111 protein-coding genes and 1 pseudogene (1 of these 112 cut by a window edge) are annotated in these 111,973 nt (G+C 63.4%); 41 read left to right on the forward strand and 71 right to left on the reverse strand.

Features of this window, described 5'->3' with window-relative positions; translation table 11 throughout:
• Positions 1-241 precede the first annotated feature (241 nt).
• From AC0L3I_RS02425 to tesB, 6 genes and pseudogenes are all read right to left on the reverse strand, one after another.
• Entirely contained in the window at positions 242-925 is a 684-nt protein-coding gene (locus tag AC0L3I_RS02425) for an outer membrane lipoprotein carrier protein LolA (protein WP_352951844.1), read from the reverse strand.
• 168 nt (positions 926-1,093) lie between these two features.
• Positions 1,094-3,748: an FtsK/SpoIIIE family DNA translocase gene (locus tag AC0L3I_RS02430; protein WP_473525846.1), complete on the reverse strand. Its 2,655-nt coding sequence runs from the start codon at positions 3,746-3,748 to the stop codon at positions 1,094-1,096.
• Between the two features lie 315 nt (positions 3,749-4,063).
• Positions 4,064-4,339 carry a hypothetical protein gene (locus AC0L3I_RS02435; RefSeq protein WP_473485914.1) on the reverse strand — a complete coding sequence of 92 codons (276 nt, stop codon included), beginning with the start codon at positions 4,337-4,339 and terminating at the stop codon, positions 4,064-4,066.
• Positions 4,340-4,604: 265 nt separating this feature from the next.
• Positions 4,605-6,023 carry an ammonium transporter gene (locus AC0L3I_RS02440; RefSeq protein WP_473485915.1) on the reverse strand — a complete coding sequence of 473 codons (1,419 nt, stop codon included), beginning with the start codon at positions 6,021-6,023 and terminating at the stop codon, positions 4,605-4,607.
• A 31-nt stretch (positions 6,024-6,054) separates the two neighbouring features.
• Positions 6,055-6,393, reverse strand: coding sequence for a P-II family nitrogen regulator (locus AC0L3I_RS02445; RefSeq protein WP_023800571.1), 339 nt, complete (start codon positions 6,391-6,393; stop codon positions 6,055-6,057).
• Between the two features lie 219 nt (positions 6,394-6,612).
• Positions 6,613-7,486: pseudogene (gene tesB, locus AC0L3I_RS02450) on the reverse strand (acyl-CoA thioesterase II).
• A gap of 94 nt (positions 7,487-7,580) precedes the next feature.
• Between tesB and AC0L3I_RS02455 the strand changes: the two are divergent.
• On the forward strand, positions 7,581-8,843 hold the full coding sequence (locus tag AC0L3I_RS02455) for a ubiquinone biosynthesis hydroxylase (RefSeq protein WP_473525847.1): 1,263 nt from the start codon (positions 7,581-7,583) through the stop codon (positions 8,841-8,843).
• 45 nt (positions 8,844-8,888) lie between these two features.
• Here AC0L3I_RS02455 and AC0L3I_RS02460 read toward each other — a convergent pair whose 3' ends face one another.
• The 3 genes from AC0L3I_RS02460 to AC0L3I_RS02470 all read right to left on the reverse strand — a co-directional run bounded on the left by AC0L3I_RS02460 (position 8,889) and on the right by AC0L3I_RS02470 (position 10,103).
• Positions 8,889-9,416 (reverse strand): hypothetical protein, encoded by a 528-nt coding sequence (locus AC0L3I_RS02460; RefSeq protein ID WP_473525848.1) that lies wholly within the window; start codon positions 9,414-9,416, stop codon positions 8,889-8,891.
• A gap of 114 nt (positions 9,417-9,530) precedes the next feature.
• On the reverse strand, positions 9,531-9,887 hold the full coding sequence (locus AC0L3I_RS02465) for a YciI family protein (RefSeq protein WP_095495584.1): 357 nt from the start codon (positions 9,885-9,887) through the stop codon (positions 9,531-9,533).
• Positions 9,888-9,890: 3 nt separating this feature from the next.
• Positions 9,891-10,103: a hypothetical protein gene (locus AC0L3I_RS02470; RefSeq protein WP_473525849.1), complete on the reverse strand. Its 213-nt coding sequence runs from the start codon at positions 10,101-10,103 to the stop codon at positions 9,891-9,893.
• A gap of 194 nt (positions 10,104-10,297) precedes the next feature.
• Here AC0L3I_RS02470 and AC0L3I_RS02475 point away from each other — a divergent pair, with 194 nt between their 5' ends.
• Positions 10,298-10,723 carry an OsmC family protein gene (locus tag AC0L3I_RS02475; RefSeq protein WP_123148821.1) on the forward strand — a complete coding sequence of 142 codons (426 nt, stop codon included), beginning with the start codon at positions 10,298-10,300 and terminating at the stop codon, positions 10,721-10,723.
• Positions 10,724-10,855: 132 nt separating this feature from the next.
• Here AC0L3I_RS02475 and AC0L3I_RS02480 read toward each other — a convergent pair whose 3' ends face one another.
• The 6 genes from AC0L3I_RS02480 to AC0L3I_RS02505 all read right to left on the reverse strand — a co-directional run bounded on the left by AC0L3I_RS02480 (position 10,856) and on the right by AC0L3I_RS02505 (position 15,946).
• Positions 10,856-11,497, reverse strand: coding sequence for a YceH family protein (locus tag AC0L3I_RS02480; RefSeq protein ID WP_473525850.1), 642 nt, complete (start codon positions 11,495-11,497; stop codon positions 10,856-10,858).
• A 212-nt stretch (positions 11,498-11,709) separates the two neighbouring features.
• A complete protein-coding gene (locus AC0L3I_RS02485) occupies positions 11,710-12,489 on the reverse strand; it encodes a succinate dehydrogenase iron-sulfur subunit (protein WP_473525851.1) in 780 nt (259 codons plus the stop codon).
• Between the two features lie 64 nt (positions 12,490-12,553).
• Positions 12,554-14,392 (reverse strand): succinate dehydrogenase flavoprotein subunit, encoded by a 1,839-nt coding sequence (gene sdhA / locus AC0L3I_RS02490; RefSeq protein WP_473525852.1) that lies wholly within the window; start codon positions 14,390-14,392, stop codon positions 12,554-12,556.
• A gap of 3 nt (positions 14,393-14,395) precedes the next feature.
• On the reverse strand, positions 14,396-14,770 hold the full coding sequence (gene sdhD, locus AC0L3I_RS02495; protein WP_473486012.1) for a succinate dehydrogenase, hydrophobic membrane anchor protein: 375 nt from the start codon (positions 14,768-14,770) through the stop codon (positions 14,396-14,398).
• A 23-nt stretch (positions 14,771-14,793) separates the two neighbouring features.
• Positions 14,794-15,213 carry a succinate dehydrogenase, cytochrome b556 subunit gene (gene sdhC / locus AC0L3I_RS02500; RefSeq protein ID WP_473525853.1) on the reverse strand — a complete coding sequence of 140 codons (420 nt, stop codon included), beginning with the start codon at positions 15,211-15,213 and terminating at the stop codon, positions 14,794-14,796.
• A gap of 388 nt (positions 15,214-15,601) precedes the next feature.
• Positions 15,602-15,946: a hypothetical protein gene (locus AC0L3I_RS02505; protein ID WP_473525854.1), complete on the reverse strand. Its 345-nt coding sequence runs from the start codon at positions 15,944-15,946 to the stop codon at positions 15,602-15,604.
• A 227-nt stretch (positions 15,947-16,173) separates the two neighbouring features.
• Between AC0L3I_RS02505 and AC0L3I_RS02510 the strand changes: the two genes are divergently transcribed.
• Positions 16,174-16,527, forward strand: a complete 354-nt coding sequence (locus AC0L3I_RS02510) for a hypothetical protein (RefSeq protein WP_123148944.1) — start codon at positions 16,174-16,176, stop codon at positions 16,525-16,527.
• Here the strand turns inward: AC0L3I_RS02510 and AC0L3I_RS02515 are convergent.
• Both AC0L3I_RS02515 and AC0L3I_RS02520 read right to left on the reverse strand, forming a co-directional pair.
• Positions 16,511-17,734, reverse strand: coding sequence for a GGDEF domain-containing protein (locus AC0L3I_RS02515; RefSeq protein WP_473525855.1), 1,224 nt, complete (start codon positions 17,732-17,734; stop codon positions 16,511-16,513). The two genes, AC0L3I_RS02510 and AC0L3I_RS02515, sit on opposite strands and share 17 nt — an antisense overlap.
• Before the next feature lie 79 nt (positions 17,735-17,813).
• Positions 17,814-19,025 carry a GGDEF domain-containing protein gene (locus AC0L3I_RS02520; protein ID WP_473525856.1) on the reverse strand — a complete coding sequence of 404 codons (1,212 nt, stop codon included), beginning with the start codon at positions 19,023-19,025 and terminating at the stop codon, positions 17,814-17,816.
• A gap of 161 nt (positions 19,026-19,186) precedes the next feature.
• On the opposite strand from AC0L3I_RS02520, the gene AC0L3I_RS02525 reads away from it, so the two are divergent.
• Positions 19,187-19,498, forward strand: a complete 312-nt coding sequence (locus AC0L3I_RS02525; protein WP_095495597.1) for a hypothetical protein — start codon at positions 19,187-19,189, stop codon at positions 19,496-19,498.
• 70 nt (positions 19,499-19,568) lie between these two features.
• On the opposite strand, the gene leuC is transcribed toward AC0L3I_RS02525, so the two are convergent.
• From leuC to rplS, 6 genes are all read right to left on the reverse strand, one after another.
• Complete coding sequence (leuC, locus tag AC0L3I_RS02530) at positions 19,569-20,978, reverse strand: 3-isopropylmalate dehydratase large subunit (RefSeq protein WP_473525857.1); 1,410 nt, start codon at positions 20,976-20,978, stop codon at positions 19,569-19,571.
• 64 nt (positions 20,979-21,042) lie between these two features.
• A complete protein-coding gene (locus AC0L3I_RS02535; protein ID WP_473526002.1) occupies positions 21,043-21,309 on the reverse strand; it encodes a hypothetical protein in 267 nt (88 codons plus the stop codon).
• 101 nt (positions 21,310-21,410) lie between these two features.
• A complete protein-coding gene (locus AC0L3I_RS02540; RefSeq protein ID WP_473525858.1) occupies positions 21,411-22,046 on the reverse strand; it encodes a class I SAM-dependent DNA methyltransferase in 636 nt (211 codons plus the stop codon).
• Positions 22,047-22,104: 58 nt separating this feature from the next.
• Positions 22,105-22,920, reverse strand: coding sequence for an amino acid ABC transporter permease (locus AC0L3I_RS02545; RefSeq protein ID WP_473525859.1), 816 nt, complete (start codon positions 22,918-22,920; stop codon positions 22,105-22,107).
• Between the two features lie 257 nt (positions 22,921-23,177).
• Entirely contained in the window at positions 23,178-23,975 is a 798-nt protein-coding gene (locus tag AC0L3I_RS02550) for a transporter substrate-binding domain-containing protein (protein WP_029349350.1), read from the reverse strand.
• 263 nt (positions 23,976-24,238) lie between these two features.
• Complete coding sequence (rplS, locus tag AC0L3I_RS02555; RefSeq protein WP_473525860.1) at positions 24,239-24,778, reverse strand: 50S ribosomal protein L19; 540 nt, start codon at positions 24,776-24,778, stop codon at positions 24,239-24,241.
• 334 nt (positions 24,779-25,112) lie between these two features.
• On the opposite strand from rplS, the gene AC0L3I_RS02560 reads away from it, so the two are divergent.
• The gene (locus AC0L3I_RS02560; RefSeq protein ID WP_473525861.1) at positions 25,113-25,865 is read left to right on the forward strand and encodes a sulfite exporter TauE/SafE family protein; all 753 of its coding nucleotides are present in this window, start codon (positions 25,113-25,115) and stop codon (positions 25,863-25,865) included.
• Here the strand turns inward: AC0L3I_RS02560 and trmD are convergent.
• Positions 25,847-26,545 (reverse strand): tRNA (guanosine(37)-N1)-methyltransferase TrmD, encoded by a 699-nt coding sequence (gene trmD, locus AC0L3I_RS02565; protein ID WP_473525862.1) that lies wholly within the window; start codon positions 26,543-26,545, stop codon positions 25,847-25,849. The genes AC0L3I_RS02560 and trmD overlap by 19 nt on opposite strands.
• Complete coding sequence (rimM, locus tag AC0L3I_RS02570) at positions 26,542-27,141, reverse strand: ribosome maturation factor RimM (protein ID WP_473525863.1); 600 nt, start codon at positions 27,139-27,141, stop codon at positions 26,542-26,544. The genes trmD and rimM overlap by 4 nt, the downstream gene beginning before the upstream one ends.
• A 132-nt stretch (positions 27,142-27,273) precedes the next feature.
• Here rimM and AC0L3I_RS02575 point away from each other — a divergent pair, with 132 nt between their 5' ends.
• Together AC0L3I_RS02575 and AC0L3I_RS02580 are read left to right on the forward strand one after the other, a co-directional pair.
• Positions 27,274-28,212 (forward strand): tyrosine recombinase XerC, encoded by a 939-nt coding sequence (locus AC0L3I_RS02575; protein WP_473525864.1) that lies wholly within the window; start codon positions 27,274-27,276, stop codon positions 28,210-28,212.
• A gap of 114 nt (positions 28,213-28,326) precedes the next feature.
• Positions 28,327-29,394, forward strand: coding sequence for a TraB/GumN family protein (locus AC0L3I_RS02580; RefSeq protein WP_473525865.1), 1,068 nt, complete (start codon positions 28,327-28,329; stop codon positions 29,392-29,394).
• 693 nt (positions 29,395-30,087) lie between these two features.
• Here AC0L3I_RS02580 and lpdA read toward each other — a convergent pair.
• From lpdA to mdh, 10 genes are all read right to left on the reverse strand, one after another.
• Entirely contained in the window at positions 30,088-31,494 is a 1,407-nt protein-coding gene (gene lpdA, locus AC0L3I_RS02585; protein ID WP_473525866.1) for a dihydrolipoyl dehydrogenase, read from the reverse strand.
• A gap of 38 nt (positions 31,495-31,532) precedes the next feature.
• Positions 31,533-32,288, reverse strand: a complete 756-nt coding sequence (locus AC0L3I_RS02590) for an SDR family oxidoreductase (protein WP_473525867.1) — start codon at positions 32,286-32,288, stop codon at positions 31,533-31,535.
• On the reverse strand, positions 32,285-32,803 hold the full coding sequence (locus AC0L3I_RS02595) for a hypothetical protein (protein WP_473525868.1): 519 nt from the start codon (positions 32,801-32,803) through the stop codon (positions 32,285-32,287). The genes AC0L3I_RS02590 and AC0L3I_RS02595 overlap by 4 nt, the downstream gene beginning before the upstream one ends.
• 45 nt (positions 32,804-32,848) lie before the next feature.
• On the reverse strand, positions 32,849-34,150 hold the full coding sequence (odhB, locus tag AC0L3I_RS02600; RefSeq protein WP_473525869.1) for a 2-oxoglutarate dehydrogenase complex dihydrolipoyllysine-residue succinyltransferase: 1,302 nt from the start codon (positions 34,148-34,150) through the stop codon (positions 32,849-32,851).
• Between the two features lie 49 nt (positions 34,151-34,199).
• Entirely contained in the window at positions 34,200-37,184 is a 2,985-nt protein-coding gene (locus AC0L3I_RS02605; RefSeq protein WP_473525870.1) for a 2-oxoglutarate dehydrogenase E1 component, read from the reverse strand.
• A gap of 36 nt (positions 37,185-37,220) precedes the next feature.
• Positions 37,221-37,967: a hypothetical protein gene (locus AC0L3I_RS02610; protein ID WP_473525871.1), complete on the reverse strand. Its 747-nt coding sequence runs from the start codon at positions 37,965-37,967 to the stop codon at positions 37,221-37,223.
• A 41-nt stretch (positions 37,968-38,008) separates the two neighbouring features.
• On the reverse strand, positions 38,009-38,911 hold the full coding sequence (sucD, locus tag AC0L3I_RS02615) for a succinate--CoA ligase subunit alpha (protein WP_473525872.1): 903 nt from the start codon (positions 38,909-38,911) through the stop codon (positions 38,009-38,011).
• Positions 38,912-38,975: 64 nt separating this feature from the next.
• Positions 38,976-39,347: a cupin domain-containing protein gene (locus AC0L3I_RS02620; protein ID WP_473525873.1), complete on the reverse strand. Its 372-nt coding sequence runs from the start codon at positions 39,345-39,347 to the stop codon at positions 38,976-38,978.
• A 261-nt stretch (positions 39,348-39,608) separates the two neighbouring features.
• Complete coding sequence (sucC, locus tag AC0L3I_RS02625; protein WP_095495615.1) at positions 39,609-40,802, reverse strand: ADP-forming succinate--CoA ligase subunit beta; 1,194 nt, start codon at positions 40,800-40,802, stop codon at positions 39,609-39,611.
• 16 nt (positions 40,803-40,818) lie between these two features.
• Entirely contained in the window at positions 40,819-41,787 is a 969-nt protein-coding gene (mdh, locus tag AC0L3I_RS02630) for a malate dehydrogenase (RefSeq protein ID WP_123148793.1), read from the reverse strand.
• Positions 41,788-42,005: 218 nt separating this feature from the next.
• Between mdh and AC0L3I_RS02635 the strand changes: the two genes are divergently transcribed.
• Positions 42,006-42,434: a GNAT family N-acetyltransferase gene (locus AC0L3I_RS02635; RefSeq protein ID WP_473525874.1), complete on the forward strand. Its 429-nt coding sequence runs from the start codon at positions 42,006-42,008 to the stop codon at positions 42,432-42,434.
• Between the two features lie 210 nt (positions 42,435-42,644).
• Here AC0L3I_RS02635 and zapE read toward each other — a convergent pair whose 3' ends face one another.
• Together zapE and AC0L3I_RS02645 are read right to left on the reverse strand one after the other, a co-directional pair.
• Positions 42,645-43,841: a cell division protein ZapE gene (zapE, locus tag AC0L3I_RS02640; RefSeq protein WP_473525875.1), complete on the reverse strand. Its 1,197-nt coding sequence runs from the start codon at positions 43,839-43,841 to the stop codon at positions 42,645-42,647.
• Between the two features lie 82 nt (positions 43,842-43,923).
• Positions 43,924-44,463: an AprI/Inh family metalloprotease inhibitor gene (locus tag AC0L3I_RS02645; RefSeq protein WP_123148790.1), complete on the reverse strand. Its 540-nt coding sequence runs from the start codon at positions 44,461-44,463 to the stop codon at positions 43,924-43,926.
• Positions 44,464-44,725: 262 nt separating this feature from the next.
• Here AC0L3I_RS02645 and AC0L3I_RS02650 point away from each other — a divergent pair, with 262 nt between their 5' ends.
• The gene (locus tag AC0L3I_RS02650) at positions 44,726-45,766 is read left to right on the forward strand and encodes an MBL fold metallo-hydrolase (RefSeq protein WP_473525876.1); all 1,041 of its coding nucleotides are present in this window, start codon (positions 44,726-44,728) and stop codon (positions 45,764-45,766) included.
• On the opposite strand, the gene AC0L3I_RS02655 is transcribed toward AC0L3I_RS02650, so the two are convergent.
• Positions 45,763-47,022 (reverse strand): flavin-containing monooxygenase, encoded by a 1,260-nt coding sequence (locus AC0L3I_RS02655; RefSeq protein ID WP_473525877.1) that lies wholly within the window; start codon positions 47,020-47,022, stop codon positions 45,763-45,765. The two genes, AC0L3I_RS02650 and AC0L3I_RS02655, sit on opposite strands and share 4 nt — an antisense overlap.
• 198 nt (positions 47,023-47,220) lie before the next feature.
• Here AC0L3I_RS02655 and AC0L3I_RS02660 point away from each other — a divergent pair, with 198 nt between their 5' ends.
• The 7 genes from AC0L3I_RS02660 to AC0L3I_RS02690 all read left to right on the forward strand — a co-directional run bounded on the left by AC0L3I_RS02660 (position 47,221) and on the right by AC0L3I_RS02690 (position 53,448).
• Entirely contained in the window at positions 47,221-47,382 is a 162-nt protein-coding gene (locus AC0L3I_RS02660; RefSeq protein WP_473486015.1) for a DUF1328 domain-containing protein, read from the forward strand.
• Between the two features lie 175 nt (positions 47,383-47,557).
• A complete protein-coding gene (gene dapF, locus AC0L3I_RS02665; RefSeq protein ID WP_473525878.1) occupies positions 47,558-48,442 on the forward strand; it encodes a diaminopimelate epimerase in 885 nt (294 codons plus the stop codon).
• Entirely contained in the window at positions 48,442-49,779 is a 1,338-nt protein-coding gene (gene mtaB / locus AC0L3I_RS02670; RefSeq protein ID WP_473525879.1) for a tRNA (N(6)-L-threonylcarbamoyladenosine(37)-C(2))-methylthiotransferase MtaB, read from the forward strand. The genes dapF and mtaB overlap by 1 nt, the downstream gene beginning before the upstream one ends.
• Before the next feature lie 11 nt (positions 49,780-49,790).
• The gene (gene ftsY / locus AC0L3I_RS02675) at positions 49,791-51,500 is read left to right on the forward strand and encodes a signal recognition particle-docking protein FtsY (protein ID WP_473525880.1); all 1,710 of its coding nucleotides are present in this window, start codon (positions 49,791-49,793) and stop codon (positions 51,498-51,500) included.
• Between the two features lie 62 nt (positions 51,501-51,562).
• The gene (locus AC0L3I_RS02680) at positions 51,563-52,237 is read left to right on the forward strand and encodes a septation protein A (protein ID WP_473525881.1); all 675 of its coding nucleotides are present in this window, start codon (positions 51,563-51,565) and stop codon (positions 52,235-52,237) included.
• 16 nt (positions 52,238-52,253) lie between these two features.
• A complete protein-coding gene (locus AC0L3I_RS02685) occupies positions 52,254-52,874 on the forward strand; it encodes a pyridoxamine 5'-phosphate oxidase family protein (protein WP_473525882.1) in 621 nt (206 codons plus the stop codon).
• Between the two features lie 40 nt (positions 52,875-52,914).
• Positions 52,915-53,448 carry an NADPH-dependent FMN reductase gene (locus AC0L3I_RS02690; RefSeq protein ID WP_473525993.1) on the forward strand — a complete coding sequence of 178 codons (534 nt, stop codon included), beginning with the start codon at positions 52,915-52,917 and terminating at the stop codon, positions 53,446-53,448.
• A 299-nt stretch (positions 53,449-53,747) separates the two neighbouring features.
• On the opposite strand, the gene AC0L3I_RS02695 is transcribed toward AC0L3I_RS02690, so the two are convergent.
• Both AC0L3I_RS02695 and AC0L3I_RS02700 read right to left on the reverse strand, forming a co-directional pair.
• Entirely contained in the window at positions 53,748-53,957 is a 210-nt protein-coding gene (locus AC0L3I_RS02695; RefSeq protein WP_473485951.1) for a tautomerase family protein, read from the reverse strand.
• A gap of 32 nt (positions 53,958-53,989) precedes the next feature.
• On the reverse strand, positions 53,990-54,907 hold the full coding sequence (locus AC0L3I_RS02700) for an SMP-30/gluconolactonase/LRE family protein (RefSeq protein WP_473525883.1): 918 nt from the start codon (positions 54,905-54,907) through the stop codon (positions 53,990-53,992).
• A gap of 309 nt (positions 54,908-55,216) precedes the next feature.
• Here AC0L3I_RS02700 and AC0L3I_RS02705 point away from each other — a divergent pair, with 309 nt between their 5' ends.
• Complete coding sequence (locus tag AC0L3I_RS02705; RefSeq protein WP_084646772.1) at positions 55,217-55,384, forward strand: hypothetical protein; 168 nt, start codon at positions 55,217-55,219, stop codon at positions 55,382-55,384.
• 73 nt (positions 55,385-55,457) lie between these two features.
• On the opposite strand, the gene AC0L3I_RS02710 is transcribed toward AC0L3I_RS02705, so the two are convergent.
• The 5 genes from AC0L3I_RS02710 to ccmA all read right to left on the reverse strand — a co-directional run bounded on the left by AC0L3I_RS02710 (position 55,458) and on the right by ccmA (position 58,876).
• Positions 55,458-56,501 (reverse strand): DUF2332 domain-containing protein, encoded by a 1,044-nt coding sequence (locus AC0L3I_RS02710; protein WP_473525884.1) that lies wholly within the window; start codon positions 56,499-56,501, stop codon positions 55,458-55,460.
• Between the two features lie 15 nt (positions 56,502-56,516).
• A complete protein-coding gene (locus AC0L3I_RS02715) occupies positions 56,517-57,095 on the reverse strand; it encodes a DsbE family thiol:disulfide interchange protein (protein ID WP_473485954.1) in 579 nt (192 codons plus the stop codon).
• A complete protein-coding gene (ccmD, locus tag AC0L3I_RS02720) occupies positions 57,092-57,259 on the reverse strand; it encodes a heme exporter protein CcmD (RefSeq protein ID WP_029349414.1) in 168 nt (55 codons plus the stop codon). The genes AC0L3I_RS02715 and ccmD overlap by 4 nt, the downstream gene beginning before the upstream one ends.
• 137 nt (positions 57,260-57,396) lie before the next feature.
• Positions 57,397-58,062 (reverse strand): heme exporter protein CcmB, encoded by a 666-nt coding sequence (ccmB, locus tag AC0L3I_RS02725; protein ID WP_473485955.1) that lies wholly within the window; start codon positions 58,060-58,062, stop codon positions 57,397-57,399.
• A gap of 211 nt (positions 58,063-58,273) precedes the next feature.
• Positions 58,274-58,876 carry a heme ABC exporter ATP-binding protein CcmA gene (gene ccmA / locus AC0L3I_RS02730; RefSeq protein ID WP_473485956.1) on the reverse strand — a complete coding sequence of 201 codons (603 nt, stop codon included), beginning with the start codon at positions 58,874-58,876 and terminating at the stop codon, positions 58,274-58,276.
• Positions 58,877-59,162: 286 nt separating this feature from the next.
• Between ccmA and acnA the strand changes: the two genes are divergently transcribed.
• Positions 59,163-61,853, forward strand: coding sequence for an aconitate hydratase AcnA (gene acnA / locus AC0L3I_RS02735; protein WP_473525885.1), 2,691 nt, complete (start codon positions 59,163-59,165; stop codon positions 61,851-61,853).
• Between the two features lie 83 nt (positions 61,854-61,936).
• On the opposite strand, the gene AC0L3I_RS02740 is transcribed toward acnA, so the two are convergent.
• Positions 61,937-62,623: a ceramidase domain-containing protein gene (locus tag AC0L3I_RS02740; protein WP_473525886.1), complete on the reverse strand. Its 687-nt coding sequence runs from the start codon at positions 62,621-62,623 to the stop codon at positions 61,937-61,939.
• Between the two features lie 177 nt (positions 62,624-62,800).
• Here AC0L3I_RS02740 and AC0L3I_RS02745 point away from each other — a divergent pair, with 177 nt between their 5' ends.
• Together AC0L3I_RS02745 and AC0L3I_RS02750 are read left to right on the forward strand one after the other, a co-directional pair.
• Positions 62,801-63,595: a DUF1223 domain-containing protein gene (locus AC0L3I_RS02745; protein ID WP_473525887.1), complete on the forward strand. Its 795-nt coding sequence runs from the start codon at positions 62,801-62,803 to the stop codon at positions 63,593-63,595.
• A gap of 647 nt (positions 63,596-64,242) precedes the next feature.
• On the forward strand, positions 64,243-64,629 hold the full coding sequence (locus AC0L3I_RS02750) for a DUF2794 domain-containing protein (protein ID WP_123148775.1): 387 nt from the start codon (positions 64,243-64,245) through the stop codon (positions 64,627-64,629).
• Positions 64,630-64,633: 4 nt separating this feature from the next.
• Here AC0L3I_RS02750 and AC0L3I_RS02755 read toward each other — a convergent pair whose 3' ends face one another.
• The 4 genes from AC0L3I_RS02755 to AC0L3I_RS02770 form a co-directional block, all read right to left on the reverse strand.
• The gene (locus tag AC0L3I_RS02755) at positions 64,634-65,203 is read right to left on the reverse strand and encodes a GNAT family N-acetyltransferase (protein ID WP_473525888.1); all 570 of its coding nucleotides are present in this window, start codon (positions 65,201-65,203) and stop codon (positions 64,634-64,636) included.
• A gap of 209 nt (positions 65,204-65,412) precedes the next feature.
• Positions 65,413-66,192, reverse strand: coding sequence for a Bax inhibitor-1/YccA family protein (locus AC0L3I_RS02760; protein WP_095495795.1), 780 nt, complete (start codon positions 66,190-66,192; stop codon positions 65,413-65,415).
• A 241-nt stretch (positions 66,193-66,433) separates the two neighbouring features.
• The gene (locus AC0L3I_RS02765) at positions 66,434-68,932 is read right to left on the reverse strand and encodes an ABC transporter permease (RefSeq protein WP_473525994.1); all 2,499 of its coding nucleotides are present in this window, start codon (positions 68,930-68,932) and stop codon (positions 66,434-66,436) included.
• A gap of 223 nt (positions 68,933-69,155) precedes the next feature.
• Entirely contained in the window at positions 69,156-69,851 is a 696-nt protein-coding gene (locus AC0L3I_RS02770; RefSeq protein ID WP_473525889.1) for an ABC transporter ATP-binding protein, read from the reverse strand.
• Between the two features lie 84 nt (positions 69,852-69,935).
• Between AC0L3I_RS02770 and AC0L3I_RS02775 the strand changes: the two genes are divergently transcribed.
• Together AC0L3I_RS02775 and thpR are read left to right on the forward strand one after the other, a co-directional pair.
• Positions 69,936-70,577: an arylesterase gene (locus AC0L3I_RS02775; protein ID WP_473525890.1), complete on the forward strand. Its 642-nt coding sequence runs from the start codon at positions 69,936-69,938 to the stop codon at positions 70,575-70,577.
• Between the two features lie 136 nt (positions 70,578-70,713).
• Entirely contained in the window at positions 70,714-71,310 is a 597-nt protein-coding gene (thpR, locus tag AC0L3I_RS02780; RefSeq protein ID WP_473525891.1) for an RNA 2',3'-cyclic phosphodiesterase, read from the forward strand.
• Here thpR and AC0L3I_RS02785 read toward each other — a convergent pair.
• Complete coding sequence (locus AC0L3I_RS02785; RefSeq protein ID WP_473525892.1) at positions 71,214-71,732, reverse strand: low molecular weight protein-tyrosine-phosphatase; 519 nt, start codon at positions 71,730-71,732, stop codon at positions 71,214-71,216. The two genes, thpR and AC0L3I_RS02785, sit on opposite strands and share 97 nt — an antisense overlap.
• A gap of 52 nt (positions 71,733-71,784) precedes the next feature.
• On the opposite strand from AC0L3I_RS02785, the gene AC0L3I_RS02790 reads away from it, so the two are divergent.
• The 5 genes from AC0L3I_RS02790 (at position 71,785) to AC0L3I_RS02810 (ending at position 75,326) form a co-directional block, all read left to right on the forward strand.
• Positions 71,785-72,078 (forward strand): 4a-hydroxytetrahydrobiopterin dehydratase, encoded by a 294-nt coding sequence (locus AC0L3I_RS02790; protein WP_473525893.1) that lies wholly within the window; start codon positions 71,785-71,787, stop codon positions 72,076-72,078.
• Between the two features lie 236 nt (positions 72,079-72,314).
• Positions 72,315-72,677 carry a YkvA family protein gene (locus tag AC0L3I_RS02795; RefSeq protein WP_473525894.1) on the forward strand — a complete coding sequence of 121 codons (363 nt, stop codon included), beginning with the start codon at positions 72,315-72,317 and terminating at the stop codon, positions 72,675-72,677.
• 235 nt (positions 72,678-72,912) lie between these two features.
• The gene (locus AC0L3I_RS02800; RefSeq protein ID WP_023803328.1) at positions 72,913-73,416 is read left to right on the forward strand and encodes an invasion associated locus B family protein; all 504 of its coding nucleotides are present in this window, start codon (positions 72,913-72,915) and stop codon (positions 73,414-73,416) included.
• 198 nt (positions 73,417-73,614) lie between these two features.
• Positions 73,615-74,850, forward strand: a complete 1,236-nt coding sequence (gene rlmN, locus AC0L3I_RS02805; RefSeq protein ID WP_473525895.1) for a dual-specificity RNA methyltransferase RlmN — start codon at positions 73,615-73,617, stop codon at positions 74,848-74,850.
• Complete coding sequence (locus AC0L3I_RS02810) at positions 74,847-75,326, forward strand: hypothetical protein (RefSeq protein WP_473525896.1); 480 nt, start codon at positions 74,847-74,849, stop codon at positions 75,324-75,326. Before rlmN ends, AC0L3I_RS02810 begins: the two co-directional genes overlap by 4 nt.
• Here the strand turns inward: AC0L3I_RS02810 and AC0L3I_RS02815 are convergent.
• Positions 75,298-75,939 carry a LysE family translocator gene (locus AC0L3I_RS02815; protein ID WP_473525897.1) on the reverse strand — a complete coding sequence of 214 codons (642 nt, stop codon included), beginning with the start codon at positions 75,937-75,939 and terminating at the stop codon, positions 75,298-75,300. The genes AC0L3I_RS02810 and AC0L3I_RS02815 overlap by 29 nt on opposite strands.
• A gap of 281 nt (positions 75,940-76,220) precedes the next feature.
• Here AC0L3I_RS02815 and AC0L3I_RS02820 point away from each other — a divergent pair, with 281 nt between their 5' ends.
• The 3 genes from AC0L3I_RS02820 to leuB all read left to right on the forward strand — a co-directional run bounded on the left by AC0L3I_RS02820 (position 76,221) and on the right by leuB (position 79,892).
• Positions 76,221-77,444: an argininosuccinate synthase gene (locus AC0L3I_RS02820; RefSeq protein WP_473525995.1), complete on the forward strand. Its 1,224-nt coding sequence runs from the start codon at positions 76,221-76,223 to the stop codon at positions 77,442-77,444.
• Between the two features lie 712 nt (positions 77,445-78,156).
• Positions 78,157-78,540, forward strand: coding sequence for a RidA family protein (locus AC0L3I_RS02825; protein ID WP_473525898.1), 384 nt, complete (start codon positions 78,157-78,159; stop codon positions 78,538-78,540).
• A 248-nt stretch (positions 78,541-78,788) separates the two neighbouring features.
• On the forward strand, positions 78,789-79,892 hold the full coding sequence (gene leuB / locus AC0L3I_RS02830; protein ID WP_473525899.1) for a 3-isopropylmalate dehydrogenase: 1,104 nt from the start codon (positions 78,789-78,791) through the stop codon (positions 79,890-79,892).
• A 59-nt stretch (positions 79,893-79,951) separates the two neighbouring features.
• On the opposite strand, the gene AC0L3I_RS02835 is transcribed toward leuB, so the two are convergent.
• The gene (locus AC0L3I_RS02835; protein ID WP_473525900.1) at positions 79,952-80,641 is read right to left on the reverse strand and encodes a DUF805 domain-containing protein; all 690 of its coding nucleotides are present in this window, start codon (positions 80,639-80,641) and stop codon (positions 79,952-79,954) included.
• 200 nt (positions 80,642-80,841) lie between these two features.
• Positions 80,842-82,698, reverse strand: coding sequence for a DEAD/DEAH box helicase (locus tag AC0L3I_RS02840; protein ID WP_473525901.1), 1,857 nt, complete (start codon positions 82,696-82,698; stop codon positions 80,842-80,844).
• A 435-nt stretch (positions 82,699-83,133) separates the two neighbouring features.
• On the opposite strand from AC0L3I_RS02840, the gene AC0L3I_RS02845 reads away from it, so the two are divergent.
• Positions 83,134-84,168: an aspartate-semialdehyde dehydrogenase gene (locus AC0L3I_RS02845; protein ID WP_473525902.1), complete on the forward strand. Its 1,035-nt coding sequence runs from the start codon at positions 83,134-83,136 to the stop codon at positions 84,166-84,168.
• A 186-nt stretch (positions 84,169-84,354) separates the two neighbouring features.
• Here AC0L3I_RS02845 and AC0L3I_RS02850 read toward each other — a convergent pair whose 3' ends face one another.
• Positions 84,355-84,762 carry an ACT domain-containing protein gene (locus tag AC0L3I_RS02850; RefSeq protein WP_473525903.1) on the reverse strand — a complete coding sequence of 136 codons (408 nt, stop codon included), beginning with the start codon at positions 84,760-84,762 and terminating at the stop codon, positions 84,355-84,357.
• A gap of 157 nt (positions 84,763-84,919) precedes the next feature.
• Here AC0L3I_RS02850 and AC0L3I_RS02855 point away from each other — a divergent pair, with 157 nt between their 5' ends.
• The 3 genes from AC0L3I_RS02855 (at position 84,920) to AC0L3I_RS02865 (ending at position 86,777) form a co-directional block, all read left to right on the forward strand.
• On the forward strand, positions 84,920-85,825 hold the full coding sequence (locus AC0L3I_RS02855) for a bestrophin family protein (RefSeq protein WP_473525904.1): 906 nt from the start codon (positions 84,920-84,922) through the stop codon (positions 85,823-85,825).
• 124 nt (positions 85,826-85,949) lie between these two features.
• Positions 85,950-86,360, forward strand: a complete 411-nt coding sequence (locus AC0L3I_RS02860) for a DoxX family protein (protein WP_123148756.1) — start codon at positions 85,950-85,952, stop codon at positions 86,358-86,360.
• A 153-nt stretch (positions 86,361-86,513) separates the two neighbouring features.
• On the forward strand, positions 86,514-86,777 hold the full coding sequence (locus AC0L3I_RS02865) for a YMGG-like glycine zipper-containing protein (RefSeq protein ID WP_473485976.1): 264 nt from the start codon (positions 86,514-86,516) through the stop codon (positions 86,775-86,777).
• Positions 86,778-86,861: 84 nt separating this feature from the next.
• Here the strand turns inward: AC0L3I_RS02865 and rpsP are convergent, their stop codons facing one another.
• From rpsP to AC0L3I_RS02900, 7 genes are all read right to left on the reverse strand, one after another.
• Positions 86,862-87,263: a 30S ribosomal protein S16 gene (gene rpsP, locus AC0L3I_RS02870; protein ID WP_473485977.1), complete on the reverse strand. Its 402-nt coding sequence runs from the start codon at positions 87,261-87,263 to the stop codon at positions 86,862-86,864.
• A gap of 110 nt (positions 87,264-87,373) precedes the next feature.
• A complete protein-coding gene (locus tag AC0L3I_RS02875; RefSeq protein WP_095495656.1) occupies positions 87,374-87,700 on the reverse strand; it encodes a chorismate mutase in 327 nt (108 codons plus the stop codon).
• 7 nt (positions 87,701-87,707) lie between these two features.
• Entirely contained in the window at positions 87,708-89,330 is a 1,623-nt protein-coding gene (gene ffh / locus AC0L3I_RS02880; protein WP_473525905.1) for a signal recognition particle protein, read from the reverse strand.
• 359 nt (positions 89,331-89,689) lie between these two features.
• A complete protein-coding gene (locus tag AC0L3I_RS02885; protein ID WP_473525906.1) occupies positions 89,690-90,655 on the reverse strand; it encodes a lysostaphin resistance A-like protein in 966 nt (321 codons plus the stop codon).
• A gap of 203 nt (positions 90,656-90,858) precedes the next feature.
• Positions 90,859-91,458 carry a DUF1236 domain-containing protein gene (locus AC0L3I_RS02890; protein ID WP_123148752.1) on the reverse strand — a complete coding sequence of 200 codons (600 nt, stop codon included), beginning with the start codon at positions 91,456-91,458 and terminating at the stop codon, positions 90,859-90,861.
• A gap of 63 nt (positions 91,459-91,521) precedes the next feature.
• Positions 91,522-92,616 (reverse strand): zinc-binding metallopeptidase family protein, encoded by a 1,095-nt coding sequence (locus AC0L3I_RS02895; protein WP_473485980.1) that lies wholly within the window; start codon positions 92,614-92,616, stop codon positions 91,522-91,524.
• Positions 92,617-92,715: 99 nt separating this feature from the next.
• Positions 92,716-93,963, reverse strand: a complete 1,248-nt coding sequence (locus AC0L3I_RS02900; RefSeq protein ID WP_473485981.1) for a flavin monoamine oxidase family protein — start codon at positions 93,961-93,963, stop codon at positions 92,716-92,718.
• Positions 93,964-94,228: 265 nt separating this feature from the next.
• Here AC0L3I_RS02900 and AC0L3I_RS02905 point away from each other — a divergent pair, with 265 nt between their 5' ends.
• Entirely contained in the window at positions 94,229-95,023 is a 795-nt protein-coding gene (locus tag AC0L3I_RS02905) for a lytic murein transglycosylase (protein ID WP_473525907.1), read from the forward strand.
• Positions 95,024-95,245: 222 nt separating this feature from the next.
• On the opposite strand, the gene AC0L3I_RS02910 is transcribed toward AC0L3I_RS02905, so the two are convergent.
• Together AC0L3I_RS02910 and leuD are read right to left on the reverse strand one after the other, a co-directional pair.
• Entirely contained in the window at positions 95,246-96,175 is a 930-nt protein-coding gene (locus AC0L3I_RS02910; protein ID WP_473525908.1) for a hypothetical protein, read from the reverse strand.
• 60 nt (positions 96,176-96,235) lie between these two features.
• Complete coding sequence (leuD, locus tag AC0L3I_RS02915; protein WP_123148747.1) at positions 96,236-96,841, reverse strand: 3-isopropylmalate dehydratase small subunit; 606 nt, start codon at positions 96,839-96,841, stop codon at positions 96,236-96,238.
• Between the two features lie 153 nt (positions 96,842-96,994).
• Between leuD and AC0L3I_RS02920 the strand changes: the two genes are divergently transcribed.
• A complete protein-coding gene (locus tag AC0L3I_RS02920; RefSeq protein WP_473485984.1) occupies positions 96,995-97,420 on the forward strand; it encodes a GNAT family N-acetyltransferase in 426 nt (141 codons plus the stop codon).
• Positions 97,421-97,525: 105 nt separating this feature from the next.
• Here AC0L3I_RS02920 and AC0L3I_RS02925 read toward each other — a convergent pair whose 3' ends face one another.
• From AC0L3I_RS02925 to AC0L3I_RS02940, 4 genes are all read right to left on the reverse strand, one after another.
• Positions 97,526-98,692 (reverse strand): NAD(P)/FAD-dependent oxidoreductase, encoded by a 1,167-nt coding sequence (locus tag AC0L3I_RS02925; protein ID WP_473525909.1) that lies wholly within the window; start codon positions 98,690-98,692, stop codon positions 97,526-97,528.
• Between the two features lie 68 nt (positions 98,693-98,760).
• Positions 98,761-100,257: an ATP-binding protein gene (locus AC0L3I_RS02930; protein WP_473525996.1), complete on the reverse strand. Its 1,497-nt coding sequence runs from the start codon at positions 100,255-100,257 to the stop codon at positions 98,761-98,763.
• Positions 100,258-100,316: 59 nt separating this feature from the next.
• Positions 100,317-101,012, reverse strand: a complete 696-nt coding sequence (locus AC0L3I_RS02935) for a response regulator (protein ID WP_473525910.1) — start codon at positions 101,010-101,012, stop codon at positions 100,317-100,319.
• A 3-nt stretch (positions 101,013-101,015) separates the two neighbouring features.
• Positions 101,016-102,548 (reverse strand): DUF4153 domain-containing protein, encoded by a 1,533-nt coding sequence (locus AC0L3I_RS02940; protein ID WP_473525911.1) that lies wholly within the window; start codon positions 102,546-102,548, stop codon positions 101,016-101,018.
• A 581-nt stretch (positions 102,549-103,129) separates the two neighbouring features.
• On the opposite strand from AC0L3I_RS02940, the gene AC0L3I_RS02945 reads away from it, so the two are divergent.
• Positions 103,130-104,008: an HpcH/HpaI aldolase/citrate lyase family protein gene (locus tag AC0L3I_RS02945; protein WP_473525912.1), complete on the forward strand. Its 879-nt coding sequence runs from the start codon at positions 103,130-103,132 to the stop codon at positions 104,006-104,008.
• Between the two features lie 26 nt (positions 104,009-104,034).
• Entirely contained in the window at positions 104,035-104,241 is a 207-nt protein-coding gene (locus AC0L3I_RS02950) for a DUF1737 domain-containing protein (protein ID WP_473525913.1), read from the forward strand.
• 191 nt (positions 104,242-104,432) lie between these two features.
• On the opposite strand, the gene AC0L3I_RS02955 is transcribed toward AC0L3I_RS02950, so the two are convergent.
• Positions 104,433-104,855, reverse strand: a complete 423-nt coding sequence (locus AC0L3I_RS02955; protein WP_095495668.1) for a metallopeptidase family protein — start codon at positions 104,853-104,855, stop codon at positions 104,433-104,435.
• Between the two features lie 186 nt (positions 104,856-105,041).
• On the opposite strand from AC0L3I_RS02955, the gene AC0L3I_RS02960 reads away from it, so the two are divergent.
• From AC0L3I_RS02960 to AC0L3I_RS02970, 3 genes are read left to right on the forward strand one after another with little or no spacing between them, the layout of a single operon-like run.
• A complete protein-coding gene (locus AC0L3I_RS02960; RefSeq protein WP_473525914.1) occupies positions 105,042-106,073 on the forward strand; it encodes an ImuA family protein in 1,032 nt (343 codons plus the stop codon).
• Entirely contained in the window at positions 106,015-107,490 is a 1,476-nt protein-coding gene (locus tag AC0L3I_RS02965) for a DUF6504 family protein (protein WP_473525915.1), read from the forward strand. Before AC0L3I_RS02960 ends, AC0L3I_RS02965 begins: the two co-directional genes overlap by 59 nt.
• A complete protein-coding gene (locus AC0L3I_RS02970) occupies positions 107,487-110,852 on the forward strand; it encodes an error-prone DNA polymerase (RefSeq protein WP_473525916.1) in 3,366 nt (1,121 codons plus the stop codon). The genes AC0L3I_RS02965 and AC0L3I_RS02970 overlap by 4 nt, the downstream gene beginning before the upstream one ends.
• Positions 110,853-110,864: 12 nt before the next feature.
• On the opposite strand, the gene AC0L3I_RS02975 is transcribed toward AC0L3I_RS02970, so the two are convergent.
• Together AC0L3I_RS02975 and AC0L3I_RS02980 are read right to left on the reverse strand one after the other, a co-directional pair.
• Positions 110,865-111,104: a Trm112 family protein gene (locus AC0L3I_RS02975; protein WP_473485992.1), complete on the reverse strand. Its 240-nt coding sequence runs from the start codon at positions 111,102-111,104 to the stop codon at positions 110,865-110,867.
• Between the two features lie 228 nt (positions 111,105-111,332).
• Positions 111,333-111,973, reverse strand: the 3' portion of a protein-coding gene (locus AC0L3I_RS02980; RefSeq protein WP_095495673.1) for an LON peptidase substrate-binding domain-containing protein. 31 nt of this gene lie beyond the right edge of the window; the window shows 641 of its 672 coding nt (coding positions 32-672); the start codon falls outside the window, past its right edge; the stop codon is at positions 111,333-111,335.

Below are 111,973 nucleotides of genomic sequence, written 5' to 3' on the forward strand. Positions count from 1 at the left end.
CCTTTGGCCCCCCATAAACCAAAACCCCCTAAACAACCCCCCCCCCCCCCCCCAAAAAACCCCCCCGCCGGCGCCCCCCGGGGGCCCCGGGCTGGCACCAGGGTTCGCTGAGATTCAGGTCAGGCCGAGTCGAGAATGGTGGGTTCCGAGAACCGGAGCGGAGCGTACTTAAAGTACGTGAGCACCGGAAGCGCAGGAACCCGCCATTCGCAGGCCGGCCTCACCTGAATAACAGCGGATCCTACCGCGACTTGGTGTTCAGCTCGCGGTTCGCCGTATAGTCGATGGCAAAAGTGTCGGGGGCGAAGCTTACGCCTTCCCTGACGTTGAAGATCATCACCGTCGTGTCCTTGCCTTGCGCATCGGTGATCGTCCACTGGCGCAATTCGTAGGTTTTCGGATCGAACATCATGGTGATCTTCGAACTGCCGAACACCGATTTGTCGGCGAGTTGAATGGTGGTGACGTCGTTCTCTTCCTTGACGCTTTTGACGCGGCCGCCGGAGAGGTCGATCTTGGTGTCGAGCAGCAGCTTGAGCGGCGTCTTCGATAGCGGGTAGAGATCGGACGTTTTCAGCCGCTTGTTGAGGATGACCACCGACTTGCCGTCGGAGATCACCCGGAAATTCGACGTCCCGTCATAGTTGAAGCGGATCTTGCCCGGCCGTTCCAGAAAGAACTTGCCGCCGGTCTGTTCGCCCTTGGGTCCGAACTGCACGAATTCGCCGGCCATCGATTTGACCGAGGAAAAATGGTCGGCGATCTTCTGCGCGGTGGGTGGCACCGCCGCTTGCGCCGACGCCAGCAACTGGACCCCGGGCACGACGTTGATGGCCGCAGCACCTGCCAGGACCAGGCCGAGGCCAAGCAGCTGGCGGCGGGTCGGGGCAAAGTCGCTGATCGTGGCAAAAGAAGAGTTTTTCATGCCGGTCACTCTCGTCTGGTTTATCTGTTGTCGCAGTGTTTGGCCCCCCAGTTGGGCTTAAGTTTGACGGCCGAACAGCGCTTGGTCGTTGCAAACGCGCCAGAAGGTTCAAAGTTGCCGCCGTCAGGTTGCAGCCGCGAAAATCCTATCGGTTGGTGCCGGGGCGGATCAGAACTTGTCGTCCTCCGTCGGCACCAGAATCTCGCGTTTTCCGGCATGGTTGGCCGGGCCGACAATACCTTCCTTCTCCATCTTCTCGATGATCGAGGCGGCGCGGTTGTAGCCGATGCCGAGCCGGCGCTGGATGTAGCTGGTCGAGGCCTTGCCGTCGCGCAGCACCACGGCAACCGCCTGGTCGTAGGGATCGTCGGAATCCTCGAAATTGCCGCCGCCACCGCCCGAACCACCCTTGCCCGACGGCTCGTCGTCGTCCTCATCGTCATCCTCGGTAATGGCGTCGAGATATTCCGGCACGCCCTGCAGCTTCAGATGAGCGACGATCTTCTCGACCTCGTCATCGGAAACAAAGGGGCCGTGTACGCGCTGGATGCGGCCGCCGCCGGCCATGTAGAGCATGTCGCCCATGCCAAGCAGCTGTTCGGCGCCCTGCTCGCCCAGGATGGTGCGGCTGTCGATCTTCGACGTCACCTGGAAGGAGATGCGGGTCGGGAAGTTGGCCTTGATCGTGCCGGTGATGACGTCGACCGACGGCCGCTGCGTCGCCATGATGACGTGGATGCCGGCGGCGCGCGCCATCTGCGCCAGGCGCTGCACCGCGCCTTCGATGTCCTTGCCGGCGACCATCATCAAATCGGCCATCTCGTCGATAATGACGACGATGTAGGGCATCGGCTCGAGATCGAGGTTTTCGGTCTCGTAGACCGCTTCGCCGGTCTGGCGGTCGAAGCCGGTCTGCACGGTGCGCGAGATTTTCTCGCCTTTCTTCTCCGCCTGCTGCACCCGCGCGTTGAAACCGTCGATGTTGCGTACGCCGACCTTGGACATCTTGCGGTAGCGGTCCTCCATCTCGCGCACGGTCCATTTCAGCGCCACTACCGCCTTCTTCGGGTCGGTGACGACAGGCGTCAGAAGATGCGGGATGCCGTCATAGACCGAGAGCTCCAGCATTTTCGGGTCGATCATGATCAGTCGGCAGTCCTGCGGCGTCAGCCGGTAAAGCAGCGACAGGATCATGGTGTTGATGGCGACAGACTTGCCCGAACCGGTGGTGCCGGCGACCAGCACGTGCGGCATCTTGGCGATGTCGACGATGACCGCCTCGCCATTGATGGTTTTGCCGAGCGCCAGCGCCAGCTTGGCCTTGGTGGTCTCGAAATCGCGGCTGGCCATGATTTCCCTGAGATAGACGGTCTCGCGCTTGGCGTTCGGCAGCTCGATGCCGATGGCGTTGCGGCCGGGCACCACCGCGACGCGGCAGGCGATCGCGCTCATCGAGCGGGCGATGTCGTCGGACAGGCCGATGACCCGCGACGATTTGATGCCGGGCGCCGGCTCCAGCTCGTAAAGCGTGACGACCGGGCCGGGGCGGACATGGATGATCTCGCCCTTGACGCCGAAATCCTCCAGCACGCCCTCGAGCAGACGGGCATTCTGCTCGAGCGCGTCCTTGGACAGGCTGGCGTCGCGCACGACGTTCTTCGGTTCGGACAGGAAATGCAGCGACGGCATTTCGAATTGTTCGGAGCCGATCAGCGAGGTCTGGGCTTCGCGCTGGACACGAGCGCCCGGAACGGGTCGGGGCGCCGGCGCCGCGACGCGTGTGGCCGCATCGGAGCGGAACGGCTGCACCTTCGCATTGGGCGCAGTGCTGCGCTGGCCCACGGGCTCCGGCGCAAAATCCATGTCGTCGTCATCGTCAAAAACATCGGCGTCGTCGGGATCGAGCGAGGCGCTGCGGTCGTTGACCATGGCGGCGAAGAATTCCGGCTCGACGCGGGCGCGGCCATCGGGGCTCATCCGCGCTTCGGCGAACTCGGCCGATTCGACCCTCTCGGCAGCGCGGCGCCAGGCGCTGGCGCGCGGTTCCATCTCCGGTTCGAAATCGTCGCGTTCCCGGCGGCGCGCGGCGCGGCGGCGGAGATAGGCACGCAACGACAGCCACCAATGCGTGATCGCGCCAAGCGCCAGAATGCCCTCGTCGCCTTCGTCCTCGTCATTGTCGAAAAGCAGGTCGTCCTGGTCCCTCGGATCGGGTGCAGCCGGTTGCTCCAGGACGGCGAAACCGTTCTGGCGCGCAATCAGCGCCGAGCCATAGGCAAACAGCCACAGTGCCGGGGCGGCGAGAAGCACGGCGAGCACGCTGGCGATGAGACCTGTCGGGTAGCCGCCGACGACGAGACCGGGAATCTGGAGCACCATGTCGCCGAACACGCCGCCGAGACCGGTCGGCAGCGGCCAGGTCTTCGGCGGCACCACGCAGCCGGCGATGGCCGCGGCAAGCACCGCGTAGCCGAACCAGGCGAGCCCGCGCTTCGGCAGCCTGTCGACGCCGCGCGCCGAAAACAGCAGAAATCCCCAGACCACCGCCGGCACCAGCGCCGCGACGGCTGCAAGGCCGAAGAACTGCATGGCAAGGTCGGAGAAGACAGCGCCCACATAGCCCATGGCGTTGGTGACGATATTATCGGTGGCGTGGGAGAAGCTTGGGTCGGCGACGTTCCAGGTGGCGAGGCTGGCGATACCGAAGGCGACCAGCGCAAACAGGCCGGCGCCGACCAGCCGACCGACCTGACGCCGCGCGAACGCCCGGATGCCGTACCCCGTATCGGCCAGCGCGAGCGGTGCTGAAGCCCCTGAACGCATTCGTCGTTCCCCGTCTGTCATGGACTGGCCGGACGCATGACGCACTCCGGCAGATTCGGATGCCAGACTAGCGGCGGGAAGGTTAAGGCCGCATTAACCATGGGCGTGCCGGCAACTCCCGGGTGGAAAAGCGGTCACAGAAATGGCGGGCACGCCGGCCCGCCATCATTTTGGATCGGCAGGTCGATCAGGCTCAGCCTGATCGCCAGACCTTAGGGCGCCGCGCGTCCCATTAGACGGCCGCGCTAACACTAATTTGATTGGAGCATGATCCTTTCCGAACCCAAGTTCGGGTCATGCGTTCGGGGTCATGCGCTAGTTGGCGCCGCCGAGCGCCTGCACGTTCGCGCAGAACTCGGCATACGGCTTGCTCATCGCCGCGTCATTGCATTCTTTCTTCATGGCTTCCTGCTTTTCCTTCGGCATCGACATGAAGGTGGTCTTGAATTCCGCCATCGGCTTCATGGTCTTCATGCTGGAGTCTGTGTAGAACGGCGCCATGTTGTCGGGTGAGTCGAGAGCGCCGGCAAATGCCGCTCCGCTGATCATGGAAAGAGCAAGCGCTCCGAGGTAGATGTTCTTGATGTTCATGACTGGTTTCCTTCCCTGTTGTTTTCACGAGCGCCCGAACGACGACCGCCACCACAGTTCGGAACCAGCACGGCCGATGTTTCATCGACTAAGGACATCAAGCGCCCGATCAAACGATTGTGATCGAGCCTGAACCGCCACCGGCACGGCGTCCCACAACAAAAGGAGGCCCGGAACGGATCCGGGCCTCAATGCGTGAGCCCTTGCAGGAGCGTCACGACGGGATGGGAGAATGCGGGGCGGCCAAGGCCGCCCCAGACATGACTTACGGGTGATAGGCCGCTTCGCCATGCGCGGTGAGGTCGAGCCCTTCACGCTCTGCATCGGCTGTCGGGCGCAAGCCTACGATCATATCGACGATCTTGTAGAGGATGGCGCTGCCGATACCCGACCACAGCACGGTTACCAGGACACCCTTGAACTGCGACCACAGCTGGGTCGCCGTGCCGGCATAGCCGGCGGCGAAGTCGGCTGTCGAATAATCGACGATGCCAGCGCCGCCGAGGGCGGGATTGACCAGGATGCCGGTGCCGAGTGCGCCGATGATGCCTCCGATGCAGTGAATGCCGAAGACATCGAGGCTGTCGTCGTAGCCGAACTTGTTCTTCACTACCGAGACGAAGAAGTAGCAGACACAGGTGGCGACGATGCCGAGCACGATGGCGCCCATCGGTCCGGCAAAACCGGCGGCGGGCGTGACGGCGACAAGGCCGGTAACAGCGCCCGAAACCGCACCAAGCATGGACGCCTTGCCGCGCAGCAGCGTTTCAAGCACGATCCAGGTCACCGCCGCCGCCGCCGTGGCGACGAAGGTGTTGACCATGGCCAGCACCGCATAGGCGTTGGCTTCGAGGTTCGAACCGGCGTTGAAGCCGAACCAGCCGACCCACAGCAGCGAAGCGCCGACCATGGTCAGCGTCATGGAGTGCGGCGCCATGACGTCCTTGTTGTAGCCAATGCGCTTGCCGATCATGAGCGCCCCGACAAGGCCGGCGATGCCCGCATTGATGTGAACGACGGTGCCGCCGGCGAAGTCGATGGCGCCGAAGCCGAAGATGAGCCCCGACGGGTCGCTATAAGCGCTCGGGCCACCCCAGAACCAGACCATATGCGCGATCGGGAAGTAGACGAATGTGACCCACAGGATGGTGAAAAGGATCACGGCAGAAAACTTGACGCGTTCGGCGAAGGCGCCGACGATCAGGGCGGGCGTGATGCAGGCGAAAGTCATCTGGAAGAGGACGAACACCAGTTCAGGAATGGCGACGCCCTTGGTGAAGGTTTCCGACACCGTCGTCACGTCGACCCCGGCAAGAAACATCTTGGAAAGGCCGCCGACGAAGGCGTTGCCTGGGGTGAAGGCAAGGCTGTAGCCGTAGAAAACCCAGACGATCATGACCACGCTGGTGATGGTGAAGACCTGCATCAGCACAGACAGCATATTTTTGGCGCGAACCAGGCCGCCGTAGAAAAGGGCAAGGCCGGGAATGGTCATCAACAGCACCAGGATGGTGGAAATCATCATCCACGTCGTGTCGCCCTTGTCGACGGTAAAGGCCGGCGCGGCTGGCGCTGCCGGTGCCGCTTCCTGCGCGAATGCGGCGACCGTGCCCAGTGCTGCGATAGCGAGCGAGCCCAGCAGCGCGGTGCGCGCCGCCGACTTCAAAGTAGAAGGAATATTCATTGAACTCTCCATTGGAATACGTGTCCGCAGCTCAAAGCGCGTCGGTGTCTGTTTCGCCGGTGCGAATGCGCACCGCCTGGTCGATGCCGAAGACGAAGATCTTGCCGTCGCCGATCTGACCGGTCTTGGCCGCCGCGGTGATGGCTTCGACGGCCTTGTCGACCATGTCCAGGCCGACCGCGACTTCGATCTTGATCTTCGGCAGGAAGCTGACCGCGTATTCCGCCCCGCGATAGATTTCCGTGTGTCCCTTCTGCCGCCCGTAGCCTTTGACTTCGGTGACGGTCAGGCCCTGGATGCCGACTGCGGTGAGCGCTTCGCGCACCTCGTCGAGCTTGAACGGCTTGATGATTGCCATCACGATTTTCATAAGGTTTCACCCTTTGCTGTTGCGGGTCCCCGCGTTTGTACGACTTCGCCGATCCCCATGAGAGCCGGAGAGTGCCCGCTAGGATTCAAGCTCCGTGCCAATTGCCGAAGCAGGGTGTTAACCTGTTGTTAAATAAGGAATTGGGGAAGGTTTGTCGGCTGACTGTTCATAGTCGCAGCAGCACAGCTGATTAAAAAATAGGCAATTTTTCAAAATTGCCTATTCGGCAGGCGGCCGCTTCAGCCTGATCAGGCCTTCCTGGGCAACCGAGGCGATCAACGTGCCGTCGCGGGCAAACAGCGACCCGCGAGTGAACCCCCGCGACCCTTGCCGACGGGCTGTCCTGCGTGTACAGCATCCAGTCGTCGAGCGGATGGCTGCGGTGGAACCACATGGCATGATCGAGGCTCGCCGCCTGGATGTCGCTATCGAAAATGGCGCGGCCATGCGCAAAGGTCGAGGTATCGAGCAGCGTCATGTCGGAAAGATAGGCAAGCACTGCCGCCTGCGTGGCGCGATCGGCCGGAACCGGGCCGGTCGTGCGGATCCAGATGTTCTGCTTCGGCTCCAGCTTTTCCCGGCTGGTGTAATGCTCCAGCATCACCGGCTTCATCTCGATCGGCCGGTCACGCTCCCAGTAGCGCCTGATGCCGTCGGGCACGGCCTCGCCGAACTTGCCAATCAGTTCGCGCTGCGACAGCAATGTGTCGGGCGCCGGCACGTCCTGCGGCATCGGCACCTGATGCTCGAGCCCGACCTCTTCCTGCTGGAACGAGGCTTCCAGCGAAAAGATCGCCTGGCCGTGCTGGACAGCCACGACACGGCGCGTGGTGAAGGAGCCGCCGTCGCGGATGCGGTCGACCTGGTAGATGATCGGCACCTTGGTGTCGCCGGGCCGCATGAAATAGCCGTGCAGCGAATGCACGTGGCGTTCGGGCTCCACCGTTCGCTGGGCGGCGACCAGCGCCTGGGCGATGGTCTGGCCACCGAAGACACGCTGCCAGTCGAGTTTGGGGCTGCGACCTCGGTACAGGTTGTGTTCCAGCTGCTCGAGGTCGAGAATGCCGAGAAGCTCGTCCATGGCCGCCGTCATGTTTCGCGCCCTCGCCGTAGAAGTGTTATTGCTTTCCGACAGGAATGACGGGCAGTCAAGGCCGGAAGGGAATTTTGGCCGGAAAGGAATTGGAATGGTGGACCGCAAGGCGGATGCAAAAAACCGAACCTCGCTCGATATCTTGGTCGCCGGCGCCGGCTATGTCGGCCTTGCCGCCGCGGTATCGCTGAAACAGGCACGACCAAGCCTGGCGGTCGCTGTCGTCGACGCCGCGCCCGCCGGTGTCTGGCAAAAGGACGGCCGCGCCTCGGCCATCGCCGCTGCCGCTTGCCGCATGCTCGACCAGCTCGGCGTCTGGGCCGAAATCGCGCCCGAGGCGCAGGCGATCAACGAGATGATCGTCACCGATTCGCGCACTTCCGATCCGGTGCGCCCGGTGTTTCTCACTTTCGATGGCGAGGTCGCGCCCGGCGAAGCTTTTGCGCATATGGTCGCCAACAGGGATTTGAATGGCGCCTTGCGCCGGCGCGCTGAAAAACTCGGCATCGACATCATCGAAGGCGTCGCAGTCAGTGCCTTCGACGTGAACGGCGCCGGCATCACCGTGCATCTTGCCGACGGCGCGACGCTGAAGGCGCGGCTGCTGGTCGCCGCCGACGGCGTCAACTCGAAGCTGCGCGACATGGCCGGCATCAAGACGGTGAAATGGGAGTACGGCCAGTCCGGCATCGTCTGCACTGTCGCCCATGAACGGCCGCACAACGGCCGCGCCGAAGAGCATTTTCTGCCAGCCGGCCCCTTCGCCACGCTGCCGCTCAAGCCGGACAAGGACGGGACCAACCGCTCGTCGATCGTCTGGGTCGAGCGGTCGGAAGATGCCGAAAAACTGGTCGACAGCGACGACCTCGTCTTCGAGCACGAGCTGGAACAGCGGTTTGGCCTGAAGCTCGGCGAAATTCACGTCGCCGACAGGCCACGCGCCTGGCCGCTCGGCCTGACGCTTGCCCGCGCCTTCGTCGCGCCGCGCATTGCCCTCGCCGGCGACGCCGCCCACGGCATCCACCCGATCGCCGGCCAGGGCCTGAATCTCGGCTTCAAGGATGTGGCGGCTCTCGCCGAGGTGGTGGTCGAGGCCGACCGGCTCGGCCAGGATATCGGCGCGCTCGACGTGCTCGAGCGCTACCAGCAGTGGCGGCGTTTCGACACGCTGCAGATGGGCATCACCACCGATGTCCTGAACCGGCTGTTTTCCAACGACATCGGCCCGTTGCGGGCCGTCCGCGACATCGGCCTCGGCCTCGTCGAACGCATGCCGCGCTTGAAGGATTTCTTCATCCGCCAGGCGTCCGGACTGTCCGGCGACACGCCGAAACTGCTCAAGGGCGAGGCGATCTGAACCCGGAAGGGCGGCAAACCAATATTGAGCGTCAGGCAATTTCGTTCAGTTGACCTCGAAGCCCAGCTTCTGCCGCAGCCGCAGTACCCGCTGGTCGGATATCTTCAGGGGCTGTTCACCAGCCTGCGCCGCGCGGTTCACCATCTGCAGCAAATCGTTTCGCTCAGTCACATCCAGACGTTCGCGCAGGAACGGCGCCAGCTTGTCGATGACGATCGTGGCATCGTCGATCTGTGACGCCGCCCATTTGGCGTAGACCACGGCCTCATCGGTCTTCTTGTCGTCCGCAATCTCCGAAATCACCGACCGAATCGCGGCTTCGCGCTGCGGCAGGACAGGGCCGTTCTCGGAAACTATGGCGGTGATCAGCGTCGCGGCCGCCACGACCGGATCGTCGATCGCCGTCAGCGGTGAGAGCGCCGCCTGCTTGCGCAGTCTCTTGCGGCGAATGTTCCCTTGCACACGCCCGACGACGTCCGCGACCTCGCGCGCCGCATCGTTCATGGCCTTCATCCGATACCACCAGAACGCCGCCGCTCCCAACAGCCCAATTGCAGCAATCAGTATATGCATGCCCGTGATCCCCAAACCGCAGCGACGATAGGAGAAGTGCTGCCTCGCTTCAACACGCAAAAGTTGCGCCCGCCGAAGAAATTTGATTCAGCCGGACGCAAAACAGAATAATCGCTAGGACCCCGGCACGTTGTAGATCGCCCTGACCTCGATCGTGCCGATTTCGGCCAGCGGGATGCCGCCGGCAATCTCCAGCGCCTCGTCGATATCCCCGGCCTCGATCATGACGAAGCCGAGCAATTGCTCCTTGGTCTCGGCGAAGGGGCCGTCTGTAATCAGTCGCTTGCCCTTGCGCCGGCGCACGGTTTTCGCGGTCTTCACCGACTGCAGCGCTTGCGCGATGATCAGCCGACCGCTTTGCTCTACCGATTTGTCGTAGGCCAGCGAGTCAGCGTCGAGCTTGGCCAGCCTCTCCGGGCTCATTGCATAAAGGTCTTTTTCCTCACCATAGACCAGGCAAACGTATTTCATCTCTCATCTTCCTTGTTGTGACGAACCGTTGGCAACCAAGGTCTCAGCCGGGCTTTTGAGCACCGCATGATCGACAAGGGACACCGTAACCCCGATGATGGCGACTGCCACAAGCAGTCGACCGAAACCGGAAGGTGACCGATGCAACCAGTCGACGTCTTGTTCAGCAGCCTTTCGGCCGGTGTGCCTCCAGTGAGCGGAAAACAGACTATTCATGTGATCCTCCATCCGGCCAGGAAATCAAGGGCCGCCCGCAGGACGGCCGAGGCGGATGGAAGTCGACATTTTTGCACGTGGATTTTTTTAACGCGTCGCCATTGGCGCGAAAGCACGGGTGGCCTTCGTGCCCACGCGCGCTATAGTCGATCAGACGCCGATCACGGCTCAGCCACCACATCAAGGAGGAATTCATGGACCGCACCGCAAACGCCGTCTGGAAAGGCAATCTGAAAGAGGGCAAGGGCACGCTCGACACGCAGAGCGGGGCTCTGAAAGGCACGCCCTACTCGTTCAAGATGCGCTTCGAGGATGAAAGCGGCAAGTCCGGCACCAATCCGGAGGAACTGATCGCAGCGGCGCATGCCGGTTGCTTTGCCATGCAGCTTTCGCATGTCCTGGCCGAGAACGGCACCCCCGCCACCGAACTCGACGCCAAGGCCGTGGTGACGCTGGTTCCAGGCACCGGCATCACCGGCAGCGCGCTCACGCTGGTCGGCAAGGTGCCGGGCATCGATGCCGCGAAATTCCAGGAGCTGGCCGAACAGGCCAAGGCCGGATGTCCGGTTTCGAAGGCGCTTGGCGCCATAAAGGTGTCACTCGACGCCAAGCTCGGCTGAGCAGATGGCATGAGGTGATAAACGCCGGCTCCAGGGCTGGCGTTTTCATTTGTGGGGCGTCGGTGATCCTTCACACCCCCCTCTGTCCTGCAGGACAGACGGGGTGCTGTCCATCCGACGCCTCAAAGGTCGTTAGCTTCCTTCGCCGGTCAGCGCGACAATTCGTGCGCGCAATTGTGCGACCTCTTCCTCGAGAGCCTGCACGCGCGCTTCGAGGTCCGAAGCCGGCGACGGTGATTGCAGGGGCGTTGCAGCCACCGCTGGCGTCTGCACCGGCCCGCCCAAGAGATGCACATAGCGGTCCTCACGCTGGCCGGGTCCACGATCGATCTGCTGGACGAGCGGCGGCTTGCGGCCGATCAGCAGGTCGAGATTGCTGCGAAGCTCGTCGATGGAGGGTAGCCGCGCCATGCGCTCGCTCCGCGCCAGCAATTCATGCGCGGTCTGCGGACCGCGCAACAACAGCAGCCCAAGCAGCGCAATCTGCGCCGAGGTCAGCGAAAAGCGCTGCGCGACGACATGCTCGTAACGCTCGACGCGCGAGGCAAAGACCTGCCTGACCAGGCCCCTGTGCTCGAGCTGGCCAAGTGCTCGTCTCACCTCGACAAGCTCAACCGACATCGCCGGCTCGCGCGCCGTCTTCTGGTTGGCGGCGGCATGCGCTGCATTGAGCGTCAGCGGGTAGATATCGGGCGTCAGTTCCTTCTTTTCGATCAGGCAACCGAGCACGCGCGCTTCGACGGGAGAGAGGATGGGCAGTTCGGTGTCGGTCATTGGTCGGCTATCCTTTGAAGCTGGCGGGACAGCGCCCCCCACTTGGGGGGAGATTGGATGTCACCTCGGCTTTCGCCAATCTCCAACATTGCAGACGGGGCGAGGTCGGTGAAGCTGCCGATCTCCCTCCTTGTGGGGGGATGTCCGGCAGGACAGAGGGGCGCGAAGGATCACTACCGACGAGATGATCCCTGCAGCAACCCCGTCCGCCGCTACACCCTTCTCTCCACCATCATCTTCTTGATCTCGGCGATCGCCTTGGCCGGGTTGAGGCCCTTGGGACAGGTCTGGGCGCAGTTCATGATGGTGTGGCAGCGATAGAGCCGGAACGGGTCTTCGAGGTTGTCGAGCCGTTCGCCCGTGGCCTCGTCCCGGGAATCGATCAGCCAGCGATAGGCCTGCAACAGCGTCGCCGGGCCGAGATAGCGGTCGCCGTTCCACCAGTAGCTCGGGCATGAGGTCGAACAGCAGGCGCACAAGATGCATTCATACAGCCCGTCGAGCTTTTCGCGGTCCTCGTGGCTCTGCAGCCATTCCTTGGCCGGCTCGGGCGACACCGTCTTCAACCATGGCTCGATCGAAGCGTGCTGGGCGTAGAAATTGGTGAGGTCGGGCACCAGGTCCTTGACCACCGGCATATGCGGCAGCGGGTAGACCTTGATCGCGCCGGAAATGTCGTCGCAGCCCTTGGTGCAGGCGAGCGTGTTGGAACCGTCGATATTCATGGCGCAGGAGCCGCAAATGCCCTCGCGGCAGGAGCGGCGCAGCGTCAGTGTCGGGTCGATCTTGTTCTTGATGTAGAGCAGTGCGTCGAGCACCATCGGCCCGCAATCGTCCACGTCGACGAAATAGGTGTCCATGCGCGGGTTCTCGTCATCGTCCGGCGACCAGCGGTAGATGCGGTACTCGCGCAGATTGGTCGCGCCTTCCGGCTTTGGCCAGGTTTTCCCGACGTTGATCTTCGAGTTCTTGGGAAGCGTGAGTTCGACCATTACCTCAAGTCCTTTCGGATGACGAGCTTCAGCCCGGACCAAGTCCCGTTCACGGCGGCCATCGTCAATACACCCTGGCCTTGGGCGCGATTTTGGCCGGATTGATGCCGCCGTCTGCTTCCCTAAGCAGCGGCTCGGTGTGCACCGGCCGGTAGCTGAGCGTCACCTCGCCGGCCTCGCTGAGCCGGGCCAGCGTATGCTTGCGCCAGACCGCATCATCACGAGCTGAAAAATCTTCCCGCGCATGCGCGCCGCGGCTCTCCTTGCGCGCTTCGGCGCCGTAGACCGTGGTGATGGCGTTGGCCATCAGATTTTCCAATTCCAGCGTCTCGACCAGATCGGAGTTCCAGATCATCGAGCGGTCGAACACCTTTACGTCCTTGAGTTCGCCCCAGATCTGCGAAATGCGCTTGCAGCCGCTTTCCAGCGATTCCTGCGTGCGGAACACCGCCGCATCATCCTGCATCGCCTTCTGCATTTTTTCCCGCAGCACGGCGGTCGGCGTCGAGCCGTTGGCATGACGCAGCCGGTCGAAGCGGTCCATGGTCTTCTCGACCGAGGCCTCATTGGGCGACGGGATCGCCGCGTTGCGGTCGATCACCTTGCCGGCTCGGATCGCCGCCGCGCGGCCAAACACCACCAGATCGATCAGCGAATTCGAGCCCAGCCGGTTGGCGCCATGCACGGAAGCGCAGCCGGCTTCGCCGACCGCCATCAGCCCGGGCGACACCTGGTCCGGGTTCAAGGCAGTGGGGTTGAGCACCTCGCCCCAGTAATTGGTCGGCACGCCGCCCATATTGTAGTGGACCGTCGGCAGTACCGGGATCGGCTCTTTGGTCAGGTCGACGCCGGCAAAGATTTTTGCTGACTCCGAAATCCCCGGAAGTCTCTCGTGCAAAACGGCCGGATCGAGGTGGTCGAGGTGGAGAAAAATATGGTCCTTCCTCGGTCCGACGCCGCGCCCTTCGCGGATCTCCAGCGTCATGCAGCGCGAGACCACGTCGCGCGAGGCAAGGTCCTTGGCCGATGGCGCGTAGCGTTCCATGAAGCGCTCGCCTTCGGAATTGACGAGATAGCCGCCCTCGCCGCGCGCGCCCTCGGTGATCAGGCAGCCGGCGCCGTAGATGCCGGTCGGGTGGAACTGCACGAACTCCATATCCTGCAGCGGCAGCCCGGCCCGCGCTGCCATGCCGCCGCCGTCGCCGGTGCAGGTGTGCGCCGAGGTCGCCGAGAAATAGGCGCGGCCATAACCGCCGGTCGCCAGCACCACCATTTTTGCCGAAAAACGGTGGATGGTGCCGTCGTCGAGGTTCCAGGCGACGACGCCGGTGCAGGTGCCGTCCGGCTCCATGATCAGGTCGAGCGCGAAATACTCGATGAAGAACTGCGCATTGTGCTTCAGCGATTGGCCGTAGAGCGTGTGCAGCATGGCGTGGCCGGTACGGTCGGCGGCGGCACAGGTGCGCTGGACCGGCGGTCCCTCGCCGAAATTCATCATCATGCCGCCGAACGGCCGCTGGTAGATTTTCCCGTCCTCCGTGCGGCTGAAGGGAACGCCGTAATGCTCAAGCTCGTAGACCGCCGCCGGCGCCTCGCGCACCATGTATTCCTGTGCGTCGGTGTCACCGAGCCAATCCGAACCCTTGACCGTGTCGAAGAGGTGCCACTGCCAGTTGTCGGGGCCCATATTAGCGAGCGAAGCGGCGATGCCGCCCTGCGCCGCCACCGTATGCGACCGCGTCGGGAAAACCTTGGTGATGCAGGCGGTGCGCAGACCCTGTTCGGCCATGCCAAGCGTGGCGCGCAGGCCGGCGCCGCCGGCGCCGACCACCACCACGTCGAATTTGTGGTCGACATAGGTATAGGCGGACGCCATGTTGGCGTTTTTCGCGTCCTTGGCCAAAACTCAGCCTCCAAATGCCAGTTTGAGCAGGGCGAAGATCGAGGCGACGCCGACCACTACGGGAAAGAATGTATTGAGCGCGAGCAGCGCCAGCCTCATGCCCTCGCCATGCACATAGTCCTCGATGATCGCCTGCATGCCGAGCCGCATATGATAGAGCCCGGACAACAGCACCAGGGCCAGGACCAGCGCCACGAACGGGTTGGCAAGTGCGGCGCGCACTTCCGCATAGCCGGCGCCGTTCAACGCGATCAGGAAGCCGACGAAAAACAGGATCAGCGGGATGTTGGCGACCGCCGTCAGGCGCTGGCGCCAGAAATGCTCCGTGCCTTCGCGGGCGGAGCCGAGGCCGCGGACTTTCGCCAGCGGCGTGCGCATGTCGGTGTTGTGGTGGCTCACGATCAGGCTCCCCGCGCCATATAGCCGGCGATCCAGATCAGCAGCGTCAGTACAATCGAGCCGGCCAGCGTCGCCCAGGCGATCCTCGAGGCCATATCCTTTTCAAGACCTGCCCCGGTGTCCCAGATAAGATGGCGCACGCCGCCCAGCATGTGGTGCATCAGTGCCCAGGTGTAGCCGAACAGCACCAGCCGCCCCAGCCACGAGCCGAAGGCCCAGTTGACGGCATCGAAGGTGGATTGCGAGCTCGCCGCCGCCATCAGCCACAGCGCGACGAGCAGCGTGCCGAAATAAAGCGCCCCACCGGTGATGCGATGGATGATCGACATCGTCATCGTAATCGGCGGTCGATAGACGGTCAGATGCGGCGAAAGCGGCCGTTCACGTCTGGCAAATTCGCGGGTGGCTGGTGATTTGCTCATGGCTCCCCCAGTTCGGCGTCTCTGGAGCCTCAGGTGGAAATGCGGCGTTACCGCTTCCGGATGCGACTTCGGACAGCCGGTTTCTAATGCTCTTTTTGCACCGCGTCAAAGCCGGAAAATCGTTTCGAAAACGTAATTTAGTCTGACTGAATAGCCCGTTTTCGCTTCAATCGATTAGGGCGCGACCCAAAGCCGGCGCAATGTTCGCTGCACTGCGGCATATCTGCCCGGCTTGGGCGTCCAGGGTGTGTTGAGATTCAGGTCAGGCCGAGTCGAAAATGGTAGCTTACGAGAACCGGAGCGGAGCGTACATTTCCGTACGTGAGCACCGGAAGCGGAGGAGGCTGCCAGTTGCAGGCCGGCCTCACCTGAAAATCAATGCACCCGATTAGCGCTTGCAGGTCAGCGGCGTCTTCCCGCCCTTCATCACCAGCGCGTCGCGCCCGTCGATCACGATTGCGTCATGCGCCTCGCCGAAGCGGCTATTTTGATTGGCTGGCGAGGCCGGCAGGTCCTCGCTGGCGCCGTCCGGGCCAAGCACGCGAACCGAGGTGCCGAGATTTTCGATGGTGATCCTGGCGCCATCGGCGCAAGTGTAGGTCGCGGTGCGCGGCTGCGGCGAATCGGCGAGCGGATTTCCGGCCTTCGGCGCATTGGTCTGCGACACGCAGGCAGCAGTGATCAGCAATGGGAAAAGCGCAGGCGTTATCCGAAACGTCCGGCCTAACGCCATATGCTGCCTCCCTACGCGTCAATCCAGCCGCGGTGGTTTGCCGAGATCACCCGCGCCACGCGATGGTGCGGGCAAGCATGGCCGAATGATGGCCGCAACGCAGGCGCCGGATATTAACCATGTTTGCCGAGATCTGGCTGCCAGCAGGGGCCGGCATCTTAACAAAGGTTAAGAAAAGGTTAATTTGTGATTCGAGCAAGACTCGCCTCTGACAAATGGGGGACGCCATGCGTTCGAATTCAGGCAGATCGCGCCTTCCGGCGCTCATCCTGGTGGCGGTGGCCATCGGCTTCGCAGCACCGGCACTCGCCGGGACGCGCGACCGCGTCTACGCCGATTCCTTCGGAAATCTCGTCATCGAGAGCGCCGCCGGTTACAAGCGCATCCTCGTTGGCGACGGCAACCTGGCCAAGGAGCTGTCGGACTACACCGGCGCCGGCCAGCCCAAAATCATCTATGAAGACGACCCGGATGACATCAGCAGCCGCGACTGCTACAGGCCGCCGGTTTTCGTGAAGGGCCGCAGCTATATGTACGGGCTTTCCGACGGCGAGATGCCCGAGCTCAGCCCCTGCCGCTGATCTTCGGCCCGGCGTTGGCGACAGCCGTCTGCCGGGCGGCGATCGACCCTATCGAGATGCGCACGCAATTGCGTCCGCTACCCTTCGCTTGATAGAGCGCTTCATCGGCGCGCTGCAGCAGGTCGGAAAACCCTTCGGCCGGGTGAAGCTCGGCAACGCCGAAGCTGGCGGTGCAACGATGGTGCGCCGGCAGACAGTCTATCGGCAGGGCCCCGAAAGCGCTGCGCGTGCCTTCGGCGAAGAGCCGCGCGGCGGCGAGGTTGGTTCCCGGCAGGATGATGGCGAATTCCTCACCACCGATGCGGCCGGCGACGTGGTGATCGGCGGCCGCATCACGCAGGAAGCCGGCAAAGGCCTCGATGACCCGGTCGCCGGACGCGTGGCCGAAACTGTCGTTGATGCTCTTGAAATGATCGAGGTCGGCGATGACCAGGGCGACCGGAATACCCTTGCGCACGGCGTCACGCATCGCGAGCTCGGCATGACGTTCGAAGCCGCCCCGGTTGAGCAGCCTTGATAGCGTGTCCGTCTCCGACTTCGATGTCGCCTCGGCGAGCACGTCACGGACCACAATGACCAGAATGAGAAGCGCGATTGTCATGCCGAATACAGTGCCTAGTGATTGCGACACCAGAGCGTAGTTGCTCTGCAGATAGGCCTGCGGATTGACACCCCAGCCGCCCAATGCATGGGCGATGAACGGCTTGCTCACGAATTGCAGGGCGCTGGCCGCCAGAACGGCCATCAGCGCATGGTCGAGCCAGTCGCTTCTTTGCCTGGACGACCAGACAATGCCGACGCCGACGAACTGCATGGCCGCATAGGGAAGCTGGTAGGCCATCATGCGGGCAAGCGACTGGCGCGGCAGGTCCTGCACGAAATACACGGCCACGGTGGCCGCAAACAGGAAGACGAGCATCGGCGCCCAGGGCGGCGCCACACCGTATTTATGGGCAAGCCCGCCATTGAAGGCGATGGTGGCGCCAAGGAAAACGGCGAAGCCCGCGACGACCGCGGGTCGCGCATTGTCGAAGACCGGAATGCTGAACTCGATGGCGAAATAGGCCATCCCGAGCAGATAACCGAAAACCAGCCAGCGCGCCGGCGCGCGCGCCGCATCGTTGAACGAGATGGTCATGAAGGCAGCCGCCAGCAAGCCGGCGACAAGCAGGTTGATTGCAAGGATGAACTCTGCGCCGCCGCCCATGTGGTTTTTCGCACCCCCTGCGCCAGCAAATCACGAACGGGCGAAAAAGACGTTAACGCGAGCCCGGGCGCGGATGCGATCAGCCGGCTTTGAGCGGTTCCACAACCGACACCGTTTCCGACGGTTCACAGGCCGACTGGTCATAGGACAGGCGCACGCTGTCGCGACCGTTCCTCTTGGCTTTGTAGAGCGCCTCGTCGGCGCGGCGCATCAGCGGCTCCAGCCCTTCCTCGCCGGTGCGGGCCGTCACGCCGAAGCTCGCGGTCACTCTTGTGCCGGACGGGAGCCCGTCGACGTTGCCCGCCGAATAGAGCGCGCGAATGGCTTCGGCAAACAGCCTTGCCGCGCCAAGGTCGCTCAGCGGCAAAAGCACTGCGAACTCCTCGCCACCGATGCGGCCGGCGACGCCGCTGATGCCGGCCGCCGATAGAAGCTTGGCGGCGAAATCGGCGATCACGCGATCGCCTGCCGCATGACCGTGCAGATCGTTGAGCGCCTTGAAATGATCGAGGTCGGCGAGCACCAGCGCGACCGGAAGTTTGGCGGTGGCGCAGTGCTGCAGGAGAAGCGTGGCGCGCTCCTCGAAGCCGCGGCGGTTGAGCAGGCCCGACAACGGGTCGGTATACGCTTCGGCCTTCAGCACCTTCATCACGTCGAGTGCAGCCGCGCAAAACAGGCAAAGCGCGATGAGCAGCGACAGCAGCGCATGCGACAGCAGCGCCGTCGTCCAGTAGGACGAGGCATAGAACCCGTCATAGCTTTGGTAAGGTCCATGCGCGATGACGATAACGAGGGTGCGCACGAAGAAGTTCAGCCCGGAAAGCAGCGACAGCACGAACAGGATCATTTCCGTCGGGCCCTTGTCGCGCACCACGCGCAGTTCGGCGGCGACAACCAGGCTGAGGCCGCCGAAAGCGAAATTCATCACCAGGATTCGCCAGGTGAGGTCCGGCTGGATGAACATGAACCAGCAAAAAGCGGCTAGGCCGCCGCTCGCCAGAACGCCGATCGCAGCAAAGGGCACGCGCCGTCCATAACGTGTCACGATCGCGCCGGCGAGACCACAGGCGGCGATGGTGAAGCAGAGGTTGGAGATCAGCTTGGTTGGCGCCATGCCGATGGGCAGGGTGAAATGCTGCAACAGGAAACCGATCGCCGAAAGCCAGTAGCTGGCGGCCAGCACGGCCAGATATGGGCGGTGACGCTGATAGAACCACAGCACGAGAAACACCGCGCCGAGCACAAGCGCGATCGTCGGGTTGAGCAACCCTACCAGCAGACCGGTGTCCAAAGGACCGTGCCCCCACGCTTGCGTCAGGGAAGACCTTAGAGCGGAAGCCCAAACAAGCGGTTAAGCGGGACCGAATATGCGCGAGGTCACCCATGAAGCTGCTACACGGAACTTGAGACCGCGGCCGGCGTTTTCCAGCAGCAATCGATGGAGACGCTTTCATGGCCGATACGATCATGCTGACCGATCACGAGGCAATTCGCTCATGGGCCGCGTCACGTGCCGGATTTCCGGCAATCGTCGATGTATCGCCCGAAACAGGCACGCAAGCCATGCTGAGGCTGGTTTTCGGCCAGCATGCCTATCAGGACCAGGACCAGGCCGAACGCCCGGCCAACGCCGGCGGCTACGAACTGGTCGAATGGGACGAATGGTTCAAGCTTTTCGACGAACGCCAGCTGGCGCTCGTGGTGGCAAAGGATCAACCCGGCCGCCGTGAGCAATTCCACGAGTTCGTTAGGCGCCCCGGCTGAAAGAAAGGGCCCGAATCGCGTTGCGGCTCGGGCCTGGCATGCACTCACATACGGACTGTGGCAGCCTGAACTATTTCCACTCACGGATGTCGACGAAATGGCCGGCGATCGCCGCCGCCGCCGCCATCGCCGGCGACACCAGATGGGTGCGGCCCTTGAAGCCCTGACGGCCCTCGAAATTGCGGTTCGAGGTCGAGGCGCAGCGCTCATGCGGCTTCAACCGGTCGTCGTTCATGGCAAGGCACATCGAGCAGCCCGGCTCGCGCCAGTCGAAGCCGGCCGCGACAAAGATCTTGTCGAGACCTTCTGCTTCCGCCTGCTCCTTGACCAGACCGGAGCCCGGCACGATCATCGCATCGACATGCGGGCTGACTTTCTTGCCCTCGACCACCTTGGCGACGGCGCGCAGATCCTCGATGCGGCCGTTGGTGCAGGAGCCGATGAAGACGCGGTCGAGCGCGATATCGGTGATCCTGGTACCCGGCGTCAGCCCCATATAGTCGAGCGCGCGCTGCTTGGAGGTGCGCTTATTCTCATCGGCGATATCGTCGGGGTTTGGCACGATGCCCTGGACCGAGACGACGTCCTCGGGCGAGGAGCCCCAGGAGACGATCGGCGGCAATTTCGCCGCGTCGAGCACGACCACCTTGTCGAAATGCGCGCCATCGTTGGACTGCAGCGTCTTCCAGTAGGCGAGCGCGGCATCCCACGCCTCGCCCTTGGGGGCCCGCGGCTTGTCCTTGACATAGGCGAAGGTCGTCTCGTCAGGCGCGATCAGGCCGGCACGGGCGCCGCCCTCGATCGACATGTTGCAGACGGTCATGCGGCCTTCCATGGACAGCGCGCGGATCGCTTCGCCGGCATATTCGATGACATAGCCGGTGCCGCCGGCAGTGCCGATCTCGCCGATGATCGCCAAAATGATGTCCTTGGCGGTGACGCCTTCCGGCAGTACGCCGTCGACGCGCACCAGCATGTTCTTGGCCTTGCGCTGGATCAGCGTCTGTGTGGCCAGCACATGCTCGACTTCCGAGGTGCCGATGCCATGCGCCAATGCGCCGAATGCGCCGTGCGTCGAGGTGTGGCTGTCGCCGCAGACGATGGTCATGCCGGGCAGCGTAAAGCCCTGCTCCGGACCGATGATGTGGACGATGCCCTGGCGGATATCCTTTTCGGAATAATATTCGACACCAAAATCCTTGGCGTTCTTGGCCAGCGCCTCGACCTGGATGCGGCTTTCCTCGTTCTTGATGCCGAACTTGCGCTCCGGCGAGGTCGACACATTGTGGTCAACCACGGCCAGCGTCTTTTCCGGATGCCGGACCTTTCTGCCGGTCATGCGCAGGCCTTCGAAGGCTTGCGGGCTGGTCACTTCATGGACGAGATGACGGTCGATGTAGAGCAGGCAGGTGCCGTCGTCCTGGCGGTCGACGACGTGGTCGTCGAATATCTTGTCGTAGAGGGTGCGCGGTGCGCTCATGTGCGTAAATCCGTCGATATAAAAAATGGGAAAGGACAAGCGCCGGCTAGCCGGCGAACACGGCCTAACGAAGTCGGCGGGTCAGAGCGCCGCAAACGCGCGCCGAGAATCGCGACGGCAGGCGTTTTCTGTCCTGCAGCAAGAAGCCCTTGTAAGCCGGATCGCCAAAAAGCTGTTCCATGGCGTGGCTCATATCAATCTTTTGGCTTTTCGGCAATTGGCTGGTGGCGCGGCTTCCCTTCTCCCCTTGTGGGAGAAGGTGGATCGGCGCGCAGCGCCGAGACGGAAGAGGGGTGCTGGCCGGAGCGCGATTGGTGCCAAGCTGGAACACCCCTCATCCGACCGAGCGGAGCCTGTCCTCGGGCTTGCCGGAGGCAAGACCCGTGGGCTCGGCCACATTCTCCCACAAGGGGAGAAGGAAGAAGGCGCCTCTCAAACCACCTCGAACACGAAGGTCTTCACCAGCGCCTCGGGCTCGGCGATCGCATAGCAGCGGAACCACGGGCTTTCCTCGACCGGCCGCCATTTTTTGTCCTGCTCCAGTTCGGCAAAGACGTCACGAAAGCCGCCGCTCTCGAACACCTGGTCGCGAACGGTGAAGATGGCATGGCCGCCCTTCTTGGTGATCCGCACCAATTCATGCAGGCCGGACGCCGGCGCGTGGCTGATGGTGAACACGCCGGTCGAGAAGAAGGCGCGGAAATACTCGTCCGGCCAAGGCAGCGGACCGCCAAGCATCGCCTGTTTCAGCTCGCTGTAGGCCTGGCGGCTGCCGGCGATGTCGAGCATTTCATCCGACAGGTCGAGCCCGGCGATGTCCTGATAGCCGAGCGCATTGAGCGATGGTCCCGACAGGCCGGTGCCGCAGCCGGCGTCGAGCAGCGGCCCCTCGCCAGATGGCACATAGCGCGCCACCCAGGCGGCGATCAGGAACGGCAGGAGATAACCGAGCGAGGCGGTTTCGCTGTCATAGGTCGCAGCCCATGCGGCATAGGCTTGCGCCAGCGCTTCCGGCGTGTCGGCCGTATAGACGGACTCCAAGGCCGCATTGGCTTTGTCGATAATCATGGATCTGCCTTCCAAAACGCGTCTGCCGCGATGGTAGCGCCGTCTTCGCCTGCCGGGGCTATTGCTCATGCTGGCGGCGCAGCCGCTTCTCTAGCGCCCGCAAGGCCAGCGACAGGCCGACCGTCAGGATAAGATAGATATAGGCGACGATTGAATAGGTCTCGAAGAAGCGGAACGAGCCGGCAGCGTAGATCTTGCCCATCTGGGTGATGTCAGCGACGCCGAGCACCGAGACCAGCGAGGAATCCTTGACCATGGCGACGAAATCATTGCCGAGCGGCGGCAGGATGGTGCGGATCGCCTGCGGAAAGACGATCAGCCGGAAACGCTGCGTGCGCGTCAGCCCCAGCGCCTTCGCCGCCTCGATCTGGCCCTTCTCGACCGCCTGGATGCCGGCGCGGAAGACCTCCGAGATAAAGGCCGAGTAGCCGATGGTCAGCGCCATGATGGCGCGCCACAGCAACGACACGTCGCGCACCAGCAGTTCTCCGAAGAGACCCGCATTTTGCAACGGCGCGGTCAGCGCGTTCCACGCCGCGACGAAGGCCGGCGCGCCGGCAAAGGCGATCCAGAACAACAGCACCAGCATCGGCACGCCGCGGATGATCTCGACATAGAAGCGAGCAATCTGGCGCAGCCAGCGCGACCCCGACAGCCCCATCAGCGCAATGCCGAGCCCGATTGCCGAGGCCAGCGCGAAGGCGACCATTGTGACGAAGACGGTGATGCCGATGCCCGTGGCGACGGTCGCGAAAACCTGGGCGTAGAGGTCGCTTGCCGCAATGAAGATGGCAGCGGCCACGGCGAGCGCCGCCGCCACGGCAAGCCACCACGGGAAGTCGGTTTTGGAGGCGGAGGATGCGGGGGTTGCCATCAAGGCGCGCCGACGAAACAACGTCGAGCCAAGTGGCCCCCCTCTGGCCTGCCGGCCATCTCCCCCTCAAGGGGGGAGATTGGCAGCCTTGACGTCGCCGCCCATTCTGCAACGCTGAAAATTGGCGAAAGCCGATGCGAAAGCCGATCTCCCCCCTTGAGGGGGAGATGTCCGGCAGGACAGAGGGGGGTGGGAAGAAACTCCGTCCGTGCGATATTCAGCGCACGGCCCTCACGCAGCAAGTGCGCCAAACCGGCTCACTGCCCCATCTTGTAGTCGAGGAACCATTTCTTGTTGAGCGCGTCGAGCGTGCCGTCGGCCTTCAGTGCGGCGATCGCTGCATTGACCGGTTTCACCAGATCCGAGCCTTTCGGGAAAATAAAGCCGAAATCCTCGGTGCCGAGCGGGCCGCCGATCAGCTTCAGCCCGCCATTGGACGCCTCGACATAGCCCTTGCCGGCAGTGCCGTCGGTCAGCACGACGTCGACGTCACCGGTCTTCAACGCCTGCACCGTCGCACCGAACGTCTCGAACAGTTTGATGCGCGGGTTCTGCTCATTGCCGTCGAGCACGCTGTAGACGGCGGTGTAGAAGGGGGTGGTGCCGGCCTGCGCGCCGATCAGCCCATCCTTGAAGGCGCCAAATGTCTTGGCGTCGGTGAAGCGCTTCTCATCGCCACGCACCAGCATGAACTGTTCCGAGCGCATGTAGGGGTCGGAGAAATCGACCTTCTGCTTGCGGTCGTCCTTGATGGTGATACCGGTCATGCCGATGTTGTACTGGTTGTCGGAAACCGCCTGGATCATCGCGTCCCAAGAGGTGTTCTGGTACTCGACCTGGAAATTGAGCCGCTTAGCGATCTCGTTCATCGCGTCATATTCCCAGCCGATCTGCTTGCCGGTCTTGGCGTCGATGAACTGCAATGGCGGATAGGCGTTCTCCGTCACCACCACCACCTTCTTGCCGCCGAGATCGGGAAGCGCCTGCGCCAGGGCGGCGACCGGCGCAAGTATCAGAGCCAACAGGCCGGCCAACAGCAGTTTCGATTTGGTCATGGTACACCCCGAGAATTTGAACGGCCTCGACATGGTCGAGGCTTGCAGGAAAATCCGGCGCCGACTTTAGCTTTCCGCAAGCGCCTTGCAAGCCGGCTCGATGCGCCGCTTTGCGCGAAAATGAATTCCCATGCTTTCACCAAACGATTACGGAACGATCCGTTTCGATTGCGGACCGACGCGCCCGGCAAAATCGAATCCATCCCGCGAAGCAAAAAAGGCGGCCGAAGCCGCCTTTCCGAAATATGGTTGTTGAAGACGCCTTACTCGGCGGGAGCGGTTTCCGCGGCCTTGGCGGCCTCGTCGGCGGCCTTCTTCTCGGCGGCGTCCTGCGCCGCCTTCTCGGCGGCCAGCGCCTGGGCGGCGGCAACCTTCTCGGCCTCGATGCGGGCCTTTTCGGCGTTCAGCAGATCACGCTCTTCGTCGTTGAGCTTGCGGGCGCGCACGCCGGTGTTTTCCGAAATACGGGCCGACTTGCCGCGACGATCGCGCAGGTAGTAAAGCTTGGCGCGGCGCACCTTGCCGCGGCGCACGATCTCGACGCCCTCGACCATCGGCGAAAAGACCGGGAATACGCGCTCCACGCCTTCGCCGTAGGAAATCTTGCGAACGGTGAAATTCTCCTGGAAGCCGGCGCCGGCGCGGGCGATGACGACGCCCTCATAAGCCTGGACGCGGGTGCGGGTGCCTTCGGTCACGCGGACCTGGACGCGCACGGTGTCGCCGGGCTGGAATTCGGGAAGCTTGCGCTTGGCTTCGATCTTGGCGGCCTGTTCGGCCTCGAGCTGACGGAGGATATCCATCTCTACAAATCCACTTCTTGTTCTTCCGACAGTCAGAGCGTCCGGCACTCGCCTTGCAGTTGCATTGACCGCTCGGCTATGCCCTTTGTTCGAGACCGTCTGGGTTCGAGAACATCGGGCAGGGGCGACTACACCGTCATTGTTGACGGGTCCGGCAGATTGTTCTTCCGGTTCGGCGCGCACATACAGCTATTTCGACGCTTTGTCACGCCTTCGCCGTGTCTTTTTTGGTAGTTGGCCGACATTGCAATCTTTCAGCGCAGGGGTTGCGTCGAAGGCCCAAGCTTTTTAAGCCGGGTAAAACGTGACTTTCCTCCGGCGGCAATATCCCTCCATGCCAGTTCTCGATGCGGCCCTGCTCTTTTTCGCGGGCTTTCTCTCAGGCGCCGTCAACGCCATAGCCGGCGGCGGGACGTTCATAACCTTCGGCGCCATGTCGCTGGTCGGCTTGCCGCCGATCGTCGCCAACGCCACCTCGTCGCTGACACAGTTTCCCGGCTACATCACCTCGACGCTCGCCTACTGGTCCGACATCAAGCATTTCTGGCGCACGGCATTGCTGCTCGGCCTTATCTCGGCTTTCGGTGCACTGACCGGTGCACTCATCCTTCTGGCGCTCGACAATCCGTCGTTCCGCGTCCTGGTGCCTTGGCTGCTGCTGGCGGCGACCGCGCTGTTCGCCGCCGGGCCGTGGCTGAAGCCGGCGCCCATGCCGGGACATGAGGCCGCGGTGGGTTCGCTGGTCGGTTCCCTGGCGCAATTCGCCACCGCCGTCTATGGCGGCTTCTTCGGCGCCGGCATGGGCGTCATGATGCTGGCGACGCTCGGCCTCACCCAGGCTGGCGACTATCACCGCCTGAACGCGCTGAAGAACATGTTGGCCGTGGTCATTGCGGCAGTAGCCATCCTGGTCTTCGTCTCCGGCGACGTCATCGCCTGGCCGCAGGCGATCGTCATGATACCGGGCGGCGCGCTGGGCGGCTATGCCGGCGTCTGGATCGCCAAGCGCGTGCCGCAAATTGCCGTGCGCGGCTTCGTCGTCGGGGTCGGCGTGTTCCTGGCCTTTTACTATTTCACCAGGGGGTGAGCAGCTAACAGGTCCGGCCGCCGCTCCTTCGTCAATTTTTCCGACTCGGCGCGCCGCCAGGCGGCGATCTTCCTGTGATTGCCCGAGGTGAGAACCTCGGGGATTTGCCGGCCCTCGAATTCCTGCGGCCGCGTGTAGTGCGGATGTTCGAGCAGGCCGTTTTCAAAACTCTCTTCATCGCCCGACACCGCGTTGCCCATCACGCCGGGCAACAGCCGCACCACGGCGTCGAGCAGCACGAGCGCCGCCGGCTCGCCACCGGACAGGATGAAGTCACCGACCGAGACCTCCTCCAGTCCCCGCGCCTCGATAACCCGCTGGTCGACGCCCTCGAAGCGGCCGCAGACGATCACCGCGCCAGGCCCGGCGGCCAGTTCGCGCACGCGGGCCTGCGTCAGCGGCTTGCCGCGCGGGCTCATCAGCAGGCGCGGGCGCGGATCACCCGCGGGCGAGGCGCGGTCGATGGCGCTGGCCAGAACATCGGCGCGCATCACCATCCCGGCGCCGCCGCCGGCCGGCGTGTCGTCGACGGTGCGATGGCGATCACTGGCGAAATCGCGGATCTGGATTGCTTCCAGCGACCACGTGCCGGCCTCCAGCGCCCGGCCGGCCAGCGACAGGCCGAGCACGCCGGGAAACATCTCGGGATAGAGCGTCAGCACCGAGGCGGAAAAACTCACCGGTTGCCCCCGGCGTCCTTCGGCCCGCGCGGCCTGCCCTTCGGGTCGAAACCATCGCTGCCGGGAGCATCGCCGTCTTCGTCATCGATCAAGCCCGCCGCCGCCGGATCGATGCGGAGGAAGCCCTCTTTGATCGACACGTCAGGCACGGCAGCCTGCGTGAACGGAATCAGCACGCCTTTGCGCTCGCCAAGCGTCACGTCGAGAATGTCGCCGCCGCCGAAATTATGCACGGCAACGACCTTGCCGATGTCAGCACCGGTATCGTCCCGGACTGCCAGCCCGACGAGATCGGCATGATAGAATTCGTCCTCTTCGCCGTCGTCCGGCAACATCGAGCGATCGACGAACAGTTCCGTGCCGGCAAGCGCCTCGGCGGCGTTGCGGTCGCTGATGCCCTTGAAGCGCACCACCACGACGTTATTGGCCGGCCTGATGTCGACGATCTGGAAGGCGCGGCCGTCCCTGGCATAGAGCGGCCCGTAGTCGGCCAGCGCCAGCGGATCGCCGGTGAAGGTTTTCACGCGCAATTCGCCCTTGATGCCGTGGGCGGCGCCGATCACGGCCATCTGGACAGGGTTTTGCGGTTTGGTCATCGGTGGAAAAATCCTTTGGCCTTGCTCTAGCTCCACCCTCTTGTCATTTCAATGACGCGGCTCTTCACAGCTTCCTAACCCGGCTGCCGGAAGATGGCCCAGAATGGAAGAGCGGCATATCGGAAGAGCGCAATGCAGGAATTCCTTATCCCGGCCAAGCCAGACCTTCTGGCGGCCCGCGAAAGCTGGCTGAAGATGCTGGCGCGCGAACGCCGGCTGTCGCCGGAAACCGTGGAAGCCTACGAGCGCGACACGCGCCAGTTCCTGCACTTCCTGACAAGCCATTGCGGCGGTTCGCCCGGCATTTCGGATATCGCCGATCTGCGCCCTGCCGATCTGCGCGGCTTTCTCGCCGCCCGCCGCGCCGGGGGCGCCGGCGCCCGCACGCTCGGACGCGGGCTCGCCGGCATCCGCTCACTGCTGCGTTTTCTGGAGCGGCGCGGCCTCGTCAATGCGGCGGGTGCTGCGGCACTGCGCGCGCCACGGCAGCCGAAGTCGCTGCCCAAGCCGCTGACGGCAAGCGATGCGAAACACGTCGTTTCGGTGGAAGGCCAGCTGGCCGAGGAGCAGTGGATCGCTGCCCGCAACGCGGCCGTGCTGACGTTGCTTTACGGCTCAGGTCTGCGCATTTCCGAGGCGCTCGGCCTGTCCGGCGCCGATCTGTCGGCCGCCGGCGATAAGGTGCTGCGCGTCACCGGCAAGGGCGGCAAGACGCGGCTGGTGCCGGTGCTGCCGGTGGCGCTGCGGGCGATCGCCGAATATCGCCGGCTCTGCCCCTATCATCTCGATCCGAAGGGCCTGCTGTTTCGCGGCGCCCGCGGCGGCCCGCTCAACCCGGCCATCGTCCAGCGCGACATGGCCAAGCTGCGCTCGGCGCTCAATCTGCCCGACACCGCCACGCCGCACGCCTTGCGCCATTCCTTCGCCACGCATCTGCTTGGACGCGGCGGCGACCTGCGCACCATCCAGGAATTGTTGGGCCACGCCAGCCTGTCGACGACGCAGATCTATACCGGCGTCGACACCGCGAGGCTGCTCGAAGTCTATGAAGCGGCCCATCCGCGGGCGTAACCGACGCATGATTTCGCAACGTTGCAGCCAGGATATGAGCCGTGGAACAATGTCCGAGACAATTTTGCTGCGCCAGTTAACCGTTTCGCCGTTGTTTGTCTCTAAAAAGCGGCCATGAAACGCGTCATTATCATCGCCGACCGCACGGCCCTTGCGTCGTTGAAGCTGCTCGTGGCGCTCAACGTCCTGTTTTTTCTCTCTTTCCTCATCATCGCGCTGCTTGCCGCCGGCAAGGCGCGCGCCGAAACCCCGGTCTGCGCCGGCGCCGACATGCTGTCGGCCTTGCAGAAGGACGATCCCGCCACCTACCGCAAGATCGAGACGGAAGCGGCCGCAACACTGAACGGCAAGGGCTTGTTGTGGAAACTGGAAAAGGCGGGCGAAAGGCCGTCCTTCCTGTTCGGCACCATGCACATGACCGACCCGCGCGTGACTACGCTGCCGCCCGCCGCGCAAAAGGCGTTTGACGCCGCCGACACTGTCGTCATCGAGACCACGGAGGTGCTCGATCAGCAGAAGATGATGGCGGCGTTCCTGAACGAGCCGGAGCTGATGATGTTCACCGACAGCACCACGCTGTCCTCGCTGCTGTCGCCGGACGATGCGGCGGCGGTGAACAAGGCGCTCGACGCGCGCGGCATCCCGCCGGCCAGCGTCGCCAAGATGAAACCGTGGATGCTGTCGACCATGGTCGCGCTCCCGGCCTGTGAACTGGCCCGCCAGGCCGGCGGCGCGCCGGTGCTCGACATCAAGCTCGCGCAGGACGCCAAGGCCTCAGGCAAGGCCGTCGATGGCTTGGAGACCGTCGCCGACCAGCTTCGCGCCATGGCCTCGCTGCCGCTCGCTTTTCACATGAAGGGCCTCGTCGACACATTGAAGCTCGGCAACAGGGTGAACGACGTCAACGAAACCATGATCGTGCTTTACCAGCGCGGCGACATCGGCATGCTCTGGCCGCTGTTTCGTGCCGTCCTTCCCGGCGGCGAAGACGATTCGGCGGGCTATGCCGCCTTCGAGGAAACCATGATCACCCGCCGCAACAAGGTGATGATCGATCATGCCGGGCCGATCCTCGCCAAGGGCAACGCCTTCATGGCGGTCGGCGCCTTGCACCTTCCGGGCGCGGAAGGTCTGGTCGAGGATTTCCGCAAGGCCGGCTACACCGTCACTGCAGTCGACTGAGTTGCACGGTTGAGTTGCAGACCCGGCAAGACGTGATTCGGGGCGATGCCTTTCCCGAATCACGGAAGGCTTGTCTGAGTACAGGAAGGTCGAAAGGTTTGTTTTGGCTCGATCGCTGCGAATTTTGCGAGTAAAGTGCGTGCGGACAAACGATTCCCGGCGAAGATTGCCCTGTTTTCGGCGTTTTCTATCCCTAGCGTGAAACCTGTTCGACGATTGCGCGTTGATGTGTGTTGATTGATACTTTTCATCCCACGGAGGACACTTTATGGCGAATCCAAACGACCCGTACACTACCCCGACACCCCCTCCCAGGTCGGGTGGCGGCAGCACCGGCTGGCTGATTGCCCTGGTTGTCGTTATTCTGGCTATTGTCGCTTATTATGTTTTTGGAAGAAGCGGTGAGGCGCCAGCGCCCGCTGAACCGCCGGCCGCAACCACGCCGGCCCCGGCGCCAGCGCCCGCTGAACCGACGCCTGCTCCGGCAGAGCCTGCGCCAGCTCCGGCACCCGCAGAGCCTGCTCCGGCGCCTGCCCCAGCACCTGCTCCGGCGCCTGCAGAGCCAGCGCCTGCTCCGGCGCCCGCACCAGCCCCGCAGTGATCGGCTGCTGACTCCAAATATGAACGGCCCGCTGAAAAGCGGGCCGTTTTGCTTTGAGCCGTCAGATGGCTGCCGGAGTAGCTTGGGAAGGCCTACATGTGGATCGGCTTGAAGAAGGTCGCTAGTGCCGCTTCCTTCACCGCTTCCGACATCGTCGGATGGGCGTGGCAGGTGCGGGCAAGATCTTCCGACGAGCCGCCGAACTCCATCAGCACCGCCGCCTCGTGGATCATCTCGCCGGCGCCGAAACCGACGATGTGGACGCCGAGCACGCGATCGCTCTGCTTGTCCGCCAGGATTTTCACGAAGCCGTCTGTATGCAGCATGGCGCGCGCCCGGCCATTGGCGGTGAACGGAAACTTGCCGGCCTTGTAGTCGATGCCTGCCGCCTTCAGCTCTTCCTCGGTCTTGCCGACCGAGGCGATTTCCGGACTGGTGTAGACGACGTTCGGAATTACCTCGTAATTCACATGGCCGGCCTGGCCGGCGATGATCTCGGCCACCGCCACCCCCTCGTCCTCGGCCTTGTGGGCAAGCATCGGTCCGGCGATGACGTCGCCGATGGCGTAGATGCCGGGGATATTGGTGTTGAGATGGCCGTCGGTCTTGACCCGGCCACGCTCGTCGACCTCGACCCCGGCCTCCTTCAGCCCGAGACTGTCCGAATAGGCCCGGCGTCCCGTCGCTATCAGCACCGCATCCGCCTCGATCGTCTCGGCCGCGCCGCCCTTGACCGGCTCGAAGGTTACGGTGGCGCCCTTCTTGGCCTTGGCGACACCGGTCACCTTGGCGCCGAGCCTGAATTCTATGCCTTGCTTGGACAGCATGCGCTGGAACTGTTTGGCGACCTCGCCGTCCATGCCGCCGAGAATGGTGTCGAGGAACTCAACGACGGTCACCTTGGCGCCGAGCCGCGCCCATACCGAGCCGAGCTCCAGCCCGATGACGCCGCCGCCGACCACCACCAGATGGCCCGGCACCTTGTCCAGCGACAGCGCGCCGGTCGAGGACATGATCACTTTCTCGTCAAAGTCGACCTTGACCCCCGGGATGCCCGTGACGTCGGAGCCAGTGGCGATGACGATGTTCCTGGTCTCGATCTCCTCAACCTTGCCGCCCTCGCCGGTCACCGACACTTTTCCGGCGGACAGGACCTTGCCGGTGCCGCGAAAGCTGTCGATCTTGTTCTTCTTGAACAGGAAGGCGACGCCGTTGACGTTGGACGCCACCGTCGCGTCCTTGTGCGCCATCATCTTTTCCAGGTTGAGCTTGGGCGCGCCGATTTCGACGCCCAACGTGTCGAAGGAATGACCAGCCTCGGCGAATATCTCGGACGCATGCAGCAGCGCCTTGGACGGGATGCAGCCGATATTGAGGCAGGTGCCGCCGAAGGTCGGGTTCTTCTCGACCACCGCCGTCTTCAGGCCGAGCTGTGCCGCCTTGACGGCGCAGACATAGCCGCCTGGTCCCGATCCGATGATAACGACGTCATAAGCCATGATTTGTCCTTCTGGTCTGCACTCAGCCTTGGCTGGGATTAGCGGCCGCCGCCCACTTCCAAATTCGCGCCTGTCGTATAGGACGCCCCATCCGACAGGAGCCAGAGAATTGCCGCGGCGACCTCTTCGGTGGTCCCCGCCCTTTGCATCGGCACGCCGTGACGCATCCTCTCGACGCGATCCGGCTGTCCGCCGGAGGCATGAATTTCGGTATCGACAATCCCTGGGCTTACTGCGTTGACGCGAATGCCTTCGCCGGCCACCTCGCGCGCCAGGCCGATCGTGAAGGAATCGATCGCGCCCTTCGAGGCAGCGTAGTCGACATATTCGCCTGGCCCGCCAATTCTCGCTGCAATCGAGGAGACATTCACGATGGCGCCGCCCTTGCCGCCATGGCTGGTCGACATGCGCTTCACCGCTTCGCGGGCACAGAGCATGGAGCCAATGACGTTGATGCGCATCATGCGCTCCAGCCTTGCTCCGCTCATTTCGTCGACACGCGCCCTTATGTCGACGACGCCAGCATTGTTGACGAGCGCGTCGAGCGGCCCGAAGGCATGATCGATCCTCTCGAACATCGCCTGAATATCGGCCTCGCTGCCGACGTCGCCCTTGATGGCCAGCGCTTCGCCGCCATCCTGCTCGATCGCCTCGACAAGTGCCGCAGCGGCGGCCTCGTTCGAGGCATAGTTGATCGCGACGCGGTATCCAGCCTTGGCGGCAAGCCTGGATGTGGCAGCGCCGATGCCGCGGCTGCCGCCGGTCACCAGCAGCACTTTTTTGGCCGCGCTCATTCCTGACAGCCCTTCAATGAGAAAACATCCCACGGCACCTTCGAAAACCCGTTGGCGCCATAGGCGGCCGACATCTGCAGCGACGGCCCGAGGTCGGGAAAGATCAGGGTCTTCGGCGCTTCGACGCCTTCGGCCGGCAGCAGAGCGATGTTGCCCTTATCGTCAGCACTGTAGACGACGCCCTCCCACAGCGTGCAGGCGGCGAGCTCGTCGCCGGTGACGTCGCCTGTCGGGCATTTGTACATCAGCGAACCATGCGGCCGCGCCACGCCTTCCGTCCACATGACGATGCCGTCGAGTACGACGCCATTATCGAGCACCATCTTGAACGTGTTGGTGACCACAGCCGACCCGCCGGTCGGCCTGAAATCGATCTCTGCCGCACCTTCGGCATCGCCATAGACGGCGAGCTCGAGCGGGCAGGCGGCAAAGGCTGCCGATCCCGTCTGCGCAACGCCCGCCGCGAGCACAGCTGCGAAAAACACCCTGGACCGGAAATGCGCGGAACTGGTCATTATTCGGTGGCGCAGATCCATTCCCCGGCTCAACTCGACCGGCCCCTAGAGGTCGAGCACCAGCCGCTCCGGATCCTCCAGGCTTTCCTTGACCCGGACCAGGAAGGTCACCGCTTCCTTGCCGTCGACGATGCGGTGATCGTAGGAGAGCGCCAGGTACATCATCGGCCGGATGACGATCTGGCCGCCGACCACCACCGGCCGCTCCTGGATCTTGTGCATGCCCAGAATGCCCGACTGCGGCGCGTTCAGAATCGGCGTCGACATCAGCGACCCGTAAACGCCACCATTCGAGATGGTGAACGTGCCGCCCTGCATGTCGGCGACCGACAGCTTGCCGTCTCGCGCGGCGATGCCCAGCCTGCCGATATCCTTCTCGATCTCGGCGATCGACATCTGGTCGGCGTCGCGCACCACCGGCACGACGAGGCCTTTTTCGGTGCCGACGGCGACGCCGATATGGGCGTAGTTCTTGAAGATGATGTCAGTGCCGTCGATCTCGGCATTGACCGAAGGGATTTCCTTCAGCGCATGGGTGACGGCCTTGGTGAAGAAGCCCATGAAGCCCAGCTTCACGCCGTGCTTCTTCTCGAACACATCCTTGTATTTGGTCCTGAGCGCCATCACCGCGCTCATGTCCACCTCGTTGAAGGTGGTCAGCATGGCGGCGGTCGACTGCGCTTCCTTGAGGCGGCGCGCGATGGTCTGCCGCAGCTTGGTCATGCGCACGCGCTCTTCGCGCGACGCGTCATCGGCCGAGGACGGCGCACGGGCGGCGACCGGTGCAGGCGCCTTCGGCGTTTCGGCCGGTTGCGATGGCGCGCCCCTGGCGATCGCATCGAGCACGTCGCCCTTCAGCACCTGGCCGCGCTTGCCGGAACCCGAGACCTGGTCGACCGCGAGATTACTCTCGGCCAGCAGCTTCGCCGCCGCCGGCGCCGGCGGCATCGTGCGCGCCTCGATCGGCCCGGCATCGCCGGCGATCTTGGCGGTCTCGGCCGCGGCTTGCTTGACACTGGATGCGGCGGTCGGCGCCGAGGCCTGCGATACCGCGTCCTGCTTTGGTTCGGGAGTTGACGCCTTCGCGGGTGCTGCCGCTTTTGCCCCGTCGCCCGCCGAAATCATGCCGAGCAAAGCGCCGACCTCGACCGTCTCGCCCTCCTTGACCGCGATCTCGCTGAGCGTTCCTGCGGACGCGGCCGGCACTTCCACCGTTACTTTGTCGGTCTCGAGCTCGACCAGCGGTTCGTCGGTGGCGATCGCGTCGCCCACCTTCTTGAACCATTTGCCGATGGTCGCCTCGGTGACGGATTCGCCAAGAGTGGGGACGCGGATTTCGGTAGCCATTGTGCCTGTCCGTTTTCTGTCTGTTCTGTTCTATTCGCCCAGCTTTGTTCTATTCACCGAGCGCGTCTTCGAGCAAGGCGGCAAGCTGGGCGAGATGCTTCGACATCAATCCGGTCGCCGGCGACGCCGCGGCCGGCCGGCCGGTATAGCGCACCCGCTGATGCTTCGCGTCGATATGCGCCAGCACCCATTCCAGATACGGATCGATGAACGACCAGGCGCCCATATTCTTGGGCTCCTCCTGGCACCACACCATCTCGGCGTTGCGGAAGCGTGACAGTTCGGTGATCAGCGCCTTGGCCGGGAACGGATAGAGCTGTTCGACGCGCAGCAGATAGATGTCGTTGATGCCGCGCTTCTCGCGCTCCTCGTAGAGGTCGTAATAGACCTTGCCCGCGCAGAGCACGACACGGCGGATCTTCGAATCCTTGGTGAGCTTGATCGCCTGGCCGGGGAGCTGCTGGGCATCGTCCCACAACAGCCGGTGGAACGCGCTTTCGCCCGACATCTCCGGCAGCGTCGACACCGCCCGCTTGTGGCGCAGCAGCGACTTCGGCGTCATCAGGATCAGCGGCTTGCGGAAATCCCGCTTCAACTGCCGCCGCAGGATGTGGAAGTAGTTGGCCGGCGTCGTGCAGTAGGCCACTTGCATGTTGTCTTCGGCGCAAAGCTGCAGGAATCGCTCGAGCCTGGCCGACGAATGCTCCGGCCCCTGGCCTTCATAGCCATGCGGCAGCAGGCAGACGAGGCCCGACATTCTGAGCCACTTGCGCTCGCCCGACGAGATGAACTGGTCGAACACCACTTGGGCGCCGTTGGCGAAATCGCCGAACTGCGCTTCCCAAAGCGTCAACGCCTTCGGCTCGGCCAGGCTGTAGCCGTATTCGAAGCCGAGCACGGCCTCTTCCGACAGCATCGAGTTGATGACCTCGAAACCGGCCTGCGCCGCCGACAGATTGTTGAGCGGAATGTAGCGTGTCTCGTCGCGCTGGTCGTAGAGCACGGAGTGGCGTTGCGAGAACGTGCCGCGCTCCGAATCCTGTCCGGACAGCCGGACCGGGTTGCCGTCGAGCAGGATGGCGCCGAAGGCCAGCGCCTCGGCCGTAGACCAGTCGATGCCTTCGCCCGACTCGATCGCCTGGCGGCGATTCTCGAGAAAGCGCAGGATCGTCTTGTGGGCCTCGAAATCCTTCGGCACCTCGGCCAGCTTCTTGCCGATTTCCTTCAGCGTCTTGACCGGCACGGCGGTCTTGCCGCGCCGCTGTTCGTCCAGGTTGTCGGCCGTGCGCAGGCCCGACCAGGCGCCATCCAGCCAGTCGGCCTTATTGGGCTTGTAATGCTGGCCGACCTCAAATTCCTGCTCGAGATGTGTCCGCCAGTCAGCCTTGAGCTTGTCGAATTCGGCTTGGGTGAGGTGGCCTTCGGCGATCAGCCGGTCGGCATAGATCTGCACCGTCGTCTTGTGGCGACGGATGTTGCTGTACATGATCGGCTGGGTGAAGGCCGGCTCGTCGCCCTCATTGTGGCCGAAGCGACGGTAGCAGAACATGTCGACCACGACAGGCTTGTGGAACTTCATGCGGAATTCGATCGCCACCTTGGTGGCGTGGACCACGGCTTCCGGATCGTCGCCATTGACGTGGAAGATCGGCGCCTCGATCATCTTGGCCACATCCGACGGATAGGGCGACGAGCGCGAGAAGCGCGGATTGGTGGTGAAGCCGATCTGGTTGTTGATGATGAAATGCAGCGTGCCGGCGACGCGGTGGCCGCGCAGGCCCGACAAGCCGAGGATTTCGGCAATCACACCCTGGCCGGCAAAGGCGGCGTCGCCGTGCAGAAGCAGCGGCAGCACCTTGGCGCGTTCTTCCAGCGGCACGATCTCCTCGCGGCTGCGGCCGAACAGAGAGTCCTGCTTGGCGCGCGCCTTGCCCATCACCACCGGATCGACGATTTCCAGATGCGAGGGATTGGCGGTCAGCGACAGGTGCACCTTGTTGCCGTCGAACTCGCGGTCCGACGAAGCACCGAGATGGTACTTCACGTCGCCCGAGCCCTCGACCTCGTCGGGTGCGGCCGAGCCGCCCTTGAACTCGTGGAAGATGGCGCGGTGCGGCTTGGCCATCACCTGGGAGAGCACGTTCAGCCGGCCGCGATGCGCCATGCCAAGCACGATCTCCTTCATGCCGAGCTGGCCGCCGCGCTTGACGATCTGCTCCAGCGCCGGGATCAGCGCCTCTGCGCCGTCGAGGCCGAAGCGCTTGGTGCCCTTGTACTTGACGTCGATGAACTGCTCGAAACCTTCGGCCTCGACCAGCTTCTGCAGGATCGCCTTCTTGCCGGTGGCGGTGAAGGAGATCTCCTTGTCGGTGCCCTCGATGCGCGCCTGGATCCAGGCCTTCTCCTCCGGATCGGAAATATGCATGAACTCGACGCCGAGCGTCGAGCAATAGGTGCGGGTCAATATATCGAGCATCTGCCGGATGGTGCCGAATTCGAGGCCGAGCACATTGTCGAGGAAGATCGGGCGATCGTAATCGGCGGCGGTGAAGCCGTAATTTTCCGGCGACAGCTCGTTGTAATCATCGAGCTTGGCGATGCCGAGCGGATCGAGATTGGCGTGCAAATGGCCACGCATGCGGTAGGCGCGGATCATCATGATGGCGCGCACGGAATCACGCGTCGCCTGATGCACGTCGGCGTCGGAAAGGGCGACGCCGTTCATCACCGCCTTGTGCTGGACCTTCTTCTCGATGTGCTTCTCGACGATGCCCCAATTGCCGTCGAGCGCCGACACCAATTCGCCATTGGCCTGCAAGGGCCACGAGGGCTTGGCCCATGAGGCGCCCTTGGCATTCTTGCGGACATCGCCGGCGTCGTCCTTCAGCGCCGCGAAGAAGTCCTGCCATTCGGGGTCGACCGAAGAGGGATCGTCCTCATAGGCGGCGTAGAGCGCATCGATGTAATCCGCATTGCCGCCATAGAGGAAAGAGGTAAGCGAAAACTGGTCGTTGGTTTGATCTTGTCGTGCCATTTTGCCTAGCGGAGTGCTACTCCGTTCTCCCTATCCCTAATGCGCTACCACGCGGCTAAGCCGCCACATGCCAAAAGGGTTCGTATACAGATTGTGTTCCCCGTCTGGCTGCTGCGTCTCCACACTCAAACGATATCGCGCTGCGCCTGCTTCCAGTCCAAACGTCTGACCGGCCAAAAGCTCGGGGCTTTCGTAAAGTTGATACATATTGAAGCCGCGAAGCAGCTTGACGGCAGACTGAAATTCGTCACCTGAAACGATAGAATCCCAAAGCCCCAAATTACGCATGCCGCAGCTGTAGGTCGTCGTGCCATCCGAGACAGAATCCAGAACCATCAATCCATAGATCTCAACAAAATCACCGCTTGTCCGTTCAAGCCATTGATCCGCTGAGAATGCCTTGCCGGCCGTTTCGACCTTCACGCCAAGACCGCCGGCCCTGATCAGATGGGCTGCCGCTTTTGCGACGGAAATCGACGTTTCCTTCGTTTGTGGGCATGTGGAAAGCAGGTAGACGACGCTCCTATGCGAGGCGATTTTATCGATGACATCCTTACCAAGCTCGTTGACGAGGCCAGCGCTAGCGAAGGCTCTCGTCATGTCCTCGTCGCGGTCGCAGAAATCAAACTCGAACGCAGCTTTGCTCGGGCCGTGCATCACGATCATCCCCGCAGCCACATAGTCAGCTGAAGGCATCGACGCCTCTGCAACGGCGCGCACGAAGGCCGACCTGCCTTCCCAAGGGCCGGGTATGCATAGGATGATGCGCTTCTCGTCTTCCATGTCCTGCTCATCGGCATTCGAAAGCTCGACTGCTCACGTTCTTAACCCTTGATCGCTTCGACCAGGGTCGTGCCCAGCCGTGCTGGCGACGGCGATACCTTGATCCCGGCCGATTCCATCGCCGCGATCTTGTCTTCCGCGCCGCCCTTGCCGCCGGAAATCACCGCGCCTGCGTGGCCCATGGTGCGGCCGGCCGGGGCCGTGCGCCCGGCGATAAAACCGGCCATTGGCTTCTTGCGGCCACGCTTGGCTTCGTCCTTGAGGAACTGCGCGGCGTCTTCCTCGGCCGAGCCGCCGATCTCGCCGATCATGATGATCGATTGGGTCTCGTCGTCGGCGAGGAACATCTCCAGCACGTCGATGAACTCCGTGCCTTTGACGGGATCGCCACCGATGCCGACGGCGGTGGTCTGGCCGAGGCCGACATTGGTGGTCTGGAACACTGCCTCATAGGTAAGCGTTCCCGAGCGCGAAACAACGCCGACCGAGCCCTTGCGGAAGATGTTGCCAGGCATGATGCCGATCTTGCATTCGTTGGGGGTCAAGACGCCGGGGCAGTTGGGGCCGATGAGCCGCGATGTCGAGCGGTCGAGCCTCGCCTTGACCTTGATCATGTCGATCACCGGGATGCCCTCGGTGATGCAGATGATCAGCGGGATCTCGGCTTCGATCGCTTCCAGGATCGCCTCCGCGGCGCCCGCCGGCGGCACATAGACAACGGAAGCATTGGCACCGGTCTGCGCCTTGCCTTCGGCGACGGTAGAAAAGATCGGCAGCGTCTCGCCCTTGGCGCCGGTCCAGGTTTCGCGACCCTTCTTCGGGTGGATGCCGCCGACCATTTTTGTCCCGTGATAGGCCAGCGCCTGCTCTGTATGGAACGTGCCGGTTTTGCCGGTCAGGCCCTGCACGAGGACCTTGGTGTTCTTGTCGACGAGAATGGACATGGTGGTCCTTTTTACAAACCGTTGATCGAGGAAGGCTGCGCGGTCATCGTCAGAGCCGCCATAGTCAGAGTCGCTTGAGATCGGCGACGGTGAGGTCACTTTTGGCGTTGCCGGTGTTGAGCGTCGTCGCCGGCTCGAACATCAGCACCACCGGCTGTTCGCTGAGCGAGCGCGGCCGGTGCTCGATGGCCCGCGGCACGACGATGAACTCGCCGCTGCCAAGCTCCACCGTGCCGTCGCGGAAATCGATGGCGATACGGCCGCGCAGCACCAGGAACGCTTCATCCTCATTGTCATGCGCGTGCCAGTCGAAGACATCGCCGAACTTGGCGATCTTGACCTGGGCATCGTTGACGTCGCCGGCGATATGCGGATCGAAGACCTTCTTGATCTTCGCATCCGCCGCCTCGACGAGGTTTATCTTATGCGGAGGCATCGTCTATCGACCTCTAACTCGCTCTGTTCTCACCGGACAATCCCAAACAATGTTAGAAAGCCCATCAAGAGGAAGATGATGCTCCCGCCAAGAAGCAACCCAAGGTCAAGAGACCTTGGAAGAGGAAAATATAAAGAGGCGAAGCGGCGCATCTTTTCCGACATTTTTCTCCGAACGGGAAAAGCGCACAGTCCGCCGATACCAATGGCAATCATCACCATTGACCATATGGGATGAACCGACTGCGCGTTTTCCAAATGCTCAGCCCTTCACCGCCGCCACGATTTTCTTGGCGGCGTCGTCGAGGTCGTCGGCCGAGACGACGTTGAGCCCGCTGTCGTTGATGATCTTCTTGCCGAGCTCGGCATTGGTGCCTTCGAGCCGCACCACCAGCGGAACCTGCAGGCCGACTTCCTTGACCGCCGCAATCACGCCCTCGGCGATGATGTCGCACTTCATGATGCCGCCAAAGATGTTGATCAGGATGCCTTTGACCGCCGGATCCTTGGTGATGATCTTGAACGCCGCCGTCACCTTCTCCTTCGACGCACCGCCGCCGACATCGAGGAAGTTGGCGGGTTCGGCGCCATAGAGCTTGATGATGTCCATCGTCGCCATGGCGAGGCCGGCGCCGTTGACCATGCAGCCGATATTGCCGTCGAGCGCGACATAGGCGAGGTCGTGTTTCGACGCCTCGATCTCCTTCTCGTCCTCTTCGGTGATGTCGCGCAACTCCATCACGTCGGGATGGCGAAACAGCGCGTTGTTGTCGAACGACACTTTTGCGTCGAGCACGCGCAGCCGGCCGTTCTTCATGACGATCAGCGGGTTGACCTCGAGCAGGCTCATGTCCTTCTCCAGAAAGGCTTTGTAGAGGATCGGGAACAGCGTCTCGCCGTCCTTGGCGGCGTCGCCGTCAAGCTTCAGCGCGCCGTTGAGTTCTTTCAAATCAGCCGCCGTCACACCCTTTTCCGGGTCGATGGCGACGGTGATGATCTTTTCCGGTGTGTCATGGGCGACCGCCTCGATGTCCATGCCGCCCTCGGTCGAAACGACGAAGGCGATGCGGCCGACCGAGCGGTCGACCAGCAGCGACAGATAGAGCTCGCGCTCGATGTCGGCGCCGTCCTCGATATAGAGGCGGTTGACCTGCTTGCCCGCCGGGCCGGTCTGCTTGGTGACCAGAGTGTGGCCAAGCATTTCCTTGGCGTTGGCGACCACTTCGGCCACCGACTTCGCCAGCCTGACGCCGCCCTTGGCGTCGGGGCCGAGCTCCCTAAACTTGCCCTTGCCGCGGCCGCCGGCATGGATCTGGCTCTTCACCACATAGAGCGGGCCGGGCAGCGCCTTGGCGGCCGCTTCCGCCTCGCTTGCCTCGAACACCGGCACGCCTTCGGCCACCGGTGCGCCAAAGCCCTTCAGCAGCGCCTTGCCCTGATATTCATGGATGTTCATGCTAGATATCTCCGGGTCACTTGGCGGCGAGTTGCGGAGCGATCTTGACGCAGGCCTCGCACAGGCCCTGCACCGCCGCCACCGAATTATCGAACATCTTCTGCTCGGCCTTGCCGAGCTCGATCTCGATGACGCGCTCGACGCCGCCGGCGCCGATCACCACCGGCACGCCGACATAGGTGTTCTTGACACCATACTGGCCGGAGAGATGCGCAGCACAGGGCAGCACGCGCTTCTTGTCTTTGAGATAGGCTTCGGCCATGGCGATCGCCGAGGCGGCCGGTGCGTAGAAGGCCGAGCCGGTCTTGAGCAGGCCGACGATCTCGGCGCCGCCGTCTCGGGTGCGCTGCACGATCTGGTCGAGCTTTTCCTTCGAGGTCCAGCCCATCTTGATGAGGTCGGGCAGCGGGATGCCGGCGACCGTCGAATAGCGGATCATCGGCACCATGGAATCGCCATGGCCGCCGAGCACGAAGGCGGTGACATCCTCGACCGACACCTTGAACTCCTCGGCCAGGAAGTAGCGGAAGCGCGAACTGTCCAGCACGCCGGCCATGCCGACGACATGGCTCTTCGGCAGTCCGGAGAACTTCTGCAGCGCCCAGACCATGGCGTCGAGCGGGTTGGTGATGCAGATGACGAAGGCTTTCGGCGCGTATTTCTTGAGACCCGCGCCAACCTGCTCCATAACCTTCAGATTGATGCCGAGAAGGTCGTCGCGGCTCATGCCGGGCTTACGCGGCACGCCGGCGGTGACGATGCAGACGTCGGCGCCCTCGATGCCGGCATAATCGTTGACGCCGACCAGCCTGGAGTCGAAGCCATCGACCGGCGACGACTGCGCGATATCCAGCCCCTTGCCTTGCGGGATGCCCTCGGCGATATCGAACAGCACAACGTCGCCGAGATCCTTGAGGCCGATCATGTGGGCGAGCGTGCCGCCGATCATGCCCGAGCCGATGAGCGCTATCTTGTTGCGTGCCATGTGAGGATGTTGTCCCTTTAGACTGTGACGGCGCCATGACGGCGTCGAAGAAGCGGGCCGGAATGCTGCGGGGAAGCCGCGAATTTTCGCCGCCCCCAATAGCCCCAGCGCGGAAGAAATTCAAACGATTATTTTGGAGTGAATAATTTCAATCGGTTAGAAACAACGGGAATTACGTAAGCGTCAAAAGAATTGAGCTGACTTGGGAAAGTTACGCAATGAAGATGGAAATAAGAAGGCTGTTTCCCGGCGATGACGCCCTTGTGATGCGGATCGCCGAAGATGTGTTCGATGAACCGGTCACGCCGGATCGGCTCGCCGCCTATCTCGCCTCATCAGGTCATTTCATGATTGTGGCATTGGCCGATGGCATAGTCGTCGGCCAATGCGCGGCCGTCATCCACCGCCACCCGGACAAGGTGAGCGAACTCTACATCGACGAAGTCGGCGTGGCGCCGGCCTTCCAGCGCCAGGGCATAGCGACGAACATGCTCGACGCCATGTTTGAGCTCGGCCGGGAGCATGGCTGCGAGGAGGCGTGGGTCGGCACCGAGCCGCACAATGTCGCGGCGCGCGCACTTTATGAGGCGCGGAATGAGCCGCACGGGCCGGCGGAGGCGTTCGTGATGTATGTGTATCGACTATAGGCGCCGGCGGGACAGCGCCCCCCTCTGTCCTGCCGGACATCTCCCCCCATGGGGGGAGATCAGCAGCTTCGACGCTCCGCTCACGCCTGCGACGTTGGAGATTGGCGAGCGAAAGATGACGGCCAATCTCCCCTCTTGTGGCTCTTGTGGGGGAGATGTCCGGCAGGACAGAGGGGGGCGCGAAGGATCGCGACCTTCCGGAGACTATCTTCAGGCCCGAGCCTGCTGCGCTTCGGTCAGCGTCGCCTTCTGCCTCTCCACCCAGTCCTCAAGCCATTCATGGCTCTGCATCTCGATCAGCCGTGACGCTGTGCGCTCGAACTCGAACACCTCGGCGCCGCGCTTGGCCGTGTACAGCTGCGGTGGCGGTGCAGCGGCGCTCATTACCAGCCGCACATGATGGTCGTATAGAGTGTCGATCAGCAGGATGAAGCGCTTGGCCTCGTTGCGCATGCCTTCGCCGAGCACCGGCACATGATCGATGAAGACGGTCGAAAAGCGGCCGGCAATCGCCAGGAAATCGCGGGCGCCGAGCGGTTTTTCGCACAGATCCCCAAAGGAAAACCGCGCCGCTTCGCCGGCGGCACGCGGCACCACGACCTGCCGGCCCTTTACCGTCAGCGTAGCCTCGGCCGCCGGCCTGTCATGCGTCATCACGTCCCAGGCCTCGTCGAGAACAGCATCGGCGGCGGCATCGGCGGGGATGACATAGACCGGCAGGCGGCTGAGCTTGTCCAGCCGATAGTCCTTGTCGGCGTCCAGCGCCAGCACCTGCGCATGCCGCTCCAGGATGCCGATGAAGGGCAGGAAAAGCTTGCGGTTCAAGCCGTCGCGGTAGAGATCCTGCGGCGCGACATTGGACGTGGCGACCAGCACGACGCCGTTGGCAAACAGCGCCGAGAACAGCCGGGACAGGATCATCGCATCGGCGATGTCGGTGACGGAAAACTCGTCGAAACAAAGTACCCAGGCTTCCTCGGCCAGCGTGCGGGCCACCGGCGCGATCGGGTCGTCTTCCCTGACGGTGCCCTCTTTGCGCGCCTGCCGGTGCTTCTGGATACGGTCTTGCACATCGGCCATGAAGTCGTTGAAATGCACACGGCGCTTGCGCCTGACCGGCACCAGCTCGAAGAACATGTCCATCAGCATGGTCTTGCCGCGGCCGACGCCGCCATGGATGTAGAGGCCCTTGACGGGCTCGCGCGTCTCGCGCTTACGGGCGAACAGCCAGCCCAGCGCGCTCGATTTGTGCGCCAGCCGCTTTGCCGAGATCTCATCGATCAGCCGGTCGAGTGCCGCGACGATCCGCTCCTGCGCCGGATCGCGGTCAACCAGGCCTGACACAACCAGATGGTCGTAGCGCTGCCGGACGGTCGCATGGGTCTGAAGGCCGTCACGCAGATGCATCGGTCACGTCGTTCTAGAGCAATTCCAAGAAAAGTATGTCTCGGTTTTCCGTCGGACTTGCGTAAAAATAAATGGGGGCGGGTCAGCCTCTTGTAAGCGAGATCGGCAGGCCGTTGGAAGTTTGGCCGTCGAATTTCTCTCCGCCCGAGGAATAGAGCCGTGCCAGCGTGCCGCCATTCTCGTCGTACAGCGTCAACTGCTTGCCGGCGACGTTCCAGGACTTAATGCCGTTGATCGGCGCCGGGCAATGCAGCGGCCCGGCCCGGTAGCCGGCGCCGAATTTGGTCTGTGGCGTCGCCACCTGGCAGCTCTGGCCGGAGACGCTGGCCTTCCACACGCCGGCGACGCTGGAGGCGGTAAGATCCGCAGCCCCGGCCGGAGCCGTCCCGTCCGGTGGCAGCGAAGCCACCTCGGAACCTTGCGGCGCCGTTGGAAATTTCGACGGGTCGGCAGTGCCGGGCGCCGCCGGCGGCGGCAGCTGATTTGCGGTCACCGTGCCGGAGGGCGCGGCCTCAAGCGGCGACGGCTGCTGGTCCATCGACGAGAATCGTGACGTTGAACAGCCGCTCGCAACGAGCGCGGCAAGCGATACGGCCAGCAGACCGGTTTTCGAAAAATTCATTTCAAACCTCCGTCGGATCCGGCTCGGGCTGCCGTCCGCACAATCTCCCATCACCAAGATGGAGAAGGTGGCGAAATTTCAACCCGATATGGTTAAAATACTTTTTGCGGCAGCGTCTGTTGCAATTTTACCACAAAATACATGCAGCCTAAAAGCCTGCCCTGTAGGTCTGACAGAGGCGCGCAGCTGTTTTGCTGGACAGGCGTGCTCCTGGCATTCGGCCGCCAAATGCTTGCGCCAGCCGGGTCCGGTCCTATCTCTGATGAAACGGAACCCTGCCGGAGGCGAAACCTTGGCTGCGAGAAAAAGAGCCGCCAATCGCTATTACAGCGGCCCGCCGAGCGATCATTTCGACGGCACCTTGTTCTTCAATCCCAACGGCAAGCTGCCTGCCCGCTTTTCCGATCTTTTGAAGTGGCAGTTGGGTGGCGAACGCTCGAAATGGCCGGCGGCGAATCCAAGTCCGTTTCATCAGGCGACACCGGCCAAACGGATCGACGGCTCCGAACTGAGGCTGACCATGGTCGGCCATTCCTCGCTGTTCATCCAGACAGCCGGCCTGAACATTCTCACCGACCCGGTCTGGTCGCGGCGCGTCTCGCCGCTCTCCTTTGCCGGGCCGAAACGGGTCAATCCGCCGGGCATCGCCTTTTCCAACCTGCCGCCGATCGACCTCGTATTGGTCAGCCACAACCACTACGACCATCTCGACCTCGCCACGCTGAAGCGGCTGAAGACGAAGCACGACCCGCTGGTGCTGACGCCGCTCGGCAACGACGCCATCATCGACGATGGCGTTCCCGGCATGCGGCTTTCCGCGCATGACTGGGGCGAGCGGGTCGATATCGGCAAGGACGTCGCCGTCCATGTCGAGCCGGTGCACCACTGGTCGGCGCGCGGCACCCGCGACCGGCGCATGGCGCTGTGGGCGGGTTTTGTGGTCGAGACGCCAGGCGGAAAGGTCTATTTCGCCGGCGACACCGGTTTCCACGACGGCATCAACTACCGGCTAATGGCCGAAAGGCACGCCGGCTTCCGCCTCGCCATCCTGCCGATCGGCGCCTACGAGCCGCGCTGGTTCATGGCGCCTCACCACCAGAACCCGGAGGAGGCGGTGCAAGGCATGCTTTTGTGCAACGCCGCCTATGCCGCCGGCTGCCATTGGGGCACGTTCCGGCTTACCAACGAGCCGATCGACGAGCCAGCCAGAAAGCTGGGCGAGGCCCTCGACGATCAAGATGTCCCGCAAGAACGCTTTCGCGCCTTGCGTCCCGGCGAGGTCTGGGACGTGCCGGCGGTCTAGACAGTCGACCGGCTTCGCCGCGCAGGGAATCCCAAGGCTTCCATGTGCCTGGCTATATAGGCGGCGTCGCGACCTACGTACGAGAGAAGGCCGGAGCCAAAGGTGTGCATCCAATGGAGGCCAAGAAAATACAAGCCAGGAAACGCTGTCACGCCACGCTGTTGAACGGGTGCGCCGCGCGCATCGAAAATTGGCAAATCCATCCAGTTGTAGTCGAAGAGATATCCCGTTCCCCAGACAACCGAGCTGACGTTCTCGCCGGCAATATCGACTGACCGGGCATCGCCGATTTCCGCCAGGATTGGAGTTAGTGAATGTTCATCGCTGTCGCGAATGTGGTCTGAGACTTCACGTTTGTCTGCCAACGTCTCCGCAGCGGAAACAAAATCGTCATAAGACTTGTCGGCTTCAGCCAAAATCTGGCAGGCATCGTCGGCAATCGACAGTTTTCCATCGGCGCATCCGAGCACACGTCCCAGCACCGTTCCGCCGTCGCGGGCGAAGCGGCGGACGTTCATATCGTAGCCACCGTTGACGCCGGTTACGACCGTCGAGGGGGGATACCGCCGCTCCGGGAAACTGTCGATGGTGATCTCGAAACGTCCCATTTTGTCGAACCACCACAAAACATCCTTGCCGCGATAGCGCCGAGGCACCCGACGATGGGGGCTGACCGAAAGATAGACCTTGCGCCCGGATTGCTGGAGTTCATCGGCTATCTGGCTTCCAGATGCGCCGCTGCCCACCACAAGCACCGCTCCGGGGGGAAGCTCGTCGGGGCCGCGGTACTTCGAAGCGTGAACCTGATAAACGGATCGAGGCAAATTCCTGGCGGCAGCCGGAACCATCGAACGCTGGAACGGGCCCGTCGCCACAATGACATGGCGGGCTGTCATGCTGCCGGCGTTTGTGTCCAATGCATAATCGCCGGCATCCCTCTGCCAGAGCCTCGTGACTTCGACACCCTGGCGAACCGGAGCTGCAATTTTTGCTGCATAGTCCTCGATGAATTGCGAGATTGCGGTGTGATGGGCAAACCCTTCCGGCTCAGGGGCCTGATAAGAAAGCCCAGGAAGCTCAATCGACTGGTTGATGAATTGAAATCGAAGCGAATCCCAACGCTCCGTCCGCCAGCGTTCGGCAATACGAGCGCGTTCCAACACCACATGCTTTCGTTCATGCTGCTGAAGATAGTAGCTCATGGCGAGCCCCGCCTGGCCGCTACCGATGATGATCGTATCGCAACGTTCAGCCATTGATTAAAGACTTATCGAGCCGTCAAAACCCAACCATACGAGTGCCGACTTTCTTATCGTCGGCGAGGCGGCCATGCCCGCTACCATGTTGCCAGCTTTCGGTCGCTGGCCCTAGCAGAATCCAAGGAATTGGAACCCAAGCCATCGCAGACGCGTTTGTAGGACAGTTCCACAACCGCCGGCTGCGAGGTTTTTCTCATGATCAAATGGATCATGATTCTTCTGATCATCGCGGCCGCGGCGAGCCTGCTCGGCATGCCGGCGCTGGCCGGGGCCGCTGCTACTGGCGCCCGTATCCTCATCGGCATCGTGCTGATTATCTTCCTGCTGGTCATGCTCGGCGTCTTCGCGGTGGCGTAGACGCATCGGCCCGAAAATCGGAATCGATTTTCGGAAAGCACGATGCGCGGGTTCAAAGTGTCAGAGCGTACTTTGTGCGTCCAAGTGGACGCACGTCCCTCTGACGTCCGCACACTGGTAATTTCGGCCGGTATCCGCCATATAGGCGCCAAACCGGCATGAGACCTTTCGATCCATGGCAAGTACTGCCCCCTTCGCCAAGATGAACGGCATCGGCAACGAGATCATCGTTGCCGACATGCGCGGTCGCGCCGATCGGGTGACGCCGGCTGCCGCCCTTGCGCTCAATGCCGATGCGGCGACGAAATTCGATCAGATCATGGCGATCTACGACGCCAGGACGCCGGGCACCGCCTTTTTCATCGACATCCTGAATTCCGACGGAACCGGCGCGCAGGCCTGCGGCAACGGCATGCGCTGCGTGGTGCAGGCACTTGCCGCCGAGACCGGCCAGAAGACATTCGCCTTCGAGACCGTCGCCGGCATCCTCAACGCCGAAGAACATGCCGACGGGCTGATCTCGGTCGACATGGGCAAGCCGCGTTTTGGCTGGCAAGATATTCCGCTGGCCGAGGAATTCCGCGATACCCGCATGATCGAGCTGCAGATCGGCCCGATCGACGCGCCTGTGCTGCACTCGCCCTCGGTCGTGTCGATGGGCAATCCGCACGCTATCTTCTGGGTCGACCGCGACGTCTGGTCCTATGAGATCGACCGCTTCGGCCCGCTGCTCGAAAATCACCCGATCTTCCCCGAACGCGCCAACATCACCATCGCACGGGTGACCTCGCCCGAGACGATGGTCATCCGCACCTGGGAGCGCGGCGCCGGCCTGACCAAGGCCTGCGGTACGGCGGCTTGTGCCGCCGTGGTCGCTGCCGCGCGCACCAGGCGAACCGGACGCAGCGTCTCCTTGGTGACGCCCGGCGGCGGCTCCTTGCATGTCGAATGGCGCGGCGACGACCACGTCATCCTCACCGGCGCCGCCGAATGGGAATTTTCCGGCAGCTTCGATCCGTCGACCGGGGTGTGGGCCCGCGACACCGAAAGCGCCGCCTGATGGCTCCTCTTGCCAAGAAGGGTCCCGCTCTTTCCAGGGGCCCCACTCTTCCCAAAGGTGTTGACGTCGTCACCTTCGGCTGCCGGCTGAACACCTACGAATCCGAGGTGATGCGGCGAGAAGCGGAAAGCGCCGGCCTTGGCGCGCTTGAAGGCGGCGCCATCATCTTCAACACCTGCGCCGTCACCGGCGAGGCGGTGCGCCAGGCAAAACAGTCGATCCGCAAGGCCCGCCGCGAGAACCCGGCCGCCCGCATCATCGTCACCGGCTGCGCCGCGCAGACCGAGCCGCAGAGTTTCGTCGCCATGGACGAGGTCGATCTCGTCCTCGGCAATGAAGAGAAGCTGAAGGCGCATTCCTATCGCGCGCTGCCGGATTTCGGCGTCAACGATACCGAGAAGGCTCGCGTCAACGATATCTTTTCGGTACGCGAGACAGCCGGCCACATGGTCGACGCCATCGAGGGCCGGGCGCGGGCTTTTGTCCAGGTGCAGAACGGCTGCGACCACCGCTGCACCTTCTGCATCATCCCCTATGGCCGCGGCAATTCGCGCTCGGTGCCGATGGGCGCCGTGGTCGAGCAGGTCAAGAGGCTGAGCGGCAATGGTTATGCCGAGATCGTGCTGACCGGCGTCGACATGACCAGTTTCGGCGCCGACCTGCCTGGAAGCCCGAAACTCGGCAAATTGGTCAAGACAATCCTGAAGCAGGTGCCTGGCGTAAAACGCCTGCGCCTCTCCTCGATCGATTCGATCGAGGCCGACGACGATTTGCTCGACGCCATCGCCACCGAGCCCAGGCTGATGCCGCATCTGCATTTGTCGCTGCAGGCGGGTGACGACATGATCCTGAAGCGGATGAAGCGCCGGCACAACCGGGATCAGTCGATCCGCTTTTGCGAGGATTTGCGCAAACTGCGTCCCGGCATCGTCTTCGGCGCCGACATCATCGCCGGTTTTCCGACCGAGACGGACGCGATGTTCGAAAAATCGCTGGAGATCGTCGAGGAATGCGGGCTGACGCATCTCCACGTTTTTCCGTTCTCGCCACGCGAAGGCACGCCCGCCGCGCGCATGCCGCAGCTTCGCCGCGAGGTGGTCAAGCAGCGCGCGGCACGGCTGCGCGCCGCCGGCGACGCCGCTTACCGCGGCCACCTTTCCTCGCTCACCGGAACGCGCCAGTCGATCCTGGTCGAGCGCGATGGGCTCGGCCGCACCGAAGGCTTCACGCTTGCCGCGATCTCTGCCGGCGCGCCGGGCGAAATCGTTGAGGCTGATATCGTCGGCCATGACGGTATCAGACTGATCGCGGCGCCGCTTGCCGCCCGCGCCGCCTGAGACGCAAAAACATGGCTGGTTTTCTCAAGAAGATATTTTCGTTCGGCAAGAAGGAAGTGGTCGAGGAGCGGATCGACGAGACCACGCCGCTGCCGCCGATCAAATGGGACGCTCTGGAGGCGCTGAAACCGGCGACGGAGCAGGCCGTTCCGGAATTTTTGAAACGCGAAGAGCCCCGGCCCGAGGCAGAAGCTGCGCCTCCGCCACCGGTCGAGGCGGAAGCACCGCCTGCGCCGCTACCGGCGCCTGTTGAAGAGACCGAGCCCGCTCCGATCATTTCCCCCGAGCCACAAATCCAGCCGGAGCAGGCTCCGGTCGAGGAGCCAAAGCCCGAGCCCGCTCCTACCGTTCCGCCCGAGCCAGAAATCCAGACAGAGCCTGCTCCGGTCGAGGAACTGCGGCCGCCGGAGCCGGAGCCCGAAGAAATCCCGGCCGCTCCCGTCATCGCTGAGCCAGTTCCTGCACCAGAGCCGCAGGAAATTCTTGAGCCCGAGCCGCAGCCGCCAGAAATCGCCCCGTTCCAGCCGGAAAAACAGCCGGAGCCGGAGTCCGTCGAAATGCCGGCACCGCCCGCCGAGGCCCCCTCAACTGCGCCCGAGCCTGAGGCGCCGCCGGCCGAAATCCCGCCCCCCATTCGCCAGCCGGCGCCGATCGAGGCGAAGCCGGTGCTTGCCGAGATCGCACCCGAGCCGGAGGCCGTTCCGCAACCACCGCCGGAGCCAAAGCCGGCCCCCGGCAAGGTCACTGTAACCAAGAAGGTCGAGCAGAAAGCGGAGCCGCAGAAGGCGCCGGGACCGGCACCGAAACGCTCCTGGTTCCAGCGCATGAAGGAGGGGCTTGCCCGCTCTTCCCGGGAACTGTCCGGCAACATCGCCGGCGTCTTCACCAAGCGCAAGCTCGACGAGGACACGCTGCAGGATCTGGAGGACGTGCTGATCCGGGCCGATCTCGGCATGGAGACGGCGTTGCGCATCACCGATTCGCTGGCCGCCAGCCGCTACGGCAAGGACGTCTCCGAGACGGAAGTCCGCGCCATCATGGCGAGCGAGGTGGAGAAGGTGCTGACCCATGTCGCCATGCCGCTGGAGCTTGACCTCAGCCACAAGCCGCATGTCATCCTTGTCGTCGGCGTCAATGGCACCGGCAAGACCACGACCATCGGCAAGCTGGCGGCAAAGCTGACCGACGGCGGCCTGTCGGTGATGCTCGCAGCCGGCGACACCTTCCGTGCCGCCGCGATCGAACAATTGAAGATCTGGGGCGAGCGCACCAAGTCGCCGGTCATCGCCTCCAAGCTTGGCGCCGATGCGGCAGGTCTTGCCTACGACGCGTTCGAACAGGCCAGGCAAGCCGGCTCCGACGTGCTGATCATCGACACCGCCGGGCGGCTGCAGAACAAGACCGAGCTGATGGCGGAACTGGAAAAGATCGTCCGGGTGCTGGGCAAACTCGATCCGGAAGCGCCACACACCGTGCTGCAGACGGTCGACGCCACCACCGGCCAGAACGCGCTCAACCAGGTCGAGATCTTCCGCAATGTCGCCGGCGTCAACGGTCTGGTAATGACCAAGCTGGACGGCACGGCACGCGGCGGTATTCTGGTGGCGATCGCGGCAAAGCACAAATTGCCGGTCTATTTCATCGGCGTCGGCGAACAGGTCGACGACCTCGAACCTTTCTCCGCAAGCGAGTTCGCCAGGGCGATCGCTGGAGTAGCATAGCAAGCATGATGCCAAGAAGTTGCAGACTTCTTGGACAGGATCTTGCGCAAGAAGGAAAGCCTATGAACCCGCGCATCCTCGAACGCGACCCGTCCGACCCGCAGAAACAGAAGAAGGAAGGCGTCAATCCGCTGCTCAAGCTGGTGCTGGAGCTCGGCCCGTTGATGGTGTTCTTCTTCGCCAACGCCCGCGGCGCATGGCTGTCGCAGAAATTTCCGGTGCTGGCCGAATTCGGCGGACCGATCTTCGTCGCCACCGGCCTGTTCATGGCCGCGACCGCGATCGCGCTGGCCGCGTCCTGGCTGCTCACCCGCACCTTGCCGATCATGCCGATGGTGTCGGGCGTCGTCGTCTTCGTCTTCGGCGCCCTGACGCTCTACCTGCAGGACGACATCTTCATCAAGATGAAGCCGACCATCGTCAACATGCTGTTCGGCGGCGTGCTGCTCGGCGGCCTGTTTTTCGGCAAGTCGCTGCTCGGCTACGTCTTCGATTCGGCCTTCAGCCTCGATGCCGAGGGCTGGAAGAAACTCACCTTCCGCTGGGGCCTGTTTTTCCTGTTCCTGGCCCTTGTCAACGAGGTGGTCTGGCGGAATTTTTCCACCGACGCCTGGGTTACCTTCAAGGTCTGGGGCATCATGCCCATCACCCTTCTTTTCACCTTCAGTCAGATGCCGCTGATCATGCGCCATTCGCTTGAAGGCAAGACCGGAAACGAAGAGAAGGCCGGCAAGTAACGGTTAGGGAGAGGGCATGGAATTCGTCACCACGCGCGAAGAGCTGAGAACGATCTATAAGACGCCTCGGCCGACCGACGGCTCGATCCGCAAGGAACTGAAGGCGCTTGATGGCCACAGCCGTTCCTTCATCGGCAAAAGCCCCTTCGTGCTGATCGGCTCCTCCGACGGCACCGGCAATGCCGATGTGACGCCGAAGGGCGACAAACCGGGCTTTGCCGCCGTGCTCGACGAGAAGACCATCGCCATCCCCGACCGGCCCGGCAACAACCGGCTCGACACCCTGGAGAACATTCTTCTCAACCCCTCGGTCGGGCTGCTCTTCCTCATCCCGGGCATGAACGAGACGCTGCGCGTCAACGGCGACGCCCGCATCACCGTCGATGCGGCTTTGCGCGAGCGACTCGCCGTTGACGGCAAAGAACCGCAAAGCGTCGTCCTGGTGACGGTCAAGGCCGCCTACATGCATTGCGCCAAGGCCTTCATGCGCTCCGATCTGTGGAAGCCGGAAACCTGGTACGACCGTGCGACGCTGCCGACGCTCGGCCAGATCCTGCGCGACCAGCTGGCGCTCGCCGATTCGGTCGAGGCGACCGACCGCTGGCTGGACGAAAGCTACAAGCAGACGATGTGGTAGCGTGACCGGCAACGAATCGCCAGATCCCGCCTCTAAGCCTTTGCTGAACATCCTCGCCATTTCCGGCAGCCTGCGCGCCGCCTCGACCAATTCCGCCCTGGTCGCGGCACTCGCGCAAAACGTGCCGCCGGACTGTCACGTGTCCGTTTATGACGGGCTTGGCCGGCTGCCGATTTTCAACCCGGATGACGAAGGCGAGCGGACGCCACCGCAAGCAGCGGCGCTGATCGACGCGATCACCGTCGCCGACGGCGTGATCGTCTCCTGCCCGGAATATGCCCATGCCGTGCCAGGAGGCCTCAAGAACGCGCTCGACTGGCTGGTCTCACGCGACGCCGCTGTCGCCAAGCCGGCCATGCTGGTGCACGCCTCGCCGCGCTCGCTGTTTGCCCGCGCGGGTCTGGCCGAGATCATGCGCACCATGTCTTTCGCGCTCTATGAGGAAGCTGCGCTCGAAATCGCTCTGCTCGGCAAGAAGCCTCCGGAGGTGGAGAAAATCCTGGCGGAACCGACAAACCGGCTGGCGATGCGCAGCGCCGTCTCGGCCTTCACCGACGTCATCCGCTCGCGTTAAGCGGCGGCCACTGTGCTTTCGTTGTCCCGGAGCGGAGCGAACGCGAACCGAGCATCGGCGATCCTTCGCGCCCCCTCTGTCCTGCCCTCTTTGCCACCACTTGGCATCTCCCCCACAAGGAGGGAGATTGGCCGTCATCCGCTTTCGCCAACCTCCATTGTTGAAAGACGGGCTAGGCGACGAAGCTGCCGATCTCCCCCAAGGGGCCTTGAGGGGGAGATGCCCGGTAGGGCAGAGGGGGGGCGCTGTCCCGCAGGCCTCTTGCAAACTTCCGCGCCGCTGCCGTGCCCGTCGGGAGATTAGCCCTTCCGTCTCAGCGTCTCGACATCGGTCTCACCGACGAACCAGTCGCGCGCATTGACCTCCTCGAAGACCACCCAGACATCGTTGCTGGTCAGGCCGGTGGCACCGACGATCGCCGCGGTCACCTGGGCAGCGATCGCCGCTTTCTTGCCCGAGGGGTCATCGGCAATCACCTCCTTGACGAGGCGGATGTTCACGAATGGCATGGAGGCCTCCCTGGATGTTGCTTGACGGCCGCTCAAAATGTCTTGGCGCCGTTGACCATCAGCCGGACCATGTAGAGCGAGGTCGTGCCGGCGATGTAGAGGCAGTTCAGTTTGTTGCCGCCGAACACGCAATTGGCGACGACTTCCGGCACCTTGATTTTGCCGATCAGCGTCCCGTCGGGATCGTAGCAATGGATGCCGTCGGCGGCGCTGGTCCAGATCCGCCCGTGATCGTCGAGCCTGAAACCATCGAACAGGCCGGCCGTGCAGTCGGCGAAGACCTTTCCGCCGGAGACCTTCTTGCCACCCTCGTCGATATTGAACACCCGCATATGCGCCGGGTTCTGCGTGCCATGGGTGCGGCCGGTATCGACGACATAGAGCTTGCTCTCGTCGAGCGAGAAGGCGAGCCCGTTGGGCCTGACCATGTCGGTGATCACCGCGTCGATCTCGCCGGTTCCGGGATCGGCCCGGTAGACATGGCAGGCGCCGATCTCACTCTCGGCCTTGTCGCCCTCATAATCCGTATCGATGCCGTAGGTCGGGTCGGTGAACCAGATCGAACCGTCGGACTTGACAACCGCATCGTTGGGCGAGTTCAGCCGCTTGCCGCGCCATTTGTCGGCGATGGTGGTGATCGAGCCGTCATGCTCGGTGCGGCTGACCCGGCGGCCCGAATGCTCGCAAGTGACCAGCCGGCCCTGCCGGTCGACGGTATTGCCGTTGGAATTGCCGGACGGCTGCCGGAACACGCTGACACTGCCGTCGGTCTCGTCGTAGCGCAGCATGCGGTTGTTGGGGATGTCGGACCACACCACATAACGGCCGGCCGCAAACCAGGCCGGCCCTTCCGCCCACCGGCATCCGGTGAACAGCTTGTCCACCTGCGCATTGCTGTTGAACAGCCGCGCAAAACGCGGATCGAGAATTTCGTAGTCTTCGGCGGCCATGGTTTCCTCCCGTTCATGCAAAATCGCTAGTGCCGGCGCAATCAAGCCAGCCGGCGATCAATATGGCAAGATCGTTGATGTCGGCCTCACCGCATCTTGAGACATCGGAGCAAAACGCGGCAAGGCCGACCTCGCTCAAATGATAGGGCCCAAATTGATGGCGCTCATGCGCGGTTAACCGGCTATGCGTCCAGCGCAATGGTGCATTGCAACATCTTCTTTTTGCAGTGCATCATAACTATGTCATGCTGCGTATCGATCAGGGAGGAACAACCTGCCGCAACAATGCGGCGCAGAAGGAACCTCGCTATGATTCTCGACAACCTCATGAGCCGCGCTCGCACCAGCATCGCCAAGCGCCGGCAATACAACCGCCTCATCGCCGAAATCGACTCTTTTTCCAGCCGCGATCTGGCCGACATGCGCGCCGACCGCAGCGAAATGCTCTACCAGGTCCACAAGCAGATCTACGGCTGAGGCGAACGGATGATCCCGAAAAGTTGCAGACTTTTCGGACGAGATCATGCGCAACCAGAACTGTTTGATCGGCTTAGCCGATCCATTCGATCCAGCGGCCGTGGTAATCGCAACGGGCCAGGCGGCGTGTCTCGCCGCCGGGCCATAGAGTGAGGCTGAGCACCGCCCATGGCTTTGTGGGATCGCGCGGCTCCATCCTCAGCCTTGCGATAGGCGCAGCCGCCGTGGCCTGTCTGCCCGCCTGCTCCAGGGTGGCGGTGATGGCATCCTTGGTCGCCCGCGGCAGGTATTGCCACATGGTCGAATGATAGAGCACGAAGGTGCCGCCCTGCTGCCGCGTGGCCAGTGCCTTCTCGATAAAATCCGCCGCGTCCGCTTTGACAAGTAGCGGTGGAAACTTTTGGGCAAGTGACAGCGCGGCGTCGAGCCGGGCCAGCCGCGCTGCCTGATCGGCCCAGACGTAAGACCGAAGCCGTAAGCGCGCCGCTGCGTCGGCAACATCGATCGGCGCGATGTCGCAGCCGGCGCGATGGCGGACGTCGATCGCTCCACCAAGCGGCACAGCGAGGCCGCGCACCTCCGGTGCCAACCGCACGGGGGAGGCCGGGTCTCCCCACTCGGCATCGCGGTAAAGGTAGTGAAAGCTGTCGAACAGGAGATTGAGCCCGGCGCTGGCGCCGATCTCGCACAGATCCAGCGGCAGGCCGGTTTCCCGCGCCACCGTCAGAAATCCAGGCAGCAGCATCGCCGACCGGGCGATTTCATTGGTCTGCGGCGCGCCGGCGAGGCCGGCGATGATCTGATCGTCGGACCGCGCAATTACCTCCGGCAGCACCGCCGCGATCTCGGATTCGCGTGTCTGGTTGGGCGGATAGATCAGTGCCAGCTGCTCACTGGCACCCGTCAGGACCAACCCATGCAGCGCGCCGCAGAGCCGCAATGCGAGGCCGTCGGCGCGCGCGTCGCCCGGCCAGCCGAGCACCGCCTGCCCGGCCCTGGTGTTTGCGTCGAGAACCTTGGCCAGCGCACGGCATAAATTCGCGGTGAAGGGCGAGCCAAGTCCATCGCAGGCTTTCGCCTGAGCCAGAAGATGTTCGCGGATGTCTCGTTCGTCCATCGCGTTTCCGGTGTCTCAGCCGGGCGCGGCCAGCGCCTTCTCGATCTCCGGCAAAAGCAGCGTCTGTGCCGAGCCTGGCGTCAGCGGGCCGACATGTTTGTAGGCGATCTTGCCGTCCTTGCCGATGACGAAGGTTTCCGGCACGCCGTAGACGCCCCAGTCGATTGCTGCGCGCCCCGCCGCGTCGACGCCGATCGCCTGGAACGGGTTGCCGAGATTGCCGAGGAACCTGCGGGCGTTTTCCGGCTGGTCCTTGTAGTTGAGCGCGGCGATGACGAAGCGCTTGTCCTGCGACAACGCCAGCAGCACCGGATGTTCGTCGCGGCATGGCCCGCACCACGACGCGAAGACGTTGACCAGCGTGACATTGCCGGCGAACTGCTTGGAATCGAGCCCCGGCAAATTCATGCCCTCCAGCGCCGGCAGATTGGTCTGCGGCGCCGGCAGGCCGATCAGCGCCGATGGCACTTCCGAAGTGTCGCGACCGGACAACAGCTGCGTCAGGAACAGCCCCGCCAGCCCGAGGAAAATCAGCAACGGCAACAGCACGATCAGGCGCCGCCCGCGCGCCGGCGTTTCCGTCTCCATGCTCATGATTTCCCCGCCTTGTCGGAGCGCCGCCGCACGCCGGACGCTTCCAGTTCGGCGAGGTCCCTCTTGCGTGCACGCTGGTCGAACAGGATCCAGCCGATCAGCCCGGCCAGAACCACGGCCGTGATGGCATAGGCAGCGGTCACATAAAGGGCGTGTACGCTCATATGGGTAGCTCCGCCGGCGCAAAAACTTTCAACCGGACCATTCCGCTTCGTTCGAACATGCCTTCCCTTAACCTTGCGCCATCGGCTTCGCAATCGACGGCAGCGCCGCAGCCTTTGACGTCAGGCGGCCGTCTAATTTAGTCCGCCCCATGACGCAGCGCCAGCGCTGCCGCAACCGGCCCCAGCACGGCAAGAAACAAGGTCAGCGCGGCGAGAATGAGGAAAGGCTGCAGGAACGGATCGGGGTTGGCCACCGCGCCATAGCTTGCCGAGACGCCGAAGATCAGCACGGGAATGGTAAGCGGCAGCACCAGCACCGAGATCATCAGCCCGCCGCGCGGTAGCGCCACCGCCACCGCCGCACCGGCAGCGCCGATGAAGGTGATCGCCGGCGTGCCGACCAGAAGGGTCAGCGCCGTGGCGCCGATGCCGATCGGCTCCATATTCATGAACAGGCCCAGCAAGGGCGCCGCGATGACCAGCGGCAGCACGCTTCCCGCCCAATGCGCCAGGCATTTCGTCAGCACGGTCAGCGCCAGCATCTGCCGTTCGTCGCCGAGCACCAGCAGATCGAGCGAGCCGTCCTCCCGGTCGGCCTGGAACAATCGGTCGAGACCGAGCAGGCAAGCGAGCAACGCGCCGATCCACAGGATCGCCGGGCCGATTCGGGCTAGCAGATTGAGGTCCGGCCCAACGCCGAAGGGGATCGTGGCGATCACCGCGAGAAAGAAGATCACTCCGGTCAGCGCCCCGCCGCCGGCCCGGATACTCAGGCGGATATCGCGCAGGAAGAGGGCTAGCATGGTGTGAGATGCCTTTGCCCAGGCACCCCCCTCTGTCCTGCCCTCTTTGCCACCACTTGGCATCTCCCCCGCAAGGGGGGAGATTGGATGGCACTTCGGCTTTCGCCAATCTCCATCCTTGAAAGATGAGCGCAGCGACGAAACCGCCGATCTCCCCCCTTGCGGGGGAGATGTCCGGCAGGACAGAGGGGGGTGGGCGGGAGCGCCGACATCAACCGGTCATCCTCAATTCTTGCGCCCCCCCAAGCCCCAGCGGCAGATGCGTGGCCGCCACAACGATCCCCCCGTCTTCAAGATGCTTCCGCATCAGCACGGCGAATCGCTCTTCCGAAGCCTTGTCCAGCCCGGCCGTCGGCTCGTCGAGCAGCCACAGCGGTCGCCGGCTGACCAGCAATTTTGCGATCGCCGCGCGGCGACGTTGCCCGGCGGAGAGATAGCCGAACGGCAGATGGCCGATACCATCAAGCCCGACCGTTTCCAGCGCCTGTTCAGCGCTCAAAAAATCTGCGCCCAAAAAATCGCGCCAGAAGCGCAGATTTTCCGCCACGCTCAGCGCCGTCTTCATCGCGTTCTGGTGGCCGAGATAATGGCAGGCCGAGGCTACCGACGGAAAATCCTCAGCGCCACCTTCGAGAAGCAAACGGCCTGCCGCCACCGGCAGCAGCCCGGCAACTACCCTGAGCAGCGTCGATTTCCCCGCGCCGTTCGGCCCGGTGACGATCAGCGCCTGGCCTTTTTCCAGGGCAAAACCGATGCCGGAAAAAATCGTCTCGCCGCCGCGTTCGCCGCCCAGATTTTCGGCGATCAGCCGCATTCCTTGCCCGTCCCGAAAACACCGCGCCACGGCAGCTGCCGCATCGCACAAAATAGCCGTTCGACTGTCTAGAACTATTCCAGGAAATTCTCTATATCCGGGTCATCCGTGCCAGCGGTCGGCACGGGAAGCGAATTAGCGCCGAACCAGCGCACGCGCCGCCTTGAACGGCTCGGGTTGGCTGGGAACGGACAGCGGAAATGGCCGTACCCGCACCTTTGCGCGTGATTGCATGCCCATCGGCGTCCGTTCCCGTTCAGGCTGAACAGACAAGGACGGATCGCACGTGTCAAAATCCCTCGATAGTTTCAATTGCCGTCGCACGCTGACCGCGGGCGGCACCGACTATGTTTATTACGATCTTGTCGAGGCCGAGAAGAACGGCCTCACCGGCATCGGCCAGTTGCCCTATTCGATGAAGGTGCTGCTGGAGAACCTGCTGCGCAACGAGGACGGCCGTTCCGTCACCAAAGAGAGCATCCAGGCGGTCGCCGGCTGGCTGACCGACAGGGGCACCGCCGGCGTCGAGATTGCCTATCGCCCGGCCCGTGTGCTGATGCAGGATTTTACCGGGGTTCCGGCCGTGGTCGACCTGGCCGCCATGCGCGACGCCATGGCTTCGCTCGGCGGCGACCCGCAAAAGATCAATCCGCTGGTGCCGGTCGACCTGGTCATCGACCACTCGGTCATCGTCGATGAGTTCGGCACGCCGCTGGCTTTCGCCAGGAATGTCGAGCTTGAATACGAGCGCAACGAGGAGCGCTACAAATTCCTGAAATGGGGCCAGCAGGCCTTCCGCAATTTCCGCGTCGTGCCGCCCGGCACCGGCATCTGCCACCAGGTCAATCTCGAATATCTCGGCCAGGTCGTGTGGACCAACACTGAAGGCGGCGAAACCACCGCCTATCCCGACACCTGCGTCGGCACCGATTCGCACACCACCATGATCAACGGCCTTGGCGTGCTCGGCTGGGGCGTCGGCGGCATCGAGGCCGAGGCCGCGATGCTCGGCCAGCCCGTCTCCATGCTGTTGCCCGAAGTCATCGGCTTCCGCCTCACCGGCAGACTGAGGGAAGGCGTCACCGCCACCGATCTCGTGCTCACCGTCACCCAGATGCTGCGCAAGAAGGGCGTCGTCGGCAAGTTCGTCGAGTTCTTCGGTCCGGGTCTGTCCAACATGACGCTGGCCGACCGCGCCACCATCGGCAACATGGCGCCCGAATATGGCGCCACCTGCGGCTTCTTCCCCGTCGACGGCGAAACCATACGCTACCTCACCATGTCCGGCCGCGAGGAAAACCGCATCGCGCTGGTCGAGGCATACGCCAAGGCGCAAGGCATGTGGCGCGATACCGGCTCGGCCGACCCGGTCTTCACCGACCTGCTCGAGCTCGATCTCGGCGATGTCGTGCCGTCGATGGCCGGCCCCAAGCGTCCGGAAGGCCGGGTCGCGCTGGAAGACATTCCGGCCGGCTTCGCCAAGGCGATGGAGACCGAATACCGGAAGGCCGCCGAAATCGAGAAGCGCTACGCCGTCGAAGGCACCAACTATGATCTCGGCCATGGCGATGTCGTGATCGCCGCCATCACCTCCTGCACCAACACCTCGAACCCGAGCGTGCTGATCGGCGCCGGGCTGCTGGCGCGCAACGCCAACCGGCTCGGGCTCAAGCAGAAGCCATGGGTCAAGACATCGCTGGCGCCGGGCAGCCAGGTCGTCGCCGAATATCTGGAGAAGTCCGGCCTGCAGAAGGAACTCGACCAGATCGGCTTCAACCTGGTCGGCTTCGGCTGCACCACCTGCATCGGCAATTCCGGCCCGTTGCCGGCGCCGATCTCCAAGACCATCAACGATAAAGGTTTGATCGCTGCCGCGGTCTTGTCCGGTAACCGCAATTTCGAAGGCCGCGTCTCGCCCGACGTGCAGGCGAACTACCTCGCTTCGCCGCCGCTGGTCGTCGCCCACGCGCTGGCCGGGACCGTGACCAAGGATCTGACCACCGAGCCGCTCGGCGAGGACCGTGACGGCAACCCGGTCTACCTCCGGGACATCTGGCCGAGTTCGGTCGAGATCCAGGAGTTCATCGAGAAGAACGTGACGCGCGAACTGTTCGCCCGCAAATATGCCGACGTCTTCAAGGGCGACGAATACTGGCAGAACGTCAGGGCGCCGGAAGGCCAGACCTACGCCTGGGACGACCATTCGACCTATGTGCAGAACCCGCCCTACTTCGCCGGCATGACATCAGGCTTCAGCACAATCGGCGACATCAAGGGCGCCCGCGTGCTCGGCCTGTTCGGCGACAAGATCACGACCGACCACATCTCTCCGGCCGGCTCGATCAAGGCGGCATCTCCGGCCGGCAAGTATCTTACCGACCATGGCGTCGGCGTCGCCGACTTCAACCAGTACGGCACGCGGCGCGGCAATCACGAGGTGATGATGCGCGGCACTTTCGCCAACATCCGCATCCGCAACCACATGCTGGGCGAGAACGGGCGCGAAGGCGGCTACACCATCCACTATCCGTCGAAGGAAGAGAGATCGATCTACGACGCCGCCATGGAGTACAAGAAGGAAGGCGTGCCGCTGGTCATCTTCGCCGGTGTCGAATACGGCAACGGCTCGTCGCGCGACTGGGCGGCCAAGGGCACCAACCTGTTGGGTGTTCGCGCCGTCATCGCTCAGTCGTTCGAGCGCATCCACCGCTCGAACCTGGTCGGCATGGGCGTCATCCCCTTTGTCTTCGAGCAGGGCACCTCATGGGCCTCGCTCAACCTCAAGGGCGACGAACTGGTCGAGATCGACGGACTGAGCGCCATCAAGCCGCGCCAGAAGATGGTCGCGAAGATCACCTATAGCGACGGCACGGTGAAGAACATTCCGATCATCTGCCGCATCGATACGCTGGACGAGCTCGACTACTTCAAGAACGGCGGCATCCTGCAATATGTGCTGCGCGATCTGGCGGCATAGGAATTAGGGGAGTACGGGAGTAGGGCAGTAAGGGAGTAGGGAAGACGATACCTATTCCCCTATTCCCCTATTCCCCTATTCCCCTATTCCCCTATTCCCCTATTCCCCTTCTTCGGCGCCCCGAAGCGCGCTGCCGCCGCCAGCAGCACGCCGAGCATCAGCCCGTTGAGGATGTGCCACAGGAAATGCGTGCCGAGCGGGAAGCTGCCGCAGACCAGCGGATCGATCATCCTGAAGATGACCGACACGACGAAGATCGCCGAGCCCGCCAGATTGTACCAGCCGGCGCGGTTGCCGCTCGCCGCCACTATGACGCCGAAGAAGGCGAGCGCCAGGAAGGGCGGCAGATAGCCGGTCGTGCCGTTCGATGCCTGGCGCAGCCAGTCCGGCACGGCCCAGGTCAACAACCCGGTGACGGCATAGAAGGCGACGAAGATGGCGACCGCCTTGCCCCATTTCATGCCGAGAAAACGGCGCAGGTTGAACAGCGTGTAGGCCAGCGTGAACCCGGCGATCGGCAGCACGTCGGCCCAGACCGTGCCATGGTTGGCAAAGGTATGGAACAGCGCCGAGCCGACGCCGATCGCCACCACCCACCAGGCCAGCACTTCGGCGAAGATGCCGGTGCCACGCCGGCGCACCTCCCGGACACCCCACAGCCCGGCGATAAGAAAAACCAGATTGGTCAGTGCGTTGACCGGCTCGGCCCAGAGCTCCGGCCCGACCCGCTCGCAGTACAGGTCGACCGGCGTCAGGAGAGATTGCCACATGCTGATTGTTGCCCGAATCGGTATCTACCCTGAAGTGTAGCCGTCCTATTGCGCCCTTGCAGTTGGTTACAGCGGTAAAATTTCACCGCAACGTGACTTCCCGTTGACTGCCGCTTCTGCCACATATTTCGCCAATCAGAATAAAGCCGGCCATCTCCGGCGGGAGTCGAAACGGCTATGACACCTCGAAGACCATTGCGGCTTGCGGCATTGGCGCTGGCCCTCTCGGTGTTTGCCGGCGCTGCACTTGCCGGCAATGCGCTTGCCGGTGAGGCCGACAAACCCCAGGCTGACAAAGCCTCGACTGACCAGCTCTTGGGCGTGGTCGAGCTCTTCACCAGCCAGGGTTGCAGTTCCTGCCTGCCGGCCGATGAGTTTTTTGCCGAGCTTGCCGCCAAGGAGAACATCGTCGCGCTCGCCTATCATGTCGACTACTGGGATTATCTCGGTTGGAAGGACACGCTGAGCCGCAAGGAGAACACCGAGCGGCAATATGAGTATATGCGCGCCTTCGGCAGCCGCTCGGTCTATACGCCGCAGGCCGTCATCAATGGCCGCAGCCATGTCAACGGCGCCCGCCGCAAGGAAGTCGACGGCGCGCTCGCCCGCATGGAAAGATCCGGCGAAGGCATGCGGGTCAGCATCAACGTCAGCCGGACCAGCGACCGCGTCATCATCGACGCCGGCGATGCCGGGACCGGCCCCAGCGATGCCCATGTCGTCATCGTCTATTTCGACCCGCCGCAGACGATCAAGATCGGCAAGGGCGAAAACACCGGCCGCAGCATGACCTACTGGAACGCCGTCTCCGGCATCCAGACCGCCGGCATGTGGCACGGCAAGGCGCAGCGCTACGAATTGCCGATGAGCGTGATTTCCAAGAAAGGCGGCTGCGCCGTGCTGCTGCAATCGGTGGGCAAGGACGGCATGCCGGGTCCCATCCTCGGCGCCGCCTTGATCCACAAGCCTTGAGCGGGGACCTCTCCTTCTCCCCTTGTGGGGCCCGAAGGGCGGGCGAGGCCCGCGACTCGCCCCGGGTGTGGATCGGCGCGCAGCGCCGAGACGGATGAAGGGGTGCTGGAAGGAATGAGGTGGCGGCGATTTCAAGGAAATTGCCAACACCCCTCATCCAACCTCGCGGAGCCTGTCCTCGGGCTTGCCGGAGGCAAGACCCGTGGGCGAGGCCACCTTCTCCCACAAGCGGAGAAGGGAAGCCGCGCGCATCCCACTTTCATCCAGGCATTAAAAAACCGACGTCAGCTTGCTTCTGACGCCGGTCATTTAGGTTTTGGGATCGTCGCACCCGATTTTTCCCAAGGAAAAACCGAGGTTGGTTCGATCCGACGCAGACCCGTGGGCGGGGGGCTTGGGGTTTACGAGCCAGTGCCGGACCGAACCGTCTCAGGCAACACCCGTAAATTCGTCGGACATTGGGGCATTAGCGCGGATAAAAGAAGGCAGAATTGTGGCGAAGCATCACCAATTCCAACGAGCGTTTTATAAACGTGACTGGACACCGGGGAAACGGTGCGGCGCCGCCTTTGTCCGGCTGGGCTTGCAATTCCACGGCGAAAGCGCCAACTTTGGTTGGCGTAAGATTCATTCGAAGGGATCGAGGCATGACTGATCACGGCAGCGGGACGGAGGATGGGGACGCATCCGCAATACTGATCCCGCTGCATGAGGCAAGAGGCGAACGCCTCGACCAGCCGGTGCGGTTCGACCGGCGTGAATTGGACCAGATCCTGAGGCTTTACGGGCGCATGGTCGCCGCCAATGAATGGCGCGACTACGCCATCGACCATCTCACCGACCGCGCCGTCTTTTCCGTCTTTCGTCGCACCAGCGAGGTGCCGCTGTTCCAGATCGTCAAGGATCCGAAGCTGGCGCGCCGGCAAGGCGCATTCGCCGTCATTGCCGCCGGCGGCCGTATTCTCAAGCGCGGCCAGGAACTTGGCCGCGTGCTCGGCGTCTTCGACCGCACGCTGAAGCTGGTCGAGGCCTAACTACTTATTGCTGCTGGCGGAATCTCCGTTCCGGCAACGAGTTGGGGTCGGGCGGAACCAGAGCTCCATCATTGATCGGCAGTTGCATGAAAACGGTGTCGAGCCAGCGTCCGTGCTTGTAGCCGGAGCCTTCCAGGCGGCCCGAATGACGAAAGCCGAGCTTTTCATGCAACCGCACCGAGGCACTGTCCGGCCGGCCGTCGCCGATTACCGCGATGATCTGGCGGAAGCCCGCCGCCTTGGCCGCCTCGATCAGCCCTTGCATTAGCTTGAGCCCGATGCCATGGCCCTTGGCCTCGGGCGCGACATAGACGGAGTCCTCGACGACAAAACGGTACGCAGGCCGCGGCCGGAAGGCGCCGGCATAGGCATAGCCGAGCACAATGCCGTCTTTTTCCGCCACCAGATAGGGAAAGCCACCCGCCATCAGACTATCGAAGCGTTGGCCCATCTCGGCGCGATCAGGTGGTTCCAGCTCGTAGCTCGCCGTGCCATGGGTCACCGCGTCGGCATAGATATCCGTGATCCGATCGAGATCGGCCGAAGTCGCGGCGCGTATCGTGATGTTGCTCATAATTTATGCACGTCAATCATCTGCCGGCCATTTCATCAAAGACCGGGGCAGAAGAAAAGGGCGGCCGTTGGGCCGCCCTTTCCAAACTCACTGGTCCAAGGACTTGCCTTAAACCATGATCCCGAAAAGTGGGAACCGGTTTTCGGAAAAGATCATGGTCAAACAAAAAGACAGGGCTCCATCCCGACTTTATCGGGATGGACCCGGCTCTATCGGCGGTCGCCCATGAACTGCAGCAGGAACATGAACAGGTTGATGAAGTCGAGATAGAGCCTCAGAGCGCCCATGATCGCCTTGCGGCCGGCGACATCAGTCTCGTCGCCCTCGAAATACATCTCCTTGATGTTCTGCGTGTCATAGGCGGTGAGACCCGCGAAGATCAGCACGCCGATCGCCGAAACGGCGAAGGAAAGCGCCGACGACTGCAGGAAGATGTTGATCACCATCGCGATGATCAGACCAACCAGGCCCATGACTAGGAACGAACCGAACGCGGAAAGGTCGCGCTTGGTCGTGTAGCCGTAGAGCGACAGTCCGCCAAAGGCGGCGGCGGTGGCGAAGAAGGTCTGCGAGATACTGGCGGTGGTGTAGACCAGGAAGATCGACGACAGAGACAGGCCGACGAGGCCGGCATAGACCCAGAACGTCGTCTGCGCGGCCGAAACGCTCATCGACTGGACACGGAACGACAGGAACATCACCGCTGCCAGCGGGGCAAAGATCACCAGCCATTTCAGCGGCGAACCAAAGATCGCGTAGCCGAAGGAGGTCAGCATGTCGCCATTCGGCAGCGTGGCGACCGCCGAAGCCGGATCGGTGGTAGTGGCCAGCATGATCGTTCCGACCGCGGCGAGGCCGGTGATGAGGAGGCCAAGCCCCATCAGATTGTAGACCTTGATCATATAGGCGCGCAGGCCCTGGTCGATAGCAGCATCGACGCCGGCGCCGGGCACGGCACGCGTCTGATAATTGCGAACGGGTTCAGCCATGGAAATCCTCATATTGCTTCTGCCCCGTCCGGTGTCCGGCCCATTTGGACCGCGGCGCCGCTGGCGGGGCTCCAGCATGCCTGCGGCGAAATATGATGGTTATTGGCGCCAAGAACAAGACCGTAACCGGGCGTAATGCTTCGTGAAGACACGAAAATCCGGATTTATCGGCCTTCCGAACCCCAACATTAACAAGATTTAACCGAATCCCAGTCGCGTTGAGCCTGCAGATGCCTGCGGATCAGAGATTGCGCAGCACCGGCGCCGCCTTGTGGCCCAGCACCCGCCAGGTGCCGGCGAGGCCAATGCCGACCGTGACCACCAGCGCAAAGACGATGGTTGCCACCGCCACATCGGGCATGAAATGCGACGGCAGCGTCATGACGCGCGCGACAACGAACCACGCCGCAATCCCGCCTGCCGCCAGCGCGAAGATCGCGGTGGCGAGGCCGATCAGCATGTACTCCAGCGAAAAGGCCGCGATCAGCGTCTTCCTGGTAGCGCCCAGCGTCTTCAGCACCACTGCATCGTGGATGCGGGCGCGGTTGCCGGCGGCCAGCGCGCCGGCCAGCACCAGCACCGAGGCGATCAGCGCCACGCCGGCCGCGGCCCTGATCGCAGTGCCGAGTTGCGCCACCAGCCGGTTGACGATGTCGAGAGCGTCCTTGACCCTGACTGTCGTCACCGCCGGAAAGGCACGGGTGACGGCGTTGAGAAGACGGGCATCGTCGGCCGGCGACGCGCCCTTGTCGGTCAGCGTCGCCAGCCAGCTATGCGGCGCGCCGGCAAACGTGCTGGGCGAGAACACCATGACGAAATTGATGCCCATCGTCTCCCATTCGACCTGGCGGAAATTGGCGATCTTCGCCGTCACGTTGCGGCCAAGCACGTTGACGGTGATGGTGTCGCCGAGCTTCAGCCCGATCTCTGCGCCTTCCTCGGCCGAAAACGACACCAGCGGCTCGCCGGCATAGTTGTCCGGCCACCAGGAGCCTTCGGTCAGCGTCGCATTCGCGGGAATACTGGCCTCGTAGGTCAGCCCGCGATCGCCGCGCAGCACCCAGGCCCCTTCCGGCGCAACCCTAGCCTTGTCGACGTCGACGCCGTTCAGCGCCATCACCCGGCCGCGCAGCATCGGCACCTTGACCAGCGTGCCCTTCGGCGCTTGCCTGCCGACCAGCGCAGAGAACGCGTCGACGTCGCTGCTCTGGATGTCGACGAAGAAGAAGTTCGGCGCCCGTTCCGGCAGGCTGCCGGAAATCTGCCGCCTGAGATTGCCGTCGATCAGCGCCAGCGTCACCAGAAGCGTCAATCCCAGCCCCAGCGACAGCACCACCGACGGCGTCAAGGCACCTGGCCGATGGATGTTGCCGATGGCGAGCCTGAGCACCGTCGAGCCAACGCGCGGGCTCTTTTTGGCGGCCCACTGCACCAGCGCGCCGACGATGCGTAGCACCAGGAAAGCAAAAATGGTGGCGCCGACGAAGATCGAGGCGATATAGCGGTCGCCGGAAAACAGAATGGCCAGCGCCGCCAGGAGCAGCGCGATGCCGAGCGCCGCCGCCGTGTAGAGCGGGCGCGGAAAACCGCGGCCCTCAAAACCCATCTCGCGAAACAGCGCCGTCGCCGGCACGTCGCGCGCACGGCCGAGCGGCAGCAAGGCGAAAGCCAGCGTCACCAGCAGCCCGAACAGCGCCGCCATGCCGAGTGCGCCGGGATAGAACCCACCTTCCGCCGGCACCGGAATGACCGACTGGAGTACCGCGCTCGCCGCAAACGGCATCAGCGCGCCAAGCACAAGGCCGACCGTGATGCCGAGCCCGGCGATCATCAGGATCTGCACCAGATAGACGGTAAAGACGAAACCGCCCGAAGCCCCCAGGCTCTTGAAGGTGGCGATGACGCCGCGCTTGCCGTCGAGATAGGCGCGCACCGCATTGGCGACGCCGACGCCGCCGACCACCAGCGCCGTCAGCCCGACCAGCGTCAGGAACTGCGAAAACCGTTCGATGTTGGAGGACAACGCCGGTGCTGCGTTGCTGCGCGTGCGGATCGACCAGCCGGACTCGGGAAAATCCTCCGCCGCCTGATCCTGAATGGCTTTTATGCCCGCCTCGCCGGTGCCGCCGGGCAGGCGGACCTTGTAGGCGTTCTCGACCAGGCTGCCGGGCTGGATCAAACCGGAAGCGGCAAGCCCGTCCGTCGAGATCATCAGCCGCGGCGCAAAGCCGAAGCCGTCGGACACCGCGTCCGGTTCGTTGACGAGCCTAGCGCGCAGTTCGAATGTGGCGCTGCCCAGCTTCAGCCGGTCGCCGACCCCAAGGTTCAGCCGCTCGAATAAAAGGTCGGGTGCTGCAGCGCCGAAAACACCGGACTTTTCGCCGAACAATTCCTGCTTCGACAGCGCCGGCTCGGTCTCCAGCACGCCATAGAGCGGATAGGCTCCATCGACCGCCTTGGCCTCGACCAGCGCCTGATCGGAACCGTCCTCGAGCCGAGCCATCGAACGCATGTTGGCGCTGTGCGAGACTGTGCCCAGCCCATCAAGAAAGACGTGCTCGGCTTGCGTCGCGGCGCGCTGATTGAGCTGGAAACGAAGATCGCCGCCGAGCAGCGACTGGCCCTCGTTGGCGACACCGGCGGTAATCGCCCGGGCCACCGAATTGACGCCACCGATCGCCGCGACGCCGAGCGCGATGCAGGCAAGGAAGATCAGGAAGCCGGACAGCCCACCGCGCATCTCGCGCAGCGAAAAGCGGAAGGCGAGTGAAAAGGTGCGCGCCCAAGTGGCCGCTTCATCCGGCCGCGGAGCCTGTCCTCGGGCTTGCCGAAGGCAAGACCCGCGGGCGTCCACCTTCTCCCCGAGCGGAGAAGAGGTCGCCAACGCCGGCGCCAGCCTCTTCTCCCCGCCGGGGAGAAGGTGGCCCGAAGGGCCGGATGAGGGGGTCCTGTCAGCCATTGCGCTACGCCGTCACTCTAAGCAGTGGCGCGTCCTCGATCCGGCCCGACCGCATCGATACCTGCCGGGAGCAGCGTGCGGCGAGCGCCGGATCATGGGTGACCAGCACCAGCGTCATGCCGCGCTCGGCCGCCTTGGCGAACAGAAGATCGGCGACCTGCCGTCCCGTTGCCTGGTCGAGATTTCCGGTCGGCTCGTCGGCGATCAGGATGCGCGGCGAAGGCGCCAGCGCCCGGGCGATCGCCACACGCTGCTGTTCACCGCCGGACAGTTCGCCGGGATAGTGGGCGACGCGGTCGCTCAAGCCCACCGCCTCCAGCTCCCGCGCCGCCACCCCGAACGGATCGGCATGGCCGGCAAGTTCCAGCGGCACTGCGACATTTTCGAGCGCAGTCATGTTGGGAATAAGGTGGAAGGACTGGAAGACGATGCCAATGTTTCGCCCCCGAAACGATGCGATCTGATCTTCGCTCTTGCCGTTCAGCAATTCGCCGGCAATTCGTACCGTACCCGAATCGACCCTTTCCAAGCCAGCCAAAACCATCAGCAGCGTCGACTTTCCCGAGCCCGACGGCCCGACGATGCCGGTCGCCTCGCCATCGGCCACATCGAGGCTGACACCTTTCAGCACGTGGACGGAAGACGCTCCTTCGCCGAGCGTCAGCGATACGTCTTTCAGCGCGATGACGGCTTCTGTCAAAATAAAATCGTCCTATATTGGGAGAGGGGAGGTTGGAATTCTGCCTGCCGCCAACTAATGCCTTCGTCATATGGGGCCTGCCGCATGGCTTTCAAACACACACTTGCCGCAGCCTTGATCGTTTTCCTCGGATTTTGCGGCGCCATTTCGTCGGCGCGCGCCGAGCCCTTCAAGATCGTCGGTTTCGGCGACAGTCTGATGGCGGGCTTTGGCCTCGGACCGGATGAGGGCTTCACCCAAAAACTTGAGGCAGCACTTCGCGCCAAGGGCCACGATGTGACCGTCGCCAATGCCGGTGTCTCCGGCGATACGTCGAGTGGCGGCCTGTCGCGGCTCGACTGGTCGGTGCCGGACGGCACTCAGCTCGTCATCCTCGAGCTCGGCGCCAACGACATGCTGCGCGGCGTTTCTCCCGCCATCACGCAAAAGAATCTGGACGCCATGCTGGCGAAGCTGAAGCAGCGCAAGATCGCGGTGCTGCTGGCCGGCATGCGCGCCGCACCCAATCTCGGCGCCGACTACCAGAACGGCTTTGACGCGATCTTTCCGGAACTTGCGGCAAAATACGGCGTCCCGCTCTATCCGTTCTTTCTCGACGGCGTGGCCGGCGAGCCGGCTTTGCAACTCGACGGTCTGCACCCGAATGCGCAAGGCGTCGACCTTATGGTCGAGCGCATTCTGCCGGATGTCGAAAAGATCATTGCCATGGTTCAGGACAACTCTTGAAGGACTGGATGAGGCTACGCGTTCCGCAGGGCGATTTGAATTTTAGGCAGGGCTGCGACCAATAAACCGCTTGCCCCGCTCGATTTTCGATGATTCGCTAGGGGCAAGAGTTCGATTCGAGGACAGGAGGCTTACCATGCCGCGTCTTTTCACCGCCCTCGAAATTCCGCGTGACGCCGCCCTTTCGCTGTCCCTGCTCCGGGGCGGCCTGCCCGGGGCCCGCTGGATCGACGTCGAGAACTACCATTTGACGCTGCGCTTCATCGGCGATGTCGAGGGCCATGTCGCCGACGACATCGCCAACGCACTCGACCGTGTCCACCGGCCATCCTTCCCGCTGACGCTGTCCGGCGTCGGCGCCTTCGGCCAGAAGAAACCGCATGCGGTGTGGGCCGGCGTCTCCGCCTCGCCCGACCTTTCGGCACTGCAAGCCGAGATCGAGCGCATCTGCCAGCGGCTCGGCATCCCCGCTGATCCGCGCAAGTTCATGCCGCATGTGACCTTGGCCCGCTTACGCAATTCGAGCCCGCTCGACGTCGCCCAGTATCTTTCGGCACGCGGCAATTTTTCGACGCTGCCCTTCCGTGTCAGCCGCTTCGTCCTGATGTCGTCGCGCGATTCGGTCGGCGGCGGACCCTACATCGTCGAGGAGGCCTGGCCGCTGTCGGGCGCCGACAGCCGTGCCGCGAGCCGCGTCGCCAGCGCCTCCGACGCTTCGCGGATCATGCGGTAGACCGAGGCAAACGCCTCCGGCCCCTCGTGATAGGGGTCCGGCACGTCGCTCACCCTTCCCTCCGCGAACTCCAGGAACAGATGGACACGGTCGCGCATGGCGGCAGGCACCAGCGCTTTCAGATCCCGGAGATTCGATCGGTCCATGGCGAGAATCAGGTCGAAACGCGAAAAATCGTCCGGCGTCAGCTTGCGCGCCCGCTGTCTGGAAATATCGATGCCGTGCCGCTCTGCGATCGACACCGAGCGCGGGTCGGGCGCCGAACCGGCTTCCCAGTCGCTGGTTCCGGCCGAATCAAGCAGGATATCCCGATCGAGACCGCGCTCCGCCAGGACGGCGCGCAACACGCCCTCCGCCAACGGTGAGCGGCAGATATTGCCGAGACAGACGAAAAGAATGGATTTTATCGGCCTTGCGCTCATCGATCCGGCACTATGCTGAAGACTGCGCATCCAAATAGCACGGGAAACGAACATGACGAGAGAGAAACTGAGCAAGGAGGCGGTCGCCGAGGCGCTGGCCGGGCTCGACGGCTGGTCGCTGGGCAGGGACGGCGGCTCGATCGCTCGCACCTTCACCTTCAGGAGTTTTTCCGAAGCCTTCGCCTTCATGACACGTGTCGCCCTGGCGGCGGAGAAGATGGACCATCACCCCGACTGGTCGAATGTCTACAAGACCGTGAACGTGACGCTGAACACCCATGATGCCGGCGGCCTGACGGCGCTCGATTTCGAACTGGCCAAGACGATGGACCGCTATTTCGGCTAGAGCGTTGGAGATCTGTCGACGCCGTAGCCCCGGGGCGTTTCCGTTAATATCCAAAGTGGGCAATTGCCAGCCATTTGCAGGCCAGCATCACCTGAACCTAGGTTAACACAGCAAAGACCAATTCCGATTTTCAGGCCGGGAACTGCCGAGCTCTTGTAGTGGACTGGTGCTTTCACCACATTTTCCGCTGGCAGGCGCGCGTGGAACGACATGCGTAGCCTCCTTAGGAGAGACTGATGGCGCGAAAATCAGGTTTTGATTTCTTCGGCTTTAGCGGCAAGCCGGGCGAGGAGAGCGAAGTGCGCGAGAAATTCTGGCGCACCGCCAAGAGGGCTGCCCGGCAGATCCCGTTCATGGAAGAGCTGGTCGCCGCCTACTACTGCGCCATGGACAAGAACACGCCACTGCGCGCCAAGGGCATCCTGGTGGCGGCGCTCGGCTATTTCGTGCTGCCGACGGACGTCATCCCCGACTTCGTCTTCGGACTGGGCTTTACCGACGACATCGCGGTGCTGACCGCCGCGATCACCACCGTCAAAGCCCACATCACATCAGCGCATCGGCTCGCCGCCAAGCAGGCGATTGCCGACAACAGCTGAGCCGACGACAAGGCAGAAAAGTCAAACTCTTGCCGCTTTCGTGGCCTCCAAGTCGCGAAAGGGACGTTGCAACTGCCGCTTTTCGAGCGACGGGCGCAAGGATGGCGGCGGTTTCCTGGGGTGGATGTCCTTTTCCCAAGGGAAATTCACCGTTTGGTAACCCAGATTAAATCAAAATGAAGCGACGGGCAGGACGCTGAGCCGGCCTGCCTCCGCACCATATATGGGAAAAGCGATGCGCGGATTGATTGCTACAATTTCGAGCCTGGCACTGGTGGCCATGACAGCGCCGGCTCTGGCGCAGTCGGCGACCAAGATCGGCCAGCACAATGCCTGGGGCACCTACAGCTACCAGGCGTCGGGCGGCAAGGTTTGCTATGTGTTGACCGTGCCGACCGACAAGCAGCCGCCGACGCTTGACCATGGCGACATGTTCTTCTTCGTCAGCCAGCGGCCGGGACAGCAGGTCTCCTACGAGCCGCAATTCATCGCCGGCTACAATTTCCAGGAAAACTCCAAGGCCACCGTCACCATCGACGGCAAGAGCTTTTCGATGTTCACCCGCGGCAAGTCGGCCTGGGTCGAGAACGCCGCCGAGGAGCCGGTGCTGATCGCCGCGATGAAAACCGGCAGCGACATGAAGGTGCAGGCGAAGTCCGGCCGCGGCAACACCACCACCTATGTCTTTTCACTGAAAGGCATTTCGGCGGCGCTGTCGTCCATCGCCAAGTGCAAATAGCCATAGGCGAAGCGGAGTTTGAGTAGGGCCGGGCCGCAAGCCCGGCGTTTTGCTTTTTAAAACGCCGCCGGCCGGCACATTGCGGCGAGCCTTGCACCGCCGCCACCCATGACTCCGCCGTCAACCTGTGCTATGCGCCGCGCTTCATTTCCAGCACGATGCTGTAATCGGCCGCAAATCGCTTATATTGGCGCAGCAATGACCCTTTCATTCGACCTCACCGCCGAAGGCGCCCGTGACGCGTTGCGCGCCCGCGCCACGCCGGCCGAAATACCGTCGCTGATCGGCCTGACCCGGGCCGAGCTTGGCGCTGCCCTGGTTGCATCAGGCATCGTGCCGGAGCGCCAGGCCAAGATGCGCGCCCAGCAGCTCTGGCACTGGATGTATGTGCGCGGCGTCTCCGACTTTGCCGGCATGTTCAACATCTCCAAGGATTTGCGCGCCGAGCTCGACAAGCATTTCACCGTCGCCAGACCCGAGATCGTCGAGGAGCAGATTTCCTCCGACGGCACGCGCAAATGGCTGTTTCGTTTTCCGCCGCGCGGCGCCGGCCGGCCGGTCGAGATCGAGACCGTCTACATTCCCGAAGAAGGCCGCGGCACGCTCTGCATCTCGTCGCAGGTCGGCTGCACGCTGACCTGCTCCTTCTGTCACACCGGCACGCAGAAGCTGGTGCGCAACCTGACATCAGAAGAAATCCTCGCCCAACTTTTGACCGCCCGCGACCGGCTCGGCGATTTCCCCGACCGCGACACGCCCGATGGCGCCATCGTGCCGGCCGAGGGCCGGAAAGTGTCCAACGTCGTCATGATGGGCATGGGCGAGCCGCTCTACAATTTCGAGGCGGTGAAGAAGGCGCTGCTGATCGCGTCCGACGGCGACGGGCTTTCCCTGTCGAAAAGACGCATCACGCTGTCGACCTCCGGCGTCGTGCCGGAAATCTTCCGCACCGGCGAGGAGATCGGCGTCATGCTGGCGATCTCGCTGCACGCCACCAATGACGATTTGCGCGACCTTTTGGTGCCGATCAACAAGAAATATCCGTTGAAAGAGCTGATCGCCGCCTGCCGCGCCTATCCCGGCCTGTCGAATGCCCGGCGCATCACCTTCGAATATGTGATGCTGAAGGACGTCAACGATTCGATCGAGGACGCCAAGGGGCTTATCAAGCTGCTCAAGGGCATTCCGGCCAAGATCAATCTGATCCCGTTCAACCCGTGGCCGGGCACCAACTACCAGTGCTCTGACTGGGAGACGATCGAGAAATTCGCCGACTACATCAACAATGCCGGCTATGCCTCGCCGATCCGCACGCCGCGCGGCCGCGATATCCTCGCCGCCTGCGGCCAGCTCAAGTCGGAGTCCGAGCGCATGCGCAAGGTCGACCGGCTGGCGCTGGAAGCGATGATGATCGCGGGGCACGGCGAGGCGTGACCCGTCTCATTGCCTATCTCGTCCGCTTCGCCGTCATCCTGATCGGCTATGTCGTCGCCGCGCTGGCCGCCAGCGCCTTCCTCAATATCATGTTTCTGGCGTCGCTGGGCTATACGCCGGAGCACGCGCACCCCACGGCTTCGCTGTATTTTTCTATCCCCTTCGTTGCCCTGTTCGTCGCCTATTTCGCCTTCATGCCGGCAGCCATCGCCATTCTCGTCTCGGAAATCCTCGGACGGCGCGACTGGCTGTTCTATGCGCTGGCGGGCGCGGTGGTCGCGGCGGTCTTCCTCGGCTTCGCCTACCAGACCGCCGATGCCAATTTCGAGATCACCGATCCGCGCGTCGTCGCTGCCGTGATCGGCTGCGGCATGGTCGGCGGCATTTTCTACTGGCTGAGCGCCGGGCGCTCGGCCGGAAGCTGGCGTCAAGCCGGAAGGTCCGCGCCTACTTCGCCTGGGCGGTCAGGATCTTAAGCGCGAAGGCCGAAAACACCCCGGCGAACAGATAATCGACGGCGCGCGTCACCCGCGGGCTGGTCTTCATCGCCGCGGAGAATTTTTCTGCTGCAAAGACCATTGGCGCTGTTACCGGGATCGACAAAACGACGAACATCGCGCCGAGGAAGAACAGCTTTCCAGGCGCGTTCGGATCATGCGCCGAGACGAATTGCGGCAGGAAGGTCATGAAGAACAGGATGATCTTCGGGTTGAGCAGATTGACACCGAGCCCTGCCGCCCAAGCGCGGAACAGCGAAATCTCCGGCCCGCTCTTGTTCTCGGGTGAAAAGGCCGACCCCTTGGTGATCGCCTGCCAGGCCAGGAAAACAAGATAGCCGGCGCCGAAGATCTTCAGGGCCAGGAAGGACATCGGCGAGGCGACGATCAGCGCCGAGATGCCGACCACGACCAGCGTGGTGTGGATCAGTGTGCCGCACAGCGCGCCCGCCATCGAGGCAAAGCCGGTGGCGCGGCCATGGCTCAATGTGCGCGAGACGAACAGCGTCATGTCAGGCCCAGGCGTGATCGCCAGGATCACGGTGGCGATGGCGAACTGGATCAGCGTGGCGGTATCGGGAATGAAGGTCATCGGCAGGGCCCTGGATAAACAGGTGGAGCCTATAGCGCAGGCGCCAAGCCGGCGCCAGCTTCTCGCTAGCAAAGCGTCTGATCCAGCCGGGTCGAAAGTTCGATGTCGGCGTCGTTGGTAGTTGGCGAAGGCCGCAGCGACATCCGATCTCCCCACTTGCGCGGAGATCGGCAGCTTCACCGACAGCCTGAACACCGTTCGTCTCTTGCGCAGCCCGGAAAGCCCGTGATACCTCGCCCGGCGAGAACCCTTGTCGCGGAACCGCCAATATGTCCCCCAGCCTGTCAAAAGCAAAAGCCGTCAAGAAGGTCGTGCTCGCCTATTCCGGCGGCCTCGACACTTCCATCATCCTGAAATGGCTGCAGACCGAGCTTGGCGCCGAAGTCGTCACCTTCACCGCCGATCTCGGCCAGGGCGGTGAGTTGGAGCCGGCGCGGCGCAAGGCCGAGATGATGGGCATCAAGGACATCCGCATCATGGATGTCCGCGAGGAATTCGTTTCCGACTTCGTCTTCCCGATGTTCCGTGCCAATGCCGTCTATGAAGGCACCTATTTGCTCGGCACCTCGATCGCGAGGCCACTGATCTCTAAGCACCTGGTCGAGATCGCAAAAGAAACCGGCGCCGATGCCATTGCCCATGGCGCCACCGGCAAGGGCAACGACCAGGTCCGCTTCGAGCTCTCGGCCTATGCGCTCAACCCCGACATCAAGGTCATCGCGCCATGGCGCGACTGGTCGTTCAAGTCGCGCACCGACCTGATCAACTTCGCCGAGCAGCACCAGATCCCGGTGCCGAAGGACAAGAAGGGCGACGCGCCGTTTTCGGTCGACGCCAACCTTCTGCACTCGTCTTCCGAGGGCAAAGTGCTGGAAGACCCGTGGAGCGAGCCGCCGGAGTTCGTCCATCAGCGCACCATCTCGCCGATGGATGCGCCGGACAAGGTCACCGAGATCGAAATCGAATTCCTGAAGGGCGATCCGATCGCGCTCGACGGCAAAAAACTGTCGCCGGCGACGATGCTGGCCGCACTCAACGATCTCGGCCGCGACAACGGCATCGGCCGGCTCGACCTTGTCGAGAACCGTTTCGTCGGCATGAAATCGCGCGGCGTCTACGAGACCCCCGGCGGCACCATCCTGATATCAGCCCACCGGGCGATCGAATCGATCACCTTGGACCGTGGCGCCGCCCACCTCAAGGACGAGTTCATGCCGCGCTACGCCGAGCTGATCTACAACGGCTTCTGGTTCGCGCCCGAGCGCCTGATGCTGCAGGCGATGATCGATAAGAGCCAGGAAGATGTCGAAGGCACGGTGCGGTTAAAACTCTACAAGGGCAACGTCATCGTCACCGGCCGCAAGTCGAAGAAGACGCTCTATTCCGACGCGCTGGTCACCTTCGAGGACGACCGTGGCGCCTACGACCAGAAGGACGCCGAAGGCTTCATCCGCCTCAACGCGCTGAGGCTGCGGACGCTTGCCGCGCGTAGTCGAAAAAGCTAGCCAGTTTCTCTGTACGGAGGGATTTGGCTCTTTTGACTGAGCCTCCAGGGGACGGTAGGCGGTCATTGGTGGCCGGCCTGCCCCAGCCGCCAATCTCCAACGTTGGCGATTAGCCACAGGCCACCACGCCTTCGTCATCCTAGGGCGGAGCGACGCGAAGCGGAGCGCAGACCCTGGGATCCATTCCGTGACTTCAGCCGTAGAATGCTGCGGCTCAGAACGGCGCTTGTATCCACCACTGCGCCAATGGAAGATCGAACTGATCGAGAAGACCAATCCAGAATGGGTCGAGCTTTTTCGCGGAACGGGGTGGTAGCGTTCGGTTCCGCAGGAGCACTGCCGCGAGGTAACGGCATGGATCCAAGGGTCTGCGCCGCGTCGCTTCGCTCCTTGCTTCGCCCTAGGATGACGAAGTGGAGGATGTTTCGGCCAATCTCGAATGTCCTTGCGCCCTGCCATGAAATCGCCGCTGAAAACAATCGACGTTCGCTGCCGCTCGGCTTCCGGGACGGAGACCACTGCGTTGGCCGATGCCTGTTCCGCTGGTGGGGCCTTGAGGAGTTCGAGCCGCCTCGCTCGACCTCGCTGCGGTCGAACGCAGGGCCGACATGCCTGCCTATCACGGTTTTGCACTGTCGATTCGTCCCGCCTGGCCCATGGCCGGAAGGCACTTCTTCAGCTCAATATTGCCTAAGGAATATGCGAGGGAACCATGCGAAAACTGATCTCCACCGGCTCGCCGTTCGAGAAGACCGCCGGTTATTCGCGCGCCGTGGTACAGGGCGACTGGTGTTTCGTTTCCGGAACGACCGGCTACGATTATGCGACCATGTCGATGCCGGAGACGGTCGAGGCGCAGACGCGCAATTGCCTGGCTACGATCGCCAAGGCGTTGCAGGATGGTGGCTTCGAGATGGCCGATGTGGTGCGGGCGCATTACTACATCACCGACGCGGCTTTCGTCGACATCGTCTTTCCGATCCTCGGCGAGGCCTTTGGCGACATCAGGCCGGCGGCGACGATGATCGTCTGCCAGCTCAACAAGCCGGAAATGAAGATCGAGATCGAAGTGACGGCGCTCAGGCGCACGCCCTGAGCGCGGCGGCGGTGCAGAAGCTTGCACGACGTCGGCGGGGCAGAAGGGAGCGCGAAGCATCGCCAAAGATGCTCTGAACCAAACGCTTGCGCATAGCCCGCTTGGCGTTTAGCAAGGCCGCAGCTCACGACAGCGCCGCGCGTCCTTTTGGACGCGCAAAGGACGCCGTCGAATTATAGTTCTGCGCATGATCCTTTCCGAAATCGATGCCGATTTCGGGGTCATGCGCCACAGTTAGGACGGTTCCGATGGCTTCGAAAAATCTTCTCCTGCTCGCCGGCGACGGCATCGGCCCCGAGGCAATGACCGAGGTGAAGAAGCTGATCGCCGCCATGAACGACAAGCTCGGCAGTGATTTCGTCACCGATGAGGGGCTGGTCGGCGGCTGCGCTTATGACGCGCATGGCGCGGCGATTTCCGATGCCGATATGGCCAAGGCGATGGCTGCCGACGCGGTGCTATTCGGCGCCGTCGGCGGGCCGAAATGGGATGCGGTGCCGTATGAGGTGCGCCCGGAAGCCGGACTGCTGCGGCTGCGCAAGGACATGGAGCTGTTCGCCAATCTCAGGCCCGCCATTTGCTATCCGGCGCTGGCGGCGTCGTCCTCGCTCAAGCAGGAGGTGGTCGAAGGGCTCGACATTCTGATCGTGCGCGAACTCACCGGCGGCGTCTATTTCGGCGAGCCCAAGCAGATCATCGATCTCGGCAATGGCCAGAAGCGCGGCATCGACACGCAGGTCTACGACACGTTCGAGATCGAGCGCATTTCGGGCGTCGCCTTCGAGCTGGCGCGGACACGCCGCAACCACGTCACCTCGATGGAAAAGCGCAATGTGATGAAATCAGGCGTGCTGTGGAACGAGGTCGTCACCCAGACGCACAAGGCACGCTATGCCGACGTCAAGCTCGACCACATGCTGGCCGACGCCGGCGGCATGCAGCTGGTGCGCTGGCCGAAACAGTTCGACGTCATCGTCACCGACAATCTGTTCGGCGACATGCTGTCCGACATCGCCGCCATGCTGACCGGCTCGATCGGCATGCTGCCGTCGGCGTCGCTCGGCGCGCCGGATGCCAAGACGAAAAAGCGCAAGGCACTCTACGAGCCGGTGCATGGCTCGGCGCCCGACATATCAGGCAAGGGCATCGCCAACCCGATCGCCATGATCGCCTCCTTCGCCATGTGCATGCGCTATTCCTTCGGCATGGTCACCGAGGCCGACCGCCTGGAAAGCGCCATCGCCGCCGTGCTCGATCAAGGCTTACGCACCAGGGATATTCTTTCCCCGGGCATGACCGAGGTCGGCACCACTCAGATGGGCGACGCGATCATTGCCAAGTTCCTGGGCTGAGCCTGTGGCGGTCGACGTGCGCCCGCCTTCCAGCCCCTCAAGATCACTGTGTCGAGCAGCTAGGCCCTGACGCCCGCCGGCACTGGACCCCACTGGTTTTCACGGGCCTGCGTTGGGATCAGCGCGAAGACCAGGATGATCAGCCAGCCGATGGTCGGGATGAACACCACCAGAAAAAGCCAGCCGGTCAGGCCGATGTCGTGCAAGCGACGCACGTTCAGTCCGATCCATGGCGGGATCGTCGCCAGCACAAACGTGCCGCAAAGACCGACCGTCACTGCCGGCAATTCGTCAATATTGCCCATGGCGTCGTCGATGAAGAGGCCAATGCCTAAGACCACAATCAGCGCGATCGTCCAGAACAGGCAAAAGCCCCAATATTCCTTGCGGCGGGCACGACCGGCGAAGTTGAAGTAATTTTCAGTCAGGGCCCGCCAGAAATAATCCCACAATCCGGTAGCCGCGGCGGGACGACTTTCAGCGGACCGGCCGAAATGTTGCGGCCCCCCGGGCGCATTGCCGGTTTGAGCCGGGGCGGCGGTTGCGGCAGGCGGACTGGCAGCCTGGGCACGGATCGAAAAAACGTCGCGTGCCCGTCCGCCGGCCGGCTGGAACTCGATGGCCGTGCCCCTGCCTATCGTCGCCTCTCGGCGCAGATCCTCGCGCGCGAACGTGTAGCGGTTGCCGTCGGCTCCGGTGATGAAACCGAAGCCGTGGTCCTCGTCATAGTGAAGCACTTCGCCGCGCATGTCCTGCCCCTCGTCCCGCTGGCCAGACTGTTCAAAGTTGCGGCAGACCGCAAGGGGTGCGTGCGAAATGGAGCTGTGGGCATGTCGCGCCACCATGCCTTCGTCATCCCCGGGGCGGCAGGAGCGAAGCGACGTGCAGAACCTTGCTACAGCTTTCGTTTTCCGCGGCGTTCTTTGGCCACCTGTCAAGATCGCATAATTCAGGCCGGCCGCTTCTTCGATTTCTTGTTCTTGGCGGGTCCGGCCTTGTCGAATTTCGGTTTGCCCGCCTTCCCGGCCCAGGGCTTTGCCTCGAACGCGGCAGGGCGCTGGTCGGCTGACGGTGCGCGCTTCTCGAATTTGGGCGCGTTCTGGTCGAATGTCCGCTTGCCACGGTGTGGCCTCTTGTCCGGCCGTGGCTCCTGATAGCCGGCCCGCGACAGGTCGGGCGTGCCGTCCAGCCGCTTCACCGCGATGTTGTTCTGCAGCTTGCGGTCGGGGCCGATGGCCTGGAGAAACCGGTCGGCCCAATCCGCCGCGATCTGCACGAAGGTTTCCTCCGGCTGCATCTTGATGGTGCCGATCTCGCGCTTGCTGATGCCGCCGGTCCGGCACAGCATCGGGATCAGCCAGCGCGGCTCGGCATTCTGCCGGCGCCCCACCGACAGCGAGAACCAGACGCTGTCGCCGAAATCGTCGCGGCGGCTTGGCGCCTCGTCGCGACGGGCGGATCGATCGCCAGAGGGCCTGTCGCCTGACGGCGTGAACGGTGCGACGTCAAGGAGATCCTCGGGCGCCGAGCGGCTGGAGCGGCACATCCGCACAAAGGCCGCCGCCACCAGCTCGGCGCCACGTTGGTCGAGAAGCGTGCTGACGAAGCCGCGCTCATCGTCCGTCACAGGCTCGCCGAAGACCGGGTCGGCGAGGATGCGCTCGTCGTCGCGGCGCAGCACGTCGTCGGCCGAAGGCGGGCTTGCCCATGTCGCCGCAAGGCCGGCGCTTTGCAGCAGCCGTTCGGTGCGCCTGCGGGCATTGTTGGGCACGATCAGCGCGCTGACGCCTTTGCGTCCCGCCCGTCCCGTCCGCCCGCTTCGGTGCAGAAGTGTCTCCGGATTGGTCGGCAGGTCGGCGTGGATCACCAGTTCAAGATTGGGCAGATCGATGCCGCGCGCCGCCACGTCGGTGGCGATGCAGACTTTTGCGCGGCCGTCGCGCATCGCCTGCAGCGCATGGCTGCGCTCGTTCTGGCTCAGCTCGCCCGAAAGCGCGACGACGGAAAAGTTGCGGTTGTTGAAGCGCGCGGTCAGGTGATTGACGGCGGCGCGGGTGTTGCAGAACACCAGTGCGTTCTTCGCCTCGTAGTAGCGCAGCACGTTGATGATGGCGTTCTCCCGGTCGGCTTGGGTCACGCTCAGCGCCCGGTATTCGATGTCGAGGTGCTGCTTTTCCTCGCCGGAGGCCGAGATGCGTACCGCATCGCGCTGGTAGCCCTTGGCCAGCGTGGCGATGGAGCGCGGTACGGTGGCCGAAAACATCAGCGTGCGACGCTCGGCAGGGGCAGCGTCGAGGATGAATTCCAGATCCTCGCGAAAGCCGAGATCGAGCATCTCGTCGGCTTCGTCGAGCACGACTGCCTTCAGTTCAGACATGTCGAGCGAGCTGCGGGTGATGTGGTCGCGTAGCCGGCCAGGCGTGCCGACGACGATGTGGGCGCCGCGTTCCAGCGTGCGTCGCTCGGTGCGCATGTCCATGCCGCCGACGCAGGACGCTATCGCTGCGCCGGTCAGTTCATAGAGCCATTCGAGCTCGCGCGTTACCTGCAAAGCGAGCTCGCGCGTCGGCGCGACGGCCAGCGCCAGCGGTGCGGCGGCGTGGGAAAAGCGCTCGGCGCCATCGAGAAGGGTCGGCGCCAGGGCCAGCCCGAAGGCGACGGTCTTGCCGGAGCCGGTCTGCGCCGAAACCAGCGCATCGGCCTGCCCGAGCTCGAGAACCGCCTTCTGCACCGGTGTCAGCTCGACATAACCGCGTTTTTCCAGCGCCTTTGCCAGCGCAGGGACAAGTGCTTCGAAATTGGACATATGCTTCTTTCGGAATTCGGATTCTTTTATGCCCGGCAATGGGTCATCCGTCGGCGAGCGCCAGGAGCGCCACAAGCCAAACGATCCAATCGTTCGTACTTCGCGCCGCCGCCATTGTACAGGGCAAGCCGCCTCGCCGCATCGCGATTGACTCTTTACGCAAACCGGGTAAAAGCCGGCACCGAACGGGATAGTTTCGATGCGCGGCCTTTTGATGGCGCTTCTTGCATTCGACTTTCCCGGCCGCAATGCGAACCATTGGGCCGGGCGTGTCGGCGCGTCTCCTCGTTCCAGCAAAACTACGGCTAAAACGACCACTCAAACGGTCTGATTCCCTTGGCCTAACCACCCTCTCCCGGGTCCGGCCCGGGGGTTGAAACCCGCATCGGCCGGCGGGTTTTCTCCAAAACCGAGCGGAGAGGACAGGAGATTTCGATGAGTTTCAAGGTTGCAATCGTCGGCGCCACGGGCAATGTGGGCCGGGAAATGCTCAACATACTGGAAGAGCGCGGCTTTCCGGTGAGCGAGGTGGTGGCGCTGGCCTCGCGGCGCAGCCAGGGCACGGAAGTGTCGTTCGGCGACCGCACGCTGAAGGTCAAGGCGCTCGACCAATATGATTTTTCCGACACCGACATCTGCATCATGTCGGCCGGCGGCAACGTCTCTAAGGAATGGTCGCCGAAGATCGGCAAGCAGGGCTGCGTCGTCATCGATAATTCGTCGGCTTTCCGCTACGACCAGGACGTGCCGCTGATCGTGCCGGAAGTGAACCCGGACGCGATTTCGCTGTTCACGCGCAAGAACATCATCGCCAATCCGAACTGCTCGACGGCGCAGCTGGTCGTGGCGCTGAAGCCGCTGCATGACTTCGCCACCATCAAGCGCGTCGTCGTCGCCACGTATCAATCGGTCTCCGGCGCCGGCAAGGAAGGCATGGACGAGTTGTTCACGCAGACCCGCGCCGTTTTCGTCGCCGACCAGGTCGACGTCAAGAAGTTCACCAAGCGCATCGCCTTCAACGTCATCCCGCATATCGACGTCTTTCTCGACGACGGCTTCACCAAGGAAGAGTGGAAGATGGTCGCCGAGACCAAGAAGATGCTCGACCCCAAGGTCAAGCTGACGGCGACCTGCGTGCGCGTGCCGGTGTTCATCGGCCATTCGGAAGCGGTCAACATCGAGTTCGAAAAGCCGATCACCGCCGAGGAAGCACGTGAGATCCTGCGCGAAGCGCCGGGCTGCCAGGTTCTCGACAAGCGCGAGGACGGCGGCTACATCACGCCGCTGGACTCGGCCGGCGAGGACGCCACCTTCATCTCGCGCATCCGCGAGGATTCGACCATCGACAACGGCCTGTCGATGTGGATCGTCTCCGACAATCTGCGCAAAGGCGCGGCACTCAACGCCGTGCAGATCGCCGAATTGCTGATCGAGCGCGGGCTGATCCAGCCGAAGAAGAAGGCGGCATAGTTTTCGCTCACGGGCCGTATCGCCGCTGCCGCGGCGGGCCCTCCGCGGGGGCGCCGGACAACCGGCGGCCCGCGGTCGCGGGCTCGGCCTTCGGCCGGTTAGCCCCTTCTCCCCGTTTTACGGGGAGAAGGTCCCGGCAGGGGGATGAGGGGCAGCGCCCACATTTCCAGACACAAGGCGCCCGCCTCACCCACGATTCTCTTCCGCCAGCTTCGTCAGTATCGCCATCGCCTCCTCCGTCCGGTCGGCCGGGACGAACAGATGGTCGTGGTAGAAAGCCGAAACCGGATTGACGCCCATGCCGGCGGCGGCAAGACGCGTGGTGATGGCGGCGAGAAAGCCTACCGCCTCCAGCGACGAATGGATGTTCAGCGTCACCATGCGGCAGCGAAACACGATCTCCAGGCCAGCGGCCTTGGCTTCCTCCTCTAGCGCGATCACCGTCGTCCCCTCGCGCTCGCGAAACAGCATCACCGGCTCGAGGCTGTCCGGTACGGGCGCATCGCGCGGCAATGTGGCGAAGACGTGGATGCCGGGACGCAATTCCGGCGTCATCGTTGCCAGCAGTTTCTTCAGATCGGTCTCGCCGGCCATCGATTTGCTCCCGAATGTCTTGCGGATTTTCGATAACGTGCTCGGCCCCAGGCCGGCAAGACGACATCGCCATGTCGCTGGCGGCTGGGCTTATGCGTGTGTTGCGTCACACAATGGAACCGATCAGGATCATTGCCGGTCCGTGAAAGGGGTTTCGATGATCGTTCGCCCGCGCCCGGGATTCTTGCATCTGTTCTTCATCATGCGCGGCTCGGTGGTGCCGCGCATCCTGCCGCAGATCTTCGGCTTCGGCGTCTATGGCGCGCTGGTGGTGCTGGCGGTCAGGGCACTGAAGCTCGACTTCGGCAATGCCGGCCCCGCGCCGTTCGCCTTGCTCGGTGTGGCGCTGTCGATCTATCTCGGTTTCCGCAACAATGCCGCCTATGACCGCTGGTGGGACGCGCGCAAGCTGTGGGGCCAGCTTGTCTTCGACATTCGCAATCTGGCGCGCGCCAGCACCGGGCTGATCGAAAACCGGGCGGAACTGCGCGGCCTGCTGATGGAAGCGATCGCCTTCTGCCACTTCCTGCGCGGCCTGCTTCGGCGGGTGGACGCAACGTCGGACGCACGCGCGTTCATCGGCGACGAAGCCGAAAGTGCCGCCAAGGCGGCCAACGCGCCCGACGCCATGATGCGGCGGATGGGCGAGCGAGCCGCCGCGCTATACAGGGCCGGGGCGATCGACGTCATGGGCTACCGCATCCTCGACGAGCGCCTGGCTGAAATCGCCGCAGCGCAGGCCGGCTGCGAGCGCATTATGGGAACACCGCTTCCGTTTGCCTACACGCTGCTCCTGCAGCGCACCGCCTATATCTTCTGCCTGCTGCTGCCGTTTGGGCTCGCCTCGACTGCCGGCTGGGCGACGCCGCTTTTCACGGCGCTGATCGCCTACACCTTCTTCGGCCTCGACGCGCTCTCGGAGGAACTCGAGGACCCGTTCGGCACCGAGGCCAACGATCTCGCCCTCGACGGCCTGTGCCGCGTCTGTGAAATCTCGGTGTTCGAGGCGCTCGGCGAGGCGCCGCCAAAAATGATCCCCGCCGAAAAATACTATTTTTCCTAGGGTTTGTTCCCACGCGTATGGCAGCGCCGTGCGCTCAAAAGATCGTAGACGTGTCGGATCGCCGCCTCACGCCGCGTCCTTGGTTCGACCCTCGCCAAGAGGGCTCGAAACAACCGGAGGACCAATGACCATGTCTCAAACAGCATCCGTCACGCCGGGCGCGCTGTGGACCGGCCGAGGGCTCAGCGCCCTCATCGTGCTGTTCATGATCTTCGACGGCGTTATCAAGCTGCCGCCGCTCGATGTCGTCACCCAGACCATGGTGCAGCTCGGCTGGCCGGCCGATCCCAATGTCTCGCGCATGCTCGGCATCATCGGACTGGTCTCGACCGCGCTCTATGCGGTGCCGCGCACCTCGGTGCTTGGCGCCATCCTGCTCACCGCCTACCTCGGTGGCGCCATCGCGACGCACATACGTATCGGCAGCCCGCTGTTTTCGCACACACTGTTCGGCGTCTATCTCGGCTTCATCTTGTGGGGTGGCCTTTTCCTGCGCAACCCCAGGATGCGATCGCTGATCCAGTTCAATCGATAGCGGCGACTTCAAAAGCCGTTCGATGGCGGTCACGCCGCCAGAGAAGGCGCCGTCTGCCGCCGCCCTTCTTCTTTGTCTTTGGATCAAATCGCCCGGTTGCGAGTTAGAAGATGTGGCGGCGAGGACGGAAAACCCCGGTTGAGAGGAACGACGATGAAGAAACTGGTAATCCTGATGGTACTGGCAACCTCGCTCGCAGCCTGTTCCCGGACAGAACAGGGCGCTGCGGTCGGTGGCCTGGGTGGCGCGGCGGTCGGTGCTGCAGTGGCCGATGACGCAGTTGAAGGTGCGGTGGTCGGTGGTGCTGTCGGCGCCCTCGCCGGCGCACTGATCGGTCGTGCTACCGAACCCGGCCGCTGCCGCTACCGGGATCGCTATGGCCGCGTATACATCGCCCGTTGCCCGCAGGGCTATTGAACAGGCGCGGCCTCCCTCACGGGCATGCCCTGAAAAGACAACGGCGGGCAATGGCCCGCCGTCTTCATGACCGATAAAGGTCGACTATTCGGCGGTCGCGGCTTCCGCCTCGGCCGGCGCGGCGGCCGCGGCGGCAACAGCGGCGGCTGCATCGTCCTGCGCCTTCCTCAGAAGTGCGGCGCGTTCCTGCGCCTTCTTGCCGGGCTCGGCCTTCTTCGGGTTGGAGCGGGTCTCACGCTTGGCGATGCCGGCCTCATCGAGGAAGCGCAGCACGCGGTCGGTCGGCTGGGCGCCGTGCGAAAGCCAATGCTTGACGCGGTCGGCGTCGACCTTGACCCGCTCGCCGTCCTTGGGCAGCAGTGGGTTCCACGAGCCGAGCGACTCGATGAAACGGCCGTCGCGCGGCGAACGGGCGTCGGCGACGACGACGTGGTAATAGGGACGCTTCTTCGAGCCCGCACGGGACAGTCGGATTTTCAGTGGCATGTTCTTTCTCCTAAAATTCTGATTTTCGTTGATCGGGGTTATGACTGTTGTCTTTATGCATGTCGTTGTCCCAAAACCGCTGCGCACTTTTGGGCGACATGCACTGGTCCTCAGCCGGTTTTCGTTACGCCGTTGGATGCGGCGATATGCTCATGATGCCGGATCACTTCACGGACGACGAAGTTCAGGAATTTCTCCGCGAAATCCGGGTCGAGATGGGCGTCCTTCGCCAGTTGGCGAAGGCGGGCGATCTGCTGCTGCTCGCGTGCCGGATCGGCCGGTGGCAGGCCATGCGACGCCTTCAGTTCGCCGACCGCCTTGGTGCAGCGGAAACGCTCGGCCAGCATGTGGATGAGCGCTGCGTCGATGTTGTCGATCGAGGCGCGGTAGTCGACCAGCGCCGCACGTGCGTCGGCCATGTCCTTTTCTTCGTTCATCGCGCCCTCACTTCTTCTTGCCGGGGCCGTTCTTGCCAAGCATTGGCAGACCGCCGCCAGATCCCGGCAAACCAGGAAGCTTCATGCCGCCGGGCAGCCCAGGCAGGCCACCGCCACCTGGAAGGCCAGCGGGCAGGCCCTTCATGCCGCCGAGACCGGCTGCCTGCGCCTGCTTCTGCAAGGCTTCGAGTTGCTTGGGGTCCATCTTGGACAGGTCCGGCATGCCGCCGCCCATCATGCCGCCCGGGCCACCCATGCCTCCCATGCCGCCGAGGCCCATCTTCTGGGCCAGGCCGCCCATCATGCCGCGCATCAGGCCACCGCCTTTGCCCTTGCCGCCCATCGCCTTCATCATGTCCGCCATGCCGCGATGCATCTTCAGGAGCTTGTTGATCTCGGCCGCATCGGTGCCGGAGCCGGCGGCGATGCGCTTCTTGCGCGAGTGCTTCAGAATATCGGGGTTGGCGCGCTCGGCCTTGGTCATGGACGAGATGATGGCGAGCTGGCGGCCGAACATCTTGTCGTCGAGACCGGCGGCAGCCATCTGGTCCTTCATCTTGCCCATGCCCGGCATCATGCCCATGATGCCGCCCATGCCGCCCATCTTCGACATCTGCTGAAGCTGGCCGGCAAGGTCGTTCAGGTCGAACTTGCCCGACTGCATCTTCTTGGCCATCGCCGCCGCCTGCTCGGCGTCGATGTTTTCGGCAGCCTTTTCGACCAGGCTGATGATGTCGCCCATGCCAAGGATGCGGTCGGCGATGCGCTTGGGATGGAATTCCTCCAGCCCGTCCATTTTCTCGCCGGTGCCGATCAGCTTGATCGGCTTGCCGGTGACGGCGCGCATGGAAAGTGCTGCACCACCACGGCCGTCGCCGTCCATGCGGGTCAGCACCAGGCCGGTGATGCCGACGCGCTCATCGAAGCTTTTCGCCAGATTGACGGCGTCCTGGCCGGTCAGCGAATCGGCGACCAAAAGGATTTCGTGCGGCGACGACACCTTCTTGATGTCGGCCATCTCGACCATCAGCGGCTCGTCGATATGGGTGCGGCCGGCGGTGTCGAGGATGACCACGTCATGGCCGCCGAGCTTTGCCGCCTGCACGGCGCGGCGGGCGATGTCGACCGGCGTCTGGCCCTCGACGATCGGCAGCGTGGCGACCTTGACCTGCTCGCCGAGCTGACGGAGCTGCTCCTGCGCGGCGGGGCGCCGCGTGTCGAGCGAGGCCATCAGGACCTTCTTGTTCTGACGCTCGGTGAGGCGCTTGGCGATCTTGGCCGATGTCGTCGTCTTGCCGGAGCCCTGCAGGCCGACCATCATGATGACGACCGGAGCCGGCGCATTGAGGTCGATGGCGACGCCCTCGGCGCCCAGCATCTCGACTAGCTCGTCATGGACGATCTTGACGACCATCTGGCCGGGCTTGATCGACTTCAGCACGGCGGCGCCGACGGCTTTCTCGCGCACCTTGTCGGTGAAGGAACGCACCACTTGCAGCGCCACGTCGGCCTCGAGCAGCGCACGGCGCACCTCGCGCAGCGCCGCCGAGACATCGGCCTCGGACAGGGCACCGCGGCCGGTAAGGCCGTTCAGGATGGAGCCAAGGCGCTCCTGAAGGGATTCAAACATCTGTCTTCCTTCAATCTCGGTTCGGGTTCGATCCGAGAGGTAATGCGTTCGCGCCCAGTATCCAACTCAAAGCCAGCCCAAACAAAGCCAGCCCGGGCAAAAGCCCAAAGCCAAAAAGCACCCGGGGGCGCACAGCGCTGCCGGATGTTGGCCTCCAGGATCGATTTACAGCACGTCACCTCAAAGAGGCTTCGGCGTCCCGGTCGGCTTGCTCGGAGGGATACTCGTCGCGGAATTCGCGGCGTGTAGACAGGAAATCGGCCGCGGAGTCAAGGCGCGGACAAAAAGCGATGGCCAATCGCTTCAGGTTTGCGCTGCCCCTCATCGCCCTGCCGGGCACATCTCCCCGTATAGTGACATCAGGCGTTTTCTCCCGACTCCGACTTATCCGGCTCGACCTTCAGCGGCGAGCGCGGATGCAGCAGCAGCAGAACAGTCAACAGGCTGCAGACGATGCCGATCGCCGCGATGAGGACGGCATCAAGCGTCGTCCAGCCGGGGCCTTCGAGCGGCATGGCGTTGAACAGGGCGAAGGAATTGTAGCTTTGCTGATGCGAAATCAGCAGGAAGCCGGTCAGATTGTTGCCGAGGTGGGCGCCGAAGGCCGCGCCGAGGTTGCCCGTGGCATAGACCATAAGCGTCAGGAGCAGCGCAAAAGCAGCGATCGAGGCCAGCACGCAAGCGTTGATGGCGACCGTCGAGCTTGGGCTCCAATGCATCGAAGTGAACAGAAGCGCTGGCAGCAATGCCCAGATGAAGGGGTTTTGAAACCGGTTGGCCAGGCCCCTGAGAAGATAGCCGCGAAACAGCACCTCTTCGGACGAGGTCTGCAGCAGGGCCAGCGCAGCGATCGGGATCAGGAACAGCAGCCAGGACGACAGGCCGATCGCACCGCGCGCAATGTCGGGCTGCAAGAGATAGAGCAGGATTTCGGAGAGCAGCGATGTGATCAGCACCGCGGCCAATCCCCTAAGAAATCCCGAGCGCGAAACGCGGTGGCTGGTGCCGATCAGCGCCATCAGCGGTTCGCGATGGACCCAGCGCATGGCACCCCACAGGCCGAGCCAGATTCCGGCGAACGAGGCGAGCGCGGCGAGGATCCCGGCGGGCGAGGCCAAGAAATTCTGCACCGCCCCTCCTTCCATCGGGGTGCCAGACGATGCCTGCCAGATAACAAAAAGATAGGCGCCGCCGAACAGCACGGCGATGGTTGTCGCGACCCAGAACAGGACGACGATCGCCGTTCCGAGCAGGAGCCGCGGCAGGGTCGTCTTGGCGTTGGGAGAGCGCCGATAATGCTCGAAGGCGGCAGGGTCTGATATCACGCGGGTTCCTTGCCTGATGCATCGGGTCGCATGATCTAGAGCATCGGACCCAAAAGTGGAACCGGTTTTGGGAAAATCCGATGCTCGAACAAAAGGCTGGAGCGGCGGGCACGCCGCTCCAGCACGAAGCTCAGGTTAACGATATCGGACAGAGGCGGCCGACGTTGGCTCTTGCCGGGCGGCCGCCTGATTGCTCGCTGATGTCAGCGCTCGACGTACATGATGCGTCGGGTGCCGGGATCGACCAGTGCCGGCTGACCGTTCACATAGACATAGCGGTAGTCGTAGTCCGGAATCTCACGCAACTCGACGGTGTCGGGCAAGGTCGCGCCCGTAACCACCTCGCCCTCGAGATAGACCGGGTCGACCCGGTTGGTCTCGATATAGGTGCGGATTTCGGCCGGCGGCCGCCTGATCGGCTCGATCGGCTCGCCAGCGACGATCGCTCCGGTATAGGTGTCGGGATCGTCGACGTCGGCGGGCGCTTCGACGATGGTAATGTCTGCGTCGGCCGGGCGCCGGGTCAGGACGACCTCGTTGCCGCCGAAATCGGCCGTCACATAGTCGGAATAGATCCAGCCCTGGCCATTGGCCTCGGCTATGGTGCACCATTTGCTGTTTTGGATGCAGCCATCGAGCGTTGCCGACTGGCCGGCGGCGAGCACGCCGATGACCGGGTATTGCGGGCCTGGGCCGGCGCGAATGTTGAGATCGGCGACAGCCGAGACGGCGGTATCGGCCAAGGCCGTGCCCGACATGGCGACAAGCGCTCCGGCGACAGCAGGAAACAGTATGCGCTTCATGGTTTCGCTCCGTGTTGATGGTCCCTCGCGAACGAAAACGAAGCAAGGCCTCATGCGTTCCGGCTAAAAGGCCTCGGCCGGCTCACGTTTTGTTCCGGTTTCTTTCACTACACCAGTCAGGAGTTCATGGACGAAGGCCAGCTTCTGTGCCGTCAGCTCCGAGATGACGAAGGGATAGAGGTCCGGCAGGCCCATGCAGCGGTTGATCGAGTTCGACGCTTCCGACAGCACCAGCCAGCGGGCCAGGATCTTTTCGAACGGTTCGGGAACGGCGGCAGGTTCCGACGGCGCCGGTTGCAGCTCGCCGCCGGTGTCGTCCCGCGACAGGTCATTGGCCTCCACGGTTTCCAGCCGGCCGAGCGGGAAATTCAGCGCATGCACCATCTCCAGCGTATCGGTGATGTGCAGATGGTGTGCCCATGTCTCAGCCCAGTCCTCCCAGGGATGGGACGTGGCATAGGCGGAAATGTGGTCCTGCTGCCAATCGGGCGGCGCGCCATTGGCATGGTAGGCCTTCAGCGCCTGCTCATAATCGGTGCGCTCGTCGCCGAACAATGCACGGAAGGCAGCAAGCCGTTGCGGGTCGTCGCGGATCAGGCGGTCCCAGAAATAGTGGCCGAGCTCGTGGCGGAAATGGCCGAGCAAAGTGCGGTAGTTCTCGCCCATCTCGACGCGCCGTCTTTCGCGCTCGGCCGAGTCCGCCTCGGCGACATTGAGTGTGATCAGGCCGTTGTCATGGCCGGTCAGGATACGCTCGCCACCCGGACCGCCGATCGGATCGGCGAGGAAGTCGAAGGCGAGGCCGGCCTCGTCGCCGGCGTTCTGCTTGGGTGCGACCGGCAGTCCGGCGGCGAGCAGCGAATAGATTGCCCGCTTCTTTGCCGCTTCGACGCGGATCCAGCGACGGCGGTTGCCCTCGACCGAAAGGTCCGGGATCAACTGGTTCAGCACGCAGGCGCGGCAGAAGGCATGGCCAGGTTCAGCCATCCAGTTGCAGGCGCACTCGTCGGCATTGGTGCACTGGAAAACGCCGCCGGCGCCTGACAACACGAAGCGCGCATGCCCGGGATCGTAGAGCACGGAGCTGGCGCAGTTCAGGCACTGGGCGTTCTCGAAATAGAGGCGGTGGCCGCAATGCGGGCAATCGAAGAGCTTCATACCAATCTCAAATCACCAGGTCTCAAATCATCAGCCCGGATATAGTGCGGAGCGGCATATCGCCCAAACGCCTGTCGGCGGCCGGCGTTCCTGCCGTTGCTATTTTGCCGCAAGCTGGGCGGCGACCGTTCTCGCCACCGCCTCGCCCGATAGCCTGGCGCCGCCGCAGGTTTGCATCAGCGGACCGGCCAGATGCTCGCCGGCGAAGAAGATTTTTTCCGCCACCGGCTGCATCAGCGTGGCGCGCGCCTGCGAACGGCCGGGTCGGGCCGCCGCATAGGCGCCGCGCACGAACCGCTCGCCGCCCCAATTGGTCATCATGGCGCGCCCGACATGTTTTCGCACGTCACCGCCGAAGATGGCGCACAGCCGGTCGACGACGAAGTCGACGCCTGCCGCCTCGCCCGCCGCCGACATCTCCCAGGCAAAATCGCCGCCGACGAAGCCGACCATCAGGTCGAGGTCGAAGGGAAAGCAAAGGAAGTAGATGTCGTGCCTGGCCAGCCGCTCGATCAGCAGGTCGTCGAAGGGCGCCAGCCCGAGCCTTGTGCCCGTGATTTCAACCGGCAGCTTGGTCAGCATGCCCATCGGCAGGTCGAAGAAGGCAGCGAAATGCGTGTCGGGCAGCGCCGGCGCGAATTCGACCTCCTCGAAGGCGAGCACCGCCGGCGAGGCGGTGACGATGGCCGCCTTGGCGCGGATGGTGCCGCGATCGGTGACGCAGGCGACGCCGGGCACGTCCCAGAGGATTTTCCGCACCGGCGTCGACAGCTCGACCGGCACGTCGACGCCGAAACGGGCGACCAGCGCGCCGAACCCCTCCTTGGTGAAATAGTTCGGCTCGAGATCGGCGGCGGCCTGAAAGTCGCGGATCGATATCTCGTCCTCGTCGGCACCGAAGTCCATCGGTCCGGCAAAGGTGGCGGCGGCGCGCGGCGCATGGCCCCTGGCGAGCAACGCCGAAAGACGGTCGTCGTCGCCGGGCTTGACCTCATGCGCCGCCAGCAGCTCGAACAGCCTGATATCGGCCGCCTTCATTGCTGCCTCTTCGTCCTCGCTCGCCTTTCGGTTGCGATAATAGAGATGGTCGACATTCATGTCGTGATGATGAAGCGTCCAGCGGGCGGCTTGCGCCTCGGCAAAATAGGGATTGCGGTCGGCCGCGTGCAGCCAGGCGCAGCCGATGTCGAAAGGAACGCCGAAATGCTGATCGCTGGTCCAGGCGCGGCCGCCGATACGGTTCATCGCTTCGAGCAGCTTGAAGGAAAGGCCGGCCGCACGCAGGGTCTTGGCGGCGGAAAGTCCCGCCGAACCGGCGCCGATGACCACGACGTCAACGTCTTCCATGAATATTCTAGCCCCCGCCACAATAATTGCTTGATCGTAAGCAAGTTCTCCGGCATTCGCCAGCGCTGCGGTGGCGATGCGTAAACGACTTCTTAGCGCGGCGGCTCGAAAATCGGTTTCGATTGTCGGAAAGCACGATGCGCTGATTGTAAAGTGTTGGAGCGTACTGCGTCCAACTGGGCGCACGTCGCTCCAACGGTGACAAGCGGGCGTTTCGCTGGCAAATTCGTATTTGGGACAAGATCCAGGCAACCAGGAGAGAAACATGGCATTTTTTGCCAAGGGAAAGATTTTCGCGGCGGCAGCATTGATGATGCTTGCGGCGGCAACAGCGGCACAGGCCGCCCAGTGCGGCAATACTGGCGCGGGCTTCGAAGCGTGGAAGGCTGAGTTCGCCTCGGAGGCTAGAGCCAACGGTGTAGGCTCGAAGGGTCTGGCCGCACTGGCTAACGCGACCTACGCAAAAAGGACGATCGCCGCCGACCGCGCTATCCACAAGGCTTTCAGCGGCTCGGTGGAAGCTTTCATGAAGCGCCGTGGCGCATCCACCATCATTTCCAAGGGCCGTTCGCTGAAGAAGTCGAACGCGGCGCTGTTCGACAAGATCGAGGGAACCTACGGCGTGTCGCCGGGTGTGTTGCTCGCCATCTGGGGCATGGAGACCGGCTTCGGTTCCTCCATGGGCAACCAGAATACGGTCTCTGCCATTTTAACGCTTGCCTATGATTGCCGCCGACCGGAGTTCTTTTATCCGCATGCCATTGCAGCCCTGAAGCTGGTTGATCGCGGCGCGTTGAGCGCGTCGTCGGTCGGTGCCGCGCATGGCGAGATTGGCCACACGCAGTTCCTGCCCGGAAATGTTTTGAAGTATGGAGTCGGCAACAAAAATCTGCGCGACAAGAGCACTGCGTTGGCTTCCACCGCCAACTTCCTCAAGGGTCATGGTTGGCGGGCCGGCGGGAGCGCGCAGGCGAATATGGGCGCAATTGCTGGCTGGAATTCCGCGAGCGTCTATCAACAGGCCATCGCCCGCATGGCCACGGCGATCGATGGCGACTGATGGAAATCTCTATTCGACGGAAAACCCGGCCATGCGCCGGGCCTTTTTGTTGATGCTCTAATGCATGTCGCCCAAAAGTGCGCAGCGGTTTTGGGACAGCGAAATGCATAAAAACAAGAACTTAAAGCGCGTTGCGTGAATCCTTTCAGACGCAACGCGCTTTAGGGTTACGACTGCCGCCGCTCGGCCCCGCCTCGGGAACGAAGGCGCGAAGCAGAGAAGCTAATTCGGCGAGCCGAGCGCCTTGTCCATCGCTTCCCTGACCTCGGCGGGCCACGTGTTCACAGCTGGCCACGCGTCCGGCTCGGGCTTGTCGCCCCGGCGGGCGAAATAGAGCTTGTGGTTGGCCGGGTCGACCGCCATGAAGCCGTCATTGCCACCGCAATTGTGCGGCACGCAGCCGCTGGCATAGAAGGCGCCCGAGGCGGTTTTCTCGGTGCCGCCGCCGACCAGCAGGCTGGTCGCCATCTCGGGCATCTCCTTGCCGAGCAGCGTCTCGGCCAGCCTGTAGACGGCCTCGTTGTGGAAAGCGGCGACGATGTTGTCGTATTTCGACGGATCGACGTCTTTCCAGTCAGTGCCGGGCTCCGGCATATAGGTGAGATTGCCGGAAATCGTCAGCCCGTCCGTCGGCGACCATTGCAGCGCCGGCTTGGAAACGCCCGGCAGCAGATAGGGCACGAAATAGATGGCGCTGTCGGAGATCGCAGCCGGCGGTGCGCCGCATTCATCCTGCTCGACCGTGATGCTCTGGATGGTGCCGCCTTCTGGCTTCCAGACGATCACCGTGGCCGGGCCGCACTGGTTGCCGCCATCGCCGACATCGACCAGCGCGACGTTGACCCCGCCGACCTTGACGATCTTGTCGAAGGACACCTCGTAATTGCTGGCCAGCTGCTTGCCGTCATAGGCCAGCACCTTCTCGCCATACTCTTCCTGCTGGGTGATGGCCAGCTGCCCACTCTCGAACGGGACCGGTGCTTGGCTGTCATCGTCGGCTAGGGCCGCATTGCTCGACGCGCCCAGGTCGGCGGCCCGGCCGGACGCATTGTCAGCCGGCACGAGCACCATGTCGGTCTGTGCATGCGCGCCAGCCACCGGCATCAGAATCCACGCCAGCGCGCAGGCGCCGGCAAGAAGCGAACGTGTCATGACTGTCCCTCAGTTCAGCCGCCACGAACCCGGCCTGTCGCGGCCGGGTCATCGTACCGCTCAGGCCCAGGGGCGCTCAGCGGCGTTCTTCTTCTCGAACGAGGCGATAGCGTCGGCCTTCTCCATGGTCAGGCCGATATCGTCGAGCCCGTTGAGCAGGCAGTGCCGCTTGAAGTCGTCGAGGTCGAACTTGACCACGCCGCCGTCCGGTCCGCGGATTTCCTTGGCTTCGAGGTCGACCGACACCGTTGCGTTGGAACCGCGCGAGGCGTCGTCCATCAGCTTCTCCAGATCCTCGGGGCTGACGGTGATCGGCAGGATGCCGTTCTTGAAGCAGTTGTTGTAGAAAATGTCGGCGAACGAGGTCGAGATGACGCAACGGATGCCGAAATCGAGCAGCGCCCACGGCGCGTGCTCGCGCGAAGAGCCGCAGCCGAAATTGTCGCCGGCGACCAGGATCTGCGCCTTGCGATAGGCCGGCTTGTTGAGCACGAAGTCCGGATTTTCCGAACCGTCGTCCTTGTAGCGCATTTCGGCGAACAGCCCGCTGCCGAGCCCGGTGCGCTTGATCGTCTTGAGATAATCCTTGGGGATGATCATGTCGGTATCGACATTGACGATCGGCATCGGCGCGGCAACGCCGGTGAGCTTGGTGAATTTTTCCATGGTCTTTGCCCGTCTTCTTTTCGCTGCGGGGATGTGTTGGCGCCCGGTTTACACAAAGCTGCGGGCAAATAAAAGGCGGCTGTTTTGGGCTGGCCCTGGTCCTGGAGCACAGGCCGCTTCAAAGTTGCCCCCCTATGGTGCACCTTGGCCGGCATGACAACACGTCCCAAAGTCCTCTACGCCAGCGAACCGACCCTCGACGCAGCCGAGTTCCGCCGCGTGCTGGTGGAATCCGGCCTCGGTGTCACTCGGCCCATCGATGACGACGTTCGTCTGAAGGCGATGCTTGCCAATGCAGATCTGGTGTTGACGGCGCGCCTCGATGCGCCTGGCAAGCCGCTGATTGGCCTCGCCCGAGGCATCACCGACTTCTCGTGGGTATGCTATATTTCCGAGCTCGCCGTTTGCAAATCGGCGCAGGGGCTCGGCGTCGGCAAGGGCCTGCTTGACGAAGCGCGGCGGCAGCTCGGGCCGTCCGTCGCCATCTCACTGATTTCCGTGCCCGACGCCGTCGGCTTCTACGAACGGATCGGCATGGCGCGCATGGCCGACGCGTTCTGGTTCGGCCGCGAGCGCTGACGGCTCGCCTGTCGCGATCCTTCGCGCCCCCCTCTGTCCTGCCGGACAGAGGGGGCGCTGTCCCTCCAGCATCTAAAGGACCGTCGCGGCGCCAGCCCTTCTTGGCTAGATCACATTCAATTCCCTGAAAGCCCGCCCCTCGGCGACGCGCTCATACCCAAACGCCGAGCAGTCCACCGTGCGGTAGCCGCCATGCACGATCAGCTCGGCCAGCGCCTTGCCGACGGCCGGCGCCTGCTGCAGGCCGTGGCCGGAAAAACCGTTGGCGAAGAGAAAATTCTGCACCTGCGGATGCGGGCCGATCACCGCGTTCTGGTCTAGCGTGTTGTAGTCATAATGGCCGGCCCAGGCGCGCGTCGGCTTGATCGCCTCGAAGGCTGGAATGCGGGTCGCCATCACCGGCCAGATCACCTCTTCGAACAGCGGCCAGTCGGGCTCGAAATCGCTGGGATCGGCAGGGCCGTCACCCTCTTCCGGCTCGGCGCCGCCGGTGATGTAGACCGAGCCCTCCGGCCTGACATAGATGCCTGAGGGATCGACCAGCAGCGGCATGTCGTCATATTTCTCGCGCGCCTCGAAGATGAAGACATTGCGCTTGCGCGGCTCCACCGGCAGCACCAGTCCGGCCATTGCAGAAACCTTGCCGGCATTCGGCCCGGCGGCGTTGACGACGATGCCGGCCTCGAGCCGCTCGCCATTGTCGAGTCTGACGCTGGTGACGCGGTCGCCCTGCCGCTCGATACCGGTCACATCAGCGGTGACGAAATCGATCTTTTTCTCGCGCAGCGCCTTGCGGAACAGCATCAGCATGGCATGCGCGTCGAACCAGCCCTCGCCCGTGCGGCCGTAGGCGCCGGCGGTGATGCCCTCTGCCGACAGCCATGGAAACCGGCGGACGAGCGCCTCCGCATCCTCAAGCACGATATCGGCGCCCTCGGCCAACTGCGTCTCGTGGTTGGCCTTGAGGATCGGCAACCCGTTCTCGCCGGCAAGGATGAGATAGCCGCCTTCGCGAAAGCCGATATCGGCGTCGGCCCCGAATTCTTCCGTCAGTCGCCGGAACAGTTTCAACGTGAACTGTGACAGGCGGATGTTTTCGGGAATCGAAAACTGCTGGCGGATCGAAGCGCAGGACAGCGTCGTTGCCGCATGGGCGAATTGCGGGTCGCGCTCGACCAGCGCGATCGAGCCCGAAAAGCCTTCCTCGCGCAGATAATAGGCGATCGAGGAGCCGACGATGGCTCCACCGATGATGACGACGTCGTAGCGCACTTTTTCGATTCTCCAGTTCCAGAGTATGATGCCGAAAGCCGGCTTTCGGAAAGGATAAATGCTCCAATTCATGCAGCCGGCAGGATGATCTCGAAGCGCGTGCCGCGCTCGGAGTCAACCAGCCGGATCGTGCCATCATGCGCTTTCAGGAGGGCCAGCACGATGCCGAGGCCCATGCCGGTGCCGCCTGAATCGCGGCGCGTGGTGAAGAACGGCTCGAAGATCCGCCCCCGGTTGCTGGGCGAAATGCCGGCGCCGTCGTCGCTCACCAGGATCGTCGCCTTGCCGTCCGCGCTCGCCGCCGTGATCGAAACGAGCGTCGCGCCATGCCGCTCCGAATTGTCGATGAGATTGGCGAGCACGATCGCCGCGTTCTCGGCCGAGATGCGCAGGCGGATATCGCCGCCGGCCTCGACGCGGACCGCCAGCCTATCCTCGGCCGGCAGCAGTGCCAGCGCGGCGCCAACCGACGTGCTTTCGCCGCTGGGCGCAAGATTTTCGGCGCGCGCCAGGTCGAGCAGACGGCGTACCAGCAGATTAAGCCGCCCCGCGTCGGTGACGATGTTGTTCGAAAACCGCCGCCGCTCGGCCTCGTCCATTGCGCTACCCGAATCGCGCAGCAATTCGGCCGCACCCTGGATCGCCGTCAGCGGCGATTTGAGCTCGTGCGAGACATGGGTGGCGAAGGTCTGGATGCTGTCCGACCGCGCATGCAGCTTTTCGGCCATGTCGAGGAAGGCGTCGGAAAGCGCTGCCATCTCGCGCGTGCCGTGATGATCGAGCGGCCTGATGGCTTCGCGGTCGCCGGCGGCGATGCGCTTTGTCCGTTCCATCAGCGCGTAGATCGGCCGGCTGACGGTGCGCAGGAAGATCAGGCCGATGAGCAGCGTACCGCCGAGGACGGCGATCGCCGCCAGCACCACCTTGCCGCGCTCGCCATAGAGATGCTTGACGATGTTGTTCGGCGTTCGCGACAGATAGACCACGCCGGCGACCTTGCCGTCGACCGCGACCGGCATGGCGACGAAGACGCGGACTCTCGTGCCGCGGCTGACCGAATAGAGCGATGGTGACGGCTGGTTCGGAACCCTCTGCCGGAGCGCACTGGCATAGCGGCCGGCAAGTGCTGCGCGAACCTCGTCGACGGCGCCGAGCGACAGGCCGACCTCTTCGCGCCCGGCGATGACGACGCCTTTTGGGTCGAGCAGCCGGAAGCCGGCAAGCGTGGTTTTCTGCGTCTCGGCAAGAATGCCCGACAGGCGAGCGCCGATCGCCGTGAAGGCGGGATCGACGGTGGCGGCCGTCGCCGCAGGCCGTGTCGCCAGAACCCTGTCGGAGGCGAGATCGAGGCTTGGCTCGATCGGCCGGTAGGGAGGGTCCGGATTGTCTCTGTCGGCAGGCACGGCCGCGCCGAGCCTCTCGGCCGGGATGCCCGCGGCGCGGACGTCTTGCGCATAGATGGAGGCGAGGACGGCGCCCTGCGCGATCAGCTCGGCCTCGGTCTGGCGGATCAGCTGGTTCTCGTAGAGCCGGAAGAAGAACAGGCCGACCAGCGGCAGCGCCATCACCATGATCAGGATCGCAACAACGACCGTGGCGAGGCGCGGCCGCCATTTCTGCGCCGTCACGCGCCGCACCGGCCCAGCCGGAAGCCGACGCCATGTACGGTCTCGATCGCATCCGTGCAGCCGGCCGCCGCCAGCTTGGCGCGGATGTTGCGGATATGGCTGTCGACGGTGCGGTCGGCGACATGGATGTTGGCGGCATAGGCATTGGCCATCACTATGTCGCGGCCAAGCACATGCGCCGGGCGTGCCAGAAACCCTTTCAGGATGGCGAATTCGATCGAGGTCAGCAGCAGCGGCCTGCCGTCGAAGCTGGCGGCGTGGCTGGCCGGCAGCAAAGCCAGTCTGCCGTGCGAAAATTGCCTGTCGTCGGCCTGTTCGGCCTTTGTCGGGCGAGCGCGCCGCAGGATGACATTGACGCGGGCGACCAGTTCGCGCGGGCTGAAAGGCTTGGTGACATAGTCGTCGCCACCCATTTCGAGCCCAAGGATGCGGTCGATTTCTTCATCACGCGCGGAAAGGAACAGCACCGGCACATCGGATATGTGCCGCAGCCGCCGGCAGACCTCCAGCCCGTCCATCTCCGGCATGCCGATGTCGAGCACGACAAGATCGGGCGCGCGGCGTTCGATCGCCTGCAATGCGCCGGCGCCGTCGGCTACTGCAACCGTTTTCATGCCGGCCTTTTCGAGCGCGAAGCAGATGATTTCGCGGATGTGCGGATCGTCGTCGGCGACTAGGATGTTATGCGGCATCAATCAGCGACCCGGCGCGTGAGATTCGTATCCGTCAGGAACCACGAGCGACCCTCTCCTGTCGAGGTAGCGCAGAAGCCGCCAGTCGCGAAAGCTCCACGCGCGCCAGTTTCTTTGCTCGGCGCGGTAGTGGGCTTCGGTCACGGCGTCGGCTGGGTCTCGGAGATCGGTGAGGAATGTCTTCTTTTGTTGGTCGAAGAAGCGGTCGAGGGCGGGCAGCGCGTCGGGGCCGAGCGAGCGGGCATAACGTATATCGAGGCGGGTGCCGGGACCTCTCATCTCGTACGAACGGTCGACATTGTAGTTGGCGATCAGTGCGGCAAAGTTAATGAACGAGCAGGCATAAAGCGTCGCCGATAGCGTCAGAAGATTGGCGGAAAGCAGCCATTCATTGGATTTTCCGAGCGCGATGCGGGCGATGATCAGGGCGAGGCCCGCCGCCACCAGCCCCATCCAGACAAAGGCGGCGACGCGCCAGTAGGTCAGCGCATAGATGCCGATATAGAGGTCGAGCCGCAGGATTGAGGAGACGACCAGAACGATGTTCTGCGCCACCCAGACATAGACCAGCCGGCGGATGAACGGATCGCCGGAGGTCGTGCTGCCCGGCCGCAACGCCGCCAGCACGAAACCCGCGGCCAGCAGGGCGGTGACGATCAAGGGATAGGCGCCGCGATGCGCATAGGCGGCATAGGTCAGCCCGTCGGGAAGGGCGATGCCGCCCCACAGATAGGTGGCGTCGAGTGCGGTCTGCACCGCGAACAGGATGTTGAAGACGACCAGCGCACGAAGAATGGCGGCCTTGCCGAAGACGATGTCCTCGACCGGCTTGGCGGCGGCTCTTGTGGTCGTCACCCCGAGGGGGATAGGCAACGCAAGATGCGCAATGCGGCGCAAAAGGCGCGGCAGCCGCGGGCGCAGAAAGACCCAGACGCCGGCAAGCGCGAACAGCCAGAAGGCCAGCCGCGGCAGCTCGATGAAGTCGAGCAGTGCGAGGAGATCGATCAGCGACAACCAGTATTCGATGACCGGATTGGCGGCGCCGAACAGCGCGAGAAACACTGCGCCCAGGGTCAGCGGCATGATCCAGACGGCGATCGCCGCCAGGTGGATACGCCGCCGACCGAACCGCCGTGCCGCCTTGCGCCAGCGGAAGAAATCGTGGACGAACCGGAAGGGTGCCGCGAGCAGGAACAGCGCGACCTGGCCGGCAATGCGGGCAGCGCCGCGCCACAGCCGGCCGACCAGCCAAAGCGCAAAGACGGCCGTCGCCACCAGCCCGATTGCGACCGACAGCGCACTGACATTTTCGATAAGCGGCAGCAGCCCGACAAGCAAGGCAGCGGACCACAGGCCGCGGGCGCTGAGCGCCGACGGCTGGATGGCCGCTGCGGCGGCGGCAAGCGTGATGCCGAACAGGAAAAACGTGATGCCGACGGGCTGCCCATAGAAGAAGAAATCCGCCAGCGCGGCAAGCAGGACGGCAACGCCGAGTCGCGCGCAATAGCTCGGCGCGGCCGTAAGCAACGATGTCATGATCGGATTTTCTCAGCGGCTTTGATCCGGCCGGGGGGGCGGAGATTTGCGGATGAAGGGGAAGAGGGTCGCCGAACCGTCCGGCCGGGGTGGATCGACCAGCCACCAACCGTCATTGCGGAGGCGGTACGGCAGGGACCAACGGGGCTTTTCTCGCTCTTGCATGCGGCGTATGTCGCCGATCGAAATGCAGGCGGCGGGGCGGATCTGAGGAGAATTTCCGCAATCTCGTGCAGTTTTTGTGCAGGGTCAGGCAATCACTTCAGGTTTGAATCCGCCCCGTCACCCTTTCCGGGCGCTTGCGCTGCCCCTCACCTGCCTGCCGGCACCCCTCTCCCCGTGTAGTGACGGGGAGAGGGGTGCTCTCATCGCCGGTTTCGCCAATCACCAGCTTTGCAAGAATGGCGCCGAGGCTGCGCCAGCCCCTTCTCCCCGTCACTATACGGGGAGAAGTGCCCGGCAGGGCGATGAGGGGCGGCGCCAACTTCGACGATTGGCTCATATCCAATACAAGCTATGACTGTCCGAAGCGATTGCCCTGCGTGCTTGCCTCGACCGGCCGCAGGCGGCATAGATCTGAGATGACTGAAACCTATCGCCCGCGCCGCTCGGTGCTTTACGTCCCGGCCTCGAACGACAAGGCTCTGGCCAAGATCTCGTCGCTGGCCTGCGATGCCGTCATCATCGATCTCGAAGATGCCGTCGCCCCGGCCGACAAGGTCTCCGCGCGGGAAAAACTGGCCGGCATCTTCGCCAGTCGCCCCGGCCGGCGCTGCGAGATGGCCGTGCGCATCAACCCGCTCTCCAGCGAATGGGGCGCCGACGATTTGCTGGCTGCGGCACGCTGCGAGCCCGACGCCATCCTGCTGCCCAAGGTCGACACGCCGCGCGATGTTTTGGAAGCCGGCGACGTGCTCGATGACAATTTTTCACCCGACGAGGTGAAACTATGGGCGATGATCGAAACGCCCAAGGCTCTGCTCAACATCGGACCGATCGCCGAGCTTGGCCGCGATTCGGCCTCGCGGCTGGTTTGTTTCGTTGCCGGAACGAACGATCTGGTCAAGGAGACCGGCATTCTCGCCACGCCCGACCGGCGCTACCTCACACCGTGGCTGATGCAGATGGTGCTCGCCGCGCGCGCCGGCGGCCTCGACCTGCTCGATGGTGTCTTCAACGATTTTCGCGATCTGGACGCTTTTGCGCGCGAATGCGGGGAAGCGGCCGCCATGGGGTTCGACGGCAAGTCGCTGATCCACCCAGCCCAGATCGATGCCGCAAACCGGGCCTTTGCGCCATCTGCCGAAGCGGTGGCCGAGGCACGCTCGGTGAAGGATACCTTCGCGCTTGCCGAAAATGCCGGCAGGCAAGTCATTGCGCTGAATGGAAAAATGGTCGAACGGCTGCATCTGGCGCAGGCCGAAAAACTGCTGGCGAAGGCGGCCGCCATCGGGGCATGATTGGCAACTCACGACAGGAATGAAAAATGAAACTCTACCGCTTTCTGTCCGGTCCGGACGATTCCAGCTTCTGCCACAAGGTGACGGCAGCGCTCAACAAGGGCTGGCACCTGTTCGGCTCGCCGACCTATTCCTACGACATGGAGGCCAAGGCCATGCGCTGCGGCCAGGCCGTGGTAAAGGATATCGAGGGTCAGGAATACGGGGCCAACACCAAGCTCAGCGACTGGTAGATTTTGCAAAGCTCCGACGCAGGGTGTGTTGAGATTCAGGTCAGGCCGCGCCGGAGTCGAAGACGGGCGCGAAGCGACCAGACTGGGTGGTTTCCCGAGAACCGGAGCGGAGCGTACTTTTGGGTACGTGAGCACCGGAAGCGCAGGGAACTGCCGTTCGCAGGCCGGCATCACCTGAATATCAACACAGCCTACTCCGCCGCCTCTTCGATCCGCTCCATATCGTCGTCCGACAGGCCGAAATGATGGCCGATCTCGTGGATCAGCACATGGGTGACGATGTCGCCCAGCGTCTCTTCGTTCTCGGCCCAGTAATCGAGGATGGCGCGGCGGTAGAGCGTGACGCGGTTCGGCCCCTCGCCGGTCTGCGGATTCCAGCGCTCGGCAATGCCGCGCCCCTCGAATAGGCCGAGCAGGTCGAAAGGCGTTTCCAGCGACAGATCGTCCATGATCTCGTCGGTCGGAAATTCGGCGATCTGGATGACGATCTCGCCGGTCAGCTTGCGAAACTCCTCCGGCAGATGGGCGTAAGCCTCCAGCGCCAGGAACTCCATTTCCTCCATCGACGGCGAAAGCTGGTCGTGCCAGGTGCGGGTCTTGTAGATGCGGGCCATGCTTTGTCCTTCTGATCCCGGCATATAGGCTTTCGAGCCGGGCTCGGCAAATGGGCGGGTTGCCGCCTACGCGAGGACAGGAATAAATTCCCCATGACTCCGCCCATGACTCCGCTTGACTCTTCGGCCGCCCTCTGGAATCCTAGAGAACATAACAGGAACAATTGTGAGTGGAAGCTGACCGTCATGGCGACAAGCGCCGTGGCGCGGGAGACTGTTTTTGCCCTGCGCCGCCAGATCGCGAAGATCGAGGGAACGCTGCCCGAGCGCCTGGAGGCGCCGGCCGGCGCTCCCGTTGATGCGCCCCGGAATCCAACAGCTGATGTCACGCCCCACGATCTGACAATCGTCCGCCGCGGCCTCGCCGTGGCGCCGCCCGATGCGTTTCTGCGCACCGGCGCCGAAGCTCTCGATACTGCGCTCGGCGGCGGCCTGCCGAAGGCGGCGCTGAGCGAGATCCATGGCGCCGCGACCCGCGATGCCGGGGCCGTCGCCGGCTTCGCCCTGTCGCTCGTCAGCCTGATCCTCAAACAGGAGCCGCGACTGCCGGTCCTGTGGATCGGCACCGCGGAAATCTTCCGGGAGGCCGGCTTTCCCTATGCCAGGGGGCTTCACGCCCTTTTCGGCATCGAGCCGGAGCAATTGCTGTTTTCCGAGGCGCCAAGGCTCCTCGATGCGCTGTGGACCGCCGAGGAGGCCGCCCGGATGACAGCGCTCGCCGCCGTCATCCTCGAAATCCGCGGCAGTCCGCAGCGGCTGGACCTCACCGCGACGCGGCGGCTGCACGCCCGGGCACAGAATGCCGGCCGGCCGGTGTTCCTGCTGCGCCAGGCCGGCGAATCCGAGCCGACGGCGGCACCCGTCCGCCTCGTCCTGTCGGCGGCGCCGTCGGCACCCCGCGAGACGATCGCCGGGCCGCTCGCCGGCTCGATCGGCCGCCCCGCCTTCACCGTCAGCATCGGCAAGAGCCGCACGGCCTTGCCAGGACAATTCACACTGGAGTGGAACCCCGATGAACGCAGTTTCGAGGAAAGAAGGACCGGGGAAGAACGGTCAGCGAATCCTGTCCCTGTGGTTTCCGCATCTCGCCGCGGAAAGGATCCTGCGCCAGCGTCTGGGGCGGTCCTGGCGTTCCCGGCCGTCGGATCACCTGCCCCTGGTGATCAGCCATCGCCAGGGGAACGCGCAGCGCATCGCCGCCCTCGACGAGCGGGCTGAGGCGCTTCACCTGAAGCGCGGCATGGGCATAGCCGACGCGCGCGCCATGCATCCCTCGATCGACGTGGTGGAAGCCGATCCCGAGGCCGACCGCCGCCTGCTCGAAAGCCTTGCCGACTGGTGCGACCGCTACACCCCGCTGGTGGCGCTCGACGCAGCCGACGGCCTGTTCCTCGACGTCACCGGCTGCACCCATCTTTTCGGCGGCGAACGGTCGATGCTGGACGACATCCTGTCGCGCTTTTTCCATCAGGGTTTCGATGTCCGCGCCGGCCTTGCCGCCACACCTGGTGCAGCCTGGGCGGCGGCGCGGTTTGCCAGTGACCGCATCGTCCCCGGTGGCGAGGAGGAAGCGCTCCTCGCACCCTTGCCGCTGGCGGCGCTGCGCATCGAGCCTGATATCCGCGCCAGCCTGGAAAGCGTCGGCCTGCGCACGGCGGGCGCCGTCATGGCAGCACCGCGCGCGCCGCTCGCCCGCCGCTTCGGTGTCTCGCTGCTTTTGCGCCTCGACCAGGCGCTCGGCCGCCTCGACGAGGCGGTGTCGCCGCGCCTGCCGGTGGCGCCGCTTTCGGTCGAACGCCATCTCGCAGAACCCATCATGCTGACCGACGAAATAGAGCGGCTGGTGAAAATGCTGGCGACGACATTGAAGGCGGACCTCGAGCGCCGCGGCGAGGGCGCAAGAAGGCTGGCGCTGCTGCTCTTCCGCGTCGACGGCGCCGTCAGCCGCATCGCCGTCGGCACCTCGCGGCCGTTGCGCGAGCCGCTGCTGATCCAGAAATTGTTTCACGAAAGGCTTGCCGCGCTCGAACAGGACATCGATGCCGGCTATGGCTTCGATCTCGTGCGCCTCTCGGTCCTGTCGGCCGCGGCCTTCGACATGCAGCAGGCCGACTTGACCGGAGAGACGAGCGATGACGGCGCCGACATCGCCCTTTTCGCCGACCGCATCCGCGCCCGGCTCGGCGACAGCGCGGTTTTGAAACCGGTCGCCGTCGAGAGTCATCTGCCGGAGCGCGCCGTCGCCATGCTTCCCTATGCGGAGGCGCCGCAAAGGGTCTCTCCGCCGAAGAAGCCGGGCAAGATACAAGACACTTCCTCCAAGCCTGTCTTTCGGCCGGAACGGCCGATCCGGCTGTTCCGTTCGCCCGAACCGATCGAGGTGCCGGCCACCGAAATGCCTGAGGGACCGCCGATGAATTTCCGCTGGCGGCGCGCGCTGTACCGGGTCGCGCGCGCCGAAGGGCCGGAACGCATCGCCCCGGAATGGTGGCGGGAGGCAGCGGGGCAGGAAGCGATCCGGGATTATTTCCGCATCGAGGATAGCGACGGCCGCCGTTACTGGCTCTACCGCCAGGGTCTCTACGGCGCCTCGCACGCCACGCCGCGCTGGTTCATGCATGGGGTCTTCGCATGAACGCGCTGACGGTCATTCCCTATGCCGAATTCGGCATCCAGTCGAATTTCTCGTTCCTGCGCGGCGCCTCGAAGCCGGAGGAACTGGTGGTCGCGGCAAAGTTTCTGGGCTTTTCGTCGATCGGGCTTGCCGACCGCAATACGGTGGCCGGCGTCGTGCGCGCCTGGCAGCAGGCCAAGGTGGAAGGTCTTTCCTATCATCCCGGCTGCCGCCTGGTTTTTTGCGACGGCACGCCCGACGTTCTCGCCTATCCGCAGGACCGCAAGGGCTGGGGCCATCTGTGCCGCATGCTGACGCAAGCCAATATGCGCGACGAAAGCGAAAAGGGCGCACCGCTTCTCTATCGCAACGACCTTTTCGAATGGGGCGATCTCATGTCCCTGGCAGTCCTGCCGGATCTGTCGGCGGGCGCCAATAATGACCTCACTTTGCTTAGCCGGCTTAAAGATCGCTTCGGCAAGGCTTTGCGGCTTGCCGTTTCGCCGGATTATCATGGCCACGACCGCTTCCGGATCGAGCAGGCGGCTGCCATGGCTGAGCTATCTGGTATTCCGCTGATGGCGACCAATGACGTTCTCTACCATACGTCCGAACGGCGCCGGTTGCAGGACGTGCTGACGGCGATCCGCCTCAACGTACCTGTTGCCGAAGCGGGTCTGGAACTGGCGGCCAATGCCGAGCGCCATTTGAAGCCGCCAATGGAGATGGCACGGCTTTTCCGCAGGCATCCGCAGGCACTGGCGGAAACGCTGCGCTTTGCCGGAGAATTGAGCTTCTCTCTCAGTGACCTCCAATACAACTATCCCGACGAACCGACGGAATCCGGCCTCGGGCCACAGGCCGAACTGGAACGGCTGGCTCGAGAGGGAGCGGCGATACGATATCCCTCAGGCGTTCCCGCCGATGTGACGAAGCGCATCCGAGAGGAGCTCGCTTTGATCGAGCGCCTGAACTACGCGCGCTATTTCCTGACTGTCTACGACATCGTCAAATTTGCCCGCAGCCAGGGCATACTTTGCCAGGGACGCGGCTCCGCGGCCAACTCGGTGGTCTGCTATTGCATCGGCATCACCGAAGTGGGGCCTGAGCGGATCGATTCGCTTTTCGAGCGCTTCATTTCCGAGGAAAGAAACGAGCCACCCGACATCGATGTCGATTTCGAGCATGAAAAGCGCGAAGAGGTCATCCAGTACATCTACTCGAAATACAGCGCCAAGCGTACCGCGCTTGCCGCGGCCGTCGTCAGCTACCGGGGCCGGTCGGCGATGCGCGAAGTGGCCAAGGCGATGGGCCTGTCGGACGATGTCAGGAGTGCGCTGTCCAGCTCGATCTGGGGTTGGTCGACCTCGGAGCTCGGCGAAAAGGAAACCAGGGCCGGCGGCCTCGATCAGACCGATCCAGTGACAAGGCAGGTTATCGAATGCGCCAACGAGATCATGGGCTTTCCCCGTCATCTGTCGCAGCATGTCGGCGGCTTCGTCATCACCAGGGATCGGCTCGACGAGATCGTGCCCATCATCAAGACGGCGATGGACGAGCGCAAGATGGTCGAGTGGGACAAGGACGATCTCGACGCGGTGAAAATCCTCAAGGTCGACGTGTTGGCCCTCGGCATGCTGACCTGCCTGCAGCGCGCCTTCACCCTGCTCCAGGATCATTATCCCGATGCGCGGGATGACTATGGCCAGCCCTATGTGCTGGCCACCCTCCCAGCCGAGGACAAACATGTCTACGACATGATCTGCCGCGCCGACACGATCGGCGTCTTCCAGATCGAATCCCGCGCCCAGATGTCGATGCTGCCGCGCCTCAGGCCACGCACCTTTTATGACCTCGTCATCGAGGTGGCGATCGTGCGGCCGGGCCCAATCCAGGGCGACATGGTCCACCCCTATCTGCGCCGCCGGCAAGGCAAGGAAAAGCCCGAATATCCCAAGCCGGAGCTGGAAGAGATACTCGGCAGGACGCTGGGCGTGCCGCTGTTCCAGGAACAGGCGATGAAGATCGCCATCGTCGCCGGCGGCTTCAGGCCGGGCGAGGCCGATGAACTGCGCCGCGCCATGGCCACTTTCAAGCGCACCGGCACGATCGGCAATTATCACAAGCGGATGGTCGACGGCATGGTTTTGCGGGGTTACGAAAAGGACTTCGCCGAGCGCTGCTTCAAGCAGATCGAGGGGTTCGGCGAATACGGCTTTCCCGAAAGCCATGCCGCCTCCTTCGCCCTGCTGGTCTATGCCTCCTGCTGGTTCAAGACCTTCTATCCCGACGTGTTCTGCGCCGCGATCCTGAATTCCCAGCCGATGGGATTCTATCAGCCGGCTCAGCTTGTCCGCGACGCGCGCGACCACGGCGTCGAAATCCGCGAGGTTGACGTCAATTTTTCCGGTTGGGACTGCGCATTGGAGGAAGCGCCTTTCGACCCGGCCCGCGTCCTCGACCGCCATGCCCAGATGCGCGGCGTCATCCGGACCAATCATGCCGTCCGGCTGGGTTTCCGCCAGGTCAAGGGCCTGTCGAAGGAGCGCATGGAGGTGTTTGTCGCCAGACGCGGCGACGGCTACGCAACCGTTCGCGATGTCTGGTTTCGCTCAGGCCTCTATGTCGACGAGATCGAGAAGCTGGCGCAAGCCGACGCTTTCCGTTCGCTCGGCCTCGACCGCCGCGACGCCCTATGGGCGGTCCGCGCGCTCGACGGCAGGAGTGCCGCCGAGACCCTGCCGCTGTTCGACCAGCCGGGGATCCGCTTGCGCGATCTCGAGCCCGAGACCAGGCTGCCGACAATGCCGCTCGGCGAGCATGTCATCCACGACTACCGTTCGCTCGGCCTGTCGCTGAAGGCGCATCCGTTGGCCTTTCTGCGCCAGCGGCTGGACCGTTCCGGCGTCACGCCCAATGCGCGCCTCGGCCAGGTTCGGGACGGCAAGCGCGTTTCGGTCGCCGGCCTTGTTTTGGTGCGGCAGCGACCGGGTAACGCCAAAGCGATTTTCCTGACGCTGGAAGACGAGCAGGCCGTCGCCAACGTCATTTTCTGGGAAAGAACCTTCAACCGCTACCGGCCCATTGTCATGGGCGCGCGGCTGGTCCGTGTCACCGGCAAACTGCAGTCGGAATCGGACGTCATCCATATCGTTGCCGAGAAGGTCGAGGATCTGACGCCCTGGCTGTCCGTGCTTTTGGAGGAGGCCGGTACCGGCCAGCCTGTCAATGAGCGTCCGGCCAGTGGGCGCATGGAGAATGACAACCGCGAAGAGGGCGCTGCAGACGCACGTTCTCCACAAGCCGCGCCGGTCCAGCGGGATCTCGCGGCGCTGTCGGGAAAGGCGGAGAAGGTGCTGCCCAAGGGGCGCAATTTTCAATAGGCCTTACACCGTTCAGGACGGTCCGCCCAGGCGCGGCGGGGGCAATCCTTCCTCGAAGGGGATCGCGCGCGCCTCCGAAGGCAGCATGATCGGGATGCCGTCACGCACCGGATAGGCAAGCCGTGCGACCCTCGAGATGAGCTCGTTGCGCTCCGGATCCCAGGTAAGCGGGCCCTTGGTCAGCGGGCAGGCCAGCAATTCCAGCAGTTTCGGGTCGACATTGGCCTTCGTTCCGTCACGACCATCCACCATTTTGGTCTGTCCTTCTTTGGGGCAATCACTTCAGCTTTCGCGTTCGCCCTCAGTCTTCGGGCGTTGACGCTGCCATCAGCGGTTTCGCCAATCACCAGCGTTGCAGGACGGGTGCCGAGCCCCGCCATCCTTCTCCCCGTCACTATACGGGGAGAAGGTCCCGGCAGGGGGATGAGGTGCGGCGCCGACTTCCGCAATTGGGCTAATCCCTGCGTCCTTCTACCTTGCCTATTGCAGACTCGACCCGAAATCCTCGTTTTCGCGTGCCAGCGCCATTTCGGTGATGGCGATCAGCGTTTCGGCGCGCGTCTTCAAATCCGCCGCTTCGAGCAGCGCCTGTTTCTCGGCCGGCCCGTAGGGAGCCATCATCGATAGCGCATTGACCAGCATGGCATTTTCGGCGCGGCTGACGCTTTCCCAGTCGGCTTCAAGGTCGTTGGCCTGCAAATAGGCGCGAAATGCCTTGAGCAGCGCCGGCCGGTCGATCCCGGCCTCTGCCTGATCTTCGTCGAGATCGGTGAGAAAGGGCGCAAACCGGCACTGGCGGAAGGGCGTCTTGACCGCCAGTTCCTGCACGATGCGGAACCGGCACACACCTTGCAGCGAAATCAGGTAACGGCCGTCGCCGCTCTCGGAAAGGGCGATAATGCGTCCGGCGCAGCCGACATTGCAAAGCTCCGGCTCGCCGTCGGCACGCCGCGCGCCGTCGAGGCTGGGCTGTATGACGCCGATCAGCCGCGATCCGGCGATCGCCTCATCCACCATCTCAAGATAGCGCGGCTCAAAAATGTTGAGCGGCATGCGGCCACCCGGCAGCAGCAATGCGCCTTCAAGCGGGAAGATCGGCACCGTCGACGGCAAATCCGTAT

This window comes from Mesorhizobium sp. WSM4840 (genome assembly GCF_055811755.1).

Coding starts and splice junctions, on each gene's coding strand:
- AC0L3I_RS02425 (WP_352951844.1), bottom strand. CDS start 925: ATGAAAAACTCTTCTTTTGCCACGATCAGCGACTTTGCCCCGACCCGC.
- AC0L3I_RS02430 (WP_473525846.1), bottom strand. CDS start 3,748: ATGCGTTCAGGGGCTTCAGCACCGCTCGCGCTGGCCGATACGGGGTAC.
- AC0L3I_RS02435 (WP_473485914.1), bottom strand. CDS start 4,339: ATGAACATCAAGAACATCTACCTCGGAGCGCTTGCTCTTTCCATGATC.
- AC0L3I_RS02440 (WP_473485915.1), bottom strand. CDS start 6,023: ATGAATATTCCTTCTACTTTGAAGTCGGCGGCGCGCACCGCGCTGCTG.
- AC0L3I_RS02445 (WP_023800571.1), bottom strand. CDS start 6,393: ATGAAAATCGTGATGGCAATCATCAAGCCGTTCAAGCTCGACGAGGTG.
- AC0L3I_RS02455 (WP_473525847.1), top strand. CDS start 7,581: ATGGTGGACCGCAAGGCGGATGCAAAAAACCGAACCTCGCTCGATATC.
- AC0L3I_RS02460 (WP_473525848.1), bottom strand. CDS start 9,416: ATGCATATACTGATTGCTGCAATTGGGCTGTTGGGAGCGGCGGCGTTC.
- AC0L3I_RS02465 (WP_095495584.1), bottom strand. CDS start 9,887: ATGAAATACGTTTGCCTGGTCTATGGTGAGGAAAAAGACCTTTATGCA.
- AC0L3I_RS02470 (WP_473525849.1), bottom strand. CDS start 10,103: ATGAATAGTCTGTTTTCCGCTCACTGGAGGCACACCGGCCGAAAGGCT.
- AC0L3I_RS02475 (WP_123148821.1), top strand. CDS start 10,298: ATGGACCGCACCGCAAACGCCGTCTGGAAAGGCAATCTGAAAGAGGGC.
- AC0L3I_RS02480 (WP_473525850.1), bottom strand. CDS start 11,497: ATGACCGACACCGAACTGCCCATCCTCTCTCCCGTCGAAGCGCGCGTG.
- AC0L3I_RS02485 (WP_473525851.1), bottom strand. CDS start 12,489: ATGGTCGAACTCACGCTTCCCAAGAACTCGAAGATCAACGTCGGGAAA.
- sdhD (WP_473486012.1), bottom strand. CDS start 14,770: ATGCGCACGCCGCTGGCGAAAGTCCGCGGCCTCGGCTCCGCCCGCGAA.
- sdhC (WP_473525853.1), bottom strand. CDS start 15,213: ATGAGCAAATCACCAGCCACCCGCGAATTTGCCAGACGTGAACGGCCG.
- AC0L3I_RS02505 (WP_473525854.1), bottom strand. CDS start 15,946: ATGGCGTTAGGCCGGACGTTTCGGATAACGCCTGCGCTTTTCCCATTG.
- AC0L3I_RS02510 (WP_123148944.1), top strand. CDS start 16,174: ATGCGTTCGAATTCAGGCAGATCGCGCCTTCCGGCGCTCATCCTGGTG.
- AC0L3I_RS02515 (WP_473525855.1), bottom strand. CDS start 17,734: ATGGGCGGCGGCGCAGAGTTCATCCTTGCAATCAACCTGCTTGTCGCC.
- AC0L3I_RS02525 (WP_095495597.1), top strand. CDS start 19,187: ATGGCCGATACGATCATGCTGACCGATCACGAGGCAATTCGCTCATGG.
- leuC (WP_473525857.1), bottom strand. CDS start 20,978: ATGAGCGCACCGCGCACCCTCTACGACAAGATATTCGACGACCACGTC.
- AC0L3I_RS02540 (WP_473525858.1), bottom strand. CDS start 22,046: ATGATTATCGACAAAGCCAATGCGGCCTTGGAGTCCGTCTATACGGCC.
- AC0L3I_RS02545 (WP_473525859.1), bottom strand. CDS start 22,920: ATGGCAACCCCCGCATCCTCCGCCTCCAAAACCGACTTCCCGTGGTGG.
- AC0L3I_RS02550 (WP_029349350.1), bottom strand. CDS start 23,975: ATGACCAAATCGAAACTGCTGTTGGCCGGCCTGTTGGCTCTGATACTT.
- rplS (WP_473525860.1), bottom strand. CDS start 24,778: ATGGATATCCTCCGTCAGCTCGAGGCCGAACAGGCCGCCAAGATCGAA.
- AC0L3I_RS02560 (WP_473525861.1), top strand. CDS start 25,113: ATGCCAGTTCTCGATGCGGCCCTGCTCTTTTTCGCGGGCTTTCTCTCA.
- rimM (WP_473525863.1), bottom strand. CDS start 27,141: ATGACCAAACCGCAAAACCCTGTCCAGATGGCCGTGATCGGCGCCGCC.
- AC0L3I_RS02575 (WP_473525864.1), top strand. CDS start 27,274: ATGCAGGAATTCCTTATCCCGGCCAAGCCAGACCTTCTGGCGGCCCGC.
- AC0L3I_RS02580 (WP_473525865.1), top strand. CDS start 28,327: ATGAAACGCGTCATTATCATCGCCGACCGCACGGCCCTTGCGTCGTTG.
- lpdA (WP_473525866.1), bottom strand. CDS start 31,494: ATGGCTTATGACGTCGTTATCATCGGATCGGGACCAGGCGGCTATGTC.
- AC0L3I_RS02590 (WP_473525867.1), bottom strand. CDS start 32,288: ATGAGCGCGGCCAAAAAAGTGCTGCTGGTGACCGGCGGCAGCCGCGGC.
- AC0L3I_RS02595 (WP_473525868.1), bottom strand. CDS start 32,803: ATGACCAGTTCCGCGCATTTCCGGTCCAGGGTGTTTTTCGCAGCTGTG.
- odhB (WP_473525869.1), bottom strand. CDS start 34,150: ATGGCTACCGAAATCCGCGTCCCCACTCTTGGCGAATCCGTCACCGAG.
- AC0L3I_RS02605 (WP_473525870.1), bottom strand. CDS start 37,184: ATGGCACGACAAGATCAAACCAACGACCAGTTTTCGCTTACCTCTTTC.
- AC0L3I_RS02610 (WP_473525871.1), bottom strand. CDS start 37,967: ATGGAAGACGAGAAGCGCATCATCCTATGCATACCCGGCCCTTGGGAA.
- sucD (WP_473525872.1), bottom strand. CDS start 38,911: ATGTCCATTCTCGTCGACAAGAACACCAAGGTCCTCGTGCAGGGCCTG.
- AC0L3I_RS02620 (WP_473525873.1), bottom strand. CDS start 39,347: ATGCCTCCGCATAAGATAAACCTCGTCGAGGCGGCGGATGCGAAGATC.
- sucC (WP_095495615.1), bottom strand. CDS start 40,802: ATGAACATCCATGAATATCAGGGCAAGGCGCTGCTGAAGGGCTTTGGC.
- mdh (WP_123148793.1), bottom strand. CDS start 41,787: ATGGCACGCAACAAGATAGCGCTCATCGGCTCGGGCATGATCGGCGGC.
- AC0L3I_RS02635 (WP_473525874.1), top strand. CDS start 42,006: ATGAAGATGGAAATAAGAAGGCTGTTTCCCGGCGATGACGCCCTTGTG.
- zapE (WP_473525875.1), bottom strand. CDS start 43,841: ATGCATCTGCGTGACGGCCTTCAGACCCATGCGACCGTCCGGCAGCGC.
- AC0L3I_RS02645 (WP_123148790.1), bottom strand. CDS start 44,463: ATGAATTTTTCGAAAACCGGTCTGCTGGCCGTATCGCTTGCCGCGCTC.
- AC0L3I_RS02650 (WP_473525876.1), top strand. CDS start 44,726: ATGAAACGGAACCCTGCCGGAGGCGAAACCTTGGCTGCGAGAAAAAGA.
- AC0L3I_RS02655 (WP_473525877.1), bottom strand. CDS start 47,022: ATGGCTGAACGTTGCGATACGATCATCATCGGTAGCGGCCAGGCGGGG.
- AC0L3I_RS02660 (WP_473486015.1), top strand. CDS start 47,221: ATGATCAAATGGATCATGATTCTTCTGATCATCGCGGCCGCGGCGAGC.
- dapF (WP_473525878.1), top strand. CDS start 47,558: ATGGCAAGTACTGCCCCCTTCGCCAAGATGAACGGCATCGGCAACGAG.
- mtaB (WP_473525879.1), top strand. CDS start 48,442: ATGGCTCCTCTTGCCAAGAAGGGTCCCGCTCTTTCCAGGGGCCCCACT.
- ftsY (WP_473525880.1), top strand. CDS start 49,791: ATGGCTGGTTTTCTCAAGAAGATATTTTCGTTCGGCAAGAAGGAAGTG.
- AC0L3I_RS02680 (WP_473525881.1), top strand. CDS start 51,563: ATGAACCCGCGCATCCTCGAACGCGACCCGTCCGACCCGCAGAAACAG.
- AC0L3I_RS02685 (WP_473525882.1), top strand. CDS start 52,254: ATGGAATTCGTCACCACGCGCGAAGAGCTGAGAACGATCTATAAGACG.
- AC0L3I_RS02695 (WP_473485951.1), bottom strand. CDS start 53,957: ATGCCATTCGTGAACATCCGCCTCGTCAAGGAGGTGATTGCCGATGAC.
- AC0L3I_RS02700 (WP_473525883.1), bottom strand. CDS start 54,907: ATGGCCGCCGAAGACTACGAAATTCTCGATCCGCGTTTTGCGCGGCTG.
- AC0L3I_RS02705 (WP_084646772.1), top strand. CDS start 55,217: ATGATTCTCGACAACCTCATGAGCCGCGCTCGCACCAGCATCGCCAAG.
- AC0L3I_RS02710 (WP_473525884.1), bottom strand. CDS start 56,501: ATGGACGAACGAGACATCCGCGAACATCTTCTGGCTCAGGCGAAAGCC.
- AC0L3I_RS02715 (WP_473485954.1), bottom strand. CDS start 57,095: ATGAGCATGGAGACGGAAACGCCGGCGCGCGGGCGGCGCCTGATCGTG.
- ccmD (WP_029349414.1), bottom strand. CDS start 57,259: ATGAGCGTACACGCCCTTTATGTGACCGCTGCCTATGCCATCACGGCC.
- ccmB (WP_473485955.1), bottom strand. CDS start 58,062: ATGCTAGCCCTCTTCCTGCGCGATATCCGCCTGAGTATCCGGGCCGGC.
- ccmA (WP_473485956.1), bottom strand. CDS start 58,876: ATGCGGCTGATCGCCGAAAATCTGGGCGGCGAACGCGGCGGCGAGACG.
- AC0L3I_RS02740 (WP_473525886.1), bottom strand. CDS start 62,623: ATGTGGCAATCTCTCCTGACGCCGGTCGACCTGTACTGCGAGCGGGTC.
- AC0L3I_RS02745 (WP_473525887.1), top strand. CDS start 62,801: ATGACACCTCGAAGACCATTGCGGCTTGCGGCATTGGCGCTGGCCCTC.
- AC0L3I_RS02750 (WP_123148775.1), top strand. CDS start 64,243: ATGACTGATCACGGCAGCGGGACGGAGGATGGGGACGCATCCGCAATA.
- AC0L3I_RS02755 (WP_473525888.1), bottom strand. CDS start 65,203: ATGAGCAACATCACGATACGCGCCGCGACTTCGGCCGATCTCGATCGG.
- AC0L3I_RS02760 (WP_095495795.1), bottom strand. CDS start 66,192: ATGGCTGAACCCGTTCGCAATTATCAGACGCGTGCCGTGCCCGGCGCC.
- AC0L3I_RS02765 (WP_473525994.1), bottom strand. CDS start 68,932: ATGCGCGGTGGGCTGTCCGGCTTCCTGATCTTCCTTGCCTGCATCGCG.
- AC0L3I_RS02775 (WP_473525890.1), top strand. CDS start 69,936: ATGGCTTTCAAACACACACTTGCCGCAGCCTTGATCGTTTTCCTCGGA.
- thpR (WP_473525891.1), top strand. CDS start 70,714: ATGCCGCGTCTTTTCACCGCCCTCGAAATTCCGCGTGACGCCGCCCTT.
- AC0L3I_RS02785 (WP_473525892.1), bottom strand. CDS start 71,732: ATGAGCGCAAGGCCGATAAAATCCATTCTTTTCGTCTGTCTCGGCAAT.
- AC0L3I_RS02790 (WP_473525893.1), top strand. CDS start 71,785: ATGACGAGAGAGAAACTGAGCAAGGAGGCGGTCGCCGAGGCGCTGGCC.
- AC0L3I_RS02795 (WP_473525894.1), top strand. CDS start 72,315: ATGGCGCGAAAATCAGGTTTTGATTTCTTCGGCTTTAGCGGCAAGCCG.
- AC0L3I_RS02800 (WP_023803328.1), top strand. CDS start 72,913: ATGCGCGGATTGATTGCTACAATTTCGAGCCTGGCACTGGTGGCCATG.
- rlmN (WP_473525895.1), top strand. CDS start 73,615: ATGACCCTTTCATTCGACCTCACCGCCGAAGGCGCCCGTGACGCGTTG.
- AC0L3I_RS02815 (WP_473525897.1), bottom strand. CDS start 75,939: ATGACCTTCATTCCCGATACCGCCACGCTGATCCAGTTCGCCATCGCC.
- AC0L3I_RS02825 (WP_473525898.1), top strand. CDS start 78,157: ATGCGAAAACTGATCTCCACCGGCTCGCCGTTCGAGAAGACCGCCGGT.
- leuB (WP_473525899.1), top strand. CDS start 78,789: ATGGCTTCGAAAAATCTTCTCCTGCTCGCCGGCGACGGCATCGGCCCC.
- AC0L3I_RS02835 (WP_473525900.1), bottom strand. CDS start 80,641: ATGCGCGGCGAAGTGCTTCACTATGACGAGGACCACGGCTTCGGTTTC.
- AC0L3I_RS02840 (WP_473525901.1), bottom strand. CDS start 82,698: ATGTCCAATTTCGAAGCACTTGTCCCTGCGCTGGCAAAGGCGCTGGAA.
- AC0L3I_RS02845 (WP_473525902.1), top strand. CDS start 83,134: ATGAGTTTCAAGGTTGCAATCGTCGGCGCCACGGGCAATGTGGGCCGG.
- AC0L3I_RS02850 (WP_473525903.1), bottom strand. CDS start 84,762: ATGGCCGGCGAGACCGATCTGAAGAAACTGCTGGCAACGATGACGCCG.
- AC0L3I_RS02855 (WP_473525904.1), top strand. CDS start 84,920: ATGATCGTTCGCCCGCGCCCGGGATTCTTGCATCTGTTCTTCATCATG.
- AC0L3I_RS02860 (WP_123148756.1), top strand. CDS start 85,950: ATGACCATGTCTCAAACAGCATCCGTCACGCCGGGCGCGCTGTGGACC.
- AC0L3I_RS02865 (WP_473485976.1), top strand. CDS start 86,514: ATGAAGAAACTGGTAATCCTGATGGTACTGGCAACCTCGCTCGCAGCC.
- rpsP (WP_473485977.1), bottom strand. CDS start 87,263: ATGCCACTGAAAATCCGACTGTCCCGTGCGGGCTCGAAGAAGCGTCCC.
- AC0L3I_RS02875 (WP_095495656.1), bottom strand. CDS start 87,700: ATGAACGAAGAAAAGGACATGGCCGACGCACGTGCGGCGCTGGTCGAC.
- ffh (WP_473525905.1), bottom strand. CDS start 89,330: ATGTTTGAATCCCTTCAGGAGCGCCTTGGCTCCATCCTGAACGGCCTT.
- AC0L3I_RS02890 (WP_123148752.1), bottom strand. CDS start 91,458: ATGAAGCGCATACTGTTTCCTGCTGTCGCCGGAGCGCTTGTCGCCATG.
- AC0L3I_RS02895 (WP_473485980.1), bottom strand. CDS start 92,616: ATGAAGCTCTTCGATTGCCCGCATTGCGGCCACCGCCTCTATTTCGAG.
- AC0L3I_RS02900 (WP_473485981.1), bottom strand. CDS start 93,963: ATGGAAGACGTTGACGTCGTGGTCATCGGCGCCGGTTCGGCGGGACTT.
- AC0L3I_RS02905 (WP_473525907.1), top strand. CDS start 94,229: ATGGCATTTTTTGCCAAGGGAAAGATTTTCGCGGCGGCAGCATTGATG.
- AC0L3I_RS02910 (WP_473525908.1), bottom strand. CDS start 96,175: ATGACACGTTCGCTTCTTGCCGGCGCCTGCGCGCTGGCGTGGATTCTG.
- leuD (WP_123148747.1), bottom strand. CDS start 96,841: ATGGAAAAATTCACCAAGCTCACCGGCGTTGCCGCGCCGATGCCGATC.
- AC0L3I_RS02920 (WP_473485984.1), top strand. CDS start 96,995: ATGACAACACGTCCCAAAGTCCTCTACGCCAGCGAACCGACCCTCGAC.
- AC0L3I_RS02930 (WP_473525996.1), bottom strand. CDS start 100,257: ATGGCGCTGCCGCTGGTCGGCCTGTTCTTCTTCCGGCTCTACGAGAAC.
- AC0L3I_RS02935 (WP_473525910.1), bottom strand. CDS start 101,012: ATGCCGCATAACATCCTAGTCGCCGACGACGATCCGCACATCCGCGAA.
- AC0L3I_RS02940 (WP_473525911.1), bottom strand. CDS start 102,548: ATGACATCGTTGCTTACGGCCGCGCCGAGCTATTGCGCGCGACTCGGC.
- AC0L3I_RS02945 (WP_473525912.1), top strand. CDS start 103,130: ATGACTGAAACCTATCGCCCGCGCCGCTCGGTGCTTTACGTCCCGGCC.
- AC0L3I_RS02950 (WP_473525913.1), top strand. CDS start 104,035: ATGAAACTCTACCGCTTTCTGTCCGGTCCGGACGATTCCAGCTTCTGC.
- AC0L3I_RS02955 (WP_095495668.1), bottom strand. CDS start 104,855: ATGGCCCGCATCTACAAGACCCGCACCTGGCACGACCAGCTTTCGCCG.
- AC0L3I_RS02960 (WP_473525914.1), top strand. CDS start 105,042: ATGGCGACAAGCGCCGTGGCGCGGGAGACTGTTTTTGCCCTGCGCCGC.
- AC0L3I_RS02970 (WP_473525916.1), top strand. CDS start 107,487: ATGAACGCGCTGACGGTCATTCCCTATGCCGAATTCGGCATCCAGTCG.
- AC0L3I_RS02975 (WP_473485992.1), bottom strand. CDS start 111,104: ATGGTGGATGGTCGTGACGGAACGAAGGCCAATGTCGACCCGAAACTG.